Source organism: Pseudomonas sp. PSB18 (assembly GCF_014596565.1).
Taxonomy (GTDB): domain Bacteria; phylum Pseudomonadota; class Gammaproteobacteria; order Pseudomonadales; family Pseudomonadaceae; genus Aquipseudomonas.
In genome coordinates this window covers 1-113,046 of the sequence record NZ_NOIN01000015.1, presented here as the reverse complement: position 1 = coordinate 113,046, position 113,046 = coordinate 1, and the positions used below count along the sequence as shown (strand labels likewise).

106 protein-coding genes, 2 tRNA genes, 2 rRNA genes, 1 other RNA gene, 3 pseudogenes and 1 riboswitch (1 of these 115 only partly in view) are annotated in these 113,046 nt (G+C 61.0%); of the genes and pseudogenes, 47 read left to right on the top strand and 67 right to left on the bottom strand.

The genetic code is table 11. From position 1 onward, the window contains the following. From murG to rsmI, 12 genes are all read right to left on the bottom strand, one after another. Window positions 1–455, bottom strand: partial view of an undecaprenyldiphospho-muramoylpentapeptide beta-N-acetylglucosaminyltransferase gene (gene murG, locus CGA22_RS25395; protein ID WP_041020568.1) — the 5' portion only. 616 nt of this gene lie to the left of the window's left edge; only the first 455 of its 1,071 coding nucleotides appear in the window; its start codon is at window positions 453–455; the stop codon falls past the left edge of the window. Further along, window positions 445–1,662, bottom strand: a complete 1,218-nt coding sequence (gene ftsW, locus CGA22_RS25390) for a putative lipid II flippase FtsW (protein ID WP_041020569.1) — start codon at window positions 1,660–1,662, stop codon at window positions 445–447. Before ftsW ends, murG begins: the two co-directional genes overlap by 11 nt. After that, the gene (gene murD, locus CGA22_RS25385) at window positions 1,659–3,005 is read right to left on the bottom strand and encodes a UDP-N-acetylmuramoyl-L-alanine--D-glutamate ligase (protein ID WP_041020570.1); all 1,347 of its coding nucleotides are present in this window, start codon (window positions 3,003–3,005) and stop codon (window positions 1,659–1,661) included. Before murD ends, ftsW begins: the two co-directional genes overlap by 4 nt. A gap of 5 nt (window positions 3,006–3,010) precedes the next feature. Further along, a complete protein-coding gene (mraY, locus tag CGA22_RS25380) occupies window positions 3,011–4,093 on the bottom strand; it encodes a phospho-N-acetylmuramoyl-pentapeptide-transferase (protein WP_041020571.1) in 1,083 nt (360 codons plus the stop codon). Then, window positions 4,093–5,460, bottom strand: coding sequence for a UDP-N-acetylmuramoyl-tripeptide--D-alanyl-D-alanine ligase (locus CGA22_RS25375; protein ID WP_041020572.1), 1,368 nt, complete (start codon window positions 5,458–5,460; stop codon window positions 4,093–4,095). The genes mraY and CGA22_RS25375 overlap by 1 nt, the downstream gene beginning before the upstream one ends. Beyond that, window positions 5,453–6,916, bottom strand: a complete 1,464-nt coding sequence (locus CGA22_RS25370; protein ID WP_041020573.1) for a UDP-N-acetylmuramoyl-L-alanyl-D-glutamate--2,6-diaminopimelate ligase — start codon at window positions 6,914–6,916, stop codon at window positions 5,453–5,455. Before CGA22_RS25370 ends, CGA22_RS25375 begins: the two co-directional genes overlap by 8 nt. After that, window positions 6,916–8,655 (bottom strand): peptidoglycan D,D-transpeptidase FtsI family protein, encoded by a 1,740-nt coding sequence (locus CGA22_RS25365; protein ID WP_177329221.1) that lies wholly within the window; start codon window positions 8,653–8,655, stop codon window positions 6,916–6,918. Before CGA22_RS25365 ends, CGA22_RS25370 begins: the two co-directional genes overlap by 1 nt. After that, complete coding sequence (ftsL, locus tag CGA22_RS25360; protein WP_041020575.1) at window positions 8,655–8,948, bottom strand: cell division protein FtsL; 294 nt, start codon at window positions 8,946–8,948, stop codon at window positions 8,655–8,657. Before ftsL ends, CGA22_RS25365 begins: the two co-directional genes overlap by 1 nt. After that, window positions 8,945–9,892, bottom strand: coding sequence for a 16S rRNA (cytosine(1402)-N(4))-methyltransferase RsmH (gene rsmH, locus CGA22_RS25355; protein WP_041020576.1), 948 nt, complete (start codon window positions 9,890–9,892; stop codon window positions 8,945–8,947). Before rsmH ends, ftsL begins: the two co-directional genes overlap by 4 nt. Continuing rightward, window positions 9,889–10,344, bottom strand: coding sequence for a division/cell wall cluster transcriptional repressor MraZ (mraZ, locus tag CGA22_RS25350; RefSeq protein WP_003205355.1), 456 nt, complete (start codon window positions 10,342–10,344; stop codon window positions 9,889–9,891). The genes rsmH and mraZ overlap by 4 nt, the downstream gene beginning before the upstream one ends. 307 nt (window positions 10,345–10,651) lie before the next feature. Next, window positions 10,652–11,005: RNase P RNA component class A (gene rnpB, locus CGA22_RS25345), an RNA gene on the bottom strand. A gap of 74 nt (window positions 11,006–11,079) precedes the next feature. Further along, window positions 11,080–11,952 (bottom strand): 16S rRNA (cytidine(1402)-2'-O)-methyltransferase, encoded by an 873-nt coding sequence (gene rsmI / locus CGA22_RS25340; RefSeq protein WP_041020577.1) that lies wholly within the window; start codon window positions 11,950–11,952, stop codon window positions 11,080–11,082. 198 nt (window positions 11,953–12,150) lie between these two features. Here rsmI and CGA22_RS25335 point away from each other — a divergent pair, with 198 nt between their 5' ends. The 4 genes from CGA22_RS25335 to CGA22_RS25320 all read left to right on the top strand — a co-directional run bounded on the left by CGA22_RS25335 (window position 12,151) and on the right by CGA22_RS25320 (window position 15,602). Next, entirely contained in the window at window positions 12,151–13,962 is a 1,812-nt protein-coding gene (locus tag CGA22_RS25335; RefSeq protein WP_041020578.1) for a penicillin-binding protein activator, read from the top strand. Next, window positions 13,962–14,324, top strand: coding sequence for a YraN family protein (locus CGA22_RS25330; RefSeq protein ID WP_041020579.1), 363 nt, complete (start codon window positions 13,962–13,964; stop codon window positions 14,322–14,324). Before CGA22_RS25335 ends, CGA22_RS25330 begins: the two co-directional genes overlap by 1 nt. Before the next feature lie 109 nt (window positions 14,325–14,433). Beyond that, entirely contained in the window at window positions 14,434–15,027 is a 594-nt protein-coding gene (locus CGA22_RS25325) for a phosphoheptose isomerase (protein ID WP_041020580.1), read from the top strand. Next, window positions 15,024–15,602, top strand: coding sequence for a BON domain-containing protein (locus CGA22_RS25320; RefSeq protein ID WP_024781263.1), 579 nt, complete (start codon window positions 15,024–15,026; stop codon window positions 15,600–15,602). Before CGA22_RS25325 ends, CGA22_RS25320 begins: the two co-directional genes overlap by 4 nt. Window positions 15,603–16,559: 957 nt before the next feature. Here CGA22_RS25320 and CGA22_RS25315 read toward each other — a convergent pair. The 7 genes from CGA22_RS25315 to rplM all read right to left on the bottom strand — a co-directional run bounded on the left by CGA22_RS25315 (window position 16,560) and on the right by rplM (window position 21,435). Next, on the bottom strand, window positions 16,560–16,973 hold the full coding sequence (locus CGA22_RS25315) for a ClpXP protease specificity-enhancing factor (protein ID WP_041020582.1): 414 nt from the start codon (window positions 16,971–16,973) through the stop codon (window positions 16,560–16,562). Between the two features lie 16 nt (window positions 16,974–16,989). Further along, a complete protein-coding gene (locus CGA22_RS25310) occupies window positions 16,990–17,607 on the bottom strand; it encodes a glutathione S-transferase N-terminal domain-containing protein (protein ID WP_041020583.1) in 618 nt (205 codons plus the stop codon). Between the two features lie 148 nt (window positions 17,608–17,755). Then, window positions 17,756–18,538 (bottom strand): cytochrome c1, encoded by a 783-nt coding sequence (locus tag CGA22_RS25305; protein ID WP_041020584.1) that lies wholly within the window; start codon window positions 18,536–18,538, stop codon window positions 17,756–17,758. Beyond that, entirely contained in the window at window positions 18,538–19,749 is a 1,212-nt protein-coding gene (locus CGA22_RS25300; RefSeq protein ID WP_024781108.1) for a cytochrome b, read from the bottom strand. The genes CGA22_RS25305 and CGA22_RS25300 overlap by 1 nt, the downstream gene beginning before the upstream one ends. After that, the gene (petA, locus tag CGA22_RS25295) at window positions 19,749–20,342 is read right to left on the bottom strand and encodes a ubiquinol-cytochrome c reductase iron-sulfur subunit (protein WP_041020585.1); all 594 of its coding nucleotides are present in this window, start codon (window positions 20,340–20,342) and stop codon (window positions 19,749–19,751) included. Before petA ends, CGA22_RS25300 begins: the two co-directional genes overlap by 1 nt. A gap of 257 nt (window positions 20,343–20,599) precedes the next feature. Then, complete coding sequence (rpsI, locus tag CGA22_RS25290) at window positions 20,600–20,992, bottom strand: 30S ribosomal protein S9 (RefSeq protein WP_003228056.1); 393 nt, start codon at window positions 20,990–20,992, stop codon at window positions 20,600–20,602. Window positions 20,993–21,006: 14 nt separating this feature from the next. Continuing rightward, window positions 21,007–21,435, bottom strand: coding sequence for a 50S ribosomal protein L13 (rplM, locus tag CGA22_RS25285; protein ID WP_024781110.1), 429 nt, complete (start codon window positions 21,433–21,435; stop codon window positions 21,007–21,009). A 245-nt stretch (window positions 21,436–21,680) separates the two neighbouring features. Between rplM and CGA22_RS25280 the strand changes: the two genes are divergently transcribed. After that, window positions 21,681–22,721 (top strand): NADP(H)-dependent aldo-keto reductase, encoded by a 1,041-nt coding sequence (locus CGA22_RS25280; protein WP_041020586.1) that lies wholly within the window; start codon window positions 21,681–21,683, stop codon window positions 22,719–22,721. A 197-nt stretch (window positions 22,722–22,918) separates the two neighbouring features. On the opposite strand, the gene CGA22_RS25275 is transcribed toward CGA22_RS25280, so the two are convergent. After that, on the bottom strand, window positions 22,919–24,055 hold the full coding sequence (locus CGA22_RS25275) for an acyl-CoA dehydrogenase family protein (RefSeq protein WP_041020587.1): 1,137 nt from the start codon (window positions 24,053–24,055) through the stop codon (window positions 22,919–22,921). Window positions 24,056–24,298: 243 nt separating this feature from the next. Here CGA22_RS25275 and CGA22_RS25270 point away from each other — a divergent pair, with 243 nt between their 5' ends. After that, a complete protein-coding gene (locus tag CGA22_RS25270) occupies window positions 24,299–25,195 on the top strand; it encodes a GlxA family transcriptional regulator (RefSeq protein ID WP_177329222.1) in 897 nt (298 codons plus the stop codon). A 180-nt stretch (window positions 25,196–25,375) separates the two neighbouring features. On the opposite strand, the gene zapE is transcribed toward CGA22_RS25270, so the two are convergent. The 3 genes from zapE to CGA22_RS25255 all read right to left on the bottom strand — a co-directional run bounded on the left by zapE (window position 25,376) and on the right by CGA22_RS25255 (window position 28,582). Further along, entirely contained in the window at window positions 25,376–26,470 is a 1,095-nt protein-coding gene (gene zapE / locus CGA22_RS25265; protein ID WP_041020589.1) for a cell division protein ZapE, read from the bottom strand. 102 nt (window positions 26,471–26,572) lie between these two features. Continuing rightward, complete coding sequence (locus tag CGA22_RS25260) at window positions 26,573–27,928, bottom strand: tryptophan--tRNA ligase (protein WP_041020590.1); 1,356 nt, start codon at window positions 27,926–27,928, stop codon at window positions 26,573–26,575. Between the two features lie 24 nt (window positions 27,929–27,952). Continuing rightward, complete coding sequence (locus CGA22_RS25255) at window positions 27,953–28,582, bottom strand: alpha/beta hydrolase (protein ID WP_041020591.1); 630 nt, start codon at window positions 28,580–28,582, stop codon at window positions 27,953–27,955. A gap of 148 nt (window positions 28,583–28,730) precedes the next feature. Here CGA22_RS25255 and CGA22_RS25250 point away from each other — a divergent pair, with 148 nt between their 5' ends. Further along, window positions 28,731–29,165 (top strand): YhcB family protein, encoded by a 435-nt coding sequence (locus CGA22_RS25250; RefSeq protein ID WP_024778106.1) that lies wholly within the window; start codon window positions 28,731–28,733, stop codon window positions 29,163–29,165. Between the two features lie 95 nt (window positions 29,166–29,260). On the opposite strand, the gene CGA22_RS25245 is transcribed toward CGA22_RS25250, so the two are convergent. From CGA22_RS25245 to CGA22_RS25220, 6 genes are all read right to left on the bottom strand, one after another. Then, window positions 29,261–29,761: a methylated-DNA--[protein]-cysteine S-methyltransferase gene (locus tag CGA22_RS25245; protein ID WP_041020592.1), complete on the bottom strand. Its 501-nt coding sequence runs from the start codon at window positions 29,759–29,761 to the stop codon at window positions 29,261–29,263. A gap of 53 nt (window positions 29,762–29,814) precedes the next feature. Then, window positions 29,815–32,550 (bottom strand): LuxR C-terminal-related transcriptional regulator, encoded by a 2,736-nt coding sequence (locus CGA22_RS25240; RefSeq protein WP_041020593.1) that lies wholly within the window; start codon window positions 32,548–32,550, stop codon window positions 29,815–29,817. Window positions 32,551–32,880: 330 nt separating this feature from the next. Continuing rightward, complete coding sequence (locus CGA22_RS25235; protein WP_041020594.1) at window positions 32,881–34,245, bottom strand: DUF1329 domain-containing protein; 1,365 nt, start codon at window positions 34,243–34,245, stop codon at window positions 32,881–32,883. A 24-nt stretch (window positions 34,246–34,269) separates the two neighbouring features. Beyond that, window positions 34,270–36,129, bottom strand: coding sequence for a DUF1302 domain-containing protein (locus CGA22_RS25230; RefSeq protein ID WP_041020595.1), 1,860 nt, complete (start codon window positions 36,127–36,129; stop codon window positions 34,270–34,272). A 333-nt stretch (window positions 36,130–36,462) separates the two neighbouring features. Then, window positions 36,463–38,145 (bottom strand): fatty acid--CoA ligase, encoded by a 1,683-nt coding sequence (locus CGA22_RS25225; protein WP_041020596.1) that lies wholly within the window; start codon window positions 38,143–38,145, stop codon window positions 36,463–36,465. Between the two features lie 248 nt (window positions 38,146–38,393). Further along, on the bottom strand, window positions 38,394–39,023 hold the full coding sequence (locus CGA22_RS25220; protein WP_041020597.1) for a LysE family translocator: 630 nt from the start codon (window positions 39,021–39,023) through the stop codon (window positions 38,394–38,396). Window positions 39,024–39,161: 138 nt separating this feature from the next. Here CGA22_RS25220 and CGA22_RS25215 point away from each other — a divergent pair, with 138 nt between their 5' ends. The 3 genes from CGA22_RS25215 (at window position 39,162) to CGA22_RS25205 (ending at window position 42,004) form a co-directional block, all read left to right on the top strand. Continuing rightward, window positions 39,162–40,127, top strand: coding sequence for a 2-hydroxyacid dehydrogenase (locus CGA22_RS25215; protein ID WP_041020598.1), 966 nt, complete (start codon window positions 39,162–39,164; stop codon window positions 40,125–40,127). A 33-nt stretch (window positions 40,128–40,160) separates the two neighbouring features. Next, entirely contained in the window at window positions 40,161–41,159 is a 999-nt protein-coding gene (locus CGA22_RS25210) for a class I SAM-dependent methyltransferase (protein ID WP_041020599.1), read from the top strand. 51 nt (window positions 41,160–41,210) lie between these two features. Continuing rightward, a riboswitch (yybP-ykoY riboswitch) is annotated at window positions 41,211–41,329 on the top strand. A gap of 90 nt (window positions 41,330–41,419) precedes the next feature. Further along, complete coding sequence (locus tag CGA22_RS25205) at window positions 41,420–42,004, top strand: TMEM165/GDT1 family protein (protein ID WP_041020600.1); 585 nt, start codon at window positions 41,420–41,422, stop codon at window positions 42,002–42,004. 151 nt (window positions 42,005–42,155) lie between these two features. On the opposite strand, the gene CGA22_RS25200 is transcribed toward CGA22_RS25205, so the two are convergent. Then, window positions 42,156–42,971, bottom strand: a complete 816-nt coding sequence (locus tag CGA22_RS25200) for a M48 family metallopeptidase (protein ID WP_041020601.1) — start codon at window positions 42,969–42,971, stop codon at window positions 42,156–42,158. Between the two features lie 217 nt (window positions 42,972–43,188). Between CGA22_RS25200 and CGA22_RS27605 the strand changes: the two are divergent. Then, window positions 43,189–44,469 (top strand): annotated as a pseudogene (locus CGA22_RS27605) (HAMP domain-containing protein); the annotation flags it as partial. Between the two features lie 15 nt (window positions 44,470–44,484). Beyond that, window positions 44,485–45,327 carry a methyl-accepting chemotaxis protein gene (locus CGA22_RS27600; RefSeq protein WP_411157123.1) on the top strand — a complete coding sequence of 281 codons (843 nt, stop codon included), beginning with the start codon at window positions 44,485–44,487 and terminating at the stop codon, window positions 45,325–45,327. 105 nt (window positions 45,328–45,432) lie between these two features. Here the strand turns inward: CGA22_RS27600 and CGA22_RS25190 are convergent, their stop codons facing one another. The 3 genes from CGA22_RS25190 to CGA22_RS25180 are packed head-to-tail and all read right to left on the bottom strand — an operon-like array spanning window position 45,433 to window position 46,546. Beyond that, window positions 45,433–46,056, bottom strand: coding sequence for an SOS response-associated peptidase (locus CGA22_RS25190; protein WP_041020603.1), 624 nt, complete (start codon window positions 46,054–46,056; stop codon window positions 45,433–45,435). A 35-nt stretch (window positions 46,057–46,091) separates the two neighbouring features. Next, on the bottom strand, window positions 46,092–46,352 hold the full coding sequence (locus tag CGA22_RS25185; protein WP_041020608.1) for a putative signal transducing protein: 261 nt from the start codon (window positions 46,350–46,352) through the stop codon (window positions 46,092–46,094). 11 nt (window positions 46,353–46,363) lie between these two features. Further along, window positions 46,364–46,546 carry a CPXCG motif-containing cysteine-rich protein gene (locus tag CGA22_RS25180; RefSeq protein WP_041020604.1) on the bottom strand — a complete coding sequence of 61 codons (183 nt, stop codon included), beginning with the start codon at window positions 46,544–46,546 and terminating at the stop codon, window positions 46,364–46,366. A gap of 140 nt (window positions 46,547–46,686) precedes the next feature. Here CGA22_RS25180 and CGA22_RS25175 point away from each other — a divergent pair, with 140 nt between their 5' ends. Next, on the top strand, window positions 46,687–47,853 hold the full coding sequence (locus CGA22_RS25175; protein WP_041020605.1) for a 1-acyl-sn-glycerol-3-phosphate acyltransferase: 1,167 nt from the start codon (window positions 46,687–46,689) through the stop codon (window positions 47,851–47,853). 176 nt (window positions 47,854–48,029) lie between these two features. On the opposite strand, the gene CGA22_RS25170 is transcribed toward CGA22_RS25175, so the two are convergent. Continuing rightward, a complete protein-coding gene (locus tag CGA22_RS25170) occupies window positions 48,030–48,314 on the bottom strand; it encodes a hypothetical protein (protein ID WP_041020606.1) in 285 nt (94 codons plus the stop codon). Window positions 48,315–48,526: 212 nt separating this feature from the next. Here CGA22_RS25170 and CGA22_RS25165 point away from each other — a divergent pair, with 212 nt between their 5' ends. Beyond that, window positions 48,527–48,733, top strand: coding sequence for a hypothetical protein (locus tag CGA22_RS25165; protein WP_041020607.1), 207 nt, complete (start codon window positions 48,527–48,529; stop codon window positions 48,731–48,733). Window positions 48,734–48,865: 132 nt separating this feature from the next. Here CGA22_RS25165 and CGA22_RS25160 read toward each other — a convergent pair whose 3' ends face one another. Next, complete coding sequence (locus CGA22_RS25160; RefSeq protein ID WP_041024980.1) at window positions 48,866–49,450, bottom strand: YajG family lipoprotein; 585 nt, start codon at window positions 49,448–49,450, stop codon at window positions 48,866–48,868. A gap of 201 nt (window positions 49,451–49,651) precedes the next feature. On the opposite strand from CGA22_RS25160, the gene CGA22_RS25155 reads away from it, so the two are divergent. Together CGA22_RS25155 and mqo are read left to right on the top strand one after the other, a co-directional pair. Beyond that, the gene (locus CGA22_RS25155; protein ID WP_041024981.1) at window positions 49,652–49,885 is read left to right on the top strand and encodes a hypothetical protein; all 234 of its coding nucleotides are present in this window, start codon (window positions 49,652–49,654) and stop codon (window positions 49,883–49,885) included. 734 nt (window positions 49,886–50,619) lie between these two features. Continuing rightward, complete coding sequence (mqo, locus tag CGA22_RS25150) at window positions 50,620–52,125, top strand: malate dehydrogenase (quinone) (protein ID WP_041022095.1); 1,506 nt, start codon at window positions 50,620–50,622, stop codon at window positions 52,123–52,125. Window positions 52,126–52,183: 58 nt separating this feature from the next. On the opposite strand, the gene CGA22_RS25145 is transcribed toward mqo, so the two are convergent. The 3 genes from CGA22_RS25145 to CGA22_RS25135 all read right to left on the bottom strand — a co-directional run bounded on the left by CGA22_RS25145 (window position 52,184) and on the right by CGA22_RS25135 (window position 53,671). Beyond that, entirely contained in the window at window positions 52,184–52,645 is a 462-nt protein-coding gene (locus CGA22_RS25145; RefSeq protein ID WP_041022096.1) for a hypothetical protein, read from the bottom strand. A gap of 191 nt (window positions 52,646–52,836) precedes the next feature. Further along, window positions 52,837–53,124 carry a PA4642 family protein gene (locus CGA22_RS25140; protein WP_041022097.1) on the bottom strand — a complete coding sequence of 96 codons (288 nt, stop codon included), beginning with the start codon at window positions 53,122–53,124 and terminating at the stop codon, window positions 52,837–52,839. Between the two features lie 61 nt (window positions 53,125–53,185). Next, a complete protein-coding gene (locus CGA22_RS25135; protein WP_041022098.1) occupies window positions 53,186–53,671 on the bottom strand; it encodes a hypothetical protein in 486 nt (161 codons plus the stop codon). A 171-nt stretch (window positions 53,672–53,842) separates the two neighbouring features. Here CGA22_RS25135 and dauA point away from each other — a divergent pair, with 171 nt between their 5' ends. Beyond that, window positions 53,843–55,582, top strand: a complete 1,740-nt coding sequence (dauA, locus tag CGA22_RS25130; RefSeq protein WP_041022099.1) for a C4-dicarboxylic acid transporter DauA — start codon at window positions 53,843–53,845, stop codon at window positions 55,580–55,582. Window positions 55,583–55,662: 80 nt separating this feature from the next. Here dauA and CGA22_RS25125 read toward each other — a convergent pair whose 3' ends face one another. Beyond that, window positions 55,663–56,136: a WbuC family cupin fold metalloprotein gene (locus tag CGA22_RS25125; RefSeq protein WP_188258744.1), complete on the bottom strand. Its 474-nt coding sequence runs from the start codon at window positions 56,134–56,136 to the stop codon at window positions 55,663–55,665. A 4-nt stretch (window positions 56,137–56,140) separates the two neighbouring features. Further along, window positions 56,141–56,698: a hypoxanthine-guanine phosphoribosyltransferase gene (locus tag CGA22_RS25120; protein ID WP_041020499.1), complete on the bottom strand. Its 558-nt coding sequence runs from the start codon at window positions 56,696–56,698 to the stop codon at window positions 56,141–56,143. Between the two features lie 162 nt (window positions 56,699–56,860). On the opposite strand from CGA22_RS25120, the gene upp reads away from it, so the two are divergent. Then, window positions 56,861–57,499: a uracil phosphoribosyltransferase gene (gene upp, locus CGA22_RS25115; RefSeq protein WP_024778135.1), complete on the top strand. Its 639-nt coding sequence runs from the start codon at window positions 56,861–56,863 to the stop codon at window positions 57,497–57,499. A gap of 2 nt (window positions 57,500–57,501) precedes the next feature. Further along, window positions 57,502–58,776, top strand: coding sequence for a uracil-xanthine permease family protein (locus CGA22_RS25110; protein WP_188258743.1), 1,275 nt, complete (start codon window positions 57,502–57,504; stop codon window positions 58,774–58,776). 132 nt (window positions 58,777–58,908) lie between these two features. On the opposite strand, the gene hemH is transcribed toward CGA22_RS25110, so the two are convergent. After that, the gene (gene hemH, locus CGA22_RS25105; RefSeq protein WP_041020500.1) at window positions 58,909–59,934 is read right to left on the bottom strand and encodes a ferrochelatase; all 1,026 of its coding nucleotides are present in this window, start codon (window positions 59,932–59,934) and stop codon (window positions 58,909–58,911) included. A 13-nt stretch (window positions 59,935–59,947) separates the two neighbouring features. Continuing rightward, window positions 59,948–60,847 (bottom strand): TIGR01777 family oxidoreductase, encoded by a 900-nt coding sequence (locus tag CGA22_RS25100; RefSeq protein WP_041020501.1) that lies wholly within the window; start codon window positions 60,845–60,847, stop codon window positions 59,948–59,950. A gap of 196 nt (window positions 60,848–61,043) precedes the next feature. On the opposite strand from CGA22_RS25100, the gene CGA22_RS25095 reads away from it, so the two are divergent. From CGA22_RS25095 to CGA22_RS25070, 6 genes are all read left to right on the top strand, one after another. Then, entirely contained in the window at window positions 61,044–62,030 is a 987-nt protein-coding gene (locus CGA22_RS25095) for an NAD(P)/FAD-dependent oxidoreductase (protein WP_041020502.1), read from the top strand. A gap of 175 nt (window positions 62,031–62,205) precedes the next feature. Then, the gene (locus tag CGA22_RS25090) at window positions 62,206–63,168 is read left to right on the top strand and encodes a YbgA family protein (protein ID WP_041020503.1); all 963 of its coding nucleotides are present in this window, start codon (window positions 62,206–62,208) and stop codon (window positions 63,166–63,168) included. Then, complete coding sequence (locus CGA22_RS25085) at window positions 63,168–64,106, top strand: MerR family transcriptional regulator (protein WP_041020504.1); 939 nt, start codon at window positions 63,168–63,170, stop codon at window positions 64,104–64,106. The genes CGA22_RS25090 and CGA22_RS25085 overlap by 1 nt, the downstream gene beginning before the upstream one ends. A gap of 13 nt (window positions 64,107–64,119) precedes the next feature. Next, window positions 64,120–65,544, top strand: coding sequence for a deoxyribodipyrimidine photo-lyase (gene phrB, locus CGA22_RS25080; RefSeq protein WP_041020505.1), 1,425 nt, complete (start codon window positions 64,120–64,122; stop codon window positions 65,542–65,544). 139 nt (window positions 65,545–65,683) lie between these two features. Next, window positions 65,684–66,442 carry an SDR family NAD(P)-dependent oxidoreductase gene (locus CGA22_RS25075; RefSeq protein WP_041020506.1) on the top strand — a complete coding sequence of 253 codons (759 nt, stop codon included), beginning with the start codon at window positions 65,684–65,686 and terminating at the stop codon, window positions 66,440–66,442. A 28-nt stretch (window positions 66,443–66,470) separates the two neighbouring features. Then, window positions 66,471–66,776 carry a YkgJ family cysteine cluster protein gene (locus CGA22_RS25070; protein WP_024778144.1) on the top strand — a complete coding sequence of 102 codons (306 nt, stop codon included), beginning with the start codon at window positions 66,471–66,473 and terminating at the stop codon, window positions 66,774–66,776. Window positions 66,777–66,958: 182 nt separating this feature from the next. Here the strand turns inward: CGA22_RS25070 and CGA22_RS25065 are convergent, their stop codons facing one another. The 6 genes from CGA22_RS25065 to hemA form a co-directional block, all read right to left on the bottom strand. Further along, window positions 66,959–67,477 carry an acyloxyacyl hydrolase gene (locus tag CGA22_RS25065; protein WP_041020507.1) on the bottom strand — a complete coding sequence of 173 codons (519 nt, stop codon included), beginning with the start codon at window positions 67,475–67,477 and terminating at the stop codon, window positions 66,959–66,961. 117 nt (window positions 67,478–67,594) lie between these two features. Then, the gene (gene murI / locus CGA22_RS25060) at window positions 67,595–68,386 is read right to left on the bottom strand and encodes a glutamate racemase (protein WP_041020508.1); all 792 of its coding nucleotides are present in this window, start codon (window positions 68,384–68,386) and stop codon (window positions 67,595–67,597) included. Beyond that, window positions 68,379–69,134 carry a molybdopterin-synthase adenylyltransferase MoeB gene (locus CGA22_RS25055; RefSeq protein WP_041020517.1) on the bottom strand — a complete coding sequence of 252 codons (756 nt, stop codon included), beginning with the start codon at window positions 69,132–69,134 and terminating at the stop codon, window positions 68,379–68,381. Before CGA22_RS25055 ends, murI begins: the two co-directional genes overlap by 8 nt. Then, window positions 69,128–69,958, bottom strand: coding sequence for a peptide chain release factor N(5)-glutamine methyltransferase (gene prmC / locus CGA22_RS25050; RefSeq protein ID WP_041020509.1), 831 nt, complete (start codon window positions 69,956–69,958; stop codon window positions 69,128–69,130). The genes CGA22_RS25055 and prmC overlap by 7 nt, the downstream gene beginning before the upstream one ends. An 11-nt stretch (window positions 69,959–69,969) precedes the next feature. Then, window positions 69,970–71,052: a peptide chain release factor 1 gene (gene prfA / locus CGA22_RS25045; protein WP_041020510.1), complete on the bottom strand. Its 1,083-nt coding sequence runs from the start codon at window positions 71,050–71,052 to the stop codon at window positions 69,970–69,972. Next, window positions 71,049–72,338, bottom strand: coding sequence for a glutamyl-tRNA reductase (gene hemA / locus CGA22_RS25040; protein ID WP_041020511.1), 1,290 nt, complete (start codon window positions 72,336–72,338; stop codon window positions 71,049–71,051). The genes prfA and hemA overlap by 4 nt, the downstream gene beginning before the upstream one ends. Window positions 72,339–72,510: 172 nt before the next feature. Here hemA and CGA22_RS25035 point away from each other — a divergent pair, with 172 nt between their 5' ends. The 8 genes from CGA22_RS25035 to ychF all read left to right on the top strand — a co-directional run bounded on the left by CGA22_RS25035 (window position 72,511) and on the right by ychF (window position 79,420). Beyond that, a complete protein-coding gene (locus CGA22_RS25035; protein WP_041020512.1) occupies window positions 72,511–74,235 on the top strand; it encodes a tetratricopeptide repeat protein in 1,725 nt (574 codons plus the stop codon). Window positions 74,236–74,239: 4 nt separating this feature from the next. Beyond that, window positions 74,240–74,857, top strand: a complete 618-nt coding sequence (gene lolB, locus CGA22_RS25030; RefSeq protein WP_024778152.1) for a lipoprotein insertase outer membrane protein LolB — start codon at window positions 74,240–74,242, stop codon at window positions 74,855–74,857. Window position 74,858: 1 nt separating this feature from the next. After that, window positions 74,859–75,710, top strand: a complete 852-nt coding sequence (gene ispE, locus CGA22_RS25025) for a 4-(cytidine 5'-diphospho)-2-C-methyl-D-erythritol kinase (protein WP_041020513.1) — start codon at window positions 74,859–74,861, stop codon at window positions 75,708–75,710. 37 nt (window positions 75,711–75,747) lie between these two features. Then, window positions 75,748–75,822: transfer RNA gene (locus CGA22_RS25020), tRNA-Gln, on the top strand. Between the two features lie 47 nt (window positions 75,823–75,869). Then, window positions 75,870–76,811: a ribose-phosphate pyrophosphokinase gene (locus tag CGA22_RS25015; RefSeq protein WP_003205529.1), complete on the top strand. Its 942-nt coding sequence runs from the start codon at window positions 75,870–75,872 to the stop codon at window positions 76,809–76,811. A 137-nt stretch (window positions 76,812–76,948) separates the two neighbouring features. Further along, window positions 76,949–77,551: a 50S ribosomal protein L25/general stress protein Ctc gene (locus CGA22_RS25010; protein WP_041020514.1), complete on the top strand. Its 603-nt coding sequence runs from the start codon at window positions 76,949–76,951 to the stop codon at window positions 77,549–77,551. A 162-nt stretch (window positions 77,552–77,713) separates the two neighbouring features. After that, window positions 77,714–78,298: an aminoacyl-tRNA hydrolase gene (gene pth, locus CGA22_RS25005; RefSeq protein WP_041020515.1), complete on the top strand. Its 585-nt coding sequence runs from the start codon at window positions 77,714–77,716 to the stop codon at window positions 78,296–78,298. A gap of 21 nt (window positions 78,299–78,319) precedes the next feature. Further along, window positions 78,320–79,420, top strand: a complete 1,101-nt coding sequence (gene ychF, locus CGA22_RS25000) for a redox-regulated ATPase YchF (protein WP_024778156.1) — start codon at window positions 78,320–78,322, stop codon at window positions 79,418–79,420. 51 nt (window positions 79,421–79,471) lie between these two features. Here the strand turns inward: ychF and CGA22_RS24995 are convergent, their stop codons facing one another. The 4 genes from CGA22_RS24995 to CGA22_RS24980 form a co-directional block, all read right to left on the bottom strand. Then, window positions 79,472–81,535 carry a calcium-binding protein gene (locus CGA22_RS24995; RefSeq protein ID WP_188258742.1) on the bottom strand — a complete coding sequence of 688 codons (2,064 nt, stop codon included), beginning with the start codon at window positions 81,533–81,535 and terminating at the stop codon, window positions 79,472–79,474. 269 nt (window positions 81,536–81,804) lie between these two features. Continuing rightward, window positions 81,805–82,389 (bottom strand): hypothetical protein, encoded by a 585-nt coding sequence (locus tag CGA22_RS24990; RefSeq protein ID WP_041024908.1) that lies wholly within the window; start codon window positions 82,387–82,389, stop codon window positions 81,805–81,807. 3 nt (window positions 82,390–82,392) lie between these two features. After that, window positions 82,393–82,836: a DUF3592 domain-containing protein gene (locus tag CGA22_RS24985; RefSeq protein WP_041024909.1), complete on the bottom strand. Its 444-nt coding sequence runs from the start codon at window positions 82,834–82,836 to the stop codon at window positions 82,393–82,395. Window positions 82,837–82,903: 67 nt separating this feature from the next. Further along, window positions 82,904–83,512 carry a LysE family translocator gene (locus tag CGA22_RS24980; protein WP_041024910.1) on the bottom strand — a complete coding sequence of 203 codons (609 nt, stop codon included), beginning with the start codon at window positions 83,510–83,512 and terminating at the stop codon, window positions 82,904–82,906. 94 nt (window positions 83,513–83,606) lie between these two features. Between CGA22_RS24980 and CGA22_RS24975 the strand changes: the two genes are divergently transcribed. Further along, window positions 83,607–84,572, top strand: coding sequence for a LysR substrate-binding domain-containing protein (locus tag CGA22_RS24975; RefSeq protein ID WP_156996979.1), 966 nt, complete (start codon window positions 83,607–83,609; stop codon window positions 84,570–84,572). Here CGA22_RS24975 and CGA22_RS24970 read toward each other — a convergent pair. Then, window positions 84,454–86,025, bottom strand: coding sequence for a TerC family protein (locus CGA22_RS24970; RefSeq protein ID WP_041024911.1), 1,572 nt, complete (start codon window positions 86,023–86,025; stop codon window positions 84,454–84,456). The two genes, CGA22_RS24975 and CGA22_RS24970, sit on opposite strands and share 119 nt — an antisense overlap. Before the next feature lie 563 nt (window positions 86,026–86,588). Between CGA22_RS24970 and CGA22_RS24965 the strand changes: the two genes are divergently transcribed. Further along, the gene (locus CGA22_RS24965) at window positions 86,589–88,646 is read left to right on the top strand and encodes a methyl-accepting chemotaxis protein (RefSeq protein WP_041024923.1); all 2,058 of its coding nucleotides are present in this window, start codon (window positions 86,589–86,591) and stop codon (window positions 88,644–88,646) included. A gap of 103 nt (window positions 88,647–88,749) precedes the next feature. After that, a tRNA-Met gene (locus CGA22_RS24960) sits at window positions 88,750–88,826 on the top strand. 203 nt (window positions 88,827–89,029) lie between these two features. Here CGA22_RS24960 and CGA22_RS24955 read toward each other — a convergent pair. Next, the gene (locus tag CGA22_RS24955) at window positions 89,030–89,632 is read right to left on the bottom strand and encodes a TetR/AcrR family transcriptional regulator (RefSeq protein ID WP_041024912.1); all 603 of its coding nucleotides are present in this window, start codon (window positions 89,630–89,632) and stop codon (window positions 89,030–89,032) included. A gap of 125 nt (window positions 89,633–89,757) precedes the next feature. Between CGA22_RS24955 and CGA22_RS24950 the strand changes: the two genes are divergently transcribed. The 3 genes from CGA22_RS24950 (at window position 89,758) to CGA22_RS24940 (ending at window position 92,786) form a co-directional block, all read left to right on the top strand. After that, entirely contained in the window at window positions 89,758–90,840 is a 1,083-nt protein-coding gene (locus CGA22_RS24950) for an alkene reductase (RefSeq protein ID WP_041024913.1), read from the top strand. Between the two features lie 47 nt (window positions 90,841–90,887). After that, entirely contained in the window at window positions 90,888–91,676 is a 789-nt protein-coding gene (locus CGA22_RS24945; RefSeq protein ID WP_041024914.1) for an SDR family NAD(P)-dependent oxidoreductase, read from the top strand. A gap of 108 nt (window positions 91,677–91,784) precedes the next feature. Then, the gene (locus CGA22_RS24940; protein ID WP_041024915.1) at window positions 91,785–92,786 is read left to right on the top strand and encodes an NADP-dependent oxidoreductase; all 1,002 of its coding nucleotides are present in this window, start codon (window positions 91,785–91,787) and stop codon (window positions 92,784–92,786) included. A gap of 58 nt (window positions 92,787–92,844) precedes the next feature. On the opposite strand, the gene CGA22_RS24935 is transcribed toward CGA22_RS24940, so the two are convergent. Then, complete coding sequence (locus CGA22_RS24935; protein ID WP_041024916.1) at window positions 92,845–93,456, bottom strand: glutathione S-transferase; 612 nt, start codon at window positions 93,454–93,456, stop codon at window positions 92,845–92,847. Between the two features lie 136 nt (window positions 93,457–93,592). Here CGA22_RS24935 and ggt point away from each other — a divergent pair, with 136 nt between their 5' ends. Next, on the top strand, window positions 93,593–95,434 hold the full coding sequence (gene ggt / locus CGA22_RS24930) for a gamma-glutamyltransferase (protein WP_041024917.1): 1,842 nt from the start codon (window positions 93,593–93,595) through the stop codon (window positions 95,432–95,434). 17 nt (window positions 95,435–95,451) lie between these two features. Here the strand turns inward: ggt and CGA22_RS24925 are convergent, their stop codons facing one another. From CGA22_RS24925 to CGA22_RS27590, 4 genes and pseudogenes are all read right to left on the bottom strand, one after another. Next, the gene (locus CGA22_RS24925; protein WP_041024918.1) at window positions 95,452–95,670 is read right to left on the bottom strand and encodes a helix-turn-helix domain-containing protein; all 219 of its coding nucleotides are present in this window, start codon (window positions 95,668–95,670) and stop codon (window positions 95,452–95,454) included. A gap of 7 nt (window positions 95,671–95,677) precedes the next feature. Next, window positions 95,678–96,235: a DUF2975 domain-containing protein gene (locus tag CGA22_RS24920; RefSeq protein WP_041024919.1), complete on the bottom strand. Its 558-nt coding sequence runs from the start codon at window positions 96,233–96,235 to the stop codon at window positions 95,678–95,680. A gap of 93 nt (window positions 96,236–96,328) precedes the next feature. Next, window positions 96,329–96,760: pseudogene (locus CGA22_RS27595) on the bottom strand (methyl-accepting chemotaxis protein); the annotation flags it as partial. A gap of 108 nt (window positions 96,761–96,868) precedes the next feature. Then, window positions 96,869–97,555: pseudogene (locus tag CGA22_RS27590) on the bottom strand (PAS domain-containing protein); the annotation flags it as partial. 310 nt (window positions 97,556–97,865) lie between these two features. Between CGA22_RS27590 and CGA22_RS24910 the strand changes: the two are divergent. The 3 genes from CGA22_RS24910 (at window position 97,866) to CGA22_RS24900 (ending at window position 101,294) form a co-directional block, all read left to right on the top strand. Further along, the gene (locus tag CGA22_RS24910; protein WP_041024921.1) at window positions 97,866–99,284 is read left to right on the top strand and encodes a short-chain fatty acid transporter; all 1,419 of its coding nucleotides are present in this window, start codon (window positions 97,866–97,868) and stop codon (window positions 99,282–99,284) included. A gap of 111 nt (window positions 99,285–99,395) precedes the next feature. Then, complete coding sequence (locus CGA22_RS24905) at window positions 99,396–100,556, top strand: hypothetical protein (protein WP_188258741.1); 1,161 nt, start codon at window positions 99,396–99,398, stop codon at window positions 100,554–100,556. Between the two features lie 210 nt (window positions 100,557–100,766). Further along, window positions 100,767–101,294, top strand: coding sequence for a hypothetical protein (locus CGA22_RS24900; RefSeq protein ID WP_041023283.1), 528 nt, complete (start codon window positions 100,767–100,769; stop codon window positions 101,292–101,294). Window positions 101,295–101,305: 11 nt separating this feature from the next. Here the strand turns inward: CGA22_RS24900 and can are convergent, their stop codons facing one another. Beyond that, entirely contained in the window at window positions 101,306–101,950 is a 645-nt protein-coding gene (gene can, locus CGA22_RS24895; protein ID WP_041023284.1) for a carbonate dehydratase, read from the bottom strand. A 131-nt stretch (window positions 101,951–102,081) separates the two neighbouring features. On the opposite strand from can, the gene CGA22_RS24890 reads away from it, so the two are divergent. Then, the gene (locus CGA22_RS24890; RefSeq protein ID WP_041023285.1) at window positions 102,082–102,486 is read left to right on the top strand and encodes a hypothetical protein; all 405 of its coding nucleotides are present in this window, start codon (window positions 102,082–102,084) and stop codon (window positions 102,484–102,486) included. Between the two features lie 143 nt (window positions 102,487–102,629). Here the strand turns inward: CGA22_RS24890 and rimI are convergent, their stop codons facing one another. Together rimI and CGA22_RS24880 are read right to left on the bottom strand one after the other, a co-directional pair. Next, on the bottom strand, window positions 102,630–103,082 hold the full coding sequence (rimI, locus tag CGA22_RS24885) for a ribosomal protein S18-alanine N-acetyltransferase (RefSeq protein WP_003205585.1): 453 nt from the start codon (window positions 103,080–103,082) through the stop codon (window positions 102,630–102,632). Beyond that, window positions 103,075–103,860 (bottom strand): energy transducer TonB, encoded by a 786-nt coding sequence (locus CGA22_RS24880; protein ID WP_084213782.1) that lies wholly within the window; start codon window positions 103,858–103,860, stop codon window positions 103,075–103,077. The genes rimI and CGA22_RS24880 overlap by 8 nt, the downstream gene beginning before the upstream one ends. Window positions 103,861–104,041: 181 nt before the next feature. Between CGA22_RS24880 and mksB the strand changes: the two genes are divergently transcribed. From mksB to mksF, 3 genes are read left to right on the top strand one after another with little or no spacing between them, the layout of a single operon-like run. Beyond that, on the top strand, window positions 104,042–105,319 hold the full coding sequence (gene mksB / locus CGA22_RS24875; protein WP_041023287.1) for an Mks condensin complex protein MksB: 1,278 nt from the start codon (window positions 104,042–104,044) through the stop codon (window positions 105,317–105,319). Next, window positions 105,309–106,010 carry an Mks condensin complex protein MksE gene (gene mksE / locus CGA22_RS24870; RefSeq protein ID WP_024778194.1) on the top strand — a complete coding sequence of 234 codons (702 nt, stop codon included), beginning with the start codon at window positions 105,309–105,311 and terminating at the stop codon, window positions 106,008–106,010. Before mksB ends, mksE begins: the two co-directional genes overlap by 11 nt. Then, entirely contained in the window at window positions 106,007–108,847 is a 2,841-nt protein-coding gene (mksF, locus tag CGA22_RS24865) for an Mks condensin complex protein MksF (RefSeq protein WP_041023288.1), read from the top strand. The genes mksE and mksF overlap by 4 nt, the downstream gene beginning before the upstream one ends. An 89-nt stretch (window positions 108,848–108,936) precedes the next feature. On the opposite strand, the gene CGA22_RS24860 is transcribed toward mksF, so the two are convergent. From CGA22_RS24860 to CGA22_RS24840, 5 genes are all read right to left on the bottom strand, one after another. Beyond that, window positions 108,937–111,240 carry a PqiB family protein gene (locus CGA22_RS24860; protein ID WP_041023289.1) on the bottom strand — a complete coding sequence of 768 codons (2,304 nt, stop codon included), beginning with the start codon at window positions 111,238–111,240 and terminating at the stop codon, window positions 108,937–108,939. Then, a complete protein-coding gene (locus CGA22_RS24855; RefSeq protein WP_041023290.1) occupies window positions 111,233–111,856 on the bottom strand; it encodes a paraquat-inducible protein A in 624 nt (207 codons plus the stop codon). The genes CGA22_RS24860 and CGA22_RS24855 overlap by 8 nt, the downstream gene beginning before the upstream one ends. Continuing rightward, on the bottom strand, window positions 111,843–112,502 hold the full coding sequence (locus tag CGA22_RS24850) for a paraquat-inducible protein A (RefSeq protein WP_041023291.1): 660 nt from the start codon (window positions 112,500–112,502) through the stop codon (window positions 111,843–111,845). Before CGA22_RS24850 ends, CGA22_RS24855 begins: the two co-directional genes overlap by 14 nt. A gap of 149 nt (window positions 112,503–112,651) precedes the next feature. Then, a 5S ribosomal RNA gene (rrf, locus tag CGA22_RS24845) occupies window positions 112,652–112,767 on the bottom strand. 171 nt (window positions 112,768–112,938) lie between these two features. Then, a 23S ribosomal RNA gene (locus CGA22_RS24840) occupies window positions 112,939–113,046 on the bottom strand; the annotation flags it as partial.

The window sequence follows — 113,046 nt, the reverse complement described above, 5'->3', positions numbered from 1 at the left end:
GACAGGGTAAAGGTGTCGGGAAAGGCTTCACAGACCCGGGCGGCCAACGGCACCAGTAACCGATTGGCGGTACCGGCGACGGCGTTCTGCTCGTGAACGATCACCGGCACGCCGGCCAGTTTCGCCGCAACACCGCCAGGACCGGTCACATAACCACCGAACCCGACCACACAGACCGGCCGCAACCGACGAATGATCGCCCGTGCCTGCCAGACCGACTTGAGCAGCATCAGGGGCGCCTTGAGCAAGGACAGCTTGCCCTTACCCCGCAGACCGCTGGCATTGATCCGGTGCAATTCCAGACCCGCACCGGGAACCAGTTCGTTCTCGATGCCCCGTGGCGTGCCCAGCCAGTGCACGGTGTAGCCACGCGCCTGGAATTCCCGGGCACAGGCCAACGCCGGGAAGACATGCCCGCCGGTGCCACCGGCCATGATCAGCACGTTAGCGCCCATGAGTCGGCTCCTCGGCGAAGTCGCTCTCCTGGAATTCCATCTCTTCGCTGCCCAGGTGCGTCCGGCTCTCCCATTCGATGCGCAGCAGCAAACCGAGGCAGGCACAGCAGATCACCAGGGAGCTGCCGCCATAACTGAGGAAAGGCAGCGTCAGGCCCTTGGTCGGCAGCAGGCCGACGTTCACACCGATGTTGATCAGGAACTGACCAATCCACAGGAACGACAGGCCATAGGCCACATAAGCGGCGAAGAACTGCTTGGCCTTCTCGGCCCACAAGCCGATGTACATGCCGCGCACGCAGACGAACACGAACAGGGCCACGGTGCACAACGACCCCACCACGCCCAGTTCTTCGGCCAGCACCGAGAACACGAAGTCGGTGTGGGCTTCCGGCAGGTAGAACTGCTTCTGCACGCTGTTGCCCAGGCCCACGCCCAGCCATTCGCCGCGCCCGAAGGCGATCAGCGCCTGGGTCAGTTGATAACCGGAACCGAACTGGTCGGCCCACGGGTCGGTAAAGGTGATCAGGCGCGCCATCCGATAGGGTTGCGCCTGCACCAGTACCGTCACGGCAGCCACCGCCAGCGCCACCATCAGAATGAAGCGGAACAGCCCGACCCCGCCCAGGAACAGCATCGCCGCCGCCGCGCCCATCATCACCACCGTGGCGCCGAAGTCGGGTTCCATCAGCAGCAGGCCCGCCATGGGCAGCAACACGATGAACGGCTTGAAGAAGCCCATCCAGCTCTCGCGCACTTCTTTCTGGCGACGCACCAGATAACCGGCGAGGAAAAGCACCACGAAGACCTTGGCGATTTCCGAGGGCTGTACGTTGAAGAAACTGAAACCGATCCAGCGCATCGAACCGTTGACCTCGCGGCCAATACCCGGCACCAGCACCATCACCAGCAGGCCAAAGGCGCCGAGCAGCATCATCCAGCCCAGGCGCTGCCAGGTGGCGATCGGCACCATCATGGTGACGACACAGGCGCCCAGGCCGATCACCAGGTAAACCAGGTGGCGGATCATGTGGTACAGGGTGTTGCCGGATTGCACGGCAGCCACTTCCGACGACGCGGAAGTGATCATCACCAGACCCAGGCCCAGCAATGCCAGGCAACCGGCGAGCATCGGGAAATCCAGGTCGATGCCACGTCCGGTGATCAGTGGCGACGGATACGGCTTGATGACGTTTCTCAGGCTCATGCCAAGTCCTCCGCGGCCCGGGCGAACAACTGCCCGCGCTCTTCGTAGTTCTTGAACATGTCGAAACTGGCGCAGGCCGGCGACAGCAGGACGGCATCGCCCGGTTGAGCGAGGGCGCGGCATTGCTGCACGGCTTCGTCCAGCGAACCGACGCGAACCAGCGGTACGCCGTCGCCAATGGCCTTGGCGATCAATTCGCGGTCACGTCCCATCAACACCACGGCACGGCAGTTGGCCGCCACCGGATCGCGCAGGTCCTTGAAGTCGGCACCCTTGCCATCGCCACCGGCGATCAGCACGAGCTTGCCTTCGATGTCTGCACCCAGGCCCTCGATGGCGGCCAGCGCGGCTCCCACGTTGGTGGCCTTGGAGTCGTTGTACCAGGCCACGCCATCCAGGTCGCGAACCCACTGGCAGCGGTGTTCGAGACCGGCGAAGGTCCGCAGCGCCGACAGCATGGCGTCGAACGGCAGGCCGACCGCATGCCCAAGGGCCAGGGCCGCCAACGCGTTGGCCTGGTTATGGGCGCCACGGATTTTCAGCTCGCGCACCGGCATCAGGTTCTGGAATTCGAAGGCCAGGTATTTCTCGCCGTTCTCTTCACGCAACCCGAAGCCCTTGAAGTCCGGTACGCCCAGGCCGAAGGACCAGCACGGCATGCCCTCGCCCAGCAGCGGACGGGTCAGGGCATCCTGGCGGTTGAACACCACTTGCCGGGCTCCCCGGAAAATCCGGTGCTTGGCCAGGTGATAAGCCGGCAGGCCGCTGTAGCGGTCCATGTGGTCTTCGCTGATGTTGAGCACGGTCGCCACTTCGGCGCCGAGATGATCAGTGGTCTCGAGCTGGAAGCTCGACAGCTCCATCACGTACAGCTCGACGTCGTCGCTGAGCAGGTCCAGCGCCGGGGTACCGAGGTTGCCGCCCACGGCGACCCGCTTGCCGGCCGCCGCGGCCATTTCGCCCACCAGGGTGGTGACGGTGCTTTTCGCATTGGAGCCGCTGATGGCGATGATCGGCGCCTTGGCGTTACGCGCGAACAGCTCGATATCACCGGACAATTTCACGCCACGGGCAGCAGCGGCCTGCAGGGCCGGCGTCGCGAGGGCCAGGCCGGGGCTCACGTAGAGCTCGTCGGCGCGGCACAGGAATTCGACGTCCAGCTCGCCACAACGCACGTCCACCTGCGGATAGTCACGCCGCAGCGTGGCCAGCTCAGGCGGATTCTCCCGCGTATCGGCCACGGCAAACGACACGCCCCGGCTCGCCAGGAAGCGAACCAGGGACATGCCGCTCTTGCCGAGGCCGACAACGATGCGGAAGTGGTCAGAAGCGATCAGGGACACTCGTTCTACCTCAGCTTCAGGGTGGCAAGGCCGATCAGCACCAGAATCACGGTGATGATCCAGAAACGGACGATCACGCGCGGCTCCGGCCAGCCCTTGAGTTCAAAATGGTGGTGGATCGGCGCCATGCGGAATACGCGGCGGCCGGTCAATTTAAAGGATGCAACCTGAATGACCACTGACAGGGTCTCCATCACGAACACGCCGCCCATGATGAACAGGACGATTTCCTGGCGAACGATGACGGCGATGGTGCCCAGGGCGGCGCCCAGCGCCAGCGCGCCGACGTCACCCATGAAGACCTGGGCCGGATAGGTGTTGAACCAGAGGAAACCCAGGCCGGCGCCGATCAATGCGCCGCAGAACACGATCAGCTCACCCGCCCCAGGCACGTAGGGGATCAGCAGGTATTCGGCGAATTTCACGTTGCCCGACAGGTAGCAGAAGATCCCCAGCGCGCCGCCGACCATGACCGTTGGCATGATCGCCAGGCCGTCGAGGCCGTCCGTGAGGTTGACCGCGTTGCTCGAACCGACGATCACCAGGTAGGTCAGCACGACGAAGCCTGCGCCCAGCGGAATGCTGTAGTCCTTGAGCATCGGCAGGATCAGGGTGGTTTCCACCGGCGAAGCGGCGGTCATATAAAGGAAGATCGCCGCGCCCAGGCCGAACACCGACTGCCAGAAATACTTCCAGCGGCTCGGCAGCCCACGGGAGTTCTTCTCGATGACCTTGCGGTAGTCGTCGACCCAGCCGATGGCGCCGAACAACAGGGTTACCAGCAGCACGGTCCAGACATAGCGGTTCGCCAGGTCGGCCCAGAGCAAGGTGCTGACGCCGATGGACGACAGGATCAACGCGCCGCCCATGGTCGGGGTGCCGGATTTGGACAGATGCGACTGCGGCCCGTCGTTACGCACCGACTGGCCGATTTGCAGGTTCTGCAGGGTGCGGATCATCCACGGGCCCAGGAACAGCGACAACGACAACGCGGTCAGCACACCCAGGATCCCGCGCAGGGTCAGGTATTGGAAGACCGCGAAGCCTTTGTAGAACTGTTGCAGGTACTCCGCTAGCAGCAGCAGCATCAATGTTTCTCCGTACGGGTGCCGCACAGCGCTGCGACGATGTTTTCCATCGCTGCGCTACGAGAGCCCTTGATCAATAAGGTGGTGTTCGGGTCCTGCTCGGCACCCAGGGCCTGGATCAGGTCGGCCTGAGTGGTGAAATGCTGTGCGTGTTCGCCGAACGCGGCGACGGCATGGGCCATCAGCGGGCCGACGGCATACAGCGCATCGACTTTGCCACGGGCATAGGCACCGACATCGTGGTGCCCCTGTTGCGCCCAATCCCCCAATTCGCCGATGTCTCCCAGCACCAGCACGGTGCGGCCGGAGAAACCGGCGAGGATATCCACCGCCGCGCACATGGACGTCGGGTTGGCATTGTAGGTGTCGTCGATCACTCGCATGCCGTTGCTGGCCAGTTGCGCAACCGTGCGCCCCTTGACCGGTTGCACGGCGTTCAAGCCTGCGACGATGCCCGGCAGGGACACGCCCAGCGCATGGGCGGCAGCGGCGGCAGCCAGGGCATTGGCGACGTTATGGGTGCCGAGCAGGTTCAACTGGACCCGCTCCGAACCGTCGGGACTGTGCAGGTTGAAGGCCGGGCAACCACGGGCATCGCGGTCCAGGTCGCTGGCGTAGAAGTTCGCGGCGAGGTTGCTCAGGGCAAACGTCAGCACCTTGCGCTCACCCGCCCGCGTCTTCCAGATGTCGAACGCCTTGTCGTCGAGATTCAATACGGCGACGCCATCGGCTTCCAGCCCTTCGATGATTTCACCCTTGGCCTCGACGATTTTTTCCGGGCCGCCGAACTCGCCGACATGGGCGGTCCCGGCGTTGTTGAGCACGGCGACGTGAGGCTTGGTCATGCCCACGGTGTAGGCAATCTCGCCCAGCCGCGAGGCACCCAGCTCGATGACGGCCGCGCTGTGCTCCGGCGCCAGTTCGAGCAGGGTCAACGGTACGCCGAGGTCATTGTTCAGGTTGCCCCGAGTCGCCAGCACCGGACCACGGGTACGCAGAATGCTGGCGAGCATTTCCTTGACCGTGGTCTTGCCGCTGGAACCGGTGATGGCCGCGACCGGATTGCCGAATGCCGCACGGTTCAGTGCGCCGAGCTGGCCCAGGGCCTGGCGGGTATCGCCAACCAGCAGTTGTGGCAGCGCACTGTTGGTGACTTCGCGCTCGACCAATGCCGCGACCGCACCTTTGGCCGCCACGTCATTCAGGTAATCGTGGCCGTCAAAACGCGGCCCGGCCAAGGCGACGAACAGTTGTCCCGGGGCAATGGCCCGGCTGTCGATGCTGACGCCGTCGAAACGGGCGTCCGCCGCGATGAGTCGCGCATTCAGGGCGCTGGTCAGCTCGCTGAGTTTCAAGGCTTTAAGCATGGGCCACCTCCCAGGCGGTCAAGGCGTGATCGGCCTCGACCAGATCGGAGAAGTCATGGCGCACGCCGTTGATTTCCTGGTAATCCTCGTGCCCCTTGCCAGCCAGGACGACCACATCGTCCGCCGAAGCGCTGGCGATCAACTGGGCAATCGCCTGGCCGCGACCCGCCACGAAGGTCACCTTGTCCGCCGCCGAAAATCCGGCACGGATGTCATCGAAAATCTGCATCGGGTCTTCGCTGCGTGGGTTGTCGTCGGTGACGAGTACGCCATCGGCCAACCGCTCCACCACCTCGGCCATCAGCGGGCGCTTGCCGCGATCACGGTCGCCGCCGCAGCCGAACAGGCAAAGCAGTTTGCCTTTGGCGTGAGGCCGCAGGGCCATCAGGACTTTTTCAAGGGCGTCGGGGGTGTGGGCGTAATCAACCACCACCAGCGGTTGAGTACCGCCACCCAGGCGCTGCATGCGACCGGCCGGGCCTTCGAGCTTCGGCAGGACCTTGAGGATTTCATCCAGCGCGTAGTCCAGCCCCAGCAAGGCGCCGATGGCGGCCAATACATTGCTCAGGTTGAAGCGCCCCAGCAAGGTGCTGCGCAGATGGTGCTCGCCCTGCGGCGTGACCAGCGTGGCTCGCACGCCCTCGTCGTCGAATTGCGCCTGGCGTATATAAAGGTGCGCGCTGGCATCTTCCAGGCTGTAGGTGATCAACCGGGACTCGGCCTGTTTGGCCGCCAATTGCCGGCCGAACTCATCGTCGAGGTTGATGACCCGGCACTTCAGGTTGTTCCAGGCAAACAGCTTGGCCTTGGCTTCGCCATAGGCCTGCATGGTGCCGTGATAGTCCAGGTGATCCCGGGACAGATTGGTCAATACGGCAATGTCGAACGCCAGGGCGGTAACGCGCCCCTGGTCCAGGCCATGAGAGGAAACTTCCATCGCAACCGCCTTGGCGCCGGCCTTTTTCAGGTCGGCCAAGGTCGCCTGCACGGCAATCGGGTTTGGCGTGGTGTGCAGGCCGCTCACCAGTGCACCGTGGAAGCCGTTGCCCAGCGTTCCGACAATGCCGCAATGCTGCCCCAGCAGGTCCAGCGCCTGGGCCACCAGTTGGGTGACGCTGGTCTTGCCGTTGGTACCGGTCACGCCAATCAGGTTCAGGTGACGGCTCGGCTCGCCATAAAAGCGCCCGGCGATGTCCGATAGCTGCGCCGCAAGGCCCTTGACCGGAATCAGCGGCACATCGGTGATCGGCAGCACAGTCGCGCCTTCCACTTCATACGCCACGGCAGCCGCGCCGCGCTGCAAGGCATCGGCAATGTGGGCGCGGCCGTCGTACCGTCCGCCCGGCACGGCCAGGAACAGGTCCCCGGCGCGGACGTTGCGGCTGTCCAGGGCCAGTTCGCGAATCAGCAGATCGTGACCGGCGTGGGCAAAAATCTTGTTCAGGCTCAGGGACATCAGCCACGCCCTCCATCGGCTTTCAAAGGGACGACCGGCGCGGTGCTCGCCTGCTGGGTGGGCGGCAGGTTATCCGGGGTGACGTTCATCAGGCGCAGGGTGCCGGACATGACCTTGCTGAATACCGGCGCCGACACCAGGCCACCGAAGTAGCCCGCCTTGCTCGGCTCGTCGATGACCACAACGATGGCGTAGCGCGGGTCACTCATCGGGCCGAAACCGGCGAACAGCGAGCGGTAGGAGTTTTCGGCATAACCCTTGGTGCCCACGGAGGTCTTGCGGGCCGTACCCGATTTGCCGGCGACGTGATAGGCCGGTACCTGGGCGCGGAACACGCCGCGCGGCGCCTCGATCACCTGCTGCAACATGCCCTGCATGGTCTTGGCGACGTTCTCGGGGATCACCTGGGTGGTCTGCGGCGGCTTGTCGGTCTTGATCAGGGTCAGCGGCGCGATGCGGCCGTTGTTGGCCAACGCCGAGAACGCGTGGACCAGTTGGATCGCCGTCACGGAGACACCGTAGCCGTAGGACAGGGTTGCCGTCTCGGCCTTGCGCCACTCGCGGTAATTCGGCAGGTTGCCGACACGCTCGCCAGGGAAGCCCAGGCCGGTGTCCTGGCCGAGACCGATCTTCTGCGCCAGGCGATAGATGGTCTCGCCGCCGATGTCGAAGGCGATCTTGCTCATACCGACGTTACTGGAGTTGATCAGGATGCCGGTCAGGTCAAGCACCGGGCCTTCGGTCTTGGACACGTCGCGAATGGTGTACTTGCCGATCTGCAAGGTCCCCGGATACACCTCGACGGTGTCGCTCGGCTTCCAGCGTCCGGTTTCCAGCGCCGCGGCCATGGAAACGGCTTTCATGGTCGAACCCGGCTCGAACACGTCGATCATCGCGCGGTTGCGCATCATCGCCGGTTGCAGGTTGCGACGGTTGTTCGGGTTGTAGGTGGGCTGGTTGACCATGGCCAGGATCTCGCCCGTTTTCACGTCCATGATCACCAGGCTGCCAGCCTTGGCACCGTTCTCGACGATGGCATTGCGCAGTTCACGGTTGGCCAGGTATTGCAGGCGCAGGTCAATGGACAACGCCAAGGGCTTGCCGGCCTTGGCGTTTTTGGTGACCTGGACATCCTTGATCAGCCTGCCGCGCCGGTCCTTGATGACCTGGCGCTTGCCGGCGACCCCGGCGAGCCATTCGTCATAAGCCAGTTCCACACCTTCGCGTCCCCGGTCATCGATGTCGGTAAAGCCGACCATGTGGGCCGTCACTTCACCGGCCGGATAAAAACGCCGGAACTCTTCGATGCCATAGACGCCCGGCACCTTCAGGTCGAGCACGCTCTGGCCCTGCTCGGGCGTCAACCCGCGCACCAGATAGATGAACTCTTTATTGGCCTGGGCTTCAAGACGCTCGGCCAGCGCTTTCGGATCCTGCCCGAGGGCGGCAGCCAGGGCCGGCCACTTTTCCTTGGCCAACTGCATTTCCTTGGCGTTTGCCCACAAGGTGGTCACCGGGGTACTCACGGCCAGGGGTTCGCCGTTGCGGTCGGTGATCAGGCCACGGTGAGCCGGGATCGGGATATGCCGCACGCTGCGGGCATCGCCTTGCCCCTTGAGGAAGTCACGGTCGACCACTTGCAGGTCGATGATGCGCCAGGAGATGGCAGCCACCATGATCCCGAGCAGCCCAAGGACCAGACGGAACCGCCACGGGAACAGCGCCCCTTCGAGCTTCATCATGGCGCCACCATCTGCACTTCAGCAGCATTCGGGATGCGCATTTTCAGCTGTTCGGTGGCCAATACTTCGATGCGGCTGTGGGCAGTCCAGGTGCTCTGCTCCAGGATCAACCGGCCCCACTCGGCCTGCGCCTTGTCGCGCACGCTCAGTTCGTTATAAAGCGTATTGAGCAACTGCCGGTTCCAGTGCGCGCTATAGGACACGCCGATGGCCGACACGAGCACGCCGATGAACAGGAGCAGCATGAAAAAGCTGCCGCCCGGCAGGGGCTTGGCGAAAAGCTTGCTCACCGCAACTTCTCCGCAACACGCATGACGGCGCTACGGGCCCGGGGATTGGCCTTGAGCTCCGCCTCGGAGGCAAACTGCGCCTTGCCATGGATCTTGATTTTCGGCACGAAGGCCTCGAAACGCACCGGCAGGTTGCGCGGCAGGTTGTCGGCCTCGCCCTTGGTGAGCTTGCGCATGAACAGCTTGACGATGCGGTCTTCCAGGGAATGGAAGCTGATCACCACCAGGCGACCGCCGATCTCCAGCACTTCCAGGGCGGCTTCAAGGCCGGCCTCGAGGTCGCCCAGTTCGTTATTGACGTGGATGCGCAATCCCTGGAAGGCTCGGGTCGCCGGGTTCTTGCCCTTCTCCCACGCCGGGTTGGCGACTTTCAGCACTTCGGCCAGGTCGCCGGTGCGCTCGAATGGCTTGATGTCACGGCGCTCCACAACGGCGCGCGCCATGCGTCCGGAGAAACGCTCTTCGCCGTACTCCTTGAAGACACGGGCGATTTCCTCCACCGGCGCGGTGTTGACGAATTCGGCGGCGCTGATTCCGCGAGACGGATCCATGCGCATGTCCAGCGGGCCATCATTGAGGAAACTGAAACCGCGCTCAGGATCGTCCAGTTGTGGCGAAGAGACACCCAGGTCGAGCAGGATCCCGTTGACCTTGCCGGCCAGGCCCCGCTCGGCGACCTCCGAACCCAGCTCCGCAAAGCTGCGCTGCACAATGACAAAGCGGCCGTCTTCGGCCGCCAGCGCTTGCCCGGTGGCAATCGCTTGAGGATCCTTGTCGAATCCCAGCAGCCGGCCATCCGGCCCGAGCTGGCTGAGAATCAGCCGGCTGTGCCCACCGCGCCCGAACGTGCCGTCCAGATAGCAGCCATCAGGACGTACGGCGAGGGCCTCGACGGCCTCGTCAAGCAGTACGGTGATGTGGTTAAAGCCGCTATTTATAGTCACAGGATCAGATCACGCAGTTCATCGGGCATGGCGCCCGGTTGTTGAATAGCAGCGAGGTCGGCGGCGGAAACCGCATTCCAGGCATCTTCGTCCCACAATTGGAACTTGTTCAGTTGGCCCACCAGCATCGCGCGCTTGTCCAGCTTGGCGTACTCGCGCAGGCGCGGTGGAACCAGGAAACGACCGCTGCCATCGAGCTCCAGGTCGACGGCATTACCGATCAGCAAACGTTGCAGCCGGCGGTTTTCTTCACGCAGCGAAGGCAGTGCGCGCAGTTTGGTTTCGATGATTTCCCATTCATCCAACGGGTAGACACATAGACAAGGGTCAACGGCATCGATCGTGACGATCAACTGACCGGAACTACGCGAAACGAGCTCGTCACGGTACCGGCTCGGCATGGCGAGACGGCCCTTTGCATCGAGACTGATAGCGTTGGCTCCGCGAAACACGTCAGCGTTTCTCCAAAATCTAGCGTTTTACGTCCAAAAAACCCACTTCATGCCACTTTCCTCCACTCGCGCACACTATAGGAATGCGCCTACCGCACCGTCAAGGCGCGGATTGAAGGAAAAGCCTTATAGATCGGAGATTTAGGAGCGTTTTAGGAGGGCCAACAAGAATCTGACGTAGGATTTTTCACCTCAACCCGAGCAACCACAGGAAGCTGCGCTCACAAGTTAAAGTGATTTGTTAAGAGTAAGATTTTTTTGGTCTTAGGAAATGCGTCTGCCAGTGATTTCGGCAGGAAGGGAAAAGGTGGAGAGTCGATCTGTAAGCCGGGTTCTGTCTTGAACAGTCATTCGTCTACGATGGCCATCACTGGACATCTTTAGCAACCTACCCGGTCCCAGCGCGGGCCACGCCTTGGGACCCTATTTGGTCTTGCTCCAAGTGGGGTTTACCTAGCCACGAACTGTTGCCAGCCGTGCGGTGCGCTCTTACCGCACCTTTTCACCCTTACCGGCGCCGAAACGCTTAGGCGGTTATTTTCTGTGGCACTTTCCGTAGGCTCACGCCTCCCAGGCATTACCTGGCACTTCGCCCTATGGAGCCCGGACTTTCCTCCCCCCTCCAATTCTCATAGAGGGCAGCGACTGTCCGATCGACTCTCCGCCGCGAAGGTTAACGGCAGAGCGCCTGAAGAACAAGCGCTAAAAGCCTTTGGCCATGTTGCCTGTCCGGTTTTACCGGGTCTTCTGCCGGTCCAGCGCGACCTGATACAGCACGTTCTTGCGCTCGCCGGTGATTTGCGCAGCCAGGGCGGCCGCACGCTTGAGCGGCATCTCCTCGAGCAGCAGATCCAGGATGCGCATCGCTTCGCTACTGACGGCCTCTTCACTCTCCGGCGCGGTCCAACCCGCCACCAGTACGACACATTCGCCACGCTGCTGGTTGCTGTCGCTTTCGACGAAGGCTCGCAACTGCGCCAGCGGCAATCCCTTGAGGGTTTCGAAGGTCTTGGTCAGCTCACGCGCCAGGAGCGCCGGACGCTCGGGGCCGAACACCAGCTCCATATCTTGCAGGCACTCGAGGATACGGTGCGGCGCCTCGTAGAAGATCAGCGTGCGCGGCTCTTCCTTTATAGACTCCAGGCGCGCCCGACGCCCCACGGCCTTGGCCGGCAGGAAGCCTTCGAAGATGAAGCGGTCCGATGGCAGGCCGGCCGCCGACAACGCCGCGATCAAGGCACAGGCGCCAGGCACCGGCACCACGTTGATGCCCGCCGCGCGGGCCTGGCGCACCAGGTGGTAGCCGGGGTCGGAAATCAGCGGCGTGCCCGCATCGGAGATCAGCGCGACGTTATCACCCGCCAACAGGCGCGTGATGAAACGACTGCCCTCGTCCCGCTCATTATGTTCGTGGCAAGCGGCCAGCGGCGTGGAGATGCCGAAATGCTGCAGCAGCCGCTGGGAATGACGGGTGTCTTCCGCCGCGATCAGGGCGACCTCCCGCAGGATCTTCAGCGCCCGCGCACTGATGTCGTCCAGGTTGCCGATGGGCGTCGCCACCACATAAAGCGAGCCCGCAGCGGAATTCAAAGCACCTGGAGCAGTCAAAACGCGCACCTCACAATCGGTAAAACCGCCATTGTAGCGCGTAGTGACCGTGTAGGCTGTTCGGGGCCCGGCAACCTTTTGTGCTGCACCGCAACATTTGAAATACCTAAATTGATCGATTCACACCACTGACATCGCGCCCCGGCCAGCGCTTGGGTACAATTCGACGCTAATTTGATCTCGTATCAGGACATTTACATGATCGCTTGCCTGCGGCTGCTCTCCGCCCTTTGCCTCGCCGCCCTTCTGGCGGCCTGCGTCAGCTCGCCCTCGTCCAGCCTTGGCGAACTCCCTCGGACCCCGGATGCCAGTATCGAGCAACTGCTCGAACAGGCCGCCCAAAGCAAGACACCGGAAAAGGCCGCCCTGCTGCGCCTGAGCGCGGCAGACCTGGCCTACCGCCAGGGCAATGCCGGCCAGTCCGCACAGATCCTGCAACAAGTGCCGATGGAACAGCTCAAGCCAGGCCAGCAGATTTTCGCCAGCACCCTGGCGGCAGAACTGGCAATGACGCGCAATCAGCCCAAGGCAGCGCTGACCGCCCTGAGCCACCCAAGCCTGCAACACTTGAGCGAAATGCCGGTGGAACAGCAGGTCCGCACCGGGACCATCCGTGCCCGCGCCCTCGAAGCCGATGGCCAGACCCTGGCGGCCGCGAAGGAACGCATTTTCATTGCGCCCCTGCTTGAAAACGAAGCGGCGGCCAAAAACCACGAAGCGATCTGGTCGCTGATTGCCTCGTTGCCCACCGATCAATTGCAACCGACCACCACCGACGACCTCGGTGGCTGGCTGAGCCTGGCTCGCGCCGTGAAAACCGCCGGCACCCTGGAACAGCAGCAAGCGGCTATCGACCACTGGCGCGAACAGAACCCGAAGCATCCGGCCGCCCTCCAGCTGCCGACACCCCTGGTCAAGCTCAAGGAACTGGCGAGCCAGCCCCTGAGCAAGATCGCCCTGCTGTTGCCGCAGAATGGCCAGTTGGCCGCCGTCGCCAAAGCGCTGCGTGAAGGCTTCATGGCATCGCACTACCAGGCCCAGCAGGCCGGACAGAACCCACCGAGCATCCAGTTCTACGACAGCTCGACCCTGACCTCCATGGACGAGTTCTATCGCAAGGCCCAGGCCGACGGCGTGCAACTGGTGGTTGGTCCCCTGGAAAAACCATTGGTCAAGCAGATCAGCACGCGCCCGCAGCTACCGATCACCACCCTTGCATTGAACTACAGCGAAGGCGAGCAAGGCCCACCCCAGCTGTTCCAGTTTGGCCTGGCACCCGAGGATGAAGCCCGCGAAGTCGCTCGTCGCGCCCGCGCCGATGGCCTGCATCGCGCAGCGGTCATGGTGCCGAAAGGCGAATGGGGTGATCGCGTATTGAAAGCCTTCAGCCAGGACTGGCAAGCGACCGGCGGTTCCATTCTCGCCATTGAGCGTGTCGACCAGCCAGTACAACTGGCCCAGCAGATCGCCGACATGTTCCAACTGCGTCAGAGCGAAGGTCGCGCCAAGAGCCTGCAGAACACCGTGGGCACCACGGTCGCGGCCCAGCCTTCCCGTCGCCAGGATATCGAGTTCATCTTCCTGGCATCGACCCCACAGCAGGCCCAGCAAATCAAGCCGACCCTGAACTTCCAGTACGCTGGAGACGTGCCGGTCTATGCGACGTCCCAGGTGTTCAGCGCCAGCGGCGATCAGAACCAGTACAACGACATGAACGGTATTCGCTTCTGCGAAACCCCGTGGTTGCTTGATGCCAACGACCCACTGCGCAAGCAGGTCACTGCCCAGTGGCCACAAGCTGCCGGCAGCCTCGGCCGGTTGTATGCGATGGGGGCAGATGCCTATCGCCTGGCGCCGCGCCTGGGCCAGCTGAAGACGCTGCCGGACAGCCGCATCGAAGGCCTGACGGGCAGCCTGGCGGTGTCCCAGTCCCAACGGGTTCAGCGTCAACTGCCTTGGGCCCAGTTCGTCAACGGCCAGGTACAGCGCCTGCCGGACACCCAGCGCTGATGCCCGAACGATCACGCCGGCAAAGCGGACGGGATGCCGAGGGCCAGGCCCTCGCGCATCTCCAGCAGCAAGGCCTGCGCCTGGTGGCGCAGAACTGGCTGTGTAAACGCGGCGAGCTTGATCTGGTCATGCTTGACGGCGATACAGTAGTATTCGTCGAAGTCCGCTACAGAAAAAATACCCAATGGGGTGGCGCGCTCGATAGCATCGACGAGCGCAAGCGCCAGAAACTGGTTTTCGCCGCGCAGTACTTCCTGCAAAACGAATCTCGCTGGGCCGATCACCCCTGCCGTTTCGACGTGGTTGCCATCGACAGCAACGCCGATCAGTTGAATTGGCTGCAGAACGCCTTCGACAGCTGAACGCCTGCGTCCATGACGAACCGAGCCGGACACCTTCACTCAACTTGCTCTTTGCTTTGCGCGCCGCACACGCTTGTGCCGATAAGTCGCGCTACTTAAGGTCACACAGATGGACATGCAATCACGAATTCGCCAGCTTTTTCAGGCCAGTATCGACACCAAGCAACAGGCGATGGACGTACTTGCACCCTACATCGAGCAAGCCAGCCAAGTGATGGTCAACGCCCTGCTCAACGAAGGCAAAATGCTTTCGTGTGGCAATGGTGGCTCCGCCGGCGACGCCCAGCACTTCTCGTCCGAACTGCTCAACCGTTTCGAACGCGAGCGCCCAAGCCTGCCGGCTATCGCCCTGACCACCGACAGCTCGACGATCACCTCGATCGCCAACGACTACAGCTACAACGAAGTCTTCTCCAAACAGATCCGCGCCCTGGGCCAACCCGGCGACGTGCTGCTGGCAATCTCCACCAGCGGCAACTCGGCCAATATTATTCAGGCGATCCAGGCCGCACATGATCGCGAAATGATTGTCGTAGCATTGACCGGACGTGACGGCGGCGGCATGGCTTCATTGCTGTTGCCTGAAGATGTCGAGATCCGCGTACCGGCCAAAGTCACCGCACGCATCCAGGAAGTCCACCTGCTGACGATCCACTGTCTTTGCGACTTGATCGACAGCCTAATATTCGGGAGTGAAGAATGACCCCTAATCGCCTGGGCCTTCTGGCCCTGACCCTGTGCCTCGGCATCAGCGGCTGCACATCGGTGGTTAATGCCAGCCGGGAAAAGCCGATTGAAGATGATCGCGGCACCCGCACCTTCGGCAGCAAGATCGACGACTCCCTGATCGAAACCAAAGTTGGCGTGAACATCGCCAAGGCCGACCCGGATCTGGACAATAACTCGCATATCGTCGTCACCAGCTTCAACGGTGTCGTGCTGTTGGCCGGCCAGACCCCACGGGAAGACCTCAAGGCCAAGGCCGAGCAGGAGGCCAGCGCCGTACAACGGGTCAAGACCGTGCATAACGAATTGCAGGTCCTGCAACCTTCCTCACTGCTGGCGCGTCAGAACGATGCCTGGCTGACCACCAAGATCAAGACCCAGATGCTGACCGATGCCAGCATTCCCGGCTCGCGTATCAAGGTTGTGACCGAGAATGGCATCGTTTACCTGCTAGGGCTGCTGACCAAGAAAGAGGCTGCCCAGGCGACCAATCTGGTGCAGGGGGTGTCTGGGGTGCAGAAGATCGTGAAGTTGTTTGAGTATATTGACTGAGGGTAGTTGCGGTTCTTGATGCTGCGCTTGGCTAGAAAACGGTGCTTCTTCAAGACGGGGAAGCGCCGTTTTTTTTGGAGGTGGTTGGTGTGTATATCCGTTTCTTCGGTAACGGCCACTTAAGGTTCCGCCCTTACGGCGGGTTACTTTTGAAAAGGCCCGGGGTGCCGGCCAGCCAAAAGTAACCAAAAGCGCCTCGCCCCACCACTGGGCACCTCGCCAAGGCTCGGTGTTCCCTCACTCCGGCATTGCTCCGTGAGCCCGCCGCGAAGGGCCATCCATGGCCCAGCGCGGCTATCCCGGCATCCATGCCGGGATACCCACTACGCAATGCCTGCGTTCGGCCCTTGTGGTTAATGGGGCGCCCAAGATCAAAAGCAAAAGCAAAAGCAAAAGCGAGGAGGTGTGACGGCCGGCCTGTCTTTACGGCTGCACCTCAATCCCACTGTGGGAGCGAGCCTGCTCGCGATTGCGATGTGTCAACCTACATCAATGCTGCTGACCTGACGCCATCGCGAGCAGGCTCGCTCCCACAATTGATCGGGGACAGCCGGTCGCCTCGCGAGCAAGCTTTGCTCCCACAGGTGGATTCAGGTGCAGCCGGAAGAGTCAGGCCGGCCATTAGGCCGCCTCGCTTTGGCTTTGGCTTTGGCTTTGGCTTTTGATCTTGGACGCCCCGTAAACCACAAGGGCCGAACGCAGGCGTTGCGTAGTGGGCAACCCGGCATGGATGCCGGGATAGCCGCGCTGGGCCATGGATGGCCCTTCGCGGCGGGCCCACGGAGCAATGCCGGAGTGAGGGAACACCGAGCCTTGGCGAGGTGCCCAGTGGTGGGGCAAAGACTTTTTGGTTACTTTTGGCTGGGCCGGCATTCCGGGCGTTTGCCAAAAGTGACCCGCCGTAAGGGCGGAACCATAAGCAGCCATTACCAAAGAAACGGATATGTACACCAATCCTTACTTCACCACCTTAAGACTAGGCCGACCACTAGGCCGCGGCGGCTCGTCATCCGGTGGCGGCAGGTCATCATCCACCTCGTACTCTTCCTCGCCATCCAACGGCGCTTCCAACTCAAACACCATGCCCTGGCCATTCTCCCGGGCATAAATCCCCAGGATCGAAGCGATAGGCACATACAGCGTGTGCGGCACACCGCCGAAGCGGCCTTCGAAGCTCACGGCATCGTTGTCCATGTGCAGATGGCGCACGGCGGCCGGCGAAACGTTCAGGACAATCTGCCCATCATTGGCAAACCCCTGCGGCACCTGTACCGATGGATACTCGGCATTGACCAGCATGTGCGGGGTGCAATCATTGTCCACAATCCACTCGTAGAGCGCGCGGACCAGATAAGGTCGACTGGAGTTCATAGCGGCTCCCTAAGCCTTAGCGCATGTCGCGTTCGACACCAGACAGGCTCGCCTGGAAAGTCTCACGCGCAAATTGGCGCTCCATATAATCAAGCAGCGGCTTGGCGGGCCGCGGCAGTTCGATACCCAGAATCGGCAAACGCCAGAGTATGGGCAATAGGCAGCAATCCACCAGACTTTGTTCCTCACTGAGGAAAAACGGCCTGTCGATGAACAGCGGCGATACGCCCGTCAGGCTTTCACGCAACTCCTTGCGCGCCACCACCCGCGCCGGCTCCTTGGTCCGTGGATCCAGGATCAGATCCACCAGCCCGCACCAGTCACGCTGGATACGATGGATCAGCAAACGGCTGTTGGCGCGCGCCACAGGGTATACCGGCAGCAAGGGTGGATGCGGATAACGCTCATCCAGGTATTCCATCACCACCGTCGACTCCCACAATGCCAGGTCACGATCGACCAGCGTGGGCAGGCTGCCGTAGGGGTTCACCTCGATCAGCTTCGGCGGCTGACGGCCGGCCTCGACGTAAATGATCTCGGCGCTGACACCCTTTTCTGCCAGTACGATACGTACCCGGTGGGAATAGTGGTCGGCGGGGTCGGAGTAACAGGCCAACCGATTGGTCACGCCCATGGCGATCCTCCTCGCTTGTTGAAATTTTAGGAAAGAAAAACGAGCGCGCCCAGAGGGCGTCTCCCGTAACACCTGGCTGACCAGGCTCGTTACACCTTCAGAGACGCCCTTGGGCGCGCACGATTAACAGCAACAGCTTACCGCTTTATCAATGTACGTCTTTCCAGTATTCACGCTTGAGCAGATAAGCGAATACGAAGAAGAACGCCAGGTACAGCAATACATACGTACCGATGCGCTGATGCTGCAGCTTCACCGGGTTGGCCGAGTAGGCCAGGAAGGTCACCAGGTTCTTGACCTTCTCGTCGAACTGCTCAGGCGTCAAGGTGCCGCTGTTCGGCACGATGGTCAACTGATCACAGGCTTCGTGAGTCAACGCGGTACCGGTCAGCGGGTCGTATTGCTTCTTGCCGTGCTCGACGACCTGCACCTGTTTGCAGCCTACCACCTGACGACCCTGCAGGCCGACCAGGACGTTCGGCATGCCGACGTTCGGGAAGACCTTGTTGTTCACGCCCCATGGACGCGCAGGGTCTTCATAGAACGAACGCAGGTAGCCATAGAGCCAGTCGGTACCGCGTACACGGGCGACGAGGGTCAGGTCGGGCGGCGCAGCGCCGAACCAGGTCTTGGCATCTGCCGGCTGCATGCCGATGGTCATGTGGTCGCCCAGCTTGGCACCGGTGAACACCAGCTTCTCGAGCATCAGCTCATGGGGAATGCCCAGGTCATCGGCCACACGCTCGTAACGCTGGAACTTGGCACTGTGGCAACCCATGCAGTAGTTGGCGAACGTCCGTGCGCCGTCCTGCATGGCGGCTTTATCGGAAACGTCGATGTCGACTTTTTCCAGCTCTGGACCACCGTGTTCAGCCGCGAAGGACAAGACAGGCATGGCAGCAAGAATCAGTACAGCAAATAGCTTTTTCATCAGCCAGTCACCCTTTCCGGAACCGGTTTGGTCTTCTCGAGCCTGGTATAGAACGGCATCAGAATGAAGTAGGCGAAGTACAGGAACGTACAGACCTGCGACAGCAACGTGCGCTCAGGAGTCGGTGCCAGTACGCCCAGCACACCCAGGATCATGAACGAGATGCAGAACACCACGAGCCAGATCTTGCTCAGCCAGCCTTTGTAGCGCATCGACTTGACCGGGCTGCGGTCCAGCCATGGCAGGACGAACAACACGGCGATGGCTGCGCCCATGGCAATAACGCCCATCAGCTTGTCCGGGATCGCCCGCAGAATCGCGTAGAACGGCGTGAAGTACCAGACCGGGGCAATGTGCTCAGGTGTCTTGAAAGCGTTCGCCTGTTCGAAGTTCGGCTTCTCGAGGAAGTAGCCGCCCATCTCCGGGAAGAAGAACACGATGGAGCAGAAGATGAACAGGAACACCACCACGCCGACGATATCCTTCACGGTGTAGTACGGGTGGAAGGCGATGCCATCCAGCGGTACGCCGTTTTCGTCCTTGTGCTTCTTGATGTCCACGCCATCCGGGTTGTTCGAGCCGACTTCGTGCAGCGCCAGGATGTGCAACACCACCAGGCCGAGGATCACGATCGGCAGGGCTACCACATGCAGGGCGAAGAAGCGGTTCAGGGTAATGCCCGAGATCAGGTAGTCACCACGGATCCACTGGGTCAGGTCGTTGCCGATGACCGGGATCGCACCGAACAGCGAGATGATCACCTGGGCCCCCCAGTAGGACATCTGGCCCCATGGCAGCAGGTAGCCCATGAAGGCTTCGGCCATCAGCGCCAGGTAGATCAACATGCCGAAGACCCACACCAGCTCACGAGGCTTCTGGTACGAACCGTAGAGCAGGCCACGGAACATGTGCAGGTAAACCACGATGAAGAACGCCGAAGCGCCGGTGGAGTGCAGCAGGCGCAGGATCGAGCCGTACTCGACGTCACGCATGATGTACTCGACGGAAGCGAACGCTTCTTCCGCCGACGGGGTGTAGCTCATGGTCAGCCAGACACCGGTGACGATCTGGTTGACCAGAACGAGCAATGCCAGGGAACCAAAGAAATAGAAGAAGTTGAAGTTTTTCGGAGCGTAATACTTGCTGAGATGGTCTTCCCACATCTTGGTCGCGGGAAAGCGCGCATCAACCCAATCCATAAGTTTGCTCATCACGCTTTCTCCGTGTCGACGCCGATGACAATGATGTCATCCGACTCATAGGAATGCGGGGGAACTGGCAGGTTCAGAGGTGCAGGCTGCGATTTGTAGACGCGACCCGCCAGGTCGTAGTGGGAGCCGTGGCAAGGGCAGAAATAGCCACCTACCCAGTCCTTGCCCAGATCGGCAGGAGCCACTTCGGGACGGAATGTTGGCGAGCAACCCAGGTGCGTGCAGATCCCGATCAACAGCAGGAGTTCAGGCTTGATCGAACGCGTTTCTGGATTGACGTATTCCGGTTGGACCGAGTTCTTGGAAGAGGGATCGGACAGCTGGCCCTCGATCTTTTTCAGATTCCCCAGGATTTCCTCTGTACGGCGGACGATGAACACCGGCTGGCCGCGCCATTCAGCAATCATCTGCTGGCCTGGCTCGATCTTGCTGACATTCACTTTCACCGGTGCACCTGCAGCTTTCGCCTTGGCACTGGGAAACCATGACCCCACGAACGGGACCGCAGCCCCCACCGCTCCTGCAGCACCCACCACGGATGTGGCTGCTACCAGGAAGCGACGCCGGCCTGCATTCACGCCGTCATTGCTCATTCAGTCCTCTCCCATCAGCTTTGTGGCCTGTTAGATCAGGCGTCTACTAAGTAAAAATCTGAACTTATAAAAATTTTGCCGAATGGTAATGAAAACCCCCAATTCTGACAAGGTAATTACCAAGCGGCCCTACCGCCAAGCCTTGTAGTATAGGGGCTCTACGAATGTGGCAAGTTGTCACAGAGCATTTATTTCGCCCATAAAAAAACGCCCAGCTCCGTGAGGAAACTGGGCGCCTTTTGAAAGCGGAAGCGAAATTAACGCTTCGAGTACTGCGGACGCTTACGCGCTTTACGCAGACCGACTTTCTTACGTTCAACTTCGCGAGCGTCGCGAGTCACGAAGCCAGCTTTGCGCAGTGCGCTACGCAGGGTTTCGTCGTAGTCCATCAGAGCGCGAGTGATGCCGTGGCGGATTGCGCCAGCTTGACCACTTACACCACCACCGATAACGGTGACGTAGATGTCGAATTTTTCGACGGTCTCGGTCAGTTCCAGCGGCTGACGAACTACCATGCGGGCAGTTTCGCGGCCGAAGAAGTTATCCAGGGAGCGGTTGTTGATGGAGATGTTACCAGTGCCCGGACGCAGGAAAACGCGTGCGGTTGCAGTCTTGCGACGGCCAGTGCCGTAATTTTGAGTCGCCGACATAATGAACTATTCCGTTAAAACTTCAGTTCTTGGGGCTGCTGAGCAGTATGAGGGTGAGCAGCGCCCGCATAAACCTTCAGCTTACGATACATGTCGCGACCCAGTGGGTTCTTAGGCAGCATGCCTTTAACCGCGGTCTCGATCACGCGCTCAGGGGCTTTGGCGATCAGCTTTTCAAAGTTGATCGACTTGATGCCGCCCGGAAAACCGGAGTGGGAGTAGTACATTTTGTCAGTGGTTTTAGCGCCAGTAACACGTACTTGCTCAGCGTTGATCACGACGATGTAGTCACCGGTGTCAACGTGAGGGGTGTACTCAGGCTTGTGCTTGCCACGCAGACGGCTCGCGATTTCGGTGGCCAGACGACCCAGGGTCTGACCAGCAGCGTCGACGACGAACCAGTCGCGCTGTACTGTTTCCGGTTTAGCAGTAAAAGTTTTCATTCTTTATAGCCTCAGGGGCCGCCCTGTAAATTAGACGGCGGATCTTACTGAATAGTGCGTACTTTGACAAGTCAAAGGCAGCCGGATACAGACGCTTTCGGGGGCTCGGGTCGGCGCGTCCGTTCAACGGCAAGATTCTTCGGCGGCGGCGCATCACTTCCACTGCAGAAAGAGGTGCGCAATTATGCAGATTGCGAAAAATATTTCAACCTGCTTTTATGATTGTTTTGCCCAAGGAGCCACCGATGGACTATCGCCAGCTAGGCCGTACCGATCTGAACGTGAGTGCCCTGTGCCTCGGAACCATGACCTGGGGCGAGCAGAACAGCGAGGCCGAGGCTTTTGCCCAGATCGAACGCGCCAAGGGTGCCGGCATCAACTTCCTCGACACCGCCGAAATGTACCCGGTCCCGCCCAAGGCCGAGACCTATGCCACCACCGAGCGCTACATCGGCAACTATTTCAAGAGCCGTGGCGACCGCGCCGACTGGATCCTGGCGAGCAAGATCGCCGGCCCCGGCAACACCATCGATTACATCCGCGACAAAAATCTCAAGCACAACCGCCGCCACATCGTCGAAGCGCTGGACGCCAGCCTCAAGCGCCTGCAGACCGACTGGATCGATCTTTACCAGTTGCACTGGCCGGAACGCAGCACCAATTTCTTCGGGCAACTGGGCTACCAGCACAAGGCCGATGAAGCGTTCACCCCGCTGGAGGAAACCCTCGAGGCCCTCGACGAACAGGTCCGTGCCGGCAAGATCCGCCATATCGGCCTGTCCAACGAGACGCCGTGGGGCACCATGAAATTCCTCGCCCTGGCCGAAGCCCGTGGCTGGCCGCGAGCGGTGTCGATCCAGAATCCGTACAACCTGCTCAACCGCAGCTTCGAGATCGGCCTGGCGGAAGTCGCCCTGCGCGAACAATGCGGGCTGCTGGCCTACTCACCGCTGGCGTTCGGCTTCCTGTCGGGCAAATATGAAGGCGGCGCACGGCCGGCCAAGGGCCGCCTGACGCTCTACAGCCGCTTCATGCGCTACTTCAATCCCCAGTCGGAAGCGGCATGCAGCCGTTATGTGGCGCTGGCCCGCGAACATGGCCTGGACCCGGCACAGATGGCCCTGGCGTTCGTCACGCAACAACCGTTCGTGACCAGCAACATCATCGGCGCCACCACCCTTGAGCAACTGGACAGCAACATCGCCAGTTTCGACCTGAAGCTGTCGGACGAAGTGCTGGCGGGGATCGAGGCGATTCACAAGGATCAGCCTAACCCGGCGCCTTGATCGACCCGCAGCCCCCATCGCGAGCAGGCTCGCTCCCACAAGGGTTGCTGATCGTTCCCACGCACAGCGTGATCGTTCCCACGCTCTGCGTGGGAATGCATCCGGTGACGCTCCGCGTCACCAGAGCGGAACGCAGAGCGTCCCTGGCGGCGTTTCCACGCAGAGCGTGGGAACGATCCCCCCGGACCACAACGCAATCAAAGCGACCGCGCAATGATCTCCTTCATGATTTCATTGGTCCCTGCATAGATCCGCTGTACTCGCGCATCCGCCCACGCCCGGGCAATCGGGTACTCCCACATGAAGCCGTAGCCGCCATGCAACTGCACGCATTCGTCGAGCACCTTGCATTGCAGGTCCGTGCCCCAGTACTTGGCCATCGCCGCCGTCGGCACGTCGAGCTTGCCTTGCAGGTGCAGCTCCAGGCAACGGTCGATGAAGACCCGGCCGATCTGGATCTCGGTGGCCATTTCCGCCAGCTTGAAGCGGGTATTCTGGAACTCCGCGATGGATTTGCCGAAGGCCTTGCGATCGCGGGTGTAGTCCAATGTCCATTGCAGCGCCGCTTCGGCCGAGGCCAGGCCACCAATCGCGACGGTCAGGCGCTCCTGGGGCAGCTCCTGCATCAGGTAGGCAAACCCCATTCCAGCCTGCCCGAGCAGGTTTTCCTTCGGCACGCGGACATCCTGGAAGAACAATTCCGACGTGTCCTGAGCCTTCATGCCGACTTTCTCCAGGCGCTTGCCCTTCTCAAAGCCAGGCGTGCCCGCTTCCACCAGGAACAAGCTGGTGCCCTTGGCGCCGGCTTTCGGGTCGGTCTTGGCGACCACGATCACCAGGTCGGCGAGAAAGCCATTGGTGATGAAGGTCTTCGAACCGTTGATGACGTATTCATCACCGTCCAGGACCGCCGTGGTTTTCACCCCTTGCAGGTCGGAACCGGCGCCGGGTTCGGTCATGGCAATGGCCGTGACCATTTCGCCGGAAACCAGTTTCGGCAGGTATTTCTGCTTCAACGCTTCACTGCCGTAATGCAGGATGTACGGCGCAACGATATCCGAATGCAGTGAGAAGCCGATGCCCGTCAGCCCCAGGCGGCCGATCTCCTCGATCACGACCGTACTGTAGAGGAAGTCCGCATCGAGCCCGCCATAGGCTTGCGGCAGATGCGAACACAACATCCCCGCCTCCCCGGCCTTGTTCCAGAGCCGGCGATCGACATGACCCTGCTTTTCCCACTGGCTGTGGTACGGAACGGCCTCCTTCTCCAGGAACGTTCGCACGCTGTCGCGAAACAATTCGTGCTCGGGGCTGAACAGGGTTCTGGGGATCATGGCGCACCTTTGGTTAGAGTTGGAGGGGGTCATCCGATGAGCCTAAGCCCGGGAGGTACCATAGGACACTGGACACATCCGACAAAAAATAAGACGATCCAGCCGTCTGGTGACCACTTTCCCCTATAAAAACAAGATGAAATTATGTCTATGCACCCCTCCACGCCCTTGCGGCGCGTCAGCATCCTGGCAGTCGACCGGGTTTTCGCTTTCACTCTCATGCAGGCCAAGGATTTCTTCCACCTGGCCAGCCTGCGCTACGGCAAGCAACTGGGCCTGGGCCTGACACCGGCGTTTGAAATCCGCTTGGTCAGCCCTGATGGCAAACCGGTGAACAGCTTCAGCGAAGTGATCATGCCGGTGGATGGCGGCCTGGAAAACACCGATGTGATTATCCTGCCGGCGTTCTGGGACGACTTCGCCACCCTCTGCCAGCGTTATCCCCAGGTCCTGCCCTGGCTGCGAGAACAGCACGCCCGCGGCGCTGTACTGTGCGGAGAAGCCACCGGGGTATTCTGGCTTGCCGAAGCCGGGCTGCTCGATGGCAAGGAAGCCACCACCTACTGGCGCTTCTTCAACGCCTTCAGGGAGCGCTTTCCCCAGGTGCACCTGAACCAGGACAAGCACCTGACCGACGCCGACAACCTGTTCTGCGCCGGCGGCACGACTTCGGTGTGCGATCTCTACATCTACCTCATCGAACGCTTCTGCGGCGCCAACGTGGCCCAGGCCGTGGCGCGGGACATCCTGTATGAAGTGCAGCGCAACTATTCACCGGGCAGGATCGGTTTTGGCGGACAGAAACTCCATCAGGACGTGATCATCCTGCAGATCCAGCACTGGCTCGAAGAGCACTTCGCCGACAAGTTCCGTTTCGAAGACGTCGCCCGGGAACACGGCATGAGCATTCGCAATTTCATGCGCCGCTTCCAGACCGCCACTGGCGACAAACCGCTGCATTACCTGCAACGGCTGCGCATCGAAACCGCCAAGGGCCTGCTCTCCGGGAGCCGCAAGAGCATCAAGACCATCAGCTACGAAGTGGGCTACGACGACGCGAGCTTCTTCGCGCGGCTGTTCCGGCAGCACACGGACCTGTCGCCGAACCAGTACCGGCAGCAATTTCAGCAGGCGGCGTAAGGCTTCGGAGCCCACTACCCCATGTGGGAGCGAGCCTGCTCGCGATGACGGCAGCACATTCAGAATCGTAGCAAGCTGACCCACCGCCATCGCGAGCAGTCTCGCTCCCACAGGGTTATGCGGTGGATCAGCCATAAAAAAGGCCTGCAATCGCAGGCCCTTTGTGCTTTCCGAATCAGCCTAAGGCTTATGCGCCCGCGACAGGAACTCGTGGGACTGCATTTCCAGCAGACGACTCAAGGTCCGCTGGAACTCGAACGTCAGGCGACCGCCGGTGTAGAGGTCCTTGAGTTCGACTTCGGCCGAGATGATCAGCTTCACGTTACGGTCGTAGAACTCGTCCACCATATTGATGAAGCGACGGGCGATGTCGTCGGTGGTAACGCTCATCTGCTCGACGCCGCTGAGCAGCACGGCATGGAAAATCTTGCCCAGCTCGATGTAGTCGTTCTGGCTGCGAGGGCCGTCGCACAGCTCACGGAAATCGAACCAGGCCACATCGTCACAGGTGCGGATGGCGCGGATCTCGCGATTCTCGATCATCAGCACATCGTTTTCGACCGCCTGGGTGCATTCCGGGGTCAAGGCGCGGAAACTCTTGCGCAGGCTTTCCTCGGCAGCGGCGTCCAGTGGGAAATGGAACAGCTCCGCCTGTTCGAGATGGCGCAGGCGATAGTCGACGCCGCTGTCGACGTTGACGATTTCGGTGTGTTCCTTGATCAACGCGATGGCTGGCAGGAAACGCGCCCGCTGCAGGCCGTCCTTGTACAAGCCGTCCGGCACGATGTTCGAGGTGGCGACCAGGGTCACGCCATTCTTGAACAGCTCTTCCATCAAGGTGCCAAGGATCATGGCGTCGGTGATGTCGGACACGAAAAATTCATCGAAGCAGATCACCCGCGTTTCACTGGCGAAACGCTTGGCGATGATGGTCAATGGGTTCTTCTCGCCACCCAGGGTCTTCATCTCTTCGTGCACACGCTTCATGAAGCGGTGGAAGTGCGTGCGGGTCTTTTCCTTGAACGGCAGCGCCTCGAAGAAGGTGTCCACCAGGTAGGTCTTGCCACGGCCCACGCCACCCCAGAAGTACAGGCCCTTGACCGGTGCCAGGTCCTTCTTGCCGAACAGTTTTCCCAACAAGCCCGGCTTGTTGTTCGACGCGGCGATCAGGTCGTCGTACAGGCGCTGCAAATGCCGCACCGCCGTTTCCTGGGCTGCGTCGTGGAAGAACTCCGGGCGTTTCAGATCAGCTTGATATCGTTCTAGGGGCGTCATATTCGTTAGCAAGGCAACAAAAACGGGCCGTCACTGTAGCGACGGCCCGTAAGAATGGCAATCGGCCCTTATTCAGGGCCGATGGTCGGATGATGCTTTGGATCAATCCTGCACGGGCGTCAGCGCGACGCGCAGCGCATCGATAGCCGCATCCCGCGCAGCATCGTCGGCAAAAGCCGGGCTGTCCGCCACGCACTCACCTTCGAGCCAGACGCTGAAACCCGCCGCTTCATTGCGCACGTCCAGTGGCTGGCCGGCTTGCAGTTGCTTGGTCACCTGGCCCGCGGTCTTGCCATCGGCAAAATGGCGAGACAGCAACAGTTGTTCGCCGTCGGCGGCCAGCAAGCGGAAGCGGAAACTGCCGTCGTCTTCGCGAAAGCTGACGAAGCGTGCCGCCTTGGTGGCTTTTTTCTTCGTGTTGGCCGCCACTTGGACCTGGCTGACGAACGAACGCAGGCCAACGGCTTCACGCAGTTCGTTAAGGAACGGCGTGGCCACGGCCCGGGCTTTTTTCGCGCCCAGTTGCAGGATGTCTTCAAGGTCCGCCGGGCGTTCGATCAACTGGTGATAACGCTCGCGGGATTCACCCAGTTCGCTGTCGAGCAACTGGAACAGACGATTCTTCGCTTCGCCCCAACCCAGGCCTTGCAACAGCTCGCTGCGGAACTCGGCTGACTGGGCCGGGGTGGCGAAGGCCTGGAACAGCGTGAACAGGTGCGAGTTGTCCGGATCCTTCGCTTCGCCCGGTGCACGGGAGTCGGTGACGATCCGCGAGATCGCGTCCTTCATCTCCTTGGCGCTGCTGAACAACGGGATGGTGTTGTCGTAGCTCTTGGACATCTTGCGACCATCGAGCCCTGGCAGCGTGGCGACGCTCTCTTCGATCAGCGCCTCGGGCATGGTGAAAAATTCCTTGCCCTGGCCAAACAGGTGGTTGAAGCGCTGGCCGATGTCCCGAGCCATCTCCACGTGCTGGATCTGGTCGCGGCCGACCGGCACCTTGTGAGCGTTGAACATCAGAATGTCAGCGGCCATCAGTACCGGGTAGCTGTACAGGCCCATGGTGATGCCGGCGTCCGGGTCTTCGCCGGTCTCGACATTCTTGTCCACCGAGGCCTTGTAGGCATGGGCGCGATTGAGCAGGCCCTTGGCGGCGACACAGGTCAGCAGCCAGGTCAGTTCCGGGATCTCGGGGATATCGGACTGGCGATAAAAGGTCACGCGATTCACATCCAGGCCGCCGGCCAGCCAGGTCGCGGCGATTTCCAGGCGCGAGCGCTGGATGCGCAGCGGGTCATCGCATTTGATCAGGGCGTGGTAGTCGGCCAGGAAGTAGAACGAATCGGCATTGCTGTCGCGGCTGGCGAGAATCGCCGGGCGGATGGCGCCAGCGTAGTTGCCCAGATGCGGGGTGCCGGTGGTGGTGATGCCGGTCAGGATACGGGTACGAGTCGTCATGAATTATCGCTTGTCAGACTGCAGTCAATTCGAAAGGCGCGGCAGGAGCAGATCCTTCAGATCGGTCAGCTTGCCATGAAAAAAGTGCCCGCATTCTGCCACTTTCAGTAGCTCATGGGGGCGTTGGAGCGCGTCGGACCAATCGTAGACCAGTTGGGGATCGACGACTTCATCATTTTCCGGCTGGATCACCGTCAACTCGCCGCTCTTCGCCAAAGGCGACTGCTCGTCCAGGCGCATCACCGCTGGGGCCACCATGAACAGGTGCTTGAGCGATTGCCCCTGGGCCTCGAGCCGTCCACCCAGGCTGGCAGCGACGAAGCCGCCGAAGGAAAAACCGAAGAGGCTCAAGGGCAGTTGCGGATGTTTTTCCCGCAGCCAAGCAGCGGCGGCCTCGGCGTCGTCCACTTCACCGGTGCCCATGTCATGGCTGCCGGCACTGGCGCCGACACCGCGATAATTGAAACGCAATGTGACCAGGCCAGCGTCCCGGGCAGTGCGTTGCAGGGTCGAGACCACTTTGTTGAGCATGGTTCCGCCCTGCACCGGATTAGGATGGCAGATCAGCGCCAGGCCACGGGGCGCCTCGCTGTCCAGGTACAAGGCTTCCAGTTGGCCCACCGGGCCTTCGATGACTACAGGGGTTTCGCGCATAAGCAAGGGAAAGAACTCCGTGACCCCGAATAGGGTCGACTCGTCTAGCTAAAAGTCTGTGCCTGGCATGATTGCGATGTTCTTCGCGGTATACAGCGCAGGTCCGAGCCGTTAACGTAAAGCAAAGCCGTTTATAGAGGAAGGACTCGTGGAACACTCGCTCTTAGTTTGGTTGTTGCCGACTCTTGCCCTGGTTGCCGGTGTCGCCATTGGATTCCTGCTTGCCCGACTGCTGCCCAACGCAGTGCCCAACAGCACGCAACGTCAGCTGGACGACATTCAGGAACGTTTCGACAGTTATCAGAATGAAGTGGTGACCCACTTCAACGCCACCGCCTCTCTGGTGAAGAAACTGACCCAGAGCTACCAGGATGTTCAGGATCATTTGTCCGAAGGCGCCAACCGCCTGGCCCTGGACGAACAGACTCGCCAGCGCCTGCTGGCCGCCCTGCACGCCGACTCGGCGCAGGCACCACGGGAACGCCTGACTCCACCAAGGGATCAGGAGCCACCTCGGGACTACGCACCCAAGGCACCGAATTCGCCCGGCATGCTCGATGAGCATTACGGTTTGAAGAAGTAAGCTGCAAGCAACACCAAAAGCCCGCCCGATCCTGTGATCGGGCGGGCTTTTTTCATGGGCGCAGGTTTTCCATCGGTGAGGCCAGTCCGCTGAGATCAGAACGCCAATTGAAGGCTCTGCTGGCCTTCGAGGCTGAGCAGCAATTGCTTGGCTGCGAGTCCGCCGGCGAAGCCGGTGAGGCTGCCGGAGGTGCCGATGACGCGGTGGCAGGGGGCGATGATCGAAATAGGGTTCCGGCCGTTGGCTGCGCCCACCGCCCGAACAGCAGTCGGCTGACCGATCTGGATGGCGATGTCGCGGTAACTGCGGGTCTCGCCGAAGGGAATGGTCAGCAGCGCCTGCCAGACCCGCTTCTGGAAATCAGTGCCGACAAAGTCCAGCTCCAGCTCGAAGCGGCGCCGCTGACCGGCGAAATACTCCATCAGTTGGCGCTCGGTTTCCTTGAGCAGCGGGTGATGGATGTCTTCTTCCAAGGGGCCCAGGCGCACGCGATTGAGTCGCTCGTTTTCCCACAGGATGGCGGCCAGTCTCGCACCTCGGGCGACGAGGATCAGTTGGCCGACCGGGGATTGGATGGTTTTGTACCGGGGTAACATCGAGTCATTCCTTTACTGACTGACTTTTGTGGCGGGTTCTCGCGGAGCTGGGTTCAGCCCAACAACCCCAGCTCCTTGGCCCTCGCCACGGCCTGGGTACGGCGCTCCACGCCCAGCTTGCTGTTGATATGACTGGCATGGGTCTTGACGGTGTGCAACGAAATGAACAGCTGCTCGCTGATTTCCTGGTTGGAACAGCCCTGGGCAATCAGTTGCAGTACCGCCCGTTCGCGGCTGCTGAGGCTTTCGACAGGTGCCGGGGAGTCGGCCGGTTGTGTCGACGTCGGCAGGCGTTCGAGCAGATTCTGGCACAAGGGGCTGGAGGGTGCGTGCAGCAGTTGCTCGCGCAGCCATTCACGATGCTCGTCGCCCAGCAGCCATTCGAACGGTTGCAGCACACCGCCGGCGGCGGCTTCAAAAGCCTGGAGCAGGGTGCTGCGGGCCGCCGGCTCGCGGCCAATACTCAGCAACAAGGCGACTTTCTGGTTGAGCGCCATCACGCTGAGCATCTGCCGGCCGGTTTGCTGGCCGTGTTCAAGCAAAGCGTTGAGCCGCCCTTCCGCCAGCATCGGCTGGCCCCGGATAGATTCCAGCAGCGCCTGCTGCAGTTCGACATGCAGCGGCAGTTGCGGGTGGAACTCTGGCGGCGCGGCGGCCTGTTCGCCGGTGTAGGTGCGCCCCAGCCGCGCCAGCCAGGCTTCGGCCAGCTCGGTGCGACCCTGGGCCAGCCAGAGCTCGCATTTGACCAGGGTGATCATCGCCAGGTAGTAGATCGGCGGAACATCCCAGATATGCATCAGGCGCTCCGCTTCGGCCAGTTCGGCAAAGGCCCTGGCGAACTCGCCATTGTTGCCTTCGATACGGGCGATCACGCAATGACCGAGTAGCACGCTGATGTCGCGGCAGGCCCGTGCTTCGGTAAGACCGGCCTGCAACCGCGCCAGTCCGGCCTGGGGCTGCATGCGCAAGGTCAGCAGGAACCCCTCGTACAGGATCAATCGCGCCCGTACCGCATAAAGCCGTTGGGGCGAGAGTTTGTGCAAACGTTGCAGACCCTGGCGCACTTCATCCAGCGCCCGCAGGATCTCTCCCCGCGCCTGCAGGACCCGGGCGCGATCGTAGTGGGCCAACGCCTCGAACAAGGGGTTGCCGACCCGCTGTGCCAGTTCCAGGGAGTCGCGATTCAGACCACGGGCCCGCCACAGGTCACCGTCGGCAATCGCCAGGTTCGACAACGTGGACAAGCACATCAGGCGTTGGCCGTAGCGTTTTTGCGGCAGGCTCTCCAGGGCTTCGGTGCAATAACGCACCGTGGCTTCACGATCCCCACGGCCACGGGCGACGATCCCGCTCAGGGCCAACCATTGAGCGAGCATGGACTTTTGCGCGGTGGCCGACGGGGCCGGCAGAAAACGGCTCAGGTGGGCGGCCAGCTCTTCGGCGGCGTCCAGCTGACAGGCCAGTCCCAACGCCCAGCTGTAGAGCACGATCAGTCTCGGGGTACTGATGAGCAGGCTGTCGGGCAAATCCATCTTCCAGCGCAACAACATGCCGACGTTCTGTTCGGCCAGCAGTTGCTCCTCCGAGAGGGTCTGCACCAGGTTCGCCGCCACATCCAGGTGCCCGGCCCGCAACGCCTGCTCCACGGCTTCGTCGATCAAGCCCTGGGCGTTGAACCAGCGACAGGCGCGCAAGTGCAGGGTCGCGGCCGGCACCATGGCCGGCGCGCTGGGGCGGCTGCGCAGCAGATCGGAGAACAGGTGGTGATAGCGATACCAGTGACCGTGTTCGTCCAGAGGCACCAGGAATACCTGATGGGCCGCCAGGTATCGCAGGATCTCGGCGCTGTCATGGGCTTCGCGCACCGCATCGCACAGTTCGCTGCAAAAGCGATCCTGTGGCGCGGTGTCGTAGAGAAACGCCTGCACCTCGGCGGGCAGGCAGTCGATGACTTCTTCAAGCAGATAATCGCGGATCAGCCCTTCCCCACCGTGCAACGCCTGGGGCAGCCGGCCCTCGGAGCCGGCTTCGGAGGCGGCCAGCAGCCAGAAACGCAGCCCGGCCACCCAGCCTTCGCTGCGCTGGATGAGGTTTTCCAACGCTTCACCGCGCAATGAGCTGCTGTGATGTTCGAGCAGTGTCAGGGCTTCGCCATGGGTCAGGCGCAGGTCCTGTTCGTTCAGCTCGAGCAACTGCCGCGACAGGCGCAGGCGCGCCAGATGCCAGTTCGGTCGCTGGCGGCTGGTGACCAGTACCAGCAAGCCGTCGGGCAGGTGATTGAGGAAAAACTGCAGGCAACGGTCCAGTACCGGACCTTGAGCCAGGTGGTAATCGTCGAGCACCAACAGCAAGGGATTGCGGAGCGTCAGGTGACTGGTCAACTCATCCAGCAGGCCGTCGAGCCATTCTTCGAACGCGAAGGGCTGGTGGCGCTGACGCATTTTCAGCAGCCCCGCCGCCCGGCCGCCCAACTGTGGAAAGAGCGCCTGGAGCCCTTCGAGCAACCGCTCCAGAAAACGTCCCGGATCATTGTCCCTGGCGTTGAGCCCCAACCAGAGGCTTTGCCAATGAACCGGCAGGCTCTGGCAGAACTCCACCGCGAGGGAGCTTTTGCCGAACCCCGCCGGCGCACTGACCAACAGCAATCGGCCGCCGAGCCCCGCACTCAAACGCTCGCACAACCGCGGCCGCACGACGTGCCCATCGGGCAGAGGCGGTCGGTAGAAGCGCCCGTCCTGTACCGCGATGGCTGCGCGGGCAGAATCCGGAAGTGAAGACAGATCGGTCATGGCCGGCTCTTGTTTAAATGCAGGTGACGGCGTTGCAGATGTCCGCAGCCTAGCTGTAAACGAAGAGGTATTGAAGGGAGTGCTACAAATGGCTACAAAAAGACTACAACTCAACTGTGGCGAGGGGATTTATCCCCGCTGGGGTGCGAAGCAGCCCCAAAAAGAAAAAAGTTGTTCTTTCTGATTCACCAAGGTGACTGGCTTTAGGGCTGCTTCGCACCCCAGCGGGGATAAATCCCCTCGCCACAATCCTGTGTTTAAACCTGAAAAATAAACGCCCCGAACCAGTCGGGGCGTTTATCCGAGGATGCGGCCTCGGGGTGAAGCGGTCTAGCGGATACCGTCCTGGCGCAGCGCGTTCGGCGTGAAATCCGCGGTAGTGGCGGTGAAGCCGAAGTCGTAGGCCGATTTCTCTTCGTTTTTCATGCCCAGGGCCAGGTAGCGACCGGACTGCAGGTCGTAGAGGGTTTCCAGGGCGTACCACGGCACTTGCTTGTCGTAGTAGTTCTCGGCATGGGCCTCGGCAACGCGCCACAGTTGGCCACGACCGTCATAATGATCGATCACTGCCGCCTGCCAGGTGTCTTCGTCGATGAAGAAATCACGCTTGGCGTAGATGTGGCGTTGGCCTTCCTTGAGGGTCGCGGTGACATGCCAGACACGACGCAGCTCGTAGCGCGCCAGGTCCTGGTTGATGTGGCCGGCCTTGAGGATGTCGGCGTACTTGAGTTGCGGCGAGTCGATCTTGTAGCTGTTGGCGGCGATGTACAGCTCTTTCTTGCCTTCCAGCTTCCAGTCGTAGCGATCCGGCGCACCGTTGTACATGTCCAGGTTGTCGGAGGTACGCAGGCCGTCGGCAGCGGTACCCGGTCCGTCGTAGGAGACCTGTGGCGCACGACGCACACGACGCTGGCCGGCGTTGTAGACCCAGGCCGAACGCGGTTCCTTCACTTGATCGAGCGTTTCGTGCACCAGCAGCACGCCACCGGCCAGGCGTGCCGGCGCCGTCACTTGCTGTTTGAAGTAGAACAGGATGTTGCCGGGGTTGGCCGGATCGAAATCCTTCATCTTGTCGCGGAACACGAACTGATCGCGGAAGTACACCAGGCTATAGGAGCCGTTGGGTTGCGGCGTGGCCTGGGTCACCAGGCGCGTCACGCTGCCGCCACGATAGCGGGTGATGTGGTTCCAGATCACCTCGACGCCGCTCTGGGGAATCGGGAACGGCACCGCCGTCTCGAAGTTTTCCAGACCGTTGCCGCCGGATACCAGCTTGGTGTTGACCGCGTTCTTCTTGATGGAGGCGAACACTTCATCCGGCACGGTGGCGCCACGATGGGTCGGGTAGACCGGCATCTTGAAAGTTTCCGGATAGCGCTTGAACATCGCGTACTGACCCGGTGCGAGCTTGTCCTTGTACTGCTCGACGTTCTGCGCGGTGATGATGAACAGTGGTTTTTCGCTGGCATACGGGTCGGCGAGGAACCCCTTGCTGTCCACGCTACCGGCGTTCTTCGCCATGGGTTTCCAGGCAGAAATCGAACCGTCGGCATTACCGGCCATTTCGGCGCCCATCGGCGTCAGGCTCTTGCCCAGTTTGTCGGCCTCGCCCGCAGGCACCGAGGCCATGACGCTGGCGGCCAGCAGGGACAGTCCCAGTGCGCCGGCCTGCAACAGACTCTTTGTTATTTTCATAGTGTGTCGTCCTGAATACGGTGCTTAGAAGGTCACGCCGACGCTGAGCGCCAGGAAGTCGCGATCATCCACGGTGCTGAAGTCGCCACCAAAGAAGTTGGTGTAGGCCAGGCTCGCGTTGTAGGTGTTCTGGTACTCGGCATCCAGCCCGAGGCTGACGGCCTTGCGGCCTTCCTCGAAGTTGCCGCCAGGGCCTGGCGAGTAGCCTTTGACGTCATGGGACCAGGCCACGTTGGGCTTGAGGTTCACGCCAGCGAAGACATCCGGGTACTCCCAGATGGCGCGCGCGCGGTAGCCCCAGGAAGTGGCGGTGGTGAAGCCGTCGTTGTCGCAGTTGCTGTTCACGCCGCCGAGGGTCTGACCGCCACCTGCTGCGGTGGAGGCATTGAGCGTCTGACAGGCTCCGTTAGGCAGTTTACCTGGGCCAAACACCGGATCACGACCGTAGCGGGCCTCGGACTTGCTTTCCAGCCCCCCCACATGCGTTACGCCCACTTCACCCACCAGGGTCAGGCGACTGGCGCCCATGACCTGGTCGAGAAAATGGGTGAAGGTCGTTTGAAACTGGGTGATTTCCTTGCGGCTATAGCCATGCAGATCCTGGCCCGGTACCCCCGTGAGCACCGAAGCGTTGGCCAAGGGACCACCGATCGGACGGACGCCAGCAAAAAGAATGTCGGTGGTACTCAGTTGTACCGGCGCATTCGGGCGATAGCTCAGTTCACCGCTCCACGCCGTGCCGGTAGGCAGGGTGGTGGAGAAACTCAGGCCATAGAGACGAATGTCTTCCGGATACTCAACGAAATAGTTGGAGTTGCCGGCCACGATCAGGGGACGCAGTGCCGCCAACGGACCCAACGGAGCCGTGTAGAACTGCGCCGGCGCGCCCGTGGCGCTGAAAATCGGCGCCCGGCTGTGGTAGTTCATGAAGTAGGCACCGAATTCGGTGTCCAGAGGCTCGAACATGTACTTCATGGACGCGCCCCACTGGCCGCTGTCACGGGCGTCGCGGTCCGGGCCACGACGCACCAGCACGCCCTCTTCGTTGACGTCGACCCCTCGCGCGGTCAGGGCCGGCAAGGCAGCACCAGGAATCGTGGAACGCTTGTTCAACACCCGCAGATTATCCGTACAACCATCGGCAATCACATCCGGCTGGGAAAAGAACGTCCCGCAGTTATCGACAACCGTCTGGTCCCACTCCAACTGATAGAACGCCTCAGCCGACAGGTTGTCCGTCAGGCTCTGGGACACATAGAACATGTTGACCGGGATCAGGCCTTCCTTGATCTCGGCACCGGGGCGACGGAACGCCGACACGTCGACCGGGTTGATGGAGTTGATGCCGCCCTGGATGAAGGTACTTTCACCCCAACTGACCACCTGCTTGCCCAAGCGAACGGAGCCTGGCTGATCGGCAATGGCGTAGTTGTGATAGACGAAAGCATCGAGAATCTGCCCGCCGGAGGACTTGGCGCCTTCCTTGCGGTTGTTGTCGCTGATGTCCTTGTACAGACGATTCTCGTCCTTGAGTTCGAAGTCGTACCAATACTTGCCTCGCACAAACACGCCGGTATCGCCGTACTTCAGCTCCAGGTCATGAATGCCCTTGAAGATCTTCGAGAAGGTTTCCCCGCGCTTGAAGTTCAAGTGGCCGTCATCGGAGGTCTGGGACAGGCCCCGGCCGCCGTTGTTGACACCGATCAGGTCCTTGTTGGCATTGGCCGTGGACCAGCTCGCCCCCACCGACAGGGAGGAATCGAACTGGCCCTCGATTTCACCGATGTTGAAACTGACACCGAATGCAGGCCCGGCGAGCGAAGAGGCGAGGCTGACCGCCAGAGGCAATTTTGCCCGGCGCCAGAACGTGTTTGCAGAGGTCATTCGACGCTACTCCATGTTCTTTATTGTTATGGCAGGGGGTATTTCCAAGGAACGTCTTCGGCGTCCAGCGACAGGCTTGCGGCACTCATTCAAAGTCGCATAGCCCGTTCGTGCAGGTGCCCCATTCTTGAAAATCCTTGAGCGGACTATAGCCAGCAGGTAGTACGGCTTGATCCCTCTAAAGTGTGATTTGCAGCCCCCGACCACTCTGGAACAGTCCTTTGCCAGGCCGACGGATATCGGCCCCGCAAGAATGGCTGAAATTTGCAGTTTGACAAGGCAAGCGCTTGCTCGGTGGGGCTGCCGCACCCTTTCGGGCACGGCAGGATCACCTCAAAGCGTGGACAGGAAGGCGCTGTTGTTGCTCTGCCATTCGGCGATGTCGACGCGGATGCGTTTCTTGTCGAGCTTGCCGACACTGGTCTTGGGAATTTCCGTAACAAGGGCTATCTGGCTCGGGATTGCCCACTTGCTCAGGTGTCCCTGTTCGACAAAAGGCTTGAGGTGTTCCTTGAGCTCGCGCGCCCCGACCTGATGCCCTTCGTGAATCACCAGCAAGGCAAACGGGCGCTCGCCCCACTGCGGATCGGGAATGCCCACCACTGCTACTTCGCGTACCGCCACGTGACGGCTGATGAGGTCTTCCAGGTCCAGGGACGAGACCCATTCACCCCCCGTCTTGATCACGTCCTTGATACGATCGCGGATGTCGATGAAGCCCATGCTGTCCAGCGTGGCCACATCACCGGTATGCAGCCAGCCACCGGCCCAGAGTTCGGCACCCTTCTGCGGTTCGTTGAAATAGCCTTCGCTGAGCCAAGGCGCGCGCAGCACCAGTTCGCCCTGGGTCTCGCCATCGGCAGGCAGGAACCGGCCTTCGGCGTCGACAATCGCCGCCTCCACCAAGGGGCCCGGCACGCCGGCCTTGATCCGGTAGCTGATGCGTTCGTCTTCGCTGCCGGCCATCAATTCCTCGTTGAGGTGGGCGCAGGAGACCAGCGGGCCGGTTTCCGACATGCCATAGGCGGCGGTGAGCTGGATCCCCCTGGCCTTGGCGGCTTCGTACAGGCTGCGATTCAGGGCGCTACCGCCAATGACGATTTTCCAGCCGCCGAAATCGGCGCCCTGGGCACTCTTGGCGTTGAGGACCATCTGCAGGATGGTCGGCACGCAATGGGAAAAGGTGACCTTCTCCTTGCGCCACAACTGGATCAGGAACTCGGGGTCGTAGCGGCCCGGATAGACCTGCTTGAGGCCGAGCATGGTCGCCACATACGGCAGGCCCCAGGCATGGACATGGAACATCGGCGTGATCGGCATGTACACGTCGTTGGTGCCCAGCAATCGCACACTGTCGATGGCGCCCATGATGGTCGCCTCGCCCAGGGAGTGCAGCACCAGTTGCCGATGGGTGAAGTAGACACCCTTGGGATTGCCCGTGGTGCCGGTGGTGTAGAAGGTCGTGGCGACGGAGTTTTCGTCGAAGTCCTGGAAGTCGTAGACGGGGCTGGCAGCCGCCAGCAACTGCTCGTATTCGCCCACCAGGTTCGGCAGGTCGGCGGTTTTTTCCGGCAGGTCGGTCAGCAGCAGGGTCTTGTCCACCGTGGTCAGGTGGCCGGCAATGGCCTGGTACAACCCGACGAACTCGCTGTTGACCAGCACGAAGCGGTCCTCGGCGTGGTTCATGGTGTAGACAATCTGTTCCGGTGACAGCCGCACATTGATGGTGTGGATCACCGCGCCGATCATCGGGATCGCGAACATGCATTCCAGGTAACGATGGCTGTCCCAGTCCATCACCGCCACGGTATCGCCCGCCTTGACCCCGGCCTCGGTCAGCACGTTGGCCAACCGTGCCACCCGTTCGATCAGCGTCGGATAGCTATAGCGCAACTGGTCACGGTAGACGATCTCGCGGGTTTTCTCGTAACGCACACCAGACATCAGTAGCCGCTTGATCAACAGTGGATATCGATAAGCGCCTTCGGCGGGAGGAATAACGCGAGTCTGCAACATAAGAATCCTTTTCTGACTGCATGGTCGTGACTGAAAGTAAGCACTCTAGAGGGCTTATACACGGTTCAAATCAGCCAAAGGAATGATTTGATCAGCCGGCAAAATACTGGCCCAGAGCCATCCACCCACCCATCCCGGATACTTTGAGTCTGCAATCCCGCCGGGACTGCCACCGCCAGAGGCCAAGCTGCAGAAATCAAGAAGATCGCAACCTTCTGCAGTGGCGGCAAGAAAGAGAGGTCGACCAGTCAATGCGCTTCGGTAAACGCCAGCTTCACACCAATAGCCACCAGGACCGCGCCCATGGTCCGATCGAACCAGTGGCCCATGCGGGCGAAACCGGCGCGCACCCGCTGCTGGCTGAACAGCATGGCCACCAGGCAGAACCAGGCGGCCGTTGCGACGGCCAGGTACACACCGTAACCGGCCTGGATCGCCAGCGGCGTATGAGGGTTGATCACCACGGTGAACAGCGACAGGAAGAACAGCGTCGCCTTGGGGTTCAGGCCATTGGTGACGAAGCCTGAAGTGAATGCGCCGCGGGCGGTGCGCTCACCCGCTTCCTTGTGCAGATTCTCATCGCTCGGCTTGGCCGGTTGCGCCCGCAGCGCCTTGAAGCCGATGTACAACAGGTATGCGGCGGCGGCCCATTTCAGCGCGTTGAACAGCACGATGGACTGCGACACGATCAGGCCGATGCCCAACAGCGAATACCCTACATGCAGGAAAATCGCCGTGCCGACGCCGAGCGCCGTCCAGGTCCCGGCGCGGCGGCCATGGGTCACGCTTTCGCGCACCACCACGGCAAAATCCGGCCCGGGGCTGGCAACCGCCAGCAGGTGGATCAGGGCGACGGTGAGGAATTCGGTGAGGTACATGGCGGGCTCCTTGACTCAATTTCGAAACGGACATCGACTCCTGTGGCGAGGGAATTTATCCCCTCGCCACAGGGCTGCAATTCATCTGGTAGGCTCGTCACCTTACGCCTTCGGCTTCTGACACAAAAGGTACAGTTGATGACGAACTCCGTCCGCGCCGTTTTTCTCGACCACCCTTCCCTGGATCTCGGCGACCTGGATCTGGCGTCGTTGCGCAATTGCTTCGACGAACTGCAACTGTTTGCCCACACCACACCGGACCAAGTGATCGAACGACTCAAAGACGCCACCGTGGCAATCACCAACAAGGTCGTGATCGATGCCGCCGCCATGGCCGCCAGCCCCGCATTGAAGTTGATCCTGATCAGCGCCACCGGCACCAACAACGTCGACCTTACGGCCGCTCGCCATCACGGCATTACAGTGTGTAACTGCCAGGGCTACGGGACGCCATCGGTCGCCCAGCACACGATCATGCTGTTGCTGAACCTGGCGACGCGACTGGCCGATTATCAGAAGGCGGTGGGCGACGGGCGCTGGCAACAGGCTTCACAATTCTGCCTGCTGGACTATCCCATCGTCGAACTGCAAGGCAAGACCCTGGGCCTGCTGGGCCACGGCGAACTGGGCAGTGCCGTCGGGCGGCTGGCGGAAGCCTTCGGCATGCGCGTGCTGTTGGGCCAGATCCCCGGACGTCCTGCCCGTCCTGACCGCTTGCCGCTGGATCAGCTGTTACCGCAAGTCGATGCCCTGACCCTGCACTGCCCGCTCAATGAGCATACCCGCCACTTCATTGGCGCGCGGGAGCTGGCGATGCTCAAGCCCGGCGCTTTCGTGGTCAACACCGCCCGTGGCGGCCTGATCGATGAACAAGCCCTGGCTGACGCCCTGCGCAACGGTCACCTGGGCGGCGCGGCCACCGATGTGCTGAGCGTGGAGCCGCCAATCCAGGGCAATCCGCTGCTGGCCAGCGACATTCCCCGCCTGATCATCACGCCGCACAACGCCTGGGGCAGTCGCGAGGCGCGGCAACGAATCGTTGGCCAACTGACGGAAAACGCCCAAGGCTTTTTCCGGGGTACAGCGCGACGGGTCGTCAGTTGATAAACTGCCGCACTTTTTTTCAAGGAGCAGACCATGGATCCACGCAGTGAAGTACTGCTTCGTCAGCCCGAACTATTCCAGGGGACGGTCCTGCTGGCAGGCCTGCCCGCCGACGACCTGCTCGGTCGCTTGCCCGACGCCCATGGCTGGTGCTGGCACGCGGGCGATCAGGCCGCACTGGACGCCCGCTTCCCCGAGCGCAGCCACTTTGGCGTGGACGTCCCTTCTCGTGGGTTCGACAGCGCAGTGGTGTTCCTGCCCAAGGCCAAGGACCTGACGGACTACATTCTCAATGCCGTGGCCTCACGCCTGGGCGGCCGGGAGGTGTTCCTGGTGGGGGAAAAGCGCAGCGGCATCGAAGGCGCTTCCAAGCAGCTCAACCCGTTCGGCAAACCGCGCAAGCTCGACAGCGCACGGCATTGCCAACTGTGGCAGGTCACCGTCGCCAACGCTCCAGAGGCCAAGCCCCTGGAAAGCCTGGCCCAGACCTATGAGCTGCCCTTGGAGGAAGGTCCGCTGAAGGTCATCAGCCTGCCGGGGGTGTTCAGCCACGGTCGCCTGGATCGCGGCAGCGCACTATTGCTCGAACACCTGGATAAATTGCCCAGCGGCCACCTGCTGGACTTCGGTTGCGGTGCCGGTGTGCTCGGGGCGGCCGTCAAGCGCCGCTATCCCCATAACACCGTCACATTGCTGGATGTGGATGCTTTCGCCGCCGCCAGCAGTCGTTTGACCCTGGTTGCCAACGGCCTCGAAGCCGAGGTGCTGACCGGTGACGGTATCGACGCCGCGCCGATGGGCCTGAACGCGATCCTGAGTAATCCACCGTTCCATGTCGGCGTCCACACCGATTACTACGCGACGGAAAACCTGCTGCGAAAAGCGGCCAAACATCTGAAGAACGGTGGGGAATTGCGCTTGGTCGCGAACAGTTTTCTCAAGTACCAACCGCTGATCGAAGAGCATCTGGGCGTGTGCACCATCAAGGCCGAGGGCCAGGGTTTTCGCATCTACCGGGCCAAGCGCGGTTGAAAGCTTTTTAAGACACAGCACTTGCCCAATCGGATTTGCCTAGGCAGAATCCGCAGCGTCCTAGGGGAGTAGTCTCCCGCGAGCACCCTGCTCGCCCGGCATACGTCAACATACTTGGTCAGCAGACCATGGCGTATGCGGCCCAAGCGTCCGGAACCGGTCGCAGGGTTTGACAAGACCTATGACACGCACACCTTACCCGGGGCGGGGAGGCTGTACGTGTCATAGCCGTGTCGACCCGCCCCTCTAGGAACCACCTGATGCTGGACTCTTTCCTCGTACCCACCACCATCGTTGCGCTGGCCGAAATCGGCGACAAGACGCAACTGCTTGCGCTCGTGCTTGCGGCTCGCTTTCGCAAACCCTGGCCGATCATCGCCGGCATTGTCGCCGCGACCCTGGCCAACCATGCGGCAGCCGGAGCTGTCGGGGCCTGGGTGGGCAGTATTTTCTCGAATGCGGTGTTGCACTGGATCCTGGCCGCGAGCTTCGCCGCCACTGCGCTGTGGACCTTGGTTCCCGACAAACTGGACGACGAAGAAGCGAGCACCGCGCGCAAGTTCGGCCCCTTCCTGACCACGCTGATCGCGTTCTTCCTCGCGGAAATCGGCGACAAGACCCAGATCGCCACCGTGATGCTCGCCGCGCAGTACCCGGAATTGTGGCTGGTGATCATCGGTACCACCGTGGGCATGCTGATTGCCAACGTGCCGGTGGTACTGGCCGGCAATTTCGCCGCCGATAAACTGCCGCTCACCCTGATCCGCCGCCTGGCCGCCTCGGCATTCTTCATCCTGGCGATTGTGGCGGTGTACAAGGCAATGCAGAGCAGTGGATGGGTTTGATCAGGTAGGCAAGAATACCGTGCCATCGTTCATCGCGAGCAGGCTCGCTCCCACAGGGGATATGCAGTGCCCACTTTTTTGTGAGCACCGCGCCCAATGTGGGAGCGAGCCTGCTCGCGATGAGGCCAGTCGCCTCACCGCATAAGAACGGTTACTTCTTGGCTTGCTGGTAAAGCGGCATCACCTTCGGAATCGCTGCCTGCAACGAAGCGATCCGGCTGCTGGATGCAGGGTGAGTGCTCATGAACTCCGGTGGCGCGCCTTCTGAAGCCTTGCTCATCTTGTTCCACAAGGTGATGGCGGCGTTCGGGTTATAGCCGGCGCGGGCAGCCAGTTCGAGGCCGATCAGGTCGGCTTCGTTCTCGTTGGCACGGCTGTTGGGCAAGGTCATGCCGTAGTTGGCCACGGTGTCGGCCAGCGCCAGGCTATCCTGGCCCAGGCCGAACAGGGCGCCGGCGCCCTGCTTGGCCATCTCGATGCCATAGGCCTTGGACATCGCTTCACGCCCGTGCTCGCGCAGGGCGTGGGCGATCTCATGCCCCATGACCGCGGCGATCTCATCGTCGGTCAGCTTCAGCGAGTCGATCAACCCGGTGTAGAAAATGATCTTGCCGCCTGGGCCGCAGTTGGCATTGAGCTCGTCACTCTTGATCAGGTTCACTTCCCACTTCCACTGCGCCGAGTCCGGGCGGAACACCGGCGCCTGGGCAATCAGTCGGTCGGCAATGGCCTGGACGCGCCTGGCTTCGCTGCTGGTCTTGTCCAGCGCACCCTGGGTGCTCGCCTCGCCTACGGTCTTCTGGTAGGACTGGGCGTACATCTGGTTGACCTCATCGGTCGACAGCATGCTGAACATGTACTGCTTGCGTTCCACGCCCACGGCGCCGCCGCTGGTGGTATTCACCGATTGGCAACCGGCAAGCAACAGGCTCGTGCCGAGGACACTCACCATCAACGTCTTGTGCATATAAAAGCTCCCTGGAAACGTGGTCGTATCCTATGCGGTGATGGGTATCGACGCCAGATATACAACGATGGATTACAGCTATTTCGGACAGAGCCCACCCCAACTCCATTAGCGACACTCACGATTCAAAAACAGTCACCCGACGAATAGCGCCTCATGCCGGGCCATCTGAACGCCGATACAAACTCCAGACGTCATTTCCGCGTCCGGAGCCTTTATGAAATTCAAGTCGATCCAGTTTTCCGTGGCCGCCCTGGCCGGCGCCATCGTGCTCAGCGTGGTCGGTGCCCTCGTGCTCTATGCGTTGTTCGCCGGGGCCCGCACCCAGGACATGGTGCAACAACGGACCAAGGCGCAGTTCGAACAACTCATCGAACAACGTCTCAGCGCCCTGGCCCGTACCCAGGCCAGCCTGATCCAACGGGAACTGGAAGCCCCACTGCTGCTCGCCAAGGGACTTGCCACCACGAACGCGCTGATGGGCATGAAGGGCACGGACGGCACCCCACCGTTGAAGATTGCTCGCGAGCAGATGATCAGCCTGCTGCGGGAAACCGTAGTGCGCAATCCCAAAGTCCTTGGCGCCTACATCGCCTGGGAACCGAACGCCATCGACCACGATGACGCCAACTACGTGAACAGCTCCGTCGTGGGCATGGAAACCAACGGGCGCTTCCTGCCGTGGTGGTTCCGCAATCAGGACGGCACCCTGGGCCTGGAAAAACTGGCCGACGTGACTGATCAGAAGTTGCTGTCCACCGGTATCCGCGCCAGCGAGTACTACCTGTGTTCCCAGGACAGCAGGAAAGCCTGCGTCATCGACCCGGCGCCCTACCGTGTCGGCGACACCATGACCATGCTCGCCTCGTTCATCGAGCCGATCCTCATCGATGGCAAATTCCAGGGCATCGCCGGGGCGGATCTGTCGGTGAACTTCATCCAGGACATGCTCGTGGCCGCCGATGCCAAGCTGTACAACGGCGCCGGGGAGTTGGCGCTGCTCTCCAGCAATAACCGATTCGTGGCGTTCACGAAGGATCCGGGCAAGCTCGGGGAAAAGGCCAGCGACCTGCTCGACGCCAGTGAGCTGGACAACCTGGGCAAGCTCGGTATGGGCGAGGTGCGTTACGACATCGATGAGGAACACGGGCACATCGAAGTGTATATGCCATTCGGCATTGGCGAGACCAATGCCCGCTGGACGCTGATGCTGCAATTGCCGCTGAACGCGGTGATGGCCGATCTGCAAGCGTTGCAGAAAGACCTGAACGATCGGCGCCAGTCTGACATTTTCGGCATGGCGATGGTGGGTCTGGTAATTGCCGGCATCGGTCTGCTGGTGATCTGGCTGGTGGGCCATGGCATTGCCCGGCCACTCAAGCAAATGGTGGCAATGCTCGATGACATTGCCCAGGGTGAAGGCGACCTGACCCGGCGCCTGGTGAGTGACCGCGCCGACGAATTGGGCGCGATTGCCAGGGGCTTCAACACGTTCCTGAGCAAGCTGCAGGGGATGATCACCCAAGTGGTGACCTCGGTGCAGAGCGTCAGCGATTCGTCGGAGCACACCGCCGACATCGCAATCCGCACCAACCAGGGCGTGCATAAGCAAATGTCGGAGATCGACCAGGTCGCCACCGCCGTGCACGAGATGACCGCCACGGCCCAGGACGTGGCCCGCAACGCGACCCAGGCCGCCCAGGCCGCCAGTCACGCCGACCAGGCCGCCAGCCAGGGCATGCAGATCGTACGGGACACGTCCACGTCCATCGGCGCCCTGGCCGTGGAAATCGGCAAGGCGGTGGGCGTGGTGCAGACCCTGGCCAAGGACAGCGAGAACATCAACGCGATTCTCACCGCCATCCGTGGCATCGCCGAACAGACCAATCTGCTGGCCCTCAACGCGGCCATCGAAGCCGCCCGGGCCGGTGAGCAGGGTCGCGGATTCGCTGTAGTGGCTGATGAAGTGCGTAACCTGGCGCAGAAAACGCAGCAGGCCACGGAAGAAATCCAGTCGATGATCCAGCAATTGCAGCAGGGTACCCGGGACGTGGTACGGGTGATGGAAGACAGCCAGCACCGCACCGATCAAAGCGTGCAGCATGCGGCAAAAGCGGCCCAGGCCCTGGAAACCATCACCCAGGCAGTGTCGGTGATCAACGACATGAACACCCAGATCGCCAGCGCCGCCGAGGAGCAAAGCGCCGTGGCCGATGACATCAACCGCAACGTCATCAACATCGGGCAAGTGGCGAACGAAGTGGCGGGCGGCGCGGATGAGTCCAGCGCGGCCAGTGCCGGCTTGACCAAACTGGCGGAACAGCAGCGGCGGTTGATCAATCAGTTCAGGGTCTGATCCAGAACCGCTATCGCGAGCAGGCTCGCTCCCACAGGAGATTGCGGAAATGCCCCTGTGGGAGCGAGCCTGCTCGCGATAGCGACAGTAAAAGCACAACGGAACTCAAGCCGGAGTCAGACACTCCGGCCCATTGAGCTTCGGGTCATTGACCATGTTGGCCAGCACCCGCTCGCGCAATTGCGCCGGCTCGCTTGCCAGCAGCCCTTGCAGGGTGTGCAGCGGCGTTTCGGGGTCGAGCCACAGGCGCTGGCCCTCTTCGTCCAGGATCAACGGCCTGCGCTGCCCCGCCGCCGGCTGAGTGATGACCGCCGTGCTCAACCACACCTGCTCCTGCACGGGATACGCTTCCCAGATCGCGGCAAAGCACAACGACGAACCCTCTCCCGGCGTCAGCCAGTAGGGCCGCTTGCGTGTGCCGCCGCGCCATTCGTAGAAGCCGTTGGCCGGCAGCAGGCAGCGCCGCAGACGCAGGGCTTCACGGAACATCGGCTGCTCGGCCACGGTTTCGGCCCGGGCGTGGGCCGGAGTACGGGACAGGTCGGTCAGCCACGCGGGCGTCAGGCCCCAGCGCGCCCGTGCCAGCTCGCGCTGCCCGTCGGCACCGGCACGCAGCATCAGCACCGAATCATTGGGCGAAATATTCCATTGGGCCTTCTGGTCGGCAGGAAAGCCGGGCAAGGCCGCGAAAGCGGGGTTCCAGCGAAACAGGGCATAACGTCCACACATGGGGCAACACGACTCTTGATCGAATGGCTGCCAGCCTAACAGACCAACGTGCCGGGATAGCTCTCCGGCTCATCACCGGGCACTGGCATCGCGGCATTGTACGCAACGATGAGCTCCCGGGCGTACTGCGCCTGGTCGTCTTCTACCGCCAGGCCCAGGAGGCCTTGCATCGGCAACTCACCCGCGCCGCCCACCAGGTCGCGCCCCACCAGATGCGCCGTGATGCCCTCGCTGGCGAGCATGCCTTGCAGCAGCTCGCCCTCCATCAGGCTTTCCAGTTCGTAGATTCTTTGCATGGGCATCCCCATCAATCGTTTTCGCTGAAGACCTCGAGATGCCACTCCTCGCCATGCACTTGCAGGTTGAAAGTGATCGGTCGACAGCACACCTGACAGTCTTCGATATAGACCTGATCCCCGCCCGACAGATCCACAGTCGTCTCGACCTCTTCACCGCAATACGGACAATCATAACAAGCGGCTTCCAGCATCGCGGTCTCCCAGGTGACTTGTGCGTATAATCGCCGGTCTATTTGCAGGGCAATTTTCGTCTGGCTTATCTTCCAGGCCGTGCCCCGTCGTTTTTTCGATCGAACCTTTAACTTACCCTAGCCGTTTCCAACAAGAGAGCATGATGGGCGAATTCGATGCCATCCGACCTTACGACGACAGCGAAGTCCCAGCGGTGCTGGCCCGGCTGCTCGGCGACAAGGCGTTTCTAGATATCCTCACCCACTTCCGCTTCCCACGCCTGGCCGGCGCCTTCGGCTGGATGCTCAAACCTCTTATAGCGCAAAGATTGCGCCGTGAGTTCGCCGGCGTGACGTCGGTCGCCACTTTGCAGGACAAAGTGGAGTTCTACGTCGACCACACCATCGAGCGCGCCACCGACGGCGTGACCTATACCGGGGTGGAGCAGTTCAAGTCCGGCAGCGCATACCTGTTCATCGCCAACCACCGCGACATCGTGATGGACCCGGCCTTCGTCAACTATGCGGTGTACCACGCCGGCCTGCCGACGCCGCGCATCGCCATTGGCGACAACCTGCTGCAAAAACCTTTTGTCAGCGACCTGATGCGCCTGAACAAGAGCTTCATCGTGCACCGCTCCATCACCGGGCGGCGGGAGAAGATGGCGGCCTACCAGTTGCTGTCAGCGTATATCAACCACTCGATCCGCAACGACTGCGCCTCGATCTGGATCGCCCAGGCCGAAGGGCGGGCCAAGGACGGCGACGACCGCACCGAATCGGCCATCCTCAAGATGTTCCATATGAGCCGCAAGGACGAGCCATTCGGCGAGGTCATCCAGTCGCTGAACCTCACCCCCGTGTCGATCAGCTACGAATATGACCCGTGTGACCAGGCCAAGGCCCGCGAGCTGTATATCCGCGCCACCACCGGCACCTACACCAAGGCGCCGGGCGAAGATGACGTGAGCATCGCCAAGGGCATCACTGGCTACAAAGGCCGGGTGCACGTGAACTTTGCCGCGCCGATCACCGAGCTGTTCGAAGACACCAAGCAATTGGCCCAGGAGATGGATCGGCAGATTCTCGGCGGCTACCGCCTGTTCCCTGTGCATTACCTGGCTTACGCCCAATGGGCCGACGCCGATCCGCAGCTACAGGTTCCGCAAGCGGCCGAGGTATTCGGCGCCGATGAACTGGCCAAGGCCCAGGAAGAATGGCAGCGCCGATTGGACGCGTGCCCGGCGGAACACCGACCGTTCCTGGTACTGCAATATGCGACGCCGGTGCGTAATCAGTATCGGGTCAAGGCGGGGTTGGCGCTGTAAGCCAACGCAGGGCCTTGTGGCGAGGGGATTTATCCCCGCTGGGCTGCAAAGCGGCCCTATCGCTATCGACTCAATCTGTCTGACCCATCGGGTTAGCTGGTTTTAGGGCTGCTTCGCAGCCCAGCGGGGATAAATCCCCTCGCCACAAGAGCAACTTTGCTACAGGTCAGGTCATCTCAACTGATCTGCGTGCTGATCCACGACACCAGCAACGCCAACGCCAGGCAGCCAAAGCCGAATCGGTAGAAAAACCGGTTCATGCGCTGCGTCGCCAAGTCCAGCAACGCTTCGAACCGTTCTTCGCTATTGCGATTGCCTGCTTGCAGGCTCGCTCGCGCCCGCTGCTCACGGCGGCGCGTCGCATGCAGTACCCAACCGCCAGGGCAGGCAAACAGCAAGGCGAACAGGTTGATCAGTTTGGCCGGGTGGGCAGCGAACAACGAAAGCAGATGCAGCGACATCACAAACCTCAAGCAAAACAGGCGGGACCTTCGGACAGGGCGCGGATTCTACCGAAAGCCCAGCACCCTGCCCCATTTTTTCCGACCTGTGGGAGCAAGGCTTGCCCAGAGCTTCGTTGCTGCGGGCTGAGCTATGGATTTATGTTCTCCGTCACGGTTTGGTCATCTGGATAAGCCACCCTGTCGCCCTCCAAACCTGCACGGACCCCGTCATGCTTCACGCCGAAAACCAGGATCGCCTCTACCTCATCACCCCAAGCGACGAACAGCAGAATCTCGTCGGCAGCCTGTCCTTCAACGTACAGGACCCACATTGGCTGGTGTATTGCGCCCTCGGTGGCCATCAACATGCCGACCTGCCGGAGACAGATCTGCTGACAGGCATCAGTGTGCTGGAACTGTATTCACAGGCCGCCTAGGAAATCGCGCAAAAAAAAACCTGTGGGAGCGAGCCTGCTCGCGATAGCGGCATCACATCTGAAATCAATGTGACTGATAAACCGCTATCGCGAGCAGGCTCGCTCCCACAGGTGGGGGGTCAGGCCCGGATCTTACTCAGCCAGTACCTGGCCGATGGTCGGGTCCTTGAACAGCCGGGTCAGGGCATCGCTCAACACGTCGCTGACCAGCTTGGTATTGGTGTCCTGGTTGGGCGCCATGCCGAAACGCTGATCCAGGGAAGCACCGTAACGGCCGCTGTAACGGCGGCTGGCATTCTGCACATCGGAACGGAAGGTCGCGCCGATGGTGGCTTCGGTCACGTACATGCCTTCCTTAGGCGACTGATACTTGAGTTCGGCCAGGGTAACGGTCAGTTGCGGAGCATTCATTGCGTTCGCGGTCGGGGTGAACCCCAGCAGACGCACGGCGGCTTCAGCCTGGGCCTGCAGCTTGGGCAGGATCTGCGCACCCTGTACCGTGATGACGCTGGTTTCCGGGTACAGACCGCCACGGGTGCCGAGCGTCGGCGACGGACGGCCGTCCACCACCCGTACCACCACCGGTTGGCCATGGCCCACAGGCGCCAGCTGGGCGTTGAGCTTGGGTTCCGGGTTAAGTTGTTGCGGGCTGTGGGCGCAGCCGACAAGGGTCAGACTGGTCACAGCGATCAAACCGAACAACAGGCGTTGCAACATGCGCTTCTCTCCAGAATCGGGCACTGACAGACCCGCAGTATAGCGGTGCGCCAGCGCGGCGAACCAGCCGAATGAATACTGAAATTTCAGACATGTACCGCCAATGCCGGTTCCTGTCATTCCATTGTCACGGTCCTTACACCGGCATGTCATGGCTCGCTGTCAGGCTGCTCATAAGTCCCCCGACACGGAAATCCGACCATGCGTCTTCTCGTCTCCTTGTTCACGCCACGCCCACAGCATCGCAGCTTTGCCCTGCTGGATCGCAACGGCCGTTGCCAGGCGTTCAAACAATGCAGCCTGCAACCCATGGGCGAAGGCTGGGTGGAAATCGAAGAAATCCGTCTCAACTGGCTGAATCAGCCTTTACCCGCCAGCGCCCGCGTACAGCCGCTTCGCAGTCGCGCGCGCAGCCGCCAGTTGTTAGCCATCTGACCGAATGGCTAATAAAAGTCATTAAACACGACCATTTTCCTGCGTTTCTTCGTTACAATCTCCCCCCGATTATAAGGACGTCTCCTGATCGGGCCTCGCAACGCCGCTGATGCGCTTGTATTGGCACCCCGCACCGCCCACAGAGAGCCGCCCACACAGATCGAGTGAAGCTGGCGCGCCCGCTGTTTCCGGGCCAATCACCACTTTTCGCGAATCTGCAGAGCTGTCATTACGCTCGGTCACTGAGCTGTCTGCCCGTTTTGCCTGTCATGTACTGCATGGGGCAAACAATCCGGACACGGTGCCTGGCTGGGACAGCCCTTTTTGAGGTTCACGTCTTCAAAAGAGCGTGAAAAAACGGGTTTTCACAACTTCACAAGAGTGTGGCGAGCAAATGAAAAGTTTTGCGTCTGAACAAGCACCATTGGCGTCTGAAACAGCCCAACGACACAGGACCGGATATCGCTCAAGAACCGGCGCCTGAAGCCTGTCCGCTACGGATTTGGTTGCACGAACGGATGTCTCGGCCATAAGTCGAATTGTGTGCCCGGCGCTTAAATGAGTTCATGTGACTCTTGAGGCCAGGCTGCATGCATCCGTAGCAGTTGCAAAAAATTGCGAAGATTCGGACATGGCGATCCTGGCCATGGGTACCTGGGGCGCAACCGACCTGCCCCGCCACTCCTGGCCGCTATGCCGACAATTTGGTGCTGCAGATTTTGGAGACGCGTTAAATGGCGCATAACGAAGCAGTCGATGTAGTTCTGGTAGGGGCCGGCATCATGAGTGCCACCCTGGCCGTGCTGCTCAAGGAGCTCGACCCCGCGATTTCGCTGGAAGTCGTCGAGCTGATGGATTCCGGTGCCGCGGAGAGTTCCAACCCCTGGAACAACGCCGGTACAGGCCACGCCGGGCTGTGTGAGCTGAACTACACGCCGCAGGCGGCCGATGGCAGTGTCGACATCAAGAAAGCCGTGCACATCAACACCCAGTTCGAGGTGTCGAAGCAGTTCTGGACGTACCTGACCCAGAAAAGCACGTTCGGCTCCTCCAAGTCCTTTATCGCGCCGGTGCCGCACCTGAGCTTCGTGCAGGGCGAAAAAGGCGTGTCGTTCCTGAAGAAGCGCTTCGAGCTGCTGAGCCAGCATCACGCTTTCGCCAACATGGAATACACCGAAGACAAAGGCAAGATGGCCGAGTGGATGCCGCTGATGATGCCGGGGCGTCCGGCCGATGAAGTCATCGCCGCCACCCGGGTCATGAACGGCACCGACGTCAACTTCGGCGCCCTGACCAACCAACTGCTCAAGCATCTGACCAGCGCGCCAGGCACCCAGGTCAAGTACTGCAAGCGCGTCACCGGGCTCAAGCGCAACGGCAACGGCTGGACCGTGAGCATCAAGGACGTCAACTCCGGCAGCAGCCGCGACGTCGATGCCAAATTCGTCTTCCTGGGTGCCGGTGGCGCGGCGTTGCCATTGCTGCAAGCCTCAGGCATCGAGGAAAGCAAGGGCTTCGGCGGCTTCCCGGTCAGTGGCCAATGGCTGCGTTGCGACAACCCGGAAGTGGTCAAGCACCACCAGGCCAAGGTTTACAGCCAGGCTGCCGTAGGCTCGCCGCCGATGTCGGTGCCGCACCTGGATACCCGCGTGGTCGACGGCAAGAAATCCCTGCTGTTCGGACCCTATGCCGGTTTCACCACCAAGTTCCTCAAGCACGGTTCGATCATGGACCTGCCGCTGTCGGTACGCGCCGGCAACATCGGCCCGATGCTGGCGGTAGCCCGGGACAACATGGACCTGACCAAATACCTGATCAGTGAAGTGATGCAGTCCATGGAGCAGCGTCTGGAATCCCTGCGTCGCTTCTACCCCGAAGCGAAAGCCGAGGACTGGCGCCTGGAAGTGGCCGGCCAACGGGTGCAGATCATCAAGAAAGACCCGAAGAAAGGTGGTGTCCTGCAGTTCGGTACCGAACTGGTAGCAGCCAAGGACGGCACCCTCGCCGCCCTGCTTGGCGCATCGCCAGGCGCTTCGGTGACCGTGTCGATCATGCTGGACCTGATCGAGCGCTGCTTCCCGGACAAGGCCAAGGGAGAGTGGGCGGCCAAGCTCGCGGAAATTTTCCCGGCCCGGGAAAAAGTGCTGGAAACCGACGCGGCGTTGTATCGCAAGATCAACGCGCAGAACAACATCGCGCTGGAACTGGTCGAAGACAGCAAGGCTCAAAGTTACGCCTGATACTGTCTCGTTATAAATAAAAAGCCTCCAACTGATGGAGGCTTTTTATTTTCCGCGTTTATTTCATGCTGAACTTGATGTGTGTTCCGCCATGACGAACGTAATCGTCGTCATCATCAATCTCAAACAACTCTGCGACACAGAAATCCTTGGGTTGTGCATCAACCCAACGGCGATAAGGCATTGTTTGCTCATCACTCACCGGAGCTTTGGCGATGTGTCCGAAACTGAAATGGCACTTGCGACTGCCTTGGGTGTAGGTAAAAGACTCCCGCTCGGCGCGCGACTGTGGCAGGTAATAGGTCAGTTCCTGACTCGCGCCGGGACTTACCGAAAAGCCATGGCCTGCATTGGCCGGGTCCTGGGTCCAGGTGAAGTCGCTGCCAGGAACAATCGTTGCCGACGTTGCGTTGAAAATTTCCACATTGACGATCTCATCGAATGCATTGGAAACCGAACTTGCCAGGCAACCGAGCAAGGCCAACAACGCCCCAGCAATACATTTACTTTTATCTTCCATGATGAATACAGCTCCATTAAAGCGATTGAATTGAAACCATCCGGTCCCAACGCAAAAGTAATGGAAGTCTAACTAAAACAGAACAGTCCGAATGGTGACATAACCTTTCGGACATTTCTTAAAAGGACTACTAGAAAACCAAAGGAAGGTGATCAAACGCCCCGAAAGGCGTCAAATCCGCGCTGACCTGCTCAACCGCGCGCCTTTTTGAACAACTCGATGTATTCCTCGGCATTACGCTGATCCTGGATCAACGCAACAAAATCGTTACCGTGTTCATCCTTGCCATTGAGGTCATAGCCGGCTTCGACGAAGAAGGTCAGGAAACGCTCGAAATCATCGACCCGCAGGCCACGGTAACCCTTGATCAGTTTGTGCAACGACGGCGAGATGGCATCGGCCGGTTCGAAATTGAGGAACAGCTTGATCTGTTCATCGCCAATCTCGTCACCAATCACTTGTTTCTTGTCTTTACGCATTGCCGGCTCCAACTCGCACAGTTCACGGGGCTGGCAGTTTACCCCCGGCAGGCCCCGGCGCTCAACGCGGGTGTACCGCTCCGGTGTGCAGATCGGCCCAGACGTGGCCGTTGGCATAGCTGAGGAACTGCACGTACACCGTGTCGTTGCGCAGCAGATCGATGACCGCCCGATAATGCGCCTGTGGATAAGACAGGGTCAGGGTCTTGCTCGCCTCGTCGAAGACCGGCTTCTTCAGGCTCTTGCTTTCGCCATCGAAGTTGAGGATCACCTGATTGATGGTGGCGCCCTTGTTCAAGGGCTTGCCCTTGAGGCGCACCAGCAACGGCGAAGTCACCGGTATCGGCTGCTGGTTGGACTGACGCTGATTGCCCAGTACCACCGAGTACTCGGTGACTTGCAGCAGTTGCTGCTGTTCGGGCTGTTCCTGGCGTACCGTCAGGTCGTCGGGTGGCAGGAACTGGCTGTGCATCGGCGCGGCAACGGCCACCAGCGGCAGGCTGGAAATCAGAAGCAAGGCGGCACGGCGGCGGATCGATACAATCATGACAGGCTCCGGGATCTTGGCCTCGCACTCTAGCATGAGCATGGCCAGTAAAAATAAACGATCCAGGTCAACACCGGGGGACGCCGCAGGAGGCATACTCAAAGGGCCATCATCCTGTCCCTCACCACAGGGAACTCGGTATTTTTTGCCCATTCCTTTTGAGGAGTACCCATGTCCTTCTCCGCGCCACCTCTATTCGCCGCCTGGCGTCAAAGCTGGCGGGCCGGTTATACCCTTGAACGCCTGCGGGGCGACCTGGTGGCCGGGCTGACGGTCGGGATCATCGCCATCCCCCTGGCGATGGCCTTGGCAATCGCGGTGGGCGTGCCGCCGCAGCACGGCTTGTACACGGTGCTGGTGGCCGCACCGCTGATCGCCCTGACCGGTGGTTCGCGTTTCAACGTGAGCGGGCCGACGGCGGCATTCGTGGTGATCCTGCTGCCCATCACCCAGCAGTACGGGCTAGGCGGCCTGCTATTGTGCACGATGCTGGCTGGGCTGATTCTGATCGCTTTGGGATTGATGCGCGCCGGGCGGTTGATCCAGTACATCCCCTATCCCGTGATCCTCGGTTTCACTGCCGGCATCGGCGTGGTCATCGCCACCCTGCAACTGAAGGATCTATTGGGCCTGACGACTGCCGGCCAGGCCCGCCACTACATTGAACAACTGGGCGAGCTGATCGTGGCACTGCCGGGCGCCCACCTCGGTGACAGCCTCATCGGTGCCACGTGCCTGGCGGTCTTGATCGTCTGGCCGCGCTGGGTACCGCGGGTGCCAGGCCATCTGGTCGCCCTGCTGGTCGGGGCACTGCTGGGGCTGGCACTGGAGCGCGGCGGGTGGCCGGTGGCGACGCTGGGGGAACGCTTCAGCTATGTGGTCAATGGCGTCAGCCACCCCGGGATTCCACCGTTCCTGCCGAGCTTCGACTGGCCCTGGAATCTTCCTGACAGCCAGGGTCGTCCGTTGGTGCTGTCCTACGACCTGATCCGACAGCTGCTGGCACCCGCCTTCGCCATCGCCATGCTCGGCGCCATCGAGTCGCTGTTGTGCGCCGTGGTGGCAGACGGCATGACCGGCAGCAGGCACGATCCCAACGCAGAGCTGATGGGCCAGGGCCTGGGTAACCTGGTGGCGCCACTGTTCGGCGGCATCACCGCCACCGCCGCGATTGCCCGCAGCGCCACCAACGTGCGTAGCGGTGCGTCTTCGCCCTTGGCATCGATCATCCACAGCCTCGTGGTACTGGCGGCGATTGTGTTGTTGGCGCCGCTGTTCAGCTATCTGCCCATGGCCGCGCTGGCGGCGCTGCTGGTAATGGTCGCCTGGAACATGAGCGAAGCCGGGCACGTGCTGCACACCTTGCGCATCGCCCCGCGCAGCGATGTGCTGGTGCTGCTGACCTGTCTGGGCCTGACGGTGCTGTTCGACATGGTCCTGGCCGTCTCCGTCGGCCTGCTGCTGGCGGCCGGGCTGTTCGTCAAGCGTATGAGCGAGCTGACCGACAGCGCCGAACTGCCGCGGCACTTTCATCAAGCGTTGCTGGACATGCCGGAGCATGTGCGTTGCTACGGGATTCGCGGCCCGCTGTTCTTCGGTGCGGCAGAAAAGGCCCTGGATGTACTGCGCAGGTTCGATCCGGGAGTCCGCGTCGTGGTGGTGGAAATGAGCGCCGTACCGATGCTGGACATGACGGCACTGGCTGCGTTTGAAAATATCCTGAAGGACTACCGCAAGCACGGTATCGGCCTGATCCTGGTAGCGACCGCGCCGCGAGTGCGCCTGAAGCTGCGCCGCGCCGGCATCCATCGCGAGCAGCGCCAACTGGCGTATGTGCAGACTCTGGAGCAGGCGCGGATCAAGAGTGAGCATTGGCTGGCGGCTTGTGAGAGCAAGGCTTGCCCGCGATGAAGCTGACGCGGTCTGCATTCGAAACCGAGGCGCCTGTTTCGCGAGCAAGCTTTGCTCCCACAAAATAGCCTGTTCGGCGCTCAGTCGAACTGCGCACGCATCCAGGCGTGGTACTCAGCTACACCCGCCTCGCCCTCGCGGGGCGCCCAGTGGGCCAGCTCGCCTTCGCCCACGGGCCGGTAAGGACCGGCCTTGCACTCGAACATCAGGCTGTCGGCTTCCAGTACCACCAGGCCGTGATACATCCCGGCCGGCAGGTCGACGCCGAGGCAATCACCACCGGCCTGGAGAATGCGCTTGTCCATCACCGCACCGGCGTCGTCAAAGATCAACACACCGAGACGTCCCCTTAGCACCAGCAGGGTTTCTGCCCTGTCGGCACCGAGGTGACGATGGGGCGGAATGTACGTGGACGGTTGCAACCCCACCGCCATCCGATGACAGGGTTCGTCCATCTGATGGAAGTTGTGGTGCTGCCGCCCGCGAGGGCTATCGGCAGCCTTCTCGGCCAGCTCATCGAACAGCGTTTGGTCCAGGAAACCCGGGCGAGTCATTCGATCACATGCCCTTGACGGCGAAAATGCCGTTGGCGTTGCGCCAGTAACCTTTGTAGTCCATGCCATAACCGAAGATGTAGCGGTCGATGCAGGGCAGGCCGACGAAATCAGCCTTCAGGTCGGGACGGGCCTTGCGGTCGTGGTCCTTGTCGATCAGCACTGCGGTGTGCACGGCGCGGGCGCCGGCATGCCGGCAGAAGTCGATGATCGCGCCCAGGGTGTGCCCCTCGTCGAGGATGTCGTCGATGATCAGCACGTCACGGTCGATGAACGAGACTTCCGGCTTGGCTTTCCAGAACAGGTCGCCGCCGCTGGTTTCGTTGCGATAACGGGTGGCATGCAGGTACGACGCCTCCAACGGGAAGTTCAGGTAGGTCAGCAGCTTGCCGGAGAAGATCAGCCCGCCGTTCATGACACAGAACACCACCGGGTTGGAGTCGGCCAGTTGGTCGTTGATCTGCGCACCGACCCGGGCAATGGCTGCTTCGACTTCGGCTTCGGTGTACAGGCAATCAGCCTCCGCCATGATTTGACGGATATGCTCGAGATCAGCGGACATGTTGCTCTCCAGGGGTGCAGGTTCGGAAAAGCGGGCAAAGGTACGCATCCCGCCCGGCCAGATCAAGGGTTTGTGGACTAACGTTCTGTATTGTCTATAGGACAAGCCATCGGGATAGATTAATCTAGCCCGGTTTTTTTGCCCGCCGCCGGAGCCTTCCCCATGCCCATCCTCGAGATCCGCCATCCGCTGATCAGACACAAACTCGGCCTGATGCGTCGCGCCGATATCAGCACGAAGAACTTCCGCGAGCTCGCCCAGGAAGTCGGTGCGCTGCTCACCTATGAAGCCACCAAAGACCTGCCGCTGGAATCCTACGAGATCGACGGCTGGGCCGGTGCGGTCCAGGTGGAGAAAATCGCTGGCAAGAAGATCACCGTGGTACCGATCCTGCGCGCCGGCATCGGCATGCTCGAGGGCGTGCTGAGCCTGATCCCGGGTGCCAAGGTCAGCGCCGTGGGCGTGGCTCGCAACGAAGAAACGCTGCAGGCCCACACCTACCTGGAAAAACTGGTGCCGGAAATCGACGAACGCCTGGCCATGATCATCGACCCGATGCTCGCCACCGGCGGTTCCATGGTCGCCACCATCGACCTGCTGAAAAAGGCCGGTTGCCGCGACATCCGCGCCATGGTCCTGGTTGCCGCCCCCGAAGGCATCAAGGTGGTCCAGGACGCTCACCCGGACGTGACCATCTACACCGCCTCCATCGACCAGAAACTCAACGAGCACGGCTACATCATCCCGGGCCTGGGCGATGCCGGCGACAAGATCTTCGGCACCAAGCAGAAGGACGCCTGAGCATGCAGGACGAGTTCAACGATCCGCTCTGGCGCCAGGTGCTGTCCGGCGCACAGATGCTGTTCGTCGCCTTCGGCGCGCTGGTGCTGATGCCGTTGATCACCGGGCTGGACCCGAACGTCGCGCTGTTCACCGCAGGCTTGGGGACGATCCTGTTCCAGATCGTCACCGGGCGGCAGGTGCCGGTGTTCCTGGCGTCGAGCTTTGCCTTCATCACCCCGATCATTCTCGCCAAGGGCCAGTTCGGCCTCGCGGCGACCATGGGCGGCGTGATGGCGGCCGGTTTCGTCTATACCTTCCTGGGCCTGGCCGTGAAGATCAAGGGCACCGGTTTCATCGACCGGCTGCTGCCGCCAGTGGTCATCGGTCCGGTGATCATTTCCATCGGCCTGGCGATGGCGCCGATTGCCGCGAACATGGCAATGGGCAAGGCCGGCGACGGCACCGAGCTGATTCACTACCAGACCGCGATGATGATCTCGATGCCGGCCCTGCTCACCACGCTGATCGTCGCGGTGTTCGGCAAAGGTATCTTCCGTCTGGTGCCGATCATCTCCGGCGTGCTGGTGGGCTTCGCCATGGCGTTTTTCTTCGGCGTGGTGGACACCGCCAAAATCGCCGCCGCACCGTGGTTCGCGCTGCCGGCCTTCACCGCCCCCGCGTTCAACTGGCAGGCGATCCTGTTCATCGTGCCGGTGGCCCTGGCGCCGGCCATCGAACACATTGGCGGGGTGATTGCCGTGGGCAGCGTGACCGGTCGCGACTACCTGAAAAAGCCCGGCCTGCATCGGACCCTGCTCGGTGACGGCATTGCCACCACTGCAGCCGGTCTGTTTGGCGGTCCGCCCAACACTACCTATGCCGAAGTCACCGGCGCGGTGATGCTGACCAAGAACTACAACCCGAAAATCATGACCTGGGCGGCGATCTTCGCCATCGCGCTGGCTTTCATCGGCAAGTTCGGCGCGTTACTGCAAAGCATCCCGGTACCGGTCATGGGCGGGATCCTGTGCCTGTTGTTCGGTTCGATTGCGGCGGTGGGCATGAACACCCTGATCCGTCACAAGATCGACCTGGGCGAAGCACGCAACCTGGTGATCGTTTCGGTGACGCTGGTGTTCGGCATCGGCGGTGTGCTGGTGGGGACCGGCACCGGTCCGGATGACTTCGGTCTCAAAGGCATCGCGCTGTGCGCGGTGGTGGCGATCGGGCTGAACCTGCTGCTGCCGGGTAATGACGGTTGGAAGCAGAAGAAGGCGGATGAGCCGCTGCTCTAGCATTTGTGTTGCCTGACAAGTCCCCATCGCGAGCAGGCTCGCTCCCACAATGGATCTCGGTTGGTCACAAAATCTGTGTACACAACCCACCCCATGTGGGAGCGAGCCTGCTCGCGATAGGGCCCGTGAATGTTACAACGCGATCGGCGCCCGTTCGCACAACCTGCTCAACGCCTCAGCCCACTGCGGCTGATCATTCAAGCACGGCACCAGCACCAACTCCTCTCCCCCCGCCTCGCGGAACTGCTCGCGCCCGCGGTCACCGATTTCTTCCAGGGTTTCGATGCAGTCGGCCACGAACGCCGGGCACATCACCATCACCTTCTTGACCCCGCTTTTGGCCAATTCTTCCAGGCGCACTTCGGTATAGGGCTCGATCCACTTGGCGCGGCCGAGTCGGGACTGGAACGACACCGACCACTGACCGTCCTTGAGCCCCATCTGCCGGGCGAAGAGTTCGGCGGTGCGAATGCACTGGGCGCGGTAGCACGTCGCAATGACCTCCGGCGGCGCGTTCTTGCAGCAGTCGGCATCCTTGAAACAATGAAACCCGGTCGGGTCGAGCTTGGTCAGGTGCCGCTCCGGCAAGCCGTGGAAACTCAACAGCAGGTGGTCGTAATCCTGCATCAGATACGGCCTGGCGCTGGCAACCAGAGCGTCGAGGTATTCCGGCTGATCGTAGAACGGCTGGAGAATCGAGAACTGCACGTCGAGCTTCTTTTCCCGCACGACCCGCTTGGCCTCTTCGACCACGGTGGTAACGGTGCTGTCAGCGAACTGCGGATACAACGGCGCCAGGGTGATCTTCTTGTGCCCCTGGCTCGCCAGGCGCACCAGCGCCGACTCAATGGACGGCTCGCCGTAACGCATCGCCAATTCCACCGGCCCTTGGGTCCATTGGGCGGTCATGGCCTGCTGCAGTCGACGGCTGAGCACCACCAGCGGCGAACCTTCCTCCCACCAGATCGAGGCGTAGGCGTGGGCCGATTGCTCAGGGCGCTTGATCAGGATCAGCGACACCAGCAAACGCCGCACCGCCCATGGCAAGTCGATGACGTAAGGGTCCATCAGGAATTGATTGAGGTAGCGGCGAACATCGGCCACCGAAGTGGAGGCAGGCGAACCCAGATTCACCAGAAGCAACGCGTGATCGGTCATGCAACGTCCTATTTCAAAAGCGGCCGGACAAGTCGTCCAGTGCCGCAGGCAAATCCGTGAACCGGAAAGTGAAACCCGCCGCCTGTAACCGGGCCGGCGTGGCACGCTGGCCGCCCAGCAACAGCAGTGACAATTCCCCCAATGCGACTTTCAATACCAGCTCCGGCATAGGCATCACGGCGGGCCGATTCAATACGTGCCCCAGGGCCTTGGCGAAATCGCGGTTACGCACCGGGTTCGGCGCGCAGGCATTATAAGGACCGCTGGCGTCATCGCGGTGCAGAAGAAAATCAATCAGGGCGATTTGATCATCGATGTGGACCCATGGCATCCATTGCCGCCCATTGCCGATACGCCCACCCAGCGCCAGTTTGAAGGGCAATAGCAGCCGCGACAAAAAGCCGCCCTCGGCGGACAGGACCAGGCCGGTGCGAACCAGCACCACGCGTATGCCCATGGCCTCGGCCCGCTGCGCGGTTTCTTCCCAGGCGATGCACAATTGGCTGGCGAAATCCTCGCTGACCGGCCCCGACTCCTCGGTCAACTCCCGTTCACCACCGTCGCCATACCAGCCCACGGCGGAACCTGAAATCAACACGGCGGGTTTGCGCTCGCAGCGCTCCAGCCACGCCAGCAAAACCTCGGTCAGGGTGACGCGACTGCTCCACAGCAGCATCTTGCGCTTATGGGTCCAGGGCCGATCAGCAATCGGCGCCCCGGCGAGGTTGACCACCGCGTCCACCGGCTCGTCGATCTCATCGAGCCTGGCGACTCCGCGCACCTGCGCCCCGCAGATGTTGGCCACCTCTTCGGCTCGGCGACTCCATACCGTCAGGCGATGTCCCTGCCTCGACCAGAGACGGCAGAGCTGACGTCCGATCAAACCAGTACCGCCGGTCAGCAATATGTGCATGAGATGTTCCTCGCAGCGCGTTTTACCTGGCCCATTAGTCTATTTTTATAAGCAGGGATTTTTCGTATCGGACAGGGTCTGTGTTTAACAATAGGTCAACCTGTTCAAATGCGAACGGTAAAACTTATACCAAAAACCCAAATTGTACAGGTTTACGCGACGGCGCAGCCTTTACAGAAAGATAAACGAGGCCCCCATGACTGTACCCATCGCAATCATCGGTACCGGCATCGCCGGACTCTCAGCCGCCCAGGCCCTGACGGAGGCCGGGCATGTCGTTCAACTCTTCGATAAAAGCCACGGCAGCGGCGGACGCATGTCCAGCAAACGCAGCGACGCTGGCACCCTGGACATGGGCGCGCAATATTTCACCGCCCGTGATCGCCGCTTCGTCACCGAAGTCCAGCGTTGGCAGGCCAACGGCTGGGCGGCGGAATGGAACCCGCAACTCTACAACTTCCAGGACGGACAACTGACCCCTTCCCCGGACGAACAGACCCGCTGGGTCGGCACCCCGCGCATGAGCGCCATCACCCGCGCCCTGCTCGGCAAGTTGCATGTGCAGTTCTCCTGCCGGATCACCGAGGTCTACCGCGGCCAGGAACACTGGCACTTGCAGGACGCGGAAGGCTTCACCCATGGTCCCTTCGGCCAGGTCGTCATTGCCACGCCCGCGCCCCAGGCCACTGCATTGCTGGCGGCCGTGCCGAAACTGGCCGGGGTGGCGGCCGGCGTGAAGATGGACCCGACCTGGGCCGTGGCCCTGGCCTTCGAACAGGCATTGGACACCCCCATGGAAGGTTGCTTCGTGCAGGACAGCCCCCTCGACTGGCTGGCCCGTAACCGCAGCAAGCCGGGACGCGACAGCACGCTCGACACTTGGGTATTGCACGCCACCAGCGACTGGAGCCGACAGCACATCGACCTATCCAAGGAAGCGGTGATCGAACATCTGCATGGTGCTTTCGCCGAACTGCTGCACAGCGCCATGCCCGCCCCCAGCTTCAGCGTGGCCCATCGCTGGCTCTACGCCCGTCCTGCCGGCAATCATGAGTGGGGCGCCCTGGCCGATGCTGACCTGGGCCTGTATGTCTGTGGCGATTGGTGCCTGTCCGGCCGGGTCGAAGGTGCCTGGCTCAGCGGCCAGGAAGCCGCGCGGCGCTTGCACGCCAGCCTGCAGTAGATTGCGTCACCCTGCGCCACCCGCTGCTGTCGAACGAGACGGCAGCCTGCCCGTGAATAACGCCAGCAGCTTCCCTCACCTGCAAACCGGGTTGACTTGTACAGCCATGGATCTATGATGAATAAAATTGTACAAACAATAACATTTTGTACAAGTTTATACGCCAGAGGTCCGCATGTCCGACTCAGTCGCTATCCGCCCGAAAATCGCCGTCAGCGCTTGCCTGATGGGCGCGGAAGTTCGCTTCAACGGCGGGCACAAGCAATCGCAGCTGTGCAGCCGTCTCCTAGCGGAGCATTTCGACTTCGCGCCGGTCTGCCCGGAAGTCGCCATTGGCCTGGGCATTCCAAGAGAGCCGATCCGTTTGGTAGGCAATCCCGAACACCCCGAAGTGGTCGGCACAGTGACACAAGGCCTCAACGTAACCCGCCCCTTGGTCAATTACGCTCGGCAAATGGCCGCGGAACTGGACGACATCTGCGGCTACATCTTCATGCAGAAATCGCCGTCATGCGGGCTGGAGCGGGTCAAGGTCTACGACCATAACGGCGCGTCGCAGCCAGGTGGCGGACGTGGCGTCTACGCCCAGGCATTCTGCGACCTCCACCCGGACCTGCCGGTGGAAGAAGACGGCCGCCTCAACGACCCGGTGCTGCGGGAAAACTTCCTGACCCGGGTATTCGCCTACGCCGCCTGGCAGTCGCTGCGCCGCAAGGGCCTGACCCGGCGTGGCCTGATCGCGTTCCACTCGCACTACAAGTACCTGCTGATGGCTCACAACCCCGTGCAATACAAAGTCCTGGGCAACCTGTTGGGGAACATGGGCAAGACTGACCCCAACGAGCTGGGCCCGCGATATTTCAGCGCACTGATGGCCGCCTTGAAAAAGTGCGCCACCCGCCGCACCCACAGCAATGTGTTGCAGCACCTGAGCGGTTACCTCAAACGCGCCATCGACGCCGAGGACAAACGGGAGGTTCAGCATCTCATCGCCCAGTACCGCCTCGGCATCGTACCGCTGGTCGTGCCGCTGACCTTGCTCAAACATCACCTTCGCCAGCATCCCGATCCCTATCTGGCGCAACAGGTCTACCTGCAACCGCACCCGGAAAACCTCAGTTTGCGGAACGCCATCTGATGAAAGGCGATATAGACTCCAGCGCTCGCGAAGACCTGGGCGCCGATTTCGCCAAGGCCCTGGCGGACGGTTGGCTTCCCATACGCGAAGTGGCGCGGCGAACCGGTGTCAACGCCGTGACGTTGCGAGCCTGGGAACGCCGTTATGGCCTGATCGTGCCATTGCGCACGCCCAAGGGTCACCGGTTGTTCAGCACCGAACATGTACAGCGGATCCTGAGTATTCTCACCTGGATCGACCGGGGCGTGACGGTCAGCAAGATCAAACCCTTGCTCGACACACCGCAACCGCCCACCGAACCGCTGGACAGCGATTGGCAGCGCCAGCGTCACGCTCTCGCGCTGGCAGTGACGCAATTGGCCGAGCGTCAGGTCGATGACCTGGTCAATCAGGCCATGGGTTTATACCCACCCGGGACGGTGTGCGAACAGTTGCTGTTGCCCTTGCTGGAGGAGCTGCAATCGCGCTGGCAGGGCCAGTTCGGCGCACAGGTGGAGCGGGTGTTCCTGTACTCCTGGCTGCGCAGCAAATTCGGCAGTCGGATCTACCACAACAACCGTCAGTTGCGTGGCGCGCCGTTGCTGCTGGTCAACCATTCGGACGTTCCCCTGGAACCCGGCTTGTGGCTCACCGCCTGGTTGGCGAGCAGCGCCGATTGCCCAGTGGAAGTCTTCGATTCGCCGATACCGGCAGGCGAACTGGCCTTGGCGGTCGAACGCCTCAAGGCCCGCGGCGTGCTGTTGTATTCCAGCCACGCCCTGAACCTGTCGCAACTGCCCAGGCTGCTGAATGGCATTGACTGCCCGATCATCATTGCCGGCACCGCCGCGTCGATCCATCACGCCAGATTATCCACCGGCGTCTCGATGAAGGGCATCACCTGGGCTGAAGACCCTTTATCGGCTTATCGCGAGCTGAGTCGCAGAGCACTCCTTTGAGATGGAAAAAACCATGCAACTGATCTGGCTGCGCAGCGACCTGCGTCTGAACGACAATACTGCGCTGGCCGCAGCCGCGGCGCGGGGGCCTTGCGTGGCAGTGTACCTGACGAGTCCTGAGCAATGGCGCGCCCATGATGATGCGCCGTGCAAAATCGATTTCTGGCTGCGCAACCTGGCCTCGTTGAGCGCGGCCTTGAACGAACTGAACATCCCCTTGCTGATCCGTCACGCGCCGCACTGGGATCAGGCTCCGTCGGTACTGCTCACGCTGTGCCGGGAATTGAGCATCGACGCGGTTCATGTCAACGAAGAATATGGAGTGAATGAAGCCCGGCGCGACGCCGAGACAGCCCGGAGCCTGAAAGCCCAGGGCATCGATTTTCATAGCTACCTCGACCAGTTGCTGTTCAAGCCCGGCAGCGTACTGACCCGGACCGGCAGTTATTTCCAGGTGTTCAGCCAATTTCGCAAAGTCTGCTACAGCCGCCTGCACCGTTCACTGCCGAAGCTGATCCGCGCACCGTCCCGGCAGGCGCCGACCGCTATCCGCCGCGACCCGGTGCCAACGCAGGTGGAAGGCTTTGCTCCTCCCGGTGAATCCCTGCGCGCCCTCTGGCCCGCCGGTGAAAACGAAGCCCGGCGCCGCCTCGACACCTTTGTCGATCAACACCTGGACGTCTACCAAAGCGAACGGGACTTCCCCGCCAGGCCCGGTACCAGCCAGCTTTCAGCTTACCTGGTGGCTGGCGTGGTTTCGCCGCGCCAGTGCCTGCACGCCGCATTGCAGGCCAACCAGGGCGAATTCGAGAGTGGAAGCGTCGGAACCGTGACCTGGATCAATGAATTGCTCTGGCGTGAGTTCTATAAACACATTCTGGTGGGCTTTCCCCGTGTGTCCCGCCATCGCGCGTTCCGCCCGGAAACCGAAGCCCTGGCCTGGCGCAATGCGCCTGAAGAGCTGACAGCCTGGAAGCAGGCACGCACCGGCTTGCCGATTATCGATGCAGCCATGCGTCAATTGCTGGAAACAGGATGGATGCACAACCGTTTACGAATGGTCGTCGCAATGTTTCTCACCAAGAACCTGCTGATCGACTGGCGCGAAGGCGAGCGCTTTTTCATGCAGCACCTGATCGACGGAGACCTGGCCGCCAATAACGGTGGCTGGCAATGGAGCGCCTCCACCGGCACCGACTCGGCGCCCTGGTTTCGCATCTTCAACCCATTGAGCCAATCGGAAAAATTCGACCGTGAAGGGCGTTTTATTAAACGCTGGTTACCTGAGCTGAACGATCTCGATCAGCAACAGGTCCATAACCCATTGGGCGGATTGTTTGATAGGACGGGCTACCCAGCTCCGATCGTCAATCTCAGCCAATCCCGGGAACGGGCGCTGGGGGCTTTCAGGAATCTGCCAGCGCGACAACAGCCATGACTGAAAAGCCGGGCGATCAGCGAACATGAAATTGTCGATACCCAGGTGTAGGCCCAGTCATGCGAGATATAGTCAACAGGCTTCGCCGTGGACGTCTCTCACCAACCGCGATGCGCCGCCTCTATGAAAGGAGTATGGAATGGGTCTGAGACCACCACGGCGATATTGGCTGACGGGCGCGGGTAACGGCGTCGGCGCTTCGCTGGCCCAGGCGATACTCGAAACCGGAGCGAATCTGGCCATCAGTTCACGCTCGGTTCAATCCTGCGAAGCGCTCTCGGCACGTTATCCAGGTCAGGTACTGACGATGCCTGGCGACTTGACCGACGACCAGACAGTACGCGACATCACTGATCGGATCGCCCAGCAGTGGGGGGCCCTGGACACGTTGATCCTGAACGCCGGCACCACCGAGTACGTCGACAGTCATCTCCCCGACGCTTCTCTTATCGAACACATTGTGCGCAGCAACCTGTTGGTCGCAAGCCTTTGCATCGAGACAGCCTCACCATTGCTGCGTGCCGGCATCGCGCCCCTGCTGGTGGGAATCATCAGCCCGGCAACTTACCTGCCGGCGTCCCACACCGAGGGCAGCAACGGGGCAATGCGTTATCTATTCGAATCGGCTCGCGCCTCCGAAAACATCGACCTAACGCTCGTTCGCCCGGACTTCGATAGCGCGCTTGGGAGCCTGGCAGACTTTCCGGCCGCACCAGGATCGGCAGACGAAGCGGCCGCCTACATCCTGAGCCAGTTGGTCGAACGCCCCCCTGAAGTGCTTCTCCCCGTCACGGCCCTGGCTGCGCTGTGGCCGTTACCGTCTTCTGGCCAGACCGCACAGACGGACATCGATCCTTGCCAGGCAAGCGCCTGGTCACCGATCAAGGGTCGACCATGAGCGGCCCGCTTGCCTTACACTGCGCGCCATGGAAACCATCCCTCTCGCTGACCTCACTGCACCGACCGTTACGTGTTCAACGTGCGCGGCGTGCTGCTGCCAATTGGAAGTGCTGCTGATCACCGACACCGGTGTCCCGCAACGCTTCATCGCCACGGACGATTGGGGCGGAGAAGTGATGCTGCGCCTCGACGACGGCTGGTGCGCGGCGCTGGATCGCGACAGCATGAAGTGCACCATCTACGAAAAACGCCCCCTGATCTGTCGGGAGTTCGAAATGGGAGCGCCGGAATGCATTGAAGAACGCCGCGGGATTACGACGGCGTATCGGTAGAACATCACCGCCACTATCGCGAGCAGGCTCGCTTCCACAGGGATCAGCGGGGGATATCAGACTCGCGGCTACCCGCGAAACAGTGTGGGAGCGAGCCTGCTCGCGATAGCGGTAGCGCAGTCGACATCAAAGCCAACTGCGCCGGCGCCGCTGCAAGCAATTGCTCCCCACTGGTTCAGGTATTACAACGGCATCGTGTAGTGCAGGGCGTAGCTTTCCACGCCATCGTTGTCCGATTTGATGCCCGCGTTGGAATAATGAGTGGCGCGAATGCCCACTTCATGTCCGCCGTTGAAGCGCAGGCCGAAGCCGATGCGGTCTTCGAACTGGAACGAGCTACCGAGCTTGTTATCTTCCAGCTCGGTCTTGTCGAACAGCGCAACGCCTATGCCGGCCTCGACGTAAGGTTTTACGTTCTGACCGGAAAATTCATACACGAAGACGGGCGAGAACGACAGGCTGTGGTTGCTGGACGTCTTGTCCCCTTCCCAGTAGGTGTAGGCACCGCTCCAGTAGCCGGTCAGACGGCCTACGTCGCTTTGCCACCAACTCTTGTCCCAATCGAATTGCATCCCCAGACGATAAGTCATGGTCGAGTCGCTGGTCTGCCCGACCCCGAACTCCACACCTGCTGCCTGTGCGGTGTAGGTGTGCCCCAGCAATGCAGCCGCAAATGCGGCAAAGCAGAATAAACGCTTCATTAGAAACATCCTTTTCCGAACAAACATCGTTAGTTTTTTTGTTACAAACAGACAAGGCTATAGAAATCCGCGCTGGAACAGAAGTTCAGCAGCATTTACGGAATTTTCACATTTTGCTTACAGACTGAAGCTTTGCACAAGGCCAGACGAATGCCATAGCGTCGGTAGGATATTTCTTAAATGTGTCGGATCAGCGCTAGTCCAGAACTGCGTGTCGCTGGCCGGCCCCTCGGCCAACAATGCCCGTTCTGCCAGCAGGCGCTGGAGTTGCCGGGCCACGGCTGCGCCGGTGTCGATCAGGCTGATGTGGGCCGGGATCATTTGCTTGAGCAATGGCCTGAGGAACGGATAGTGCGTGCAGCCCAGGATCAGCGTATCGCATCCGGCTGCGAGCAACGGGTCAACGTAATGTTGCAGCAACTGATGCAAGGCCGGACTGTGCAAGTCACCCGCCTCGATCAGTTCCACCAGTCCCGGGCACGGTTGAGTGATGACCTGCACATCGGTGGCGAAACGGTCGAGCAAGGCGGCGAACTTGGCGCTCTGCAAGGTGCCGGTGGTGGCCAGTACGCCGACAATACCGCTGCGGGTAGCGGCGGCGGCCGGCTTGACTGCCGGCTCCATGCCGACGATGGGCCAGTGGGGGAAATCGCGACGCAGATCAGCTACCGCAGCGACCGTCGCGGTGTTGCAAGCCACCACCAGCGCCTTGGCGCCCTGGCCGAGGAGAAAGTCGGCAATGATCGCGCAGCGCTGCCGGATGTATTCCGGCGTTTTTTCACCGTAGGGAATATGCCCACAGTCAGCCACGTACAACAGCGTTTCGTTGGGCAGTAGCCGACGGATTTCCCCCAGCACCGACAACCCGCCGACGCCCGAGTCGAGCACACCGACCGGCGCTTCACTCATGACGGACACCACAGACACTGCAGGCCGGGTCACGCTTGACCCGCAGCTCGCGGAAACGTGTTCCCAGAGCATCGATCAACAGCAGGCGCCCCACCAACGGCTCACCGAAACCGGCCAGCAACTTCAAGGCTTCGAGGGCTTGCAAACTGCCTACCAGACCCACCAACGGCCCAAGCACTCCGGCTTCGCTGCAGGTCAGCTCGGCCTCGCTGCCATGGCCGTAGAGGCAGTGATAGCAAGGGCTTTCGGAACGGCGTGGATCGAACACCGAGAGCTGGCCCTCGAGACGGATCGCCGCCCCGCTGACCAGCGGCTTGCCCGCCGCAACACACGCCGCGTTGACCGCGGTACGCGTCGAGAAATTATCGGAACAGTCCAGCACCAGGTCCACTCCTGCGACAGCCGCGGCCAGGCTGTCCTCATCCATGGCCGTCGGATGAGGCACCAGTCGAACCTCGGGATTGATCGCCGTGAGACGACGCAGGGCCGAATCGACCTTGCTCAGACCGACGCTGTCGGTGTCATGGATGATCTGGCGTTGCAGGTTGGTCAGGTCGACCGTATCGAAGTCCGCCAGGTGCAGTTCGCCAACGCCGGCAGCGGCCAGGTACAGCGCCACCGGCGCACCGAGGCCACCGAGACCGACGATCAATGCACGACTCTGCTTGAGGCGCAGTTGGCCGTCGATGTCGACATGTTGCAGCAGAATCTGCCGGCTGTAGCGCAACAACTCCTGATCGTTCAGCACGGCAAGCACCCCAGGCTGATGCGTTCATGGCCACCCAGGTCCTTGCGACTGTGGACTTCGGAGAAGCCCTGGGCCTGCAACAGATCCCGCACCGCTTCGGCCTGATCGTAACCGTGCTCGAGCATCAACCAACCGCCCGGCGCCAGGTGATCCGGCGCCTGGGCGATGATCTCGCGCAGGTCATCGAGCCCATCCTGGCCCGCGACCAATGCACTGGCCGGCTCGAAACGCACATCGCCTTCGGCCAGGTGTGGATCGGCGGCGGCAATATAAGGCGGGTTGCTGATGATCAACTCGAAACGCTCGCCACCCAAGGCACTGAACCAGTGACTGCTCGACACCGTGACGTTGGCCAAGCCCAGGCGCTGGCGATTGCGTTCGGCCAGGGCCACGGCCTCCAGCACCCGGTCGACCGCCGTGACCTTCCAGGCCTGGCGCTCGCTGGCCAGCGCCAGGGCAATCGCGCCGCTACCTGTGCCCAGGTCCAGAACCCTGGCCGCCGTGGTCGGCAACAAGGCCAGCGCGGTTTCCACCAGCAATTCGGTGTCGGGGCGCGGGATCAGGGTATGGGGCGCGACTTCCAGGTCGAGCTTCCAGAAGCCCTGCTGCCCCAGGATATAGGCCACCGGCTCGCCGGAACGACGACGACGCAAGTATTCGGAGAACAGCAGCGCGGCCTCGCTTGGCACGATCCGCTCGGGCCAGGTGTGCAGGAAGCTGCGGGACTTGCCCAGCGCAGCCGCCAGCAGCAATTCGGTATCCAGTTTTGGCGTGGGAGAATCCGGCAGCTCGGCGGCGCGTAGCAGACTGGCGATGATGGTCATGTGTTCACCTTTTATTCGCCAATCGCGGCCAATTGGTCGGCCTGGTATTCGGCCAGCAGCGGTTCGATCACCGCATCGACACCGCCGGCCAGGATTTCATCCAGGGAATACAAGGTCAGGTTGACCCGGTGATCGGTGACCCGGCCCTGGGCAAAGTTGTAGGTGCGGATGCGCTCGGAACGATCACCCGAGCCCACCAGCAACTTGCGCTCGCTGGCGATGGCACTGGCCGCGGCACTGGTCTGCTGGTCGTTGAGCTTGGCCGACAACCAGGCCATGGCCCGGGCCCGGTTCTTGTGCTGGGAACGCTCTTCCTGGCATTCGACCACAATGCCCGAAGGCAAGTGGGTGATGCGGATCGCCGAGTCGGTCTTGTTGACGTGCTGGCCACCCGCGCCGGAGGAACGGTAGGTGTCGATCCGCAGGTCCGCCGGGTTGATTTCGATGGCTTCCTGTTCGTCCGGCTCGGGCAATACCGCCACCGTGCAGGCCGAGGTGTGGATACGCCCCTGGGATTCGGTGGCCGGCACACGCTGTACACGGTGGGCGCCGGATTCGAACTTCAACTTGCCGTAGACGTTGTCGCCTTCAACCCGGGCGATGACTTCCTTATAGCCGCCGTGTTCACCTTCGTTCTCCGAGAGGATCTCCACGCGCCAGCCACGCCGCTCGGCGTAGCGCGAATACATGCGAAACAGGTCGCCGGAAAAGATCGCCGCCTCATCGCCGCCGGTACCGGCGCGGATTTCCAGGAACACGTTGCGTCCGTCGTTCGGGTCCTTGGGCAGCAACATGCGCTGCAGATTGCTCTCCAGTTCGATCAACTGTTCTTTGGCCGCTCGGACTTCCTCCACTGCCATTTCGCGCAGGTCCGGGTCGCTGTCCTTGAGCAGTGCCTGGGCGCCGGCGAGGTCGTCTTGCACTTTGAGCAACTGTTTATAGGTGGCGACAACCGGCTCGACTTCCGCGTACTCCTTGGAATAGGTGCGGAATTTGTTCTGGTCGGAAATGACTTCGCCATCGCCCAGCAAGGCGGTCAGTTCTTCGAAACGGTCCTGGAGAGTGTCCAGTTTATTGAGCAGTGACGCTTTCATTGCGATTTCTTATCCGAAAAGCTATCCGGTGAACCCTCACCGAGGGCAAAGAGTTCCTGGGCCATGGCCAGTGCATCGAGGCGGCCCTCGGCGGTCAGTTTCTTGAGCTGGACACTGGGGGCGTGGAGCAATTTATTGGTCAGGCCACGGGCCAGTTGCACCAGCACCTCTTCAGCGCTGCCGCCGTTGGCCAGCAGGCGCTGGGCCTTTTGCAGCTCTTCATCGCGCAGGCGTTCGCTCTGCTGACGATAGGCCTTGAGCACATCCACCGCGGCCAGCTCGCGCAGGCGCACCATGAAGTCTTCGGCGCCGACGCTGATCATCTCTTCCGCCGCCTGGGCCGCGCCCTGCCGGCTCTTGAGGTTTTCGGCGACCACTTCGTGCAGGTCGTCGACGCTATAAAGGTACACGTCGTCCAGTTCGCCGACTTCCGGCTCGATGTCCCGGGGTACGGCAATGTCCACCATGAAGATCGGCTTGTGCTTGCGCAGCTTCAGGGCGCTTTCCACCGCGCCCTTGCCCAGGATCGGCAACTGGCTGGCAGTGGAACTGATGACGATGTCGCTGTGCACCAGCTCGGCCGGGATATCCGACAGCAACACCGCATGGGCGCCGAACTGTTCGGCCAGGGTACTGGCCCGCTCCAGGGTCCGGTTGGCGACGACGATGCGCTTGACCCCCAGATCGTGCAGATGGCGGGCGACCAGGGTGATGGTCTCGCCAGCGCCGATCAGCAGCGCCTGGCTGCGTTGCAGATCGCTGAAAATCTGTTTGGCCAGGCTGACAGCGGCAAACGCCACGGACACCGGGTTCTCGCCAATGGCCGTGTCGGTGCGTACCTGCTTGGCGGCGTTGAACGTGGCCTGGAACAACCGCCCCAGCAGCGGGCCGACCGTACCGGCCTCCCGGGCCACGGCATAGGCCGACTTCATCTGGCCGAGAATCTGCGGCTCGCCCAGCACCAGCGAATCGAGCCCGGAGGCGACACGCATCATGTGACGAACGGCCGCATCATCTTCATGCACATAGGCACTGGCACGCAGCTCTTCAAGGCTCAGGTCGTGGTATTCGGCCAGCCAGCGCAGCACGGCATCGACCGAAACATGATCCTGTTCTATATAAAGCTCACTGCGATTGCAGGTGGAGAGGATCGCAGCCTCGCGGCTCTCGGTGAGCCGGCAGAGCTGCTGCAGGGCCTCCACCAGCTGCTCAGGCGTAAAGGCCACGCGCTCGCGGACGTCTACTGAAGCAGTCTTGTGGTTGATACCAAGTGCAAGGAAGGCCATTCAAGGTCGCTGATGGTGACGTGAAGCCGGCAATTGTCCTACTTCGCCAGATCCAGAACAACCACTGCATCTCTATCGCCCTCGCTCGCTCCGTAAATCGACGGGGCGGTTATGTTTGACCGAAGGCTTGTGTCATGATGATCCGACCGCAGGTTAGTCGTCCTCTTCCTATATGAATAGATCTTCCGCGTTGCTCCTCGCTCTTGCCTTGCTCAGCGGCTGCCAGTCCATGGCCCCCGTTTCGACGGACGGTGCGCCGCCGGTCGAAGACAGCACGCAGGCACCTGAAAAACCCAAGGTCTACGGCTCGTTCAGTGAAGAAACCATCTTCAGCCTGTTGAGTGCCGAACTGGCAGGCCAGCGCAATCGCTTCGACATTGCGCTGGACAACTACGTGACCCAGGCCATCAATACCCAGGATCCGGGTATCTCCGAGCGGGCATTCCGCATCGCCGAGTACCTGGGAGCCGACCAGGCTGCGCTGGATACCGCGATGATCTGGGCCCGCAATGCCCCGGACGACCTCGAAGCGCAACGCGCCGCCGCCGTGCAACTGGCACGCGCCGGGCGCTACGACGACTCCATGGCCTATATGGAGAAAGTCCTGCAGGGCAAGGGGGATACCCATTTCGATTTCCTCGCATTGTCTGCTGCCGATACCGACCAGGAAACCCGCAGCGGCCTGATGAAGAGCTTCGACCGCCTGTTGGAACGCCACCCGAACAACGGTCAGTTGATTTTCGGCAAAGCCCTGCTGCTGCAACAGGATGGCGACGCCCAGGGCGCCCTCACCCTGTTGGAAGACAATCCGCCGGAAGCCGGCGAAGTGGCGCCGATCCTGCTGCGTGCTCGCCTGCTGCAAGGCTTGAACCGCGGCGACGAAGCGCTGCCGTTGCTGGAAAAAAGCATCAAGAAGTATCCGGACGACAAGCGCCTGCGCCTCACCTACGCCCGCATGCTGGTGGAAAACAACCGCATGGACGATGCCAAGGTGGAGTTCTCCAGCCTCGTCCAGCAGTACCCCGAAGACGACGAATTGCGCTACTCCCTGGCACTGGTCTGCCTGGAAGCCAAAGCCTGGGATGAAGCCAAGGGTTATCTGGAAGACCTGATCGCCCGGGAAAGCCATGTCGACTCGGCCCACCTGAACCTGGGTCGCATCGCCGAAGAACGCAACGACCCGGAAAGCGCGCTGATCGAGTACGCCCAGGTCGGCCCGGGCAACGACTACCTGCCGGCGCAGTTGCGCCAGGCCGATATCCTGATCGGCAACGGCAAGACGGCCGAAGCCCAGAGTCGCCTGGCCGTACAGCGCGACGCCCAGCCGGACTATGGCATCCAGCTCTACCTGATCGAAGCGGAAACCCTGTCGGCCAACAATCAGAGCGACAAAGCCTGGAACGTGCTGCAACAGGCCTTGAAGCAATACCCGGACGATCTGAACCTGTTGTACACCCGCGCCATGCTGGCGGAAAAACGCAACGACCTGGCCCAGATGGAAAAAGACCTGCGCCTGATCATCCAGCGCGACCCCGACAACGCCATGGCCCTGAACGCCCTCGGCTATACCCTGTCGGACCGCACCACCCGCTACGCCGAAGCCAAGGTATTGATCGAGCAGGCCCACCAGCTCAACCCGGAGGACCCGGCGGTGCTCGACAGCCTCGGCTGGGTCAATTTCCGCCTGGGCAACCTCGATGAAGCCGAACGCCTGCTGCGCCAGGCCCTGGAGCGTTTTCCCGACCAGGAAGTCGCCGCACACCTGGGCGAAGTCCTGTGGGCCGCCGGCAAACAACGCGAGGCCCGGCAGATCTGGAGCAAGTTCCTCAAGGACCAGCCCGACAGCCCCATCCTGCGCGGTACCATCAAACGCCTGACCGGATCAGAGACCCTTTAAGATCATGTTTTTGCGCCACTTCATCGTTTTCAGCTTCATCGCCCTGCTCGCCGGCTGTGCGGGCTTCGGCGCCCGCGAATCCGTCCAGGGCCACGGCAACCCGGCCCAGTGGCGTGAGCACAAGGCACAACTGAGCGGCCTCGACGGCTGGCAGATCGACGGCAAAATCGGCATCCGCGCCCCGAAGGATTCGGGCAGCGGCACGCTGTTCTGGCTGCAACGCCAGGATTACTACGACATCCGCCTGTCCGGCCCGTTGGGACGCGGCGCGGCGCGCCTGACCGGCCGGCCGGGGCAGGTTTCGCTGGAAGTCGCCAACCAGGGCCGCTACGAAGCGCCCACGCCCGAAGCCCTGCTGGAAGAGCAGTTGGGCTGGAAATTGCCGGTCTCCCATCTGACCTGGTGGGTGCGCGGGCTGCCGGCACCGGACAGCAAGAGTCGCCTGACCCTCGACGCCGACAGTCGCCTGTCCAACCTGGAACAGGACGACTGGCAGATCGAATACCTCAGCTATGCCCAGCAGAACGGCTACTGGCTGCCCGAGCGGATCAAGCTGCACGGCAGCGACCTGGATGTCACGCTGGTGATCAAGCAATGGCAGCCACGCAAGCTGGGGCAATGACATGACCGCTGCGCGCCTGACCCTGCCCTCCCCGGCCAAGCTCAACCTGATGTTGCACATCCTGGGTCGTCGTCCGGACGGTTACCACGAGCTGCAGACGATTTTCCAGTTCCTGGACTACGGCGATGAAATCACCTTCGCAGTGCGCGAGGACGGTGTCATTCGGCTGCATACCGAGTTCGAAGGCGTTCCCCACGACAGCAACCTGATCGTCAAGGCTGCAAGAAAACTCCAGGAGCAATCCGGTTGTTCGCTGGGCATCGACATCTGGATCGAAAAAATCCTGCCCATGGGCGGCGGTATCGGTGGCGGCAGCTCGAACGCGGCAACGACCCTGCTCGGGCTCAATCACCTGTGGCAGCTCGATTGGGACGCCGATCGCCTGGCGGCGCTGGGCCTGACGCTGGGGGCCGACGTACCGGTTTTCGTGCGTGGCCACGCGGCTTTTGCCGAAGGCGTCGGGGAGAAACTCACGCCCGTCGAGCCCGAAGAACCGTGGTACCTGGTACTGGTGCCGCAAGTCTCTGTAAGTACAGCAGAAATTTTTTCAGATCCCCTGTTGACACGTAACTCTCCGCCCATTAAAGTGCGCCCCGTTCCCAAGGGAAACAGTCGAAATGACTGCTTACCGGTGGTAGCAAGGCGTTATCCAGATGTTCGTAACGCTTTGAATTTGTTAGGTAAATTTACCGAAGCAAAACTCACCGGAACTGGAAGTTGTGTGTTTGGGGGCTTCCCAAGCAAAGCTGAAGCTGATAAAGTCTCGGCCCTTCTGACAGAGACCCTTACAGGGTTTGTAGCGAAAGGAAGCAACGTTTCGATGTTGCATCGCAAGCTGCAAAGTCTGCTCTAAAAGGAATCGAGTGCTGGGCACTCGCAGCAACAGATACAGGGGCGTCGCCAAGCGGTAAGGCAGCAGGTTTTGATCCTGCCATGCGTTGGTTCGAATCCAGCCGCCCCTGCCATTTTCCTATACTCATCCAGGTATACCCTCAGCCTTCAGGTACTGCGCGTGTCCAAGATGATGGTCTTTACGGGGAACGCTAACCCCGATCTGGCTCGGCGTGTCGTACGTCAGCTGCATATCCCTCTCGGTGACATTTCTGTCGGTAAGTTCTCCGACGGCGAAATCACTGCCGAGATCAATGAAAACGTTCGCGGTAAAGACGTCTTCATTATTCAGCCGACTTGCGCTCCGACCAACGATAACCTGATGGAGCTCGTCGTGATGGCTGATGCCTTCCGCCGTTCCTCGGCTACTCGTATCACTGCTGTTATTCCCTATTTTGGTTATGCCCGTCAGGATCGCCGTCCGCGTTCCGCGCGCGTGGCTATCAGCGCGAAAGTCGTGGCTGACATGCTCACCGTCGTCGGCATCGATCGTGTGCTCACGGTTGACCTGCATGCTGACCAGATCCAGGGTTTCTTCGATATTCCCGTAGACAACATCTACGGCTCCCCAGTCCTGGTGGATGACATTGAAGATCAGCGCTTCGAGAACCTGATGATCGTGTCCCCGGACATTGGCGGCGTCGTGCGTGCACGGGCAGTGGCCAAATCCCTGGGCGTGGATCTGGGCATCATCGACAAACGCCGTGAGAAAGCCAATCACTCCGAAGTGATGCATATCATCGGTGACGTCGAAGGGCGTACCTGTATCCTCGTCGACGACATGGTCGATACCGCCGGCACCCTGTGCCACGCGGCCAAGGCCCTGAAAGAGCATGGCGCTGCCAAGGTCTTTGCCTACTGCACACACCCTGTGCTGTCGGGTCGGGCAATCGAGAACATTGAAAATTCCGTGCTGGACGAGCTGGTGGTGACCAACACCATCCCGCTGTCCGCTGCCGCACAAGCCTGCGTACGTATCCGTCAACTGGATATCGCACCGGTGGTTGCCGAGGCGGTTCGCCGCATCAGCAATGAAGAATCGATCAGCGCGATGTTCCGCTAAGGGCCCTGCCCTTACATGACATCCCGTTGACGAAAAGCGCCCCGCCCCAACACTCATGTTGGGGCGGGGCTTTTTTGCCCATCCGCTTTGACGTCGGTCGCAGACGTCACCCGGAATGGCTATTTTGGAGATACAAAATGACTGATTTCACCCTGAACGCCCAAGCGCGTACCGACCTGGGGAAAGGTGCGAGCCGCCGCCTGCGTCGTCTCGCCAGCCAGGTTCCTGCCGTTGTATACGGTGGTGACAAGGCCCCTGAGTCCATCACCATGCTGGCCAAAGAAGTGGCCAAGCTGTTCGAAAACGAGGCTGCCTTCAGCCACGTGATCGAGCTGAACGTCGATGGCAAGAAGCAGAACGTCATCGTGAAAGCGATGCAGCGTCACCCGGCCAAGCAGTTCATCATGCACGCTGACTTCGTTCGCGTTGTTGCCGGTCAGAAGCTGACTGCTACCGTTCCAGTGCACTTCATCAACGAAGCTGCCCCGGTCAAGAAAGGCGGCGAGATCTCGCACGTGACTTCCGAACTGGAAGTGACCTGCCTGCCGAAAGACCTGCCTGAATTCATCGAAGTCGACCTGGCTGACGCCGAAGTCGGCACGATCATTCACCTGTCTGACCTCAAGGCCCCTAAAGGCGTTGAGTTCGTTGCTCTGGCACACGGTGATGACAAGGCTGTTGCCAACGTCCACGCTCCACGTGTTGCTCCAGAAGCTACCGAAGAAGGCGCTGCAGAGTAATTTCACTCTGTCGCCGGAGTGACCGGAAAACATCGCGGACTGGAACGTAGCGAGACAGCGGGCGGGAACGCGAAGTTTACTTAACGGTAGATCCGCACTGTTCGTCCACTGTCGCTACCGTCTGATCGCGACGTTATCCACACTCCAGGAAGGGCCCCTATCGTGACTGCCATCAAACTGATCGTTGGCCTGGGAAATCCAGGCACCGAATACGAACAGACCCGGCATAACGCAGGGGCCCTTTTTGTTGAGCGCATCGCGCACGCGCAAGGCGTCAGCCTGGCGGCCGATCGCAAGTATTTCGGCCTGACCGGACGTTTCTCGCATCACGGTCAGGATGTTCGCCTGTTGATTCCCACCACCTACATGAACCGTAGCGGCCAAGCCGTGGCGGCATTGGCCGGTTTCTTCCGCATCAAGCCTGAAGAAATCCTGGTGGCCCACGACGAACTCGATCTGCCTCCGGGCGTTGCCAAGCTCAAGCAGGGCGGCGGCCATGGCGGTCACAACGGGTTGCGCGACATCATCGCGCAGCTGGGTAATCAGAATACCTTCCACCGCCTGCGGCTTGGCATCGGCCACCCGGGCGTAGCCAGCATGGTTTCAAATTTTGTCCTGGGTCGCGCGCCTCGCGCCGAACAGGAAAAACTCGATGCCAGCATCGACTTTGCCCTCGGCGTGCTGCCGGATATCCTCGCCGGTGAATGGAACCGCGCGATGAAAAACCTGCACAGCCAGAAGGCCTGACTCTTACCGAGGGGAAACACCATGGGATTCAATTGCGGCATCGTCGGCCTGCCTAACGTCGGCAAGTCCACCCTGTTCAACGCCCTGACCAAATCCGGTATCGCGGCCGAGAACTTCCCCTTCTGCACCATCGAGCCGAACAGCGGTATCGTGCCGATGCCGGATTCGCGCCTGGACGCACTGGCGGCCATCGTCAACCCCAAGCGCATCCTGCCGACCACCATGGAGTTCGTCGACATCGCGGGCCTCGTTGCCGGTGCCTCGAAAGGTGAAGGCCTGGGCAACAAGTTCCTGGCCAACATCCGTGAAACCGACGCCATCGCCCACGTGGTGCGCTGCTTTGAAGACGAGAACGTGATTCACGTCTCCAACAGCGTCGACCCGAAGCGTGACATCGAGATCATCGACCTGGAACTGATCTTCGCCGACCTCGACAGCTGCGAGAAGCAACTGCAGAAAGTCGCCCGCAACGCCAAGGGTGGCGACAAGGATGCAGTGGTCCAGAAAGGCCTGCTGGAGCAATTGATCGCTCACTTCACCGAAGGCAAGCCTGCGCGCAGCCTGATGAAGAACATGAGCACCGATGAGAAACTGGTGATCAAGGGCTTCCACCTGCTGACCACCAAGCCGGTCATGTACATCGCCAACGTCGCTGAAGACGGTTTCGAGAACAACCCGCACCTGGACGTGGTCAAGGCCATCGCCGAAGAAGAAGGCGCCGTGGTGGTTCCGGTCTGCAACAAGATCGAAGCGGAAATCGCCGAGCTGGACGATGGCGAAGAGAAAGACATGTTCCTCGAGGCCCTGGGCCTGGAAGAGCCTGGCTTGAACCGCGTGATCCGCGCCGGCTATGAAATGCTTCACCTGCAAACCTACTTCACCGCCGGTGTCGAGGAAGTTCGCGCCTGGACCGTACGCGTCGGTGCCACCGCACCACAAGCCGCTGGCGTGATCCACACCGACTTCGAAAAAGGCTTCATCCGTGCCGAAGTCATCGCCTACAACGACTTCATCCAGTACAAGGGTGAAGCCGGTGCCAAGGAAGCCGGTAAATGGCGCCTGGAAGGCAAGGAATACATCGTCAAGGACGGCGACGTGATGCACTTCCGCTTCAACGTCTGACGGTTTGTCGCGTGGCAGCTTCGCACTGCCACGCGACCTCCTCCACAGGCATCAGGACAACAGATGTCCTGGATCGACCTCTGGCGCTACCCCGACCAACTCTATCCCGGCATCGGGAGCAAAGATCATGTGATCTTCGTCGAGGCTTTCCCGCCAGTCCCCGGCAAGTCCGATCTGAAACCAGTGACCCTGGGCGTCTGCTTCCAGATCCGTCAGGTACGTGCGGTCCAACGCCTCGTTGTATACCACCTTCAGCGTAGTATCCGTACCCTCTCCAAAGCCGGTATAACCCAAGGCCGACACATCGATCCTGTCGTCAACCGTGAAGCCTTCGATCAGGTCGGCAAAGCTCTGGCTGTCAGTACGATAGCTGTCCTCGGTAGAGGTGTAGCGAAACACGTCATCGTTCTGATGGTTATCGGTCCACAACGAGATGTCGGCTCTGTCCCCGCCATTAAGGCGATCGGCGCCCCTGCCACCGATGATGACATCCGCTCCAGCGCCGCCGTTGATACGGTCGTTGCCGTCCAGGCCATAGATGATTTCCGATAAGGCAGAACCGCTGATCGTGTCTTTGCCAGACGTCCCCTCGATAGTAGGCGCGGTGAACACCAGGTTACTGCTGTTCAACTGCCCCACCCAATCGCCGTCCAAGGCCAGTTCGAAGCGTTGTCCGGAGGCATCGGCGTCGTAGCTCTTGAGGTAGGTGCGTGTGCCATCTGCGCTGGCCTGGATGGCCAAGGTGCCGTCATGGCCGTCGCCGATTCCGGTGAAACCCAGGGCAATCAGGTCGATGCGGTCGTGGGAGGCGTCGAAGTCCTGGATTCGATCGCTGCTGTTTTGCGTATCGGTGCGGAAGCTGTCGCTCAGTTCGGTAAAGCGGAAGATGTCGGCGCCAGCGCCACCTTGCAGAACGTCGCGCCCACCGTTGCCTTGGAGCACGTCATCACCGGCCAGGCCATGGATGACTTCGGCGGCATCGGTCCCCTGCAGGATTTCCTCGCCGGCGTATCCATCCACATGGAGCTTGCCGTCCTGGCTGCCGAAGCTGGTGTCTACACTGCCATCCGCGTTCAAGCGGATGACACTGAAATCCCCGTTGTTCGTGCCGGCAGCCACGATCTTGCCATCGGCTTGTACCGTCAAAGCCGCAGGCGTGCCGGCCTCGAAGGTCACCGTGCCGTTGGTGCCAAAGCCCGTGTCAAAGGAACCATCGGCGTTAAGCCTCACCACCGTCGTCAAGGTGTCGCCTTCGCCATGGCCCATCACGACGATCTTGCCGTCCGTTTGCAGAGTAATCACCGAGTCTTCGCCAAATCCCATGGCAGGGCTCAGGTAAAGGACACCGTTGTCACCGAAATGGGTGTCCAACTGACCGTCGTGGTTGAAGCGCTGCAGGGCGTATGTCGGATCCCCTGCACCGGCGGCATTGTAGGCAGCCCCGACCACAACACCTCCGTCTGCCTGCACTGCGGTGGAAATCCCGCCGTTGTAGTAGGTGTCTTCGGGAATGCTTACAGTCAGCACGCCGTTGTCGCCAAAACCATCGACAAAAGTGCCGTCATTGCCGATCCAGGACACGGTGGCCTGATCAAATCCGCGAGCGCTGATCTGGAAGGTGCCATCCGCATTGGCCGTCAGATCGATGTCTTTGAACGCATGGCTGATGTCGACGGTCATGGCGCCGTTCTGACCAAAGGTCGCATCGCGCGTCCCGTCGCTGTTGAAGCGCTGCACCTGGACGCTGGTGTCCTGCGCGATGGCGATAAGCACCTTGCCATCGGACTGCACCGCCGTCAGCTCATAGCGCGACGCCGGGGCTACCGCGGCAGGGATTATGTCGACGCCACCGTCATGGAAGCTGGTGTCCAGGCGACCATCCGCGTTCAGGCGGATAACGGAATGGTTCTGTTCGTAGCCATAGCTTTCTTCGCCTGGCGCCCCGGGGTAACCCCAGGCCAGGTATTCGGTATACCCCCCGACCAGTATCTTGCCGTCCGGCTGGATAACGATGCTTTGGTTATCATCGGACTGACCGGTGAGATCGATCTGGACGGTGCCTGGGCCACTTCTCACGGAATGGGTACTTGCCGTCGTGCTATCGGTAGTTGCCATGTCTTAATCCTTTAAGGGGGTGGACCCGTCACTTTAGTAGAGCGACAAGTCGGTGCCAGCAGCGCTCGACGGGCGGCTTCTTGAAGTCATGAAAAAGCCGCGTTGATACGCGGCTTTTTCATGGGCTCAGGGACGCTGCAGCGGCTCGACATGAGCACTGTCCCTGTGGGAGCGAGCCTGCTCGCGATAGCGAAGCAACAGTCGGCATCAATGCCACCTGACCCACCGCTATCGCGAGCAGGCTCGCTCCCACAGGTTTTTATGGCTGACTAAAACAGGTAGCCGATATAGACCGCCGCCCCACCACCGGCCTGCACGCCAGCGTTCATGCCCGCCATGACCAGCGCCCCCTTCGCCGACTGCACCAATTGCCGGTTGACGATGCTGGCGGCCATCATGGTCGCGGGGCTGGCGTTCAGCGCCACCGACAACGCCAGCAATTTGGGATCAAGCCCGAACAGCAACGCCGTGGCCGAACCGCCGACCACCAGGCCCGCTCCCACTTCGGTATACATGCACGGCCCGGTGATGTCGTCGCTGGTCAGGTCACGCTCGACCAGGGCATCGCTGACAAACACTTTGCCGGTACTCGGGAACGCCTCCGCCGCCGCGGCCCCACCCACGCTCTTGCCTTTGATCTGGATATTGACCTTGCCGAAACGCGGCAGTCGCGCACCAAATCCGGCCCCCACCCCGACGCCGCCGTAACGGTAGCTGACGTCCTCGCCCTGGGGCGAACGCAAGATGATCGAACCGCCACTGCCCGCCACCATCACCACGGTCAGACCGCCGCCGCTGGCGGTCTGGTACTGCCAGCGGCTTTCGTTGACCGGGATCGGGATGTTGTAACTCATGATTCAAAATCCTTTATGTAAATGAGCCGCACCGCGACCACGCTGACGGATGACTTCCAACAGACCGAAAATGGCGAACACCAGACCGAGGCAGCCCAATAACCCGGAAGTGCCCCACAGTGCGGCCGGGTCATCGACGATGGCGCTGCCCGCCGGCCGTTCGGGCAGGTAATGCACCCGCACCGACTGATCCTGCCGATAGCCGAAGATAAAACCGCCCTGGGGGTAGGAAATCTTTTCGCCACTGTCGGTGGTAAAGGCAATCTCGGGATGCGAGCCACCGGCATTCAAGCGGCTGACGACGCCATCGGCGGTTTGTGCATGGGCGAGGAATTCGCGTCGATCAAGTGTGAGATGAACGGCAATGCTCAACAGGCCGATACCGATCAGGGCAAACAGCACGCCCCGCAATATCTTCCCGAGGCGCGACGGAGGATGGTTGGCCATGGTAGGTCTCAGTATTCATCCATGAAAGAGGGAGGTCAGGATAGCAAGAAGCTTTATCCGAGTCCGCTCATTTGCTCGCGGAAGCCATCAGTACACCAAAACAGAAAAAGGTGATGCCCGACAACTTGCCAACGATCCCTGCGCCTCTGTTCGTGGCGAGCCAGCCCCTTGCACGGTTGGCCATGAGCGCATAGCCGGTGTGAACCAGTACGACCAGCAAGCCATAGGAAGACACCAACAGGAAAAACTGGCTGGAGTAGTTGTCCTCCGGTTTGATGAACTGCGGAAATACCGCGAGAAAGAAGAAACCCGCCTTGGGATTCAACAGCTGGATCGACAGCGCTTCGACGAATCGGTGCCACGGACGCGGCGATGTGATGGAGAGTTCCGGAATGAAACGCCTCGTACGCCACATCTTGACCCCAAGGTACAGCAGGTAGAGTGCGCCGACGTATTTGAGAACGGTGAACGCAGTGGATGACGCGGCGAGGATCAGCCCGACACTGGTGGCGGAAATACCCGCCACGACAAACGCCCCCAACGCGATGCCGAAGATGCCGGGAAACGAACCGGTCCAACCATGGCGCAAGGCATTGGAAATCGTCAGCACCACCCCCGGGCCTGGGCTGAGCACGGTCAGGGTCGCCAACATCAGAAACAATCCGTAATTCACCATGAGTCACTCCAAAGCAAGGGGTGCCCAGAGTGGTAGGAAGGGGCATCGCTGACAAACGCTTTAATTGCGCCCCTGATGTGACTAAATTAGACACATGATTGCCGACCTCCCACCCTTGAACGCCGTGCGTGCCTTCGCCGCTGCCGCTCGCCACCAGAGTTTCAGCCGTGCGGCCGAAGAACTGCATGTCAGCCACAGCGCTGTCAGCCGTCATATCAAGCTGCTCGAAGAACACCTGGGGGTGCTGCTTTTCGAACGTCGCACCCGCCAATCCGTACTCACGCCGGCCGGCCAGACGTTTTACGAGCAGGTCAGCATGGCCCTTGCGCAGATTGCCCATGCCGCGACCGGCCTGACCCGGAGCGCTTCGCGGCGCAAGGTGACGATCAATGTGCGGCCATCCTTCGCGGTACGTTGGCTGATCCCGCGATTGCCCAACTTCATGGCGCTGTATCCGGATATCTACCCTGAAGTGGTTACCAGCACCCTGCCGCCGAATCAATCGCGCGAGGCGTTTGACGTGGTGGTTCGCCGTGGACAGTCCGGATGGTCCGCCAATGTTCAACCCCATGCATTACTGGAAGATGACCTGGTACTGGTCGCCGCCCCGTCGCTGCTGAAAAACCAGCCGTTGGACAACCCCGGCGACCTAGCCCAACACTCGCTACTGGCCGGCAAAACCCGCCGCAGCGACTGGCCGGATTGGGTCAAGCGGGCGGGCATCGCTCTACCGCGCACTCAACCGACCCTGCAATTCGACCATATGCATCTGGTGTTACAAGCCGCCGTCGATGGCCTGGGGGTAGCCTTGTGCCCGGCCTCATTACTGGGCAGTGACTTATCCACAGGGCGACTGACCTGCCCGCTTCCCTCCTTGCGCCTGCCGTTGACCCGTTATTACTACGGCGTCTCCCAAGGCGCAGCGGCTGAAACCCAGGTGTTTATCGACTGGATGCTGTCTCATATCCATCGGGACGCAACAACACCCTCGTTACCCGACGCTCCTGGACCTCTACAACCGTCATGCGCCATGCCTGCCAACGGAGTTCATCGCCAATGACCGGCAAGCGATCCAGCAAACTCATGACCAATCCTGCGAGTGTCTGATAGTCCTCGGTGGCTTGTGCCTGGAAGCCCGTCTGCTCGCGGATCTGGCTGAGGTTCAGCGCGCCGTTGATGAGGAAACCGCCCTCCTGGGGCACGATATTCGGGCCTTCGATTTCACTGGCATCGGGCAGCTCACCGGCGATGGATTCGAGGATGTCGGTCATGGTCAGCAATCCCACGAAATCACCGAACTCGTTCACCACAAAAGCGATGTGCGTCGATTCCTTACGCATCTGCTCCAGCGCGTTGAGGATCGTGAAACTGTCCAGCAAGTTGATTGCCTTGCGGGCCATGGCCTCCAGATCGGGCTCGTGCCCGGCCAACAGCTCCTTGAGCAGTTCCTTCTTGTGGACGAAGCCCAACGGCTCATCGACCTGGCCGTTGCGAATCAACGGCAGCCTGGAATACGACGAGTGCATCAACCGCGTGCGGATCACGTCTGGGGCGTCGGCCAGATCCAAGTGATCAATTTCCGCGCGGGGAGTCATGACGCCGCGTATCGGGCGCTCCGCCAACTGAAGCACGCCGTTGATCATGACGCGTTCACGTCGGTCGAACGCCGGTTCGGCCTCATCGCTTGAGAGCATGTCGGCAATCTCTTCACCTACCTCGTCGGCGTCCAACGGGTGGCCACCCAACAAACGCATCACCGCATGGGCGGTGCGTTGGCGCATGGGGCGACGCCCCTGCAGGCTCTTCTTGCGGCGTGAACGAGCCAACTGGTTGAACAGTTCGATCAGGATCGAGAAGCCTATCGCGGCGTAGAGATACCCTTTCGGAATGTGGAAACCCAGGCCCTCCGCGGTGAGGCTGAAACCGATCATCATCAGGAAGCCCAGGCAAAGCATGATGACAGTAGGGTGCCCATTGACGAAGTTCGTCAGCGGCTTGCTCGCGACGATCATCAGGCCTATGGAGAAAATCACCGCGATCATCATGACCGACAAGTGCTCCACCATGCCCACGGCGGTGATCACGGCATCCAGCGAAAACACCGCATCCAGCACCACGATCTGCGCAACGATTGGCCAGAACATCGCATAGGCCGCGTGACCCGAGCGCTGGGCCACATGGCCTTCGAGTCGCTCATGCAACTCCATGGTTGCCTTGAATAGCAGGAATACACCGCCGAACAACATGATCAAGTCTCGACCCGAGAACGTCTTGTCGAAGACCTCGAACAACGGTTCGGTCAGGGTCACCATCCACGAGATGCTGGCCAGCAAGCCAAGACGCATCACCAGCGCCAGGGACAGGCCGATGATGCGGGCGCGATCCCGCTGCTCTGGAGGAAGTTTGTCGGCCAGGATGGCGATGAAGACAAGGTTGTCGATGCCGAGCACCAGCTCCAGCACGATCAGCGTCAGCAGGCCAAGCCAGGCCGTGGGGTCAACGATCCATTCCATGGCGTTATTCGCCCCCTCGGAAAGAGATCGTCAGATGGATGCGACGAATGGGAGGAGAAAAGCGACTGGGGGGCTCCATGGGGGTGTTCATATCGACCTGAAAGTAATTTGGGATAAAAATCCTACAGAAATTCAGGATGCTTCATACGAAACGAATCATTACAGGATCTGACAAGCGCGCCCGCGCAGCTAAGCCCGGTAACTGAGAGGGCTCAGACGGGCCTTAGGTACACACATTGTCGGCAATACAAACATCGCCCCAAGGGTAGCCCCAGCAACGTGCCATTTTTTGGTGCAACAACGATCCCCTTGGCTTGTTGCTATCCGCGTTGAAAAATTGTCCGCTTACAAGGTGATAGCCCAACGCCATGGTCTGAATCTTGCCTTATTAATCGTTATAACGCGGCCTCTTACAAAGGGGACCGAGAATGGGAAGTTTCGCTACGGAGCCCGCGTACAGAGCGAACCAGAGCGAACTTTCGAGGCCTTTTAAAAGAACACCTGTTTCGGCATTGTGTAGAAACGCACAAAAAGAGTGCGAGGGTGTTCAGGGGAGTATGGGCATGCAGGCTTTTCTATCACCGGGCATCGGATTATTGGGACGTTTCGGCTTCGCCGGTAAATTCCAGCTGTTGTTCCTGCTCTTCATCCTGCCACTCATGGGCAGCCTGTGGATCATCGGCCAAGACTATCGCGATCAGCTCAGCCTGATTTCCGGGGAGCGCGCCGGGGTCCGTCAACTGCTGGCCCTGGACAACCTGGACAACCTGCTCACCGCCCAGCGAAATCGCGCCGCCCGTTGGCGCGCCACGGAAACCAATCGGCAACCCACGCCTGCCACGCTTGCCGCGATGGCCGCTTTCGATGCCGTGCAACCTGCCCTCAACCAGGCCGCCGATGACCTGAACGCCACCTTACAGGCCGAGGGCGCCGAAGCCGATATTCTCGCCCGCTACCAGGCCTTGCAGACCAGCCTCAAGGGCCTGGACTCGAAAAGCCTGGGCGCCGTGGGTTGGTGGCCGGATGGCTATGACCGCTTCACCGCCGCCCTCAGTGCGCTGCAAGCCCTGCGCGAGCAGATCGTGATGGACAATCGCCTGACCCTCGCCTCCTGGCTGGAAACCTATCTGCTGACCCAGATCTCGACCCAACAGACCCCCGAACTGATCGAACGGGTCGGGCGCCTGGCCAGCGTCGGACAGGCTTCGGTGGTGTCGGGCCAGTTCACCCTGCAGAGCCGCCTGCAACTGCGGGACCTGCGCAGCCGCATCGGCGACGCCCGGGATCAATTGCTCAAGACCGGAGGGCTCCTGGAAGCACGCCTGCCCAACGACCTGCAAACCTGGGCCAGTCAATATCAAGGCAGCCTCAAGCATCTGGATACCGAACTGAAAGTGCTGGATGACGGCGTGTTCGGCGGCTCCATCAGCCTCAAGCCGGAAGACTTCGAGAAACACCTGGATACCCTGCTGTCCGATCTGGCCGCCCTGCGCCAGCAATCTCTCGTAGCCCTGGATACGCGGCTGAATCATTACCACGGCACGGCGATCCGCCAGTTCACACTGGTGGCGACGGTGCTGGGCTGCCTACTGTTGGCGGCACTCTACTTATTTGTCTGCCTGCAGGCGTCCATTCGCCGCAGCGCCAGCGGTATCACCTTGCTGGCCGAAGCCCTGCGTGACGGTAACCTCAGCTTGCAAGTGCCGGTACAAGGACGCGATGAACTGGCGGCGATCAGCACCGCCCTCAACGTCGCCGTGGTGCAACTGCGCAACAGCCTGCTGGGGGTCGACCACGAGACGTCGCAGGTAAGCAATGCCGTGCGCACCCTCAACACCCACTCCAGCGGCGCCCTGGGAGAGGTCGAAGCCCAACAGATGCAGATCAGCCAGATCGCCGCCGCGGCAACGCAACTGGCCGCGACCTCCCAAGGCGTGGCAAAAAGCTGTGAGCAGGCGTCCGACAGCGCCCAGCAGACCCGACGCATCGCCGCCGACAGCAGCCGCGACAGCCAACGCACAACCGCGAGTATCCAGCAGCTCAACCAGCGCCTCAACGACACCGCTGCCGCCCTGGGCCGGGTGAGCGAACAGGGGCAACAGATCCAGCTGGTGGTCGACACCATCCGTGGCGTGGCCGAGCAGACCAACCTGCTGGCCCTCAACGCCGCCATCGAAGCGGCGCGTGCCGGGGAACAGGGGCGCGGTTTCGCGGTGGTGGCCGATGAGGTCCGCAGCCTGTCGCAGCGTACCCAGTCCTCCACGCAGCAGATTGCAGGCACGGTCGACAGTCTGCGCGCGACGGTCAATGAAGCGGTCAGCCTGATGGAAGCCGCCTGCGAACAGGCACAGACCGACGCGCAGGCCGTCACCAGCCTGGGCGAGCGCCTGGGAGAAATCGCCAGCGCCGTGCAAAGCGTTACCGATACCCTGGCGCAGATCGCCACCGCGGTGGACGAACAGGCCAGCACGGCCGACGAGGTCAGCGGCAATATCCAGCAGGTCGATCAAGCCGCCATGCGCTTGCTGGACGGTGCGCGGGCAGTGAACCTGGCGGCGGATACCCTGAGCCAGGGAAGCCAGGCGCTGAGTGCGAATACCGGGAGATTTCAACTCGGTTGAGGGGCATTTGCGGCGAGGATGGATAAGCGGTTGAAAGCGCAGAGAAATATTTCAGATTTACGCTTGACACATCCTCGTTACCGGCGAATAATGCGCGCCACTTGGCTACATAGCTCAGTTGGTTAGAGCATAGCATTCATAATGCTGGGGTCCGGGGTTCAAGTCCCTGTGTAGCCACCAAGTACTAAAAACGGCTTATCGAAAGATAAGCCGTTTTTTTATGCGCTGAAAAAAGCTACACGGCAGGTATCGCCACGATTGCCTGAACCATCGTGTTTTGCGCAAATAAACCAAATCCAGTGCTGGCCTCAACACCGGATCGAAATGCCTTTCTGGTGGCCCCAAAGCACATCCCCGAAGTGGCTGAGCTGGCTCGACTCACCTCAGTTATTCAGTTGCAGTTCGTCCGGCACGGCCTCCGACGACGTCAAAGATTTGATGATCGCGACGTGACAGGCCTCAAGAATTTCATCAGCCAATGAAGAGTCGTCGGGACAGGCGCGGGACATCACAATGGCGCCGAGTGCCTGGGCCATTATCGCCAGATGCGTTGCACGAGCCTTCTCAGCGGCTTCAGGGCTCAAGTCCCCTCCTCCAAGCAACACACCCAGTTGGGTCTCGATACCTGCCGCAAAGGTAGCGCGGACCTCATCCTCTTTACGAGCGGCATCCGCGCACAACGCCGCGAATGTGCAGCCGGTGGCCCGGTTATCGCGATGTTCGCGCGAAAGATAGGCACGCACGAACTCTTGTATCGAGGCGCCGGCAGTGAGCTCCGCGGACTGCGCGATACTGCAAGCCGACGACTCCGCCATCAGATCGGCCTTGGAGCGGAAGTGCTTATAAAAGCCTCCCTGGGTAAATCCGGCAGCAGCCATGAGATCCGCGATGCCAACGCCGTCATAGCCGCGCTCCCGAAAGAGCGCGGACGCGGTTTCAACAATATGTGCGCGATTCGCCTGTGCCTGTTTCTTCGTGACTTTCATCGTCCATCCAAGCGTTGTCCAACTCGCCGGCAGTATACATTGATGTCATCCAACATCAAAATGTTGACATTTTAGAGTTCACTCGCAATCATTGAGGCCATTCCCCCCACCAGAAGCTGGAAATCATGTCTGAGAAATCGCTGTTCGAACCCTATTTGCTGGGTGACGTGACGCTCTCCAATCGCATCGTGATGGCGCCGCTGACCCGTAACCGCGCAGGCGCTGGCCTAGTCCCGAGCGAATTGAGCGCAACCTATTACGCCCAACGCGCCTCGGCCGGTCTGATCATCACTGAAGCCACCCAGATATCGGCGCAGGCACAGGGATATCAAGACACCCCGGGGCTGTACACGCCCGAGCAAATCGCCGGCTGGCGGACGGTGACGGACGCCGTACATGCAGCGGGTGGGCGAATCTTTGTGCAGCTTTGGCACGTTGGCCGTGTTTCCCACGTCGATCTGCAACCGGATGGCGCAGCACCTGTGGCGCCGTCTGCGATCCGGGCGCAGACGAAGACTTTCGTCAACAACCATTTCGCCGACGTCTCGGAACCTCGAGCCCTGCAATCGAGCGAGCTGCCAGGCATCGTCAATGACTTTCGCCAAGCGGCGGCGAACGCCATTGCCGCAGGCTTCGACGGCGTCGAGATCCACGGGGCCAACGGTTACCTGCTTGATCAGTTCATCAAAGACAACGCCAACCAGCGCACGGATGCCTACGGCGGCTCGATAGAGAATCGCGCCCGCCTGCTGATCGAAGTCGTCGCGGCAGTGGTCGATGAAATCGGTGCCGAGCGCACCGGCGTGCGGATTTCGCCGGTCTCTCCGGCCAATGGCGTCTCCAGCAGCGCTCCTCAACCCCAGTACGAATACATCGTCGAGCAGCTCAATGCGCTGGGGATTGTCTTGCTGCACGTAGTGGAAGGTGCCACTGGCGGCCCCCGCGATGTAGCACCGTTCAACTACGCCGCATTACGCCAGCGATTCAAGCAGACCTACCTGGCCAATAACGGCTACGACCTGCAATTGGCTACCGCTGCCCTCAACGAGGACAAGGCAGATCTGATTGCCTTCGGCCGTCCGTTCATCAGCAACCCGGACCTGGTTGAACGCTTGAAAACCGCTGCGCCATTGACACCGCTCGACGGCGCCACGCTCTACGGTGGCGGCGCCAAAGGTTATACCGACTATCCGACCATCGCTGGTTGAGGCTTCCCCACTCATCTTCTTGTACAACACGCCCCAGGAATTCCAACATGACAACGCTTGCGACTGTTCTTATCACGGGTGCCTCTACCGGCATCGGCGCCACCTATGCCAAACGCTTTGCCGAACGCGGCCATGATCTTGTCCTTGTCGCCCGAGACAAGGAACGCCTGGATGCGCTGGCCGCCCGCCTTCATGCAGAACACGGCGTTGCCGTTGATGTTGTGCAAGCTGACTTGACCCACCCTGCCGACCTCAGTGCAGTCGAAACCCGCCTGCGTGAGGACTCGCGCATTGGCGTATTGATCAACAACGCAGGGTTGGCTCAATCCGGTGCTTTCGTTCAACAGAACGCCGAGGCGATCGATCGGCTTGTCTCGCTCAACGTCGTTGCCGTGACGCGGCTCGCCGCTGCGGTAGCTCCGCGCTTTGCACAGTCCGGTGCGGGTTCCATCGTCAATCTGGGATCGGTGGTGGGTTTGGCGCCTGAATTCGGCATGTCGGTGTATGGCGCTTCGAAGGCGTTCGTACTGTTCCTGTCCCAAGGGCTGCACCTGGAGTTGTCGTCCAAAGGTGTCTATGTCCAAGCAGTCTTGCCAGCCGCCACCCGTACCGAAATCTGGGAACGCGCAGGGATTGACGTCAACTCGCTGAGCGAAGTGATGGATGTCGAAGAGTTGGTCGATGCCGCGCTGATCGGCTTTGATCGCCGCGAGCTGGTCACCATCCCGCCGTTACACACCGAGGCACGCTGGACGGCCCTGGATCAAGCGCGGCAGGGTTTACTGTCAGAGATTCGCCAAGCCCACGCCGCTGAGCGCTATCAACCGAAAGCCTGAGTGTCATTGCTCTCGCTCAGTCAACGCAATTGAACGCAAAGCTTCCCTGTGACCATGTCGCCGGGGAGCGAAGTGGCAGCGGCATATCCACATCGGAATCAGAGCACAATGAAAGCCCTCACATTCAAACGCTATGGCAAGTCGCCGCACATCGGGTTCGAGCAAGTTGCCCGCCCGACAATCGCGTCCAACGAGATGCTGGTCGAGGTCTACGCCGCCGGGCTGAACCCGATCGACAACATGATCCCAACGGGTATGTTCAAACCTGTCCTGAAGTTCAAGTTGCCGGCCGTCATAGGCAGCGATCTCGCGGGCGTGGTCATGGAAGTTGGCAGCGCGGTCACTCGCTTCAAGCCAGGTGATGCGATATTTGCCAGCCTCTTTGACCTTGGCACCGGCTCGATCGCCGAGTTTGCAGTAGTACCCGAGGCGGTTGCCGCGTTGAAACCTGAGAACCTGGATTTCGTGCAAGCCGCATCCCTGCCAATGGTGGGGCTGACCTCCTGGCAAGCGTTGAAAGAGCGCGCCCATCTCAAGGCAGGCCAGAAACTATTCGTCCCGGCAGGATCAGGAGGTATTGGTACCTTCGCGATCCAACTGGCAAAACATCTGGGGGCCAAGGTCGCGACCACGACCAGTACCACAAACATCGAGCTGGTACGTAGCCTGGGCGCAGACGAAGTGGTCGATTACAAGAAACAGGCATTTGAGCACGTGCTCAGTGGCTACGATGTGATACTCGGTACAACCCGAGGAGACACACTTGAAAAGTCCGTTGGCATTCTCAAGCCGGGCGGCAAAATGGTTTCACTGATCGGTCCCCTGGACAAAGCCTTTGCCAAGGCCCGCCGGATGAACGTTCTCTTCTCGTTCATCTTCGGCCTGATGAGCCGCAAGATCATCGGTCTGGCGAAAAAGAACAACGTGACCTATTCGTTCCTGTTCGTTCGCCCGGACGGCGCTCAGCTCAATGAAATTGGCATGCTCATCAAATCCGAGCGCATCAAGCCTGTCATGGATCGGGTCTTTGCTTTCGAGCATGCGAAGGAAGCACTCGATTATCTGGGTCAAGGTCGGGCAAAAGGTAAGGTCGTCGTTAAGATCAAATAGCAGGCCAGCGCGGGGACACTTCTGTGGCCTGGATGTGGCAAGTGCATGACTGCCCTTTTCAAACCTGGGGATAGCGCCTGAACCATTCGGTCTCTTCCAAGCGTGCCGCATGAGCATGCAACACGGGAAAATCATCTGCTCTGGCGACATCGGCCACCATCAGTTGAATGAAAGACCAGGCGACGGCACTGGTGATGGCGGCCTGATCCGGCCTGTCCTCGGCAGCCGGCGGCACGCGCGCCAGCTGGGCTTCCCATTCGCGGCAGGCCGCCAGCAACTGCCCCACCACCCGGTCCAGCCAAGGCTGATGACGCTTTTCCTCAGGGCGTAACTGGCGTTCATAGACAATCTGCACGGCCTTTTCGCAAGCAGCCAGCGCCGATCCCAACACCTGCAGCGAAGCGACCAGGGGCACGGCCTGTTGCGGCATCAACTTCTTGTCAGCGGGGCTCTGCGCCTCGAAGTAGTCGATGATCAGCGTCGAATCCATCAACACATTTCCGTCATCCAGCACCAGGCTGGGGGCCTTTACCACCGGGTTGATCGCGCGGAACGCTTCGAACGAACCGAATACCGACAGTGCCACATGCTCGAACGAGACGCCCATCAGATCAAGCGAGATGGCCACGCGGCGAACATAGGGAGAATCCAGCATGCCAATCAGTTTCATCAGGTCATTCCTCCGTATGCGGGTCAATCCTGTTTCCTGGTGGTACTGCTGAGAAGCGGGCTCCTGTCGGTTTGCACCCTGCGTCTCGCATCGCTACAGTCCGACTCTATATCCCATGCCACGGATGGAGCAACACGTGCTTACAGACCTCAAACCGAACCTTCATCGCCTGTCAGCCTCTTCATTGCTGGCTATCGCCCTCACCCTCGTTGCCTGTAAGGCTCCACCCTCCTCCACCACCCCCGCATTACCCGCCGCCCCAGAAATCACCTCCGGTTACCGCGCCGATCTGCAGACCCGCCATGCCGACAAGCACATGGCCGCCGCAGCCAACCCTCTGGCGGCCGAGGCAGGGCGGGAGATGTTGCGACGGGGAGGCTCGGCCATCGACGCAGCGATCGCGATGCAGGCGGTGCTGACCCTCGTGGAACCGCAGTCTTCGGGCATCGGCGGCGGAGCATTCATCGTGCTCTGGGATGGCAAGGCCGTGCGTACTTACGATGGACGCGAAACGGCACCGGCCGGCGCAACCGAGCGACTGTTCCTGCAGGCCGATGGCAAACCCATGCCGTTTACCGCCGCACAGATCGGTGGCCGTTCGGTCGGCACTCCGGGTGTGCTGCGAGCGCTGGAACTGGCTCACCGAAAACACGGACGCTTGAAATGGGCGACGCTGTTCGAGCCGGCCATCAAACTGGCGGAACAAGGTTTTCCGATCTCGCCCCGGCTGCATTCAATCATTGCCGGCGACCCGTCCCTGCCAGGCTCGCCGGACATGGCCGCGTACTTCCTGAATACCGATGGCAGTCCGAAAGCCGTCGGTACGCTGCTGAAAAATCCGGCATTGGCCGGTGTGCTCAAGCGCATCGCCAACGAAGGTCCCGATGCGTTGTACGAAGGACCGGTGGCCCGGGAAATCGTCGCCAAGGTGCAGGGCCACGCCAACCCCGGCAGCCTTTCGCTGAACGACCTGAAAGGCTACGCCGCCCGGGAGCGTGCGCCGCTGTGTACCGACTACAAGCGCTGGCAGCTCTGCGGCATGGCCCCGCCCTCTTCCGGCGGGATCGCCGTAGCACAGATTCTCGGGACCTTGCAGGCTTTGGAACAGCGCGACAGCCACACCGCCCTCGCCCCCTTGAAACCCATCAAGAGCGGCAAACCCGCCGGCCTCGAACCAGCACCCGAAGCCGTGCACCTGATCGCAGAAGCCGAACGCCTGGCCTACGCCGACCGCGCCCAGTATGTCGCCGATTCGGACTTCGTCCCTGTGCCGGTCAAGGGCCTGGTCGACCCCGGCTACCTGGCCAGCCGCGCCAACCTGATCGGTCCGCGCAGCATGGGCGTCGCTAAACCCGGTACGCCACCGGGCATCCAGGTGGCCTACGCCCCGGACCGTTCGCCGCTGCGTATCTCCACCTCGCAAGTGGTGGCGGTGGACGACCAGGGCGGCGCCGTGTCCATGACCACCACGGTGGAATCGGCGTTCGGCTCACATCTGATGGTCCAGGGGTTCATGCTCAACAACCAGATGACCGACTTCTCGTTCATCCCCGAAGAGAATGGACAAAAAGTCGCCAACCGTGTCGAACCCGGCAAGCGCCCACGTTCATCGATGGCACCGACACTGATTTTCGACCGTCAGAACGGCGAGCTGCTGGCCGCTGTCGGCTCGCCGGGAGGCTCACAGATCATCGAATACGTGGCCAAATCGGTGATCGGGTTGCTGGACTGGAACCTGGACCCGCAAACCGCCATCAACCTTCCCAATTTCGGCAGCCGCAATGGCGCCACCGAGCTGGAACAGGGGCAATTCAGTCCCGCGTTGATCCAGGCACTGAAAGATAAAGGCCACACAGTAAGCGAGATCGACATGACCAGCGGCACCCAGGCGATTGTCCGGGTGCGTGACGCGCAAGGGAAAGCATCACTGGCCGGGGGCGCGGATCCTCGGCGTGAAGGTGAGGCTCTGGGGGACTGAGCGAAGATCCGGCTCGCTCATGACTGCTCGCCCTCAGGTTGATAAATCAACAGATCGGCGGGCTGACATTGCAGGTAACTGCAAATGGCCTCGAGCGTTGCCAGGCGTATGCCCTTGACCTTTCCCTGTTTCAGCAGGGAGAGGTTGGCTTCCGTGATGCCGATTGCGGCGGCCAGGTCCTTGGATTTGACCTTGCGCGTCGCCAGCATCACATCCAGTTGAATAACGATAGGCATGAGTTTCTCAAACGAAAGTTCTGTTTTCTGAGTCGACTTCACTGGCCTGAGACAATATCCGGGCAATGATTGCGATACAGGCGGCAAGGAACAAGGCGACGAAGGACGGAGCGGTGATGCTGATGGTCAGTAATCGCTCACCCACCGGCGCATTGATCGTGACCAGCAGGCTGAGAAACGGTTCGCACAGGAAATCCAGCAACACCCACAGCGCGACCGCGCGACCTGCGTTTCCAAGATAAACAGCGGCCTCACTGGAAAAATACTGCCCTTGGGCATAGCGCCTGAAGAGCTGCCGCAGGTTGACCAGCCCGACCGCGAGCGCCAGCAGAGGCACGCTGGACAGAAGAATGCCGCCCAGACGTTGCCAGCCCATCAACCCCATCGCCTCTCCCCCGGGCAAACTGGACAATTGCCGCTCGGTCAGGGAAAAGCCCAGCCCGTACTTTGACGCAACATCAGGAAACAGCCAGGCAGCAGCGTTAAGTGCCATCATCGCGACAATGAAAACAAGCGTGATGGCAGCCATGCGCTGGCTGTACAGGGCGAGACGATTCGAACACATGTCAGGGCTCCAACAGAATAGGGGAGCGCCAAACATAGTCACGAAATTATCGTAAAACAACAATTAATATGTAAAAAACAATAAAACATCGCCTCAGTTCGACAGTTGATTGGCGAACTGGCTCACGGCATCGACCACCTTCTTCGCCCCATCCTGGATCTCGACGATCACCGTACCCGCCTCGGCAGCCAGGGCCAGGCCCTGCTCCGCCTGGTGCTTGCCGTCCGTCATCAACGACACGGCATTGCGTGCCATGTCCTGGTTCTGGCGAACCACGCCAACGATTTCGTCGGTGGCCTGGCTGGTACGCGACGCCAGTTGCCGTACCTCATCGGCCACTACCGCAAAACCTCGGCCCTGTTCACCGGCACGGGCGGCTTCGATGGCCGCGTTGAGTGCCAGCAGGTTGGTCTGTTCGGCGATGCCGCTGATGGTCTTGACGATGGTACCGATCACCAGGGATTGCTCGTTCAGCGCCTCGATGCCTTCGCCGGCGGTCTGCATGTGTCGGGCCAGGTCGCGCATCACGTCCACGGCCTGGGTCACCACAGTGGTGCCGCGCTGGGCGCTACTGTCGGTTTGCAGGGACGTGCTGTAGGCGATGTTGGCGGCCTGGGCGACAGCCTTTTCCTGGTTGACCTGATCGGTGATGTTCGTGGCGAACTTGACCACTTTGTACAGTCGATCGTTGGCGTCGACCACCGGGTTATAGGAAGCCTCCAGCCATATTTCACGGCCACTGCTGTCGAGGCGCTTGAACCGGCCTGCGACAAACTCACCGCTGTTCAGGCGTTTCCAGAACTGCTGGTAGGCGGGACTGTTGTATTCCTCCGGCTCGCAAAAGGTGCGGTGATGCTTGCCCTTGACCTGCGCCAAGCTATAACCCATGGCGTTGAGAAAGCGGTCATTGGCTGTCAGGACGTGACCGTCCAGGTCAAACTCGATCACCGCCGTTGAACGCACCAATGCACCGATGAGGTTTTCATGCTCGCGAGAACCTTCGATGGTGCGGGTCAGGTCATTGGAGTACATCGAGAAATAACGGACTCGCCCATCAACTCCTTTTACAGGCTGAAGGATCGAGCGCAGCCAGGCCTCCTTGCCGTTGCCCCGCAGCAGGCGCACGGCGCCAGAAAAATGCTCGCCACGGGTCAACGCCGACTTGAAGCGAAGCTGGAATTCATTGGATTTCAAATAGGCCGGCACCAGATCTTCCACTGCCCGGCCGATGAGGTCCTGGCTCTTGTAATGCATTTCATCTAGAAATTTCTGATTGACCGTCTGCACCCGCCCCCCGGCATCAAGGGTGAGCGCCAGCATTTCGCGGTCCAGGCTTTCCTTTACTTGCATGAGGCTGGAGAGTTCTTGGCGCAGAGCCGTCAGCTCCTGCTTCAAGCGTTGGTTGAACATAGGCATGCTCCGACTGGCAGGAGAATTGACAAGCTGTTCTCATGCCATCGGCGCGGCGACTTTTTTCTGAAGAGTGTCATTGGTCAGCCTGGCGCTTTGCGGGACGCTCGCGAACCCTGGCCCATCTTTCATGGTCAGTGGTTTGTTCTACCGTTGTCGGGGCCTCGCCGCTCCAGATACCCGTATCCATAAAACCAATATAAGAATCGAGGTAATCGCCGTGACCACCGACATCCAAGACAGCCGCTCCGCCCGCTTCGCCTTGCGTTGCTCCAGTTTTGCCGAACGCTGGTTTCCCGACTCCTGGGTCTTTGCCGCGCTGGCGGTGCTGGTGGTCGCGCTGGCAACGCAGTTTATCGGCGCCACACCTACAGCCGCCGCCATGGCGTTCGGCGATGGTTTCTGGAGCCTGATACCGTTCACCATGCAGATGGCCTTCGTCGTGATCGGCGGCTACGTGGTCGCCAGCTCGCCACCCGCCGTCAGGTTGATCGACCGCCTGGCACGTATCCCAAGGAACGGGCGCTCCGCAGTGGCCTGGGTCGCGTTGATCTCCATGGTCGCCTCGTTGCTCAACTGGGGCCTGTCGCTGGTCTTCGGCGGCCTGCTGGTGCGCGCCCTCGCCCGCCGCACCGATCTGAAAATGGATTATCGCGCCGCTGGCGCAGCCGCTTACCTGGGCCTCGGCGCGGTGTGGGCCTTGGGGTTATCGTCGTCGGCCGCGCAATTGCAGGCCAACCCGGCCAGCCTGCCGCCGTCGATCCTGTCGATCACCGGCGTCATCCCATTCACCCAGACCATTTTCCTCTGGCAGTCCGGCGTGATGTTGCTGGCGCTGATCGTCATTTCGCTACTGGTTGCCTACGCGACCGCCCCAGGCCCAAACAGCGCCCGTGACGCCGCCGCGTGCGGGATCGACCCCAGCTTCAGCATGCCGGCCCTGCAACCCCGCACCCGTCCCGGGGAATGGCTGGAGCACAGCCCGCTGCTGACTATCGCGCTGGTGCTGCTGGCCGCCGGCTGGCTGTTCCACGAATTTTCGACCAAACCGGCGATCAGCGCGATTTCGGGACTCAACACCTACAACTTCCTGTTCCTGATGCTCGGCGCATTGCTGCACTGGCGTCCGCGCAGTTTTCTTGATGCGGTGGCCCGCGCAGTACCGACCACTACCGGCGTACTGATCCAGTTCCCGCTATACGGCTCGATAGCCGCACTGCTGACCACGGTCAAGGGCAGCGATGCCCAGACACTGGCCCACCATATCTCGACCTTTTTCGTACAGATCGCTTCCCATGACACCTACGCGTTGTTGATGGGGGTCTACTCGGCAATCTTGGGTTTCTTCATCCCTTCCGGTGGAGGCAAGTGGATCATTGAAGCCCCCTATGTGATGCAGGTGGCCAATGACCTGAACTACCATCTGGGTTGGGCGGTGCAGATCTACAACGCCGCCGAAGCGTTGCCGAACCTCATCAACCCGTTCTACATGCTGCCGCTGCTGGGTGTGCTGGGGCTGAAAGCCAGGGACTTGATCGGCTTTTCCTTCGTGCAACTGCTGGTGCACACACCCTTGGTGCTGGTGCTGCTATGGGCGTTGGGGACGACATTGGCCTATTTGCCACCAGTGACGCCATAAAGCCATAAAAAAGGGCCGATATTTACATCGGCCCACTTTTTCTTCGGCTCGCTCTGTTTCAGTATGGGGGCGCCCTGTTCGAAGGGCTCAAACGCTGAAAAGGATCTGAGCATGTCTAAACTCGCAGTATTTCCTCTTGTCGCCCTGGCCCTGAGTGCCACCGTCCACGCGGCCGACATCGATGTACAACTTGGCAGTACCGAACGCGTCACCCGCCTCTTCGCTTACCCCAACAACTGCAATGTCGTCTGCTTCCGCAACTGGACGCTGGAACAGACCGTCGAGCATTACCTGACCCAAAGCGTTCAACGTGATGGCTACGGCGCGGCCAAGGTCAGCGTCAAACGCGACAACGGCAAGGTCTACGCCCACATCAGCGGCGTGCCGAAAGCCTATGGCCAACCATTGAGCAAACTGCTCGATGCCGGTGACCTGGCGTACAAGGGAGCCACGAAGCTCAACGACGACAAGAAATGGGCCTACAACTGGTACCTGTTCCTGCCGTTGGGCATGGCCCTGGAAAACCGCAAGAGCGTCGAACTTCTGCACTTCCCGCCGGATTATTCCCTGACCCAGGCCCAGGACTACCTGGAATCAGCCACCACCGATCGTTGGGCCACCCTGCTGACAGCCAACGGCATTGCCGCCAGCCAGACGCCGGCCTACCAGACCATCATCGATATCGCCCCCATCGCGGCGCCGTCCACCGCCGGCGCGACGCTGGAAGGTGTCTACGATTACTTCAACGACTACCAGACCACCATGGTCAAGCAAGTCAGCCAGAGCGCCAGCGGGACCGCGCTGCCGATGGTGGCCTTTGGCGCCCCCGTGCGGAACTGGATCAAGACCCAATATGGCCAGACCGTGGCGGTGCTCGGCCTGGCGACCATCTCTCCCGCCGCTGGCGTCAAGGTTCCAGTCCTGGGCTCCAACCACCCAAGCTACATCTGGTACGCCGCCGACCCGGAAAGCTACGGCGGCGACGAAGCCAAGGCGGACGCAGCAGGCCTGAAAGTCATGGGCCAGGACCTGAGCGCTGCCTGCTGGCAAGCCGGCATGGGCAGCAAGCCGAGCAGCGACCCGACGACTCAATTGAACCAGTGCACGCAGACCTGGCAGGTCACGCAAAAGGAAAAAACCTGCGAGTTGTTCTACACCTCGATTCGCAAACTATCGCCAGAAGATGCGGCGAAAAAATGCGAAACGCCGGCGATCAAGTCGCAACTTCCGCAGTTGAAGGTGCCCATGCCGCTGCCATCCGAGTCGGTATAACCCCTGAAGGCTTTGTGGTGAGGGGACATATGCCCTCGCCATGGGTCCGCTTCCCAGTGTAAGCCTTCGCTCACACAGGGAAGCGCTTTTGGCGCCTGTCAGAGTTGACAGTAGATGTCCCGCCGGACTTGGAGGAAGCTACCCGGGTCACTCACGACCGTTGGCAGGACGCCAACGGCAGCAAGTCGGCCTGTACCGACAAGGACTGTCATGACCATCTTCGTTGCAGATAAAGCCTTCTCACAGGACCGGGGCTGCATTTACCCGGAAAAAGCACTCAGCCTCCGCCTGGGTTATCCGTCTGCCCGTGATTTCGAAGTGCTACGCACCCCCAACGGGCGCGGCAATGCGGTTATCGCCCGGAAAAGGTTCGCCCCCATGGAGCGGATGTGCAGGGTATCGGGGTTGCTGGTGGGCCGGCGGCGCCCGCACACTGTGCAGGTCCTGCCGGACATCCATATGTATGACCCGCACTTCGCCGGATTGCTGCTGCATTCCTGCAACCCGAATGTCTTTCTCGACATGAGCGAACTGTGGCTATGGGCGCTGACGTCCATTCACGCAGGCGACTGCCTGACGATGGATCACGCCAGCACGGAACAGAAGCTCTACCGGCAGTTTGCCTGTCGGTGCGGTTCGTCCAATTGCCATGGCTGGATCACCGGCTATGACGAACCGCCCAATGAACAGGGCATGAAGTTCCTGAAGCACTGGCGCCGCCGCTGTCACCGCGACTGACGCCAGTCAGATCAAGGGGCGCCCACCGGACGCAAGCGATACTGCGGCGGCAATTGCTCGAAACCGCTGATCGTGGTGTCCAGGCTTTTCCAGCGCCCGTCCTTGATGCCATAAATGCAACCATGGATCGACAACTTCTGTCCGCGATGCCAGGCGTTCTGCACGATGCTGGTGTGGCCGACGTTGGCCACCTGTTGAATTACGTTGAGTTCGCACAGGCGGTCCACGCGCTCTTCTTCGGTCGGCAGTTGCGCCAACGCTTCGCGATGCTCGTAATACAGGTCGCGAATGGAACGCAACCAGCCATCGATCAGACCCAACTGGCGATCCTGCATCGAGGCACGCACGCCACCACAGCCATAATGGCCGGTGACGAGGATGTGTTTGACCTTGAGCACGTCCACTGCGTACTGGATCACCGACAGGCAGTTGAGGTCGGTGTGCAACACCACGTTGGCCACGTTACGGTGCACGAACAGATCGCCCGGCAGCATGCCGACGATTTCGTTGGCCGGCACCCGCGCATCGGAACAGCCGATCCACAGGTATTCAGGGGTTTGCTGACGAGCCAGCTTGGCGAAGAAGTCAGGATCCTCCTGCTTGATCGCATCGGCCCAGCGCGCGTTGTTATCAATCAGATCTTGTAGTTCGTTCATGCTGTCTTGCCCTCGAGAACAGTGCGCAACTTTGACAACGGAGCGGCTGTCGAGGTCACTTCGTCAATGCCGTTGGAATTCTCGACACGGCCACCGGTCCATCCAGTAAGGCCCAAACCAGGAGAACTACCATGAATGATTCACGACGTCCTTTCGATGCGGCGCAACCGGAGCCCATCGATGACAACGAAGACCGCATGGGTTCGATGCATGAACTGGAATTCGATGAAGATGAACCCAGCGCGAAGATTGGTGACGAGCTGCCGGAAAACGAGCGCGAACACTTGATGCCCCGTGAGCGCGTCCGCGAGGCCGGCATGACCGGTGCCTCGATGGATGATCATCAACCGACCGACGATGACATGAGCCCCGAGACGCTGATCCGTGAAGACGGCGCCCGGGATGCCCACGAGGCCGGCGACGACGAGCAGGCCGACTGGGACCTGAGCGTGGTGGATGAAAACGACATTGGCGGGGGCGATGGATTGGACGAGGCCGAGATGGCGGATATCGACCCGCTGGATGGCAAGCGCTGAGTGAAACGCAGCCCTCCAGCCTGCCTATACACCTGTGGGAACACGGCTTGCCCGCGATGAGGCCAGGACAGTCGATAGCTCGACAACTGACCCATCGCTATCGCGGGCAAGCCTTGCTCCCACAGGAGGCTTCTATGCTGGCTTCAATCCACCAGCGTGCAAGCCATGACCACCGCATCTTCACGTCCACCCACTGCCGGGTAGTAATCCCGCCGCCGGCCGATCTCGTTGAAGCCATAGCGCTCGTACAGCCGGAACGCCGTGCGGTTACTGTCACGCACCTCCAGGAAACATTCCCGGGCCTCGGCCTTGTAGGCAATCGACATGAGATGCTCCAGCAGGCGCAAACCCAGCCCCCGGCCCTGGTTTTCCGGCTTGACGGTAATGTTGAGCAGGTGCGCCTCGTCAAGAATGATCTGCACCACGCCATGCCCGACTTGCTGTTGGCCTTCGAACATCAGCCAGATCTGGTACTTGCCCAACCCATCGAGAAATATCCCTCGGGTCCAGGGGTGGCTGTAGGCCGCGTATTCGATCTTCAGCACAGCGTCGAGGTCCGCCTCGGTCATCGGGCGAAACGAAACAGCATCACTCATTCGATTCTTTCCAGCGCGCCATCAGCCGACGCATGGCTTGCCAGACTTCAGCCTTGTGCTGTGGCGTTTCCATTAACAGTTCCAGGCCCGGTAGTGCCCAGGCCGATCCCAGCCCTTCGACCTGCAGCTCGCGATTGAACGCTTGCGCGTCCGCTTCGCCGGCAAACTTCACCGCCGGCAGGCCGATCAGCCACAGACACGCACAGGGCGCCTCTTCGAGCCGCGCCGCTACAAAACCCTGGACGAACTCCCGTGCCGCTTCCGGCCCCTGGTCCATCGTCCCGCGGGACAACAGCGGCCAGCGCACCGGTTCACCCACGATCTGCGGACTGTCCGGCAGCCCGGCGGCGCGCAACATGTCCTTGAGCAGCAGATACGCGGGATCGCGGCTCTGGAATGGCTCGCCGGTGGGCAGCTCCACCAGCAACAGGCACCGTCCGGCACGCAGCAATTGCAGGGCGAAGCGCGGTGGCGGGACCGGCGCGACCCTGGCAGGGGCCGGCACCTCCGGCGCGTCCTCCACCGGTTTGGCACCGTTGCGGGTCGAGGCCAGGCTAGGCCGTGGCACTTCGATTTTCGGTCGCTCGGCCACAGGCGCTGCCGGCTCGGCCACGGTCCGGGCCACGGGGGCCGCAACCACCGGCGCGATCTCTGCCGGCTCGGGCATTTCCAGCAGCTCGGGCCGCGACGGGGCGGCGAACGGCAATTCGGTGCGCGGCAGCCAATTGACCACCTGCATGGCGGTCAGATAGGCGCGGCGACGGGACTCGATAAGCAAGGGTCGGCCACTTGTGGATAACTGAAAGTGGGAGGGATTCTACCGCCCTTCGACGCGGATCGCTTCCCTGTTGAGTCATTAGTTGGGCAATACAGACGACAGTCCGTCTCGGGGGGTGAATCGCAACCGGCCCGATGCAGTACAATCGCCCCTTTTAATTGCCAACCCGACGGCCATTGCGATGATCGAACCCAAGCGCGTCTTGCGCGCCCTCGCTGAACACTGGGCATTGCTGGAACCTTTGTGCGAGCACTTCGACCAGGGCACCCTGAGCCTCAACGAATTGCGTTCACAACTGGCCGCCCAACAGCTGGACAGCACGCCCCAGGACATCACCCACCTGCTGGACGTGTGGATCCGCCTGGACATCCTCGTGCCGGTGGCGAAAAGCCCGAACCGCTTCGAGCTGAATGCCCAGATCCATGACTTCCTCGCCTACCTGCGCCGCGAACACCGCCTGGGCCTGTGCCTGGAGATCGAAGCCTACCTGCGTCACCTCGAACGTCTGGCCGGCTACATCCAGGACGCCTTCGACGTGCGCGACGGCAACGACCTGGCCCGCCAGTTGCGCCTGCTGGACATGCGCGTGCGGGACGTCCTGAAGAAACTCGCCAACGACGAGCAGGCCCTGGTGGCCGTGGCCGAACGGGCCAAGACCAGCGACCGGCAGATCCCACTGCGTCAGCGCTACGCTGAAGTGCTGGCGACCTGGGACGAGTACGTCGAACCGATGATCCAGTTGGTGAACGCCGACGGTGCGTTCGAGCAAGGCGTGCGCAAGGTCGAGAACGTGCTGTTGCGCATGCTCACCGAGCAGCAGCGCCTCGGCCACCTGGTGGACGATGACATGTTGCTGCGGACCCACGCACGCATTCTCGAGATGCAGACCAGTGCCCAACTGACCCTGCGCCATGCCCGTGAACTGCTCCTGCCGCTGCGCGAAGAAGCCCGCCGTCACAACGCCGTGACCCGCGGCGCAGCCCTGGCGCTGGCGGCCATCCGTCGCAAAGGCATCGATGCCGTGCCCCAGGCGGCCATGCCGTTGTTCACCCGGCCGCAAAGCACCTTCCTCGGCAGCGCCAGTCAGGTTGAAGCCTATGTCTACGCCCTGGCCCGCTTCGAGCCGAAACCGGCACGCTTCCCCAAGTCCCACAAGACCCACAAGGGCGGCGATGCCCCACGGGCGCCGCGCACCGTGCGCGAGATGGTCGAGCGTTGCGAAGACGCCCTGCCGCTGCCGGACCTGATGGTCTGGCTGCTGGAGCAGGAGCCGGACGGCGCCACCGACGAATTGCTGTACTGGTTCTCGCGCCTGTCGCGGGAAAAACGCTTCAAGCGCGAGCGCCTGGAACGCCGCGAATACCACACTCACGAGCATCAGGTCAGCCTGCGCTCCTTCGCCCTGCTCTCGGCCCGCGACGTTGCCGAGGATTCTGCGAGCATCCCCCATGCATCTTGATCTATCCGAACTGTCCCAGCTGGCGCCGATCTTCCGCGAGCTGTTCAAGGGTTACCACGTCAGCCGCCGCGACCCGGAGCTGTACGCGCAACTGTCGAATTTCCAGGACCAGTACCGCACGCTGTTCAAGGCCCTGGGCTTCGAACTGGTGTGCGATACCCGTGGTTTCTACTACTTCGTGCCGGACCTGGCCGCTGCGGCGGTGAACAAGACCGCCCAGCGCCTGGCGCTGTTCACCTTCATCCTCGTCGAGCACTTGGCCGACCAGGGCCGCGACCCGATTGCCGTGCTCGACGGTGGCAGCCTGGGCCGCGATGAGCTGCCTTCGCTGCTGGAAAAGTACCGCGACCTGTTCATCCAGGCCGAAGTGCAGACCCAGGAAGAGCTCGAAGAAAAAATCATGCGCCGCATGACCCAACTGGGCTTCGCCAGCGAAGACAACGGCGTGTACCGCTTCCTGCCGCCGATGCACCGCTTCCTCGACGTCTGCCTGTCGGTCCAGCAGGACCGCGACCTGGCGGCCAGCGTGCACAGCGTGCTGCCGTTGCCGGCGCCGGTCCTGATCGACGAAGACAGCGACGAGAAACTGCTGCAAACCGACGACCCGCTCGACCTGGCGCCGTTTGAAGACGAAAGCGAAGAAGACGCACTGGCCCGCGCCATTGCCGAAGAACAGGAGACCGATGCATGAGCCAGGAACGCTACGGCATCCGCCGCTTTGCCCTTTTGAACACCGCCGGCTACAGCCTCGGCCTGTTCCCGCTGGAAGAACCGCTGTCGGTGTATGGCGCGAACAACCTCGGTAAATCCGCCTCGATCAACGCCCTGCAGTTCCCGATCCTGGCGCGTATGTCGGACATGAGCTTCGGCAAGTACAGCCTGGAACAATCCCGGCGTTTCTACTTCGCGTCGGACACCAGCTATATCCTGGTGGAAGTCGCCCTGCCCCACGGCCCTCATGTGATCGGCGTGGTCGGTCGCGGCCCCGGCGGCGGTTTCGGTCACCAGTTCTTTGCCTACGCCGGCAAACTGGACCTGGCCCACTACCAGAAAAACGACACCTGCCTGCGCCAGAAAGAGCTGTTCACCAACCTGGAGCGCGAAGGCCTCAAGGCTTACGAACTCAAGCCCGATGAACTGCGGCGCCTGCTGGTGGGTGGTCACACCTCGATTCCCCTGGACCTGACGCTGATCCCGCTGCGCTCCACCAGCGAGCAAAGCCTCAAGACGTTCCGGGCGCTGTTCATCAACCTGCTGCACATGCGCGAAATCACCGCGGCCAAGCTCAAGCAGCTGTTTCTCGACGCCTTCGAGCACAGCCTGCGTTCCGGCAGCGTGGACTACATCGCCGCGTGCGAAGAAGCCTTCCGCGATGTACGACGCATGGAGCAGGACTACAACTCCCTGGTGGCCGCAGGTCCGTTGGTGGAAGCCCTGGCCAATGGCGTGAAGCAGCGCGATGTCCTGCGTGGCAAACTGCATCGCCTGTCGCCCTTGCTCGACTCGTTGCTGGGTACCTGGTCGGACTACGCCGGGGCACGCAAGGAAGAGCTGACCATCCAGGCCGAACACTACCGCAACGAGCAGGACTCACTGCAAAACGACCAGCGCGGCAGCACCCAGGAGCTGATGCGCCTGGAGCGGGAAATCACCGGCATCCAGCGCTGGCTCGGCGAACTGTCGGTGCTCAAGCATCGCTTCGCCCTGGTGGATGACGTCAAGGTCCTGGAGCAGCAACTGCTCGCCGCCAAGGACGCCCACGACGAACTGGCCGGCGCCCTGGCCCAGTCCCGACAGTTCAGTGCCGAAGACCTGGAAGAGCGTCTGCGGGACCTGGAAAAACGCCTGAAGTCGGTCAAGCAGCAACTCGATCACGCCGACAACAACAGCTACGCCCGCCTGCGGGAAGAGTTCTCGCAGCAGGACGTCGAGCGCCTGATGCGCCTGTTCAACAGCGCCCTGTTCAGCCTGCCGTTGGGCGAACACGGCATCGCACTGGACGAGAACGGTGACTGGGTCAAATCCATGGAGTTGATCCTCGACGGCTTCAAGGGCGAGCGTTTCGAAGTGCCGGGCCTGTCCATCGACCTGTCCCACATCGAACCGCCGGCCCTGCAAGCCTTGGCCGACCGCGCCGCGTTGCGGGATCAGAAAGAGCGCCTGGAGAAAGAACTCAAGCAACTCAAGACCCAGCAAGCCGTGGCCGCCGACCGTGCGGCGAGCAAGACCCAGACCGAAGCGCTGTACCAGCAGGTACTGGACGCGCAAAAGGCCCTGGAAGACTTCCGTCGCAGCCAGACCCTGAGCGCCGAAGAAGGCGAAAAGCTCGAGCAACTGGCACAGATGGAAGCCGCCCAGGACGAACTCAAGCGCTCCAGCGACGCCTTCACTGAGCGAGTCCAGCAACTCTCCGCCAAGCTGCAGCTGGTGGGGCGGCAGATCGCCGATATGGAAGCCAAGCAGCGCACCCTCGACGACGCCTTGCGCCGCCGTCAATTGCTGCCGGCGGACCTGCCGTTCGGCACGCCGTTCATGGACCCGGTCGACGATTCCATGGACAACCTGCTGCCGCTGCTCAATGACTATCAGGACAGTTGGCAAGGCTTGCTGCGGGTCGACGGCCAGATCGAGGCGCTGTATGCCCAGGTGCGCCTCAAGGGCGTCGCCAAGTTCGACAGCGAAGATGACATGGAGCGCCGTCTGCAACTGCTGATCAACGCTTATGCCCACCGTACCGACGAAGCCCTGACGTTGGGCAAGGCTCGCCGTGCGGCGGTGACCGATATCGCCCGGACCCTGCGCAACATCCGCAGCGACTACGACAGCCTCGAACACCAGCTGGCGTTGTTCAACCGCGAGATCAACAAGCGCCAGGTGTCCAACCTGCAGAGCTTCCGCATCGTCCTGGCGCCGAACAAGGAAGCGCTCAAGCACATCGACCAGATCATCCACAGCGCCGGTCAATACGAGGAAGGCGAAACCCTCTCGGTGTTCGACCTCAGCCAGAGTGCCGAGCAGGACAACAAGAACGAGGAAGCCAAGGAATACCTGGCGCGCCTGGTAGCAGCGAACCACAACCAGCTCGGCCTCAAGGACCTGTTCGAACTGGCCTTCGAGATCACCAAGGTCAATGGCCAGCCAGTCATCCATACCGACATCGATGGCGCGGCCTCCAACGGCACCACCATGACCATCAAGGCGCTGACCAACATGTACCTGTTGCTGCACTTGATGGACCGCGAGCAGGCCGGTCGCGTGCGCCTGCCGTACTACCTGGATGAAGCAGCGGACATCGATGAAAAGAACCAGGCGGCGCTGCTGGAAACCAGCCTGCAACTGGGCTTCGTGCCGATCCTGGCCAGTGTGAAACCACAGGTCTGTGCCAGTGTCGCCATCGACCTGGAAGGCGGCAGCGGCCCCAACGGTATCTACATCGACGAAGCGGACTGGAAGTACATCCGCCGCCATGATGTGGTGAAGGCTACGGTGAACGTAGAGGCCGATGAGCCGGAGCTAGATCCGGTGTGATGTAAGTCTCGGAAATGAAAAAGGCCGCGATCCATTGGATCGCGGCCTTTTTCATTGGAGTGTCTGAAACACTTGTATCGACTGTCCCGTTATTTACCCAGCTTGATCTTCGGCGCCCAGGTCAGCCATTCATCCTCGAACTTATCGAACAGCGGGAAGGTCTGCTCCGGCCGCGCCGGGCTGCCCATGCTCTCACCATCCGGTGTCGCGAAAGCGACGCCCCCCTGGATCAACGTCTCCAACGACTCGGTCCGCACCGTCGCGCCCTTGAACAATCCGAAGTCCATGTCGAAGCCACTGGTGTTCCAGAATCGCGTGCCACTGCGTACCAGCGGCGCGTACTTGGGTTCGATCAGAATGTGGATCAGTACCCGGTCCGCCGTCTGGCCCAGCTCATAACCGGTGACCTTGCCCACGGTGATCTCGCGGTAAGTCACTGGCACGCCCGTCTTCAATGAGCCACGACGGGCAGCGCTCAACACCAGGCTCAAACCGGCTTCGGGCACGGCACTTTCCGGTGGGTTGGCAAGGGCCACAAAGCTCTTCTGCGGCCCGAGGTTTTTCGTCGCGGGCTGCACTTCGAGGTACTGACCAGTCACCAGCGTCTCCAGGTTCGAGGTCTTGATCAGCCCCAGCTCGGGCTTGACGACCCAGAACTGGCTGCCGACCCGGGCGATACGCTCCGGCACTTCGGTGATGCGAGCAGTGAGCAGCACCGACTGCAGATCGGCACTGAGATCAACATCTTCGACCTTGCCCACGTCCAACCCTTTGTAGCGAATCGGTGTTCCGCTGCGCAAACCGTCGGCACGATCGACCTTGATCGTCACCACGGTGCCATTCTGTTGCGCGGCTTCACGGTTCTCAAACAAGCGGAAGCGGGGGACACGTCTCTTCAACGGCACATTGGGCACCGGCGTTTCGAAGGCGATACCGCCGGCCATCAGGCTTTGCAGCGACTCACTCTTGACCTGGATTCCGCCCGTCAGACCTCCCGTGAGGGTAATACCACTGGCGTTCCAGAACCGCGTCGAGCCGTTGACCAGCCCTTCGTACTCCTTCTCGATGTGCACGCCAACGATCAACTGCTTTTTCTTGCGGGAGAATTGGTAGCTCTGTACCGAGCCGACCTTGACCTGCTTGTAGAGGATCGGACTGCCGACCTCCAACGAACCGAGGTTTTCAGTCAACAGGACCAGATGCAGGCCGGGCGAGCGCAAGTCCAGCGGCGGCGCCTTCGCCCTGGCTTCGAATTCACGCTGGGGGGCCGCGCCCTTGTCACCGGGTCGCACGGCAATGTAGTTGCCCTTGACCAGCGCTTCCAGGCCGGTGATCCCCGCCAGGGAAATCGACGGCTTGACGACCCAGAACTGAGTGCCGGTTACCAGGTAGTCTTCAGCCAGTGGGTCCATGGTCAATTCGGCCGTAGCGCTGGACAGGTCAGGGTCAATCTTGAGGTTCTTCAGGCTGCCGACCTGGATACCTTTGTACATCACTGGTGTGCGACCGGCCTGCAAACCTTCAAAGTCACTGAGCTTGACCTTCACGCGAATGCCGGCAGCGGCGGCGTCAAAGTCTTCGTAAAGGCGAAACGGCAGGCTGGGATCCGTGGGCGGACTGTCCTTGCGGCTCTCCGGCGTGGCGAACGCAATACCACCGGCAACGATACTTGCCAGGGATTCGCTGCGGACTTTGACGCCGGAAAGATTGGCATCGATGCTGATACCGCTGGCGTTCCAGAAACGCGTGTGTTTACGCACCAGGCTGGCATAGGTCGGTTCGATGAAGACCTTGATCTCCACCGTGTTCTGATCTTCGGATAGCTGGTAGCTCTTCACCTGCCCGACTTGAAGCTGCTTGTAGAACACCGGGCTGCCTCGATCCAGCGAACCCAAGCGGTCAGCCTTGATGGTCAGGTGCAAGCCCGGCTTGGCGTCCGACAGAGGTGGCTCCTGGGCGAGGGCCTTGAACTTGCGGGTGGATTCGCCCTCACCCGGGCTGATAGCCACGTAATTACCCGATACCAGGGTTTCCAGACCGGTGATCCCGGCCAGGCTCACGCTCGGTTTGACCAACCAGAAACGCGTTCCAGTCTTGAGGTACTGTTCTACGTCCTTGTTCATCTCAACGGTCGCGATCACCCCTTTCGAGCTGCCTTCGTCATCCAGGGTGAGGGCCTTCACCTTGCCGACCGGCATGCCCTTGTAGACCACCTCGGTCTTGTTGACCTGGATACCCTCGCCACTCTCGAAGCGCACGCTGATCTCGATCCCGGTCTCGTTATAAGCCCTCCAGCCGAGCCAGCCCCCGATGATCAAGGCAATCAGCGGCAAGACCCAGATGGCCGACCAGTTCGAGGCCGGTCGGGTTTTAGCGGTAGGCAAATCAGTCATGGTCGTTATCCGACTCCGTGTTATCCCAAATCAGTCGGGGATCGAAGGTTACTGCGGCAATCATTGTCAAAATCACTACGCTGGCAAAGGCAATCGCGCCTAGACCGGCTTCGACACTGGCGAGTCGTCCGAAATTCACCACCGCCACCAGAATCGCGATCACGAAAATATCCAGCATCGACCAGCGGCCAATGAACTCGATGAAACGGTACATAAGGATGCGTTGCCTTGCAGACATGGGCTGGTGCCGCTGCACGGAAAACAGCAGCAAGGCAATGCCCACCAGTTTGAAAGTAGGAACCAGGATGCTGGCGATGAACACCACGGCGGCAATCGGGATCATGCCATGCTGCACCAACTCGATGACCCCAGCCATGATGGTGCTGGGGGCACCGTGGCCCAGGGAGTTGATCGTCATGATTGGGAGCATGTTGGCCGGGATGTAGAGAATCGCGGCGGTGATCAGCAACGCCCAGGTGCGCATCAAGCTGTTCGGGCGACGAGAATGAATCCGCGCCCCGCAGCGGGTACAAGCTTGCGCGTCGGCGTCGGCATCCAACCGATTCAATTCATGGCATTCGGTACAGATCAGAATGCCTGCATCAATCGCCCGCATGGGCATCCTCTCCTGATAACGCTTGCCAGATCTGATGCGGCGACATCACCACCTCCAACCAGATCTGAACCAGCAACAAACTGATGAAACACACCAATCCAAGGCCCACGGTGATGGCGGCCATGTCTGCCAACTTGACGATGGCCACCAACACGCCCATGAGGTAGACCTCAAGCATTCCCCAATCGCGCAGATGGTGATAAATGCGATACAGCAACAAGCCGTAGCTGCGGCCGACGTTCCAGCGAATGGTCAACAATACAGCCAACTGACAAAACAGCTTGAGCAGCGGCACCCCCATGCTGCACAGGAACACCACCACCGCGATGCCTTGCATGCCGCTATCGAACAGACCGACCACGCCACTCCACACGGTGTCCTGGGAGGATTGGCCGAGCAGGTTGAGTTGCATGATGGGCAGAAAGTTCGCGGGCACATACAACAGGAGGGCAGCGATGACCAAGGCAAGACTGCGCTCGACAACATTGGGCCGGTGGGCGTAGAGCTCATATCCACAACGGGGGCATTCGGCTTTCTCGCCATGGGACAGTCGAGGCTTGCGCATCAACAGGTCGCACTCATGGCACGCTACCAGTTCGCCTAAAGGCAGTTCTGACAGCCGATGGGTGTCCAACGGGTCGGGCATAAACAACTCGGGCTCAACTGAGGTGGGGCTATTCTAGTGCTCCAGCTCAAAAATAACTGTGCAAATTTATTTCGAGCTTTCGCAGGCTTTTTCTGCAGGAAAAAACAAAACCCCTACCTGCATCAGCAGATAGGGGTTTCGGAATTTAATCTTGACGATGACCTACTCTCACATGGGGAAACCCCACACTACCATCGGCGATGCATCGTTTCACTTCTGAGTTCGGGATGGGATCAGGTGGTTCCAACGCTCTATGGTCGTCAAGAAATTCGGTAGCCAGCGCGTGCCTTGCGGTCACGTTCCAGCGAATGGGTATGCGATAGTTTGTGTGTTGCTGCTGAGCGATGCGAACTTTCGGTTCGTTTCGTCTTCACACACCGCAATCTGGTGCCCTTGCGCTTTTCAGCTCGGAGCCAACAAATTGCTTGGGTGTTATATGGTCAAGCCTCACGGGCAATTAGTACAGGTTAGCTCAACGCCTCACAGCGCTTACACACCCTGCCTATCAACGTCGTAGTCTTCGACGGCCCTTCAGGGAGCTCAA

Excerpts from the sequence above, each read along its gene's own strand:
- CGA22_RS25185 (WP_041020608.1), bottom strand. The coding sequence starts at position 46,352 with ATGCAAAGAATCTACGAACTGGAAAGCCTGATGGAGGGCGAGCTGCTG.
- CGA22_RS25010 (WP_041020514.1), top strand. The coding sequence starts at position 76,949 with ATGACTGATTTCACCCTGAACGCCCAAGCGCGTACCGACCTGGGGAAA.
- CGA22_RS25215 (WP_041020598.1), top strand. The coding sequence starts at position 39,162 with ATGACGAACTCCGTCCGCGCCGTTTTTCTCGACCACCCTTCCCTGGAT.
- CGA22_RS25305 (WP_041020584.1), bottom strand. The coding sequence starts at position 18,538 with ATGAAAAAGCTATTTGCTGTACTGATTCTTGCTGCCATGCCTGTCTTG.
- CGA22_RS24850 (WP_041023291.1), bottom strand. The coding sequence starts at position 112,502 with ATGCCCGACCCGTTGGACACCCATCGGCTGTCAGAACTGCCTTTAGGC.
- petA (WP_041020585.1), bottom strand. The coding sequence starts at position 20,342 with ATGAGCAATGACGGCGTGAATGCAGGCCGGCGTCGCTTCCTGGTAGCA.
- CGA22_RS25365 (WP_177329221.1), bottom strand. The coding sequence starts at position 8,655 with ATGAAGCTCGAAGGGGCGCTGTTCCCGTGGCGGTTCCGTCTGGTCCTT.
- lolB (WP_024778152.1), top strand. The coding sequence starts at position 74,240 with ATGTTTTTGCGCCACTTCATCGTTTTCAGCTTCATCGCCCTGCTCGCC.
- mksF (WP_041023288.1), top strand. The coding sequence starts at position 106,007 with ATGAGCCAGGAACGCTACGGCATCCGCCGCTTTGCCCTTTTGAACACC.
- rimI (WP_003205585.1), bottom strand. The coding sequence starts at position 103,082 with ATGAGTGATGCTGTTTCGTTTCGCCCGATGACCGAGGCGGACCTCGAC.
- CGA22_RS25260 (WP_041020590.1), bottom strand. The coding sequence starts at position 27,928 with ATGACGACTCGTACCCGTATCCTGACCGGCATCACCACCACCGGCACC.
- CGA22_RS25275 (WP_041020587.1), bottom strand. The coding sequence starts at position 24,055 with ATGATCCCCAGAACCCTGTTCAGCCCCGAGCACGAATTGTTTCGCGAC.
- CGA22_RS25240 (WP_041020593.1), bottom strand. The coding sequence starts at position 32,550 with ATGACCGATCTGTCTTCACTTCCGGATTCTGCCCGCGCAGCCATCGCG.
- CGA22_RS25255 (WP_041020591.1), bottom strand. The coding sequence starts at position 28,582 with ATGCGCGAAACCCCTGTAGTCATCGAAGGCCCGGTGGGCCAACTGGAA.
- CGA22_RS25085 (WP_041020504.1), top strand. The coding sequence starts at position 63,168 with ATGAAAGGCGATATAGACTCCAGCGCTCGCGAAGACCTGGGCGCCGAT.
- rplM (WP_024781110.1), bottom strand. The coding sequence starts at position 21,435 with ATGAAAACTTTTACTGCTAAACCGGAAACAGTACAGCGCGACTGGTTC.
- CGA22_RS24860 (WP_041023289.1), bottom strand. The coding sequence starts at position 111,240 with ATGACTGATTTGCCTACCGCTAAAACCCGACCGGCCTCGAACTGGTCG.
- CGA22_RS25335 (WP_041020578.1), top strand. The coding sequence starts at position 12,151 with ATGATCGCTTGCCTGCGGCTGCTCTCCGCCCTTTGCCTCGCCGCCCTT.
- CGA22_RS24855 (WP_041023290.1), bottom strand. The coding sequence starts at position 111,856 with ATGCGGGCGATTGATGCAGGCATTCTGATCTGTACCGAATGCCATGAA.
- mqo (WP_041022095.1), top strand. The coding sequence starts at position 50,620 with ATGGCGCATAACGAAGCAGTCGATGTAGTTCTGGTAGGGGCCGGCATC.
- CGA22_RS24905 (WP_188258741.1), top strand. The coding sequence starts at position 99,396 with ATGTCTAAACTCGCAGTATTTCCTCTTGTCGCCCTGGCCCTGAGTGCC.
- ftsW (WP_041020569.1), bottom strand. The coding sequence starts at position 1,662 with ATGAGCCTGAGAAACGTCATCAAGCCGTATCCGTCGCCACTGATCACC.
- CGA22_RS24935 (WP_041024916.1), bottom strand. The coding sequence starts at position 93,456 with ATGAAACTGATTGGCATGCTGGATTCTCCCTATGTTCGCCGCGTGGCC.
- ychF (WP_024778156.1), top strand. The coding sequence starts at position 78,320 with ATGGGATTCAATTGCGGCATCGTCGGCCTGCCTAACGTCGGCAAGTCC.
- CGA22_RS25205 (WP_041020600.1), top strand. The coding sequence starts at position 41,420 with ATGCTGGACTCTTTCCTCGTACCCACCACCATCGTTGCGCTGGCCGAA.
- CGA22_RS25320 (WP_024781263.1), top strand. The coding sequence starts at position 15,024 with ATGACCCCTAATCGCCTGGGCCTTCTGGCCCTGACCCTGTGCCTCGGC.
- CGA22_RS24890 (WP_041023285.1), top strand. The coding sequence starts at position 102,082 with ATGAATGATTCACGACGTCCTTTCGATGCGGCGCAACCGGAGCCCATC.
- CGA22_RS25120 (WP_041020499.1), bottom strand. The coding sequence starts at position 56,698 with ATGTCCGCTGATCTCGAGCATATCCGTCAAATCATGGCGGAGGCTGAT.
- CGA22_RS25140 (WP_041022097.1), bottom strand. The coding sequence starts at position 53,124 with ATGCGTAAAGACAAGAAACAAGTGATTGGTGACGAGATTGGCGATGAA.
- rpsI (WP_003228056.1), bottom strand. The coding sequence starts at position 20,992 with ATGTCGGCGACTCAAAATTACGGCACTGGCCGTCGCAAGACTGCAACC.
- murI (WP_041020508.1), bottom strand. The coding sequence starts at position 68,386 with ATGAGTGAAGCGCCGGTCGGTGTGCTCGACTCGGGCGTCGGCGGGTTG.
- CGA22_RS25310 (WP_041020583.1), bottom strand. The coding sequence starts at position 17,607 with ATGGGCGTGACCAATCGGTTGGCCTGTTACTCCGACCCCGCCGACCAC.
- CGA22_RS24920 (WP_041024919.1), bottom strand. The coding sequence starts at position 96,235 with ATGTGTTCGAATCGTCTCGCCCTGTACAGCCAGCGCATGGCTGCCATC.
- CGA22_RS25220 (WP_041020597.1), bottom strand. The coding sequence starts at position 39,023 with ATGTACCTCACCGAATTCCTCACCGTCGCCCTGATCCACCTGCTGGCG.
- CGA22_RS25135 (WP_041022098.1), bottom strand. The coding sequence starts at position 53,671 with ATGATTGTATCGATCCGCCGCCGTGCCGCCTTGCTTCTGATTTCCAGC.
- CGA22_RS25165 (WP_041020607.1), top strand. The coding sequence starts at position 48,527 with ATGCTTCACGCCGAAAACCAGGATCGCCTCTACCTCATCACCCCAAGC.
- CGA22_RS25315 (WP_041020582.1), bottom strand. The coding sequence starts at position 16,973 with ATGAACTCCAGTCGACCTTATCTGGTCCGCGCGCTCTACGAGTGGATT.
- CGA22_RS27600 (WP_411157123.1), top strand. The coding sequence starts at position 44,485 with ATGATCACCCAAGTGGTGACCTCGGTGCAGAGCGTCAGCGATTCGTCG.
- CGA22_RS24985 (WP_041024909.1), bottom strand. The coding sequence starts at position 82,836 with ATGGCCAACCATCCTCCGTCGCGCCTCGGGAAGATATTGCGGGGCGTG.
- zapE (WP_041020589.1), bottom strand. The coding sequence starts at position 26,470 with ATGACGCCCCTAGAACGATATCAAGCTGATCTGAAACGCCCGGAGTTC.
- CGA22_RS25330 (WP_041020579.1), top strand. The coding sequence starts at position 13,962 with ATGCCCGAACGATCACGCCGGCAAAGCGGACGGGATGCCGAGGGCCAG.
- CGA22_RS24990 (WP_041024908.1), bottom strand. The coding sequence starts at position 82,389 with ATGAGTTACAACATCCCGATCCCGGTCAACGAAAGCCGCTGGCAGTAC.
- CGA22_RS25370 (WP_041020573.1), bottom strand. The coding sequence starts at position 6,916 with ATGTCCCTGAGCCTGAACAAGATTTTTGCCCACGCCGGTCACGATCTG.
- CGA22_RS24950 (WP_041024913.1), top strand. The coding sequence starts at position 89,758 with ATGTCTGAGAAATCGCTGTTCGAACCCTATTTGCTGGGTGACGTGACG.
- CGA22_RS25175 (WP_041020605.1), top strand. The coding sequence starts at position 46,687 with ATGATGGGCGAATTCGATGCCATCCGACCTTACGACGACAGCGAAGTC.
- CGA22_RS24995 (WP_188258742.1), bottom strand. The coding sequence starts at position 81,535 with ATGGCAACTACCGATAGCACGACGGCAAGTACCCATTCCGTGAGAAGT.
- CGA22_RS24955 (WP_041024912.1), bottom strand. The coding sequence starts at position 89,632 with ATGAAAGTCACGAAGAAACAGGCACAGGCGAATCGCGCACATATTGTT.
- CGA22_RS24965 (WP_041024923.1), top strand. The coding sequence starts at position 86,589 with ATGCAGGCTTTTCTATCACCGGGCATCGGATTATTGGGACGTTTCGGC.
- CGA22_RS25235 (WP_041020594.1), bottom strand. The coding sequence starts at position 34,245 with ATGAAAATAACAAAGAGTCTGTTGCAGGCCGGCGCACTGGGACTGTCC.
- CGA22_RS25245 (WP_041020592.1), bottom strand. The coding sequence starts at position 29,761 with ATGTTACCCCGGTACAAAACCATCCAATCCCCGGTCGGCCAACTGATC.
- CGA22_RS25065 (WP_041020507.1), bottom strand. The coding sequence starts at position 67,477 with ATGAAGCGTTTATTCTGCTTTGCCGCATTTGCGGCTGCATTGCTGGGG.
- CGA22_RS25110 (WP_188258743.1), top strand. The coding sequence starts at position 57,502 with ATGCAGGACGAGTTCAACGATCCGCTCTGGCGCCAGGTGCTGTCCGGC.
- CGA22_RS25090 (WP_041020503.1), top strand. The coding sequence starts at position 62,206 with ATGTCCGACTCAGTCGCTATCCGCCCGAAAATCGCCGTCAGCGCTTGC.
- CGA22_RS25300 (WP_024781108.1), bottom strand. The coding sequence starts at position 19,749 with ATGAGCAAACTTATGGATTGGGTTGATGCGCGCTTTCCCGCGACCAAG.
- CGA22_RS25190 (WP_041020603.1), bottom strand. The coding sequence starts at position 46,056 with ATGTGTGGACGTTATGCCCTGTTTCGCTGGAACCCCGCTTTCGCGGCC.
- CGA22_RS25200 (WP_041020601.1), bottom strand. The coding sequence starts at position 42,971 with ATGCACAAGACGTTGATGGTGAGTGTCCTCGGCACGAGCCTGTTGCTT.
- CGA22_RS25180 (WP_041020604.1), bottom strand. The coding sequence starts at position 46,546 with ATGCTGGAAGCCGCTTGTTATGATTGTCCGTATTGCGGTGAAGAGGTC.
- ispE (WP_041020513.1), top strand. The coding sequence starts at position 74,859 with ATGACCGCTGCGCGCCTGACCCTGCCCTCCCCGGCCAAGCTCAACCTG.
- mraY (WP_041020571.1), bottom strand. The coding sequence starts at position 4,093 with ATGCTGCTGCTGCTAGCGGAGTACCTGCAACAGTTCTACAAAGGCTTC.
- can (WP_041023284.1), bottom strand. The coding sequence starts at position 101,950 with ATGAACGAACTACAAGATCTGATTGATAACAACGCGCGCTGGGCCGAT.
- CGA22_RS25075 (WP_041020506.1), top strand. The coding sequence starts at position 65,684 with ATGGGTCTGAGACCACCACGGCGATATTGGCTGACGGGCGCGGGTAAC.
- CGA22_RS24970 (WP_041024911.1), bottom strand. The coding sequence starts at position 86,025 with ATGGAATGGATCGTTGACCCCACGGCCTGGCTTGGCCTGCTGACGCTG.
- CGA22_RS25070 (WP_024778144.1), top strand. The coding sequence starts at position 66,471 with ATGGAAACCATCCCTCTCGCTGACCTCACTGCACCGACCGTTACGTGT.
- CGA22_RS25225 (WP_041020596.1), bottom strand. The coding sequence starts at position 38,145 with ATGTTGCAGACTCGCGTTATTCCTCCCGCCGAAGGCGCTTATCGATAT.
- upp (WP_024778135.1), top strand. The coding sequence starts at position 56,861 with ATGCCCATCCTCGAGATCCGCCATCCGCTGATCAGACACAAACTCGGC.
- CGA22_RS24900 (WP_041023283.1), top strand. The coding sequence starts at position 100,767 with ATGACCATCTTCGTTGCAGATAAAGCCTTCTCACAGGACCGGGGCTGC.
- CGA22_RS25280 (WP_041020586.1), top strand. The coding sequence starts at position 21,681 with ATGGACTATCGCCAGCTAGGCCGTACCGATCTGAACGTGAGTGCCCTG.
- CGA22_RS24940 (WP_041024915.1), top strand. The coding sequence starts at position 91,785 with ATGAAAGCCCTCACATTCAAACGCTATGGCAAGTCGCCGCACATCGGG.
- CGA22_RS24975 (WP_156996979.1), top strand. The coding sequence starts at position 83,607 with ATGATTGCCGACCTCCCACCCTTGAACGCCGTGCGTGCCTTCGCCGCT.
- CGA22_RS25125 (WP_188258744.1), bottom strand. The coding sequence starts at position 56,136 with ATGACTCGCCCGGGTTTCCTGGACCAAACGCTGTTCGATGAGCTGGCC.
- CGA22_RS24925 (WP_041024918.1), bottom strand. The coding sequence starts at position 95,670 with ATGCCTATCGTTATTCAACTGGATGTGATGCTGGCGACGCGCAAGGTC.
- CGA22_RS24945 (WP_041024914.1), top strand. The coding sequence starts at position 90,888 with ATGACAACGCTTGCGACTGTTCTTATCACGGGTGCCTCTACCGGCATC.
- CGA22_RS25035 (WP_041020512.1), top strand. The coding sequence starts at position 72,511 with ATGAATAGATCTTCCGCGTTGCTCCTCGCTCTTGCCTTGCTCAGCGGC.
- CGA22_RS25210 (WP_041020599.1), top strand. The coding sequence starts at position 40,161 with ATGGATCCACGCAGTGAAGTACTGCTTCGTCAGCCCGAACTATTCCAG.
- prmC (WP_041020509.1), bottom strand. The coding sequence starts at position 69,958 with ATGACCATCATCGCCAGTCTGCTACGCGCCGCCGAGCTGCCGGATTCT.
- CGA22_RS25145 (WP_041022096.1), bottom strand. The coding sequence starts at position 52,645 with ATGGAAGATAAAAGTAAATGTATTGCTGGGGCGTTGTTGGCCTTGCTC.
- mksE (WP_024778194.1), top strand. The coding sequence starts at position 105,309 with ATGCATCTTGATCTATCCGAACTGTCCCAGCTGGCGCCGATCTTCCGC.
- mksB (WP_041023287.1), top strand. The coding sequence starts at position 104,042 with ATGATCGAACCCAAGCGCGTCTTGCGCGCCCTCGCTGAACACTGGGCA.
- CGA22_RS25160 (WP_041024980.1), bottom strand. The coding sequence starts at position 49,450 with ATGTTGCAACGCCTGTTGTTCGGTTTGATCGCTGTGACCAGTCTGACC.
- CGA22_RS25155 (WP_041024981.1), top strand. The coding sequence starts at position 49,652 with ATGCGTCTTCTCGTCTCCTTGTTCACGCCACGCCCACAGCATCGCAGC.
- dauA (WP_041022099.1), top strand. The coding sequence starts at position 53,843 with ATGTCCTTCTCCGCGCCACCTCTATTCGCCGCCTGGCGTCAAAGCTGG.
- CGA22_RS25325 (WP_041020580.1), top strand. The coding sequence starts at position 14,434 with ATGGACATGCAATCACGAATTCGCCAGCTTTTTCAGGCCAGTATCGAC.
- CGA22_RS25095 (WP_041020502.1), top strand. The coding sequence starts at position 61,044 with ATGACTGTACCCATCGCAATCATCGGTACCGGCATCGCCGGACTCTCA.
- CGA22_RS25100 (WP_041020501.1), bottom strand. The coding sequence starts at position 60,847 with ATGCACATATTGCTGACCGGCGGTACTGGTTTGATCGGACGTCAGCTC.
- prfA (WP_041020510.1), bottom strand. The coding sequence starts at position 71,052 with ATGAAAGCGTCACTGCTCAATAAACTGGACACTCTCCAGGACCGTTTC.
- hemH (WP_041020500.1), bottom strand. The coding sequence starts at position 59,934 with ATGACCGATCACGCGTTGCTTCTGGTGAATCTGGGTTCGCCTGCCTCC.
- phrB (WP_041020505.1), top strand. The coding sequence starts at position 64,120 with ATGCAACTGATCTGGCTGCGCAGCGACCTGCGTCTGAACGACAATACT.
- hemA (WP_041020511.1), bottom strand. The coding sequence starts at position 72,338 with ATGGCCTTCCTTGCACTTGGTATCAACCACAAGACTGCTTCAGTAGAC.
- CGA22_RS25170 (WP_041020606.1), bottom strand. The coding sequence starts at position 48,314 with ATGTCGCTGCATCTGCTTTCGTTGTTCGCTGCCCACCCGGCCAAACTG.
- CGA22_RS24980 (WP_041024910.1), bottom strand. The coding sequence starts at position 83,512 with ATGGTGAATTACGGATTGTTTCTGATGTTGGCGACCCTGACCGTGCTC.
- CGA22_RS25230 (WP_041020595.1), bottom strand. The coding sequence starts at position 36,129 with ATGACCTCTGCAAACACGTTCTGGCGCCGGGCAAAATTGCCTCTGGCG.
- CGA22_RS25375 (WP_041020572.1), bottom strand. The coding sequence starts at position 5,460 with ATGCTTAAAGCCTTGAAACTCAGCGAGCTGACCAGCGCCCTGAATGCG.